Origin of the sequence: Mycolicibacterium duvalii, from assembly GCF_010726645.1 — a bacterium.
GTDB lineage: Bacteria > Actinomycetota > Actinomycetes > Mycobacteriales > Mycobacteriaceae > Mycobacterium > Mycobacterium duvalii.
In genome coordinates this window covers 5,399,821-5,513,053 of sequence record NZ_AP022563.1, presented here as the reverse complement: position 1 = coordinate 5,513,053, position 113,233 = coordinate 5,399,821, and the positions used below count along the sequence as shown (strand labels likewise).

The window sequence follows — 113,233 nt, the reverse complement described above, 5'->3', positions numbered from 1 at the left end:
GTCGAGGTCGGGCACGACGACCCGACCGCCGACCCGGCGCGCGACTTGGTCGATGAACCGGGCCAGTCCCGCGTCGCTGCCCAACCGGAAGATCGTGACCTGCGCACCCAAGCGCGCGACGTCGTCGAACCCGCGCACCGTGTGGGCGATGGTGCGCGGATGCGGCGGGTAGTCGAAGAACACCGCAGAGCGTCCGTTCCCGTCGAAGTCCTCCAGATGCGCGGTGGGCTCACCGTCGGTGACGATGAGCACCACCGGTTGCGCGTTGGGGTGCCGGCGCAGGTGGCGGGCAGCCAGGGCCAGGGCGTGGTGCAGGTTGGTGCCCTGCTCGTAGACGCCTTCCAGCCCGGTCAACTCCGCAGCGGTTACGGTGCGGGCGTACCGGCCGAACGCGACGATCTGCAGATCATCGGAGCGGAAGCGGGTGCTGACCAGGTGGCTCAGCGCCAGTGCGGTCCGCTTCATCGGCAGCCAGCGGTTCTCCATCACCATCGAGAACGAGGTGTCGACCAGTAGTGCCACCGCGGCCTGGGTGCGGGTCTCCGTCTCGGAGATCTCGACGTCGTCGACGGTGATCTGAATGCCCGAGCCGGGCCGACTCCCGGGGTTTCCGGCCTCCCGGAGTACCGCGTTGGTGAGCGTGCGGGTCACGTTCCACGGCTCGGTGTCTCCGAACTGCCATGGCCGCGTCGCCCCGGTCAGCTCCCCCGCCGCGCCGGCGCGACGGGTGTCGCGCTCGCCGTGCCGGCCCGAAAGCTGTTGCGCCACATCGCGTAATACGGACTGCCCGAGCTGACGCATGGCTTTGGGCGACAGCCGCCACTGCCCGTCGGCGCCGCGGTCGAGGAACCCCTCGTTCATCAGCGCGCGCTCGAGCTCAGACAGGGTGCGCGCGTCGACGGCCGCCTGGTCACCGAGCTGGCGGGCCAGCATGTCCAGGTCGACGTCGTCCATGGTGGCCCCGGCGTAGCTCTGCGACAACTGCTCGGCGAGCTGCTCGAGCTCGGCGATGTCGGCCAGCGCCTGCGCACCCTCACCCATGCCCAGCGGATCGTCTCCGGAGAACCGCTGGGAACCGTCCCAGTCCTCACCCGGCCGAGCGGCCTGCAGGTGGGAGTCCAGGCGGTTGAGCGCGTTCATCAGCGACGGCGAGCCGAACGCCTGCTGAGCCAGCGCGTCCAGCTCGGCGCGCTGCTGTTCGGACAAGCTGTTGCGGAACCGCTGTGCGGCGGCGGCGCGCTTGGCCAGGGAGTCGAGCAACTCGTCGATGTTGCGCGGATTCTCCGGGAAGAACTGGCCGTGCTTGGCCATGAAGTTCTGGAAATCCTGCTGCGTGTCCTGGCCCTGGGCGTGCTTGTCCAGCAGGTCGTTGAGGTCGTCGAGCATGTCGTTGACCCGCTGACGGTCCTCGTCGGTGGCGTTCTCGAGCGCTTCCTTCATGCCGGCGAACCGCTGATCGAGCATCTCGCGCCCGAGCAGATCTTTGATCTGCTCGTACTTCTCGCGCGCCTCGGGCGAGCGCCACTGGTATTCGGACAGCTCCTGCACCGCCTTGGCCGGCGACGGCGACAGCGACTCCAGCTGCAGTTCGCCGAAGCGGGCGTCATCGTCGAGCGCGCGTGCCAGCTCCTTGCGTTCGGCCAGCACCGCCTCGTCGAGCAGCTTCTTGATATCGGCCAGTGTCCCGTCGAGGTTGTTGCGCTGCAGCAGCTCGCGGCGGCGCCGGTTGGCCTCGGCGGCCAGCTTGTCGGCACCACGCATGTTCTGCGATCCGCGACGCAACAGCTCGGAGAGCGCCCGGCGAGGCGACGTGCCCTCCATGACGTCCTGGCCGATGGCCTCCAGCGCCTCGCGCAGGTCCACCGGCGGGGCCAACGGATCCGGGCCGCCGGTGTAGCGCGAATACCGCGCTGATTTAGCCATAGACCGTCTCGCCCTCACCCGTCACCTTGTCGATGCGCTTGGCCAGATACAGCGCTTCCAGCGCCAGCTCCACCGCGGCCGCGCGTTGGCCCTCCGACGTCGCGTCCAGGCGGCGCTGGATCTCCGCGACCGCCGGCACCTCCGGCAGTGCGCCCAGCACCTCGCGAGCCGAGACCCGCTCCCCGGTGGTGACCGGCGAGCCGTTCTCCACGGCGGTGACGATGGGACCGACGTCGATGCCGCCGAGCAACCGCTGGGCGGTCTCGGCGGTGGCGCGCCGCAGCAGATGCTCGAGCACGGCCTGCTCGCGGCCCTCCTCGCCCGACTCGAACTCCAACTTGCCGCGCAGCACGTCGATCACCGTGGCCAGGTCCACCACGCGGGCCACCGGCTCGTCCTCACCCAGGATCGCGGCCCGGTGCCGGGCCGAGGCGGCCACGGTCTCGGCGGCGGCGATCGCGAAGCGCGCCGACACACCCGACCGCTGGTCGATCGAGTTCGACTCGCGCAGGCTGCGCGCGAACCGTGCCAGCACAGCAAGCAGATAGGCCGGGACCTCGGCAGCCAGGTGCGCCTCCTGCTCGATGACGCCGACCTCGGCGTCGAGCTCGAGCGGATAGTGCGTGCGGATCTCGGCGCCGAAGCGGTCCTTGAGCGGGGTGATGATCCGGCCGCGGTTGGTGTAGTCCTCCGGGTTGGCACTGGCCACCACCAGCACGTCGAGCGGCAGCCGCAGCGTGTAGCCGCGCACCTGGATGTCGCGCTCTTCCATCACGTTGAGCATCGCGACCTGGATGCGCTCGGCGAGGTCGGGCAGCTCGTTGACCGCCACGATGCCGCGGTGTGCCCGCGGGATGAGTCCGTAGGCGATGGTCTCCGGGTCCCCGAGGCTGCGGCCCTCGGCGACTTTGATCGGGTCGATGTCACCGACCAGGTCGGCGACGCTGGTGTCGGGGGTGGCCAGCTTCTCGGTGTACCGCTCGCTGCGGTGCTTCCAGGCGATGGGCAGGTCGTCGCCGGAATCAGCGGCCCGGCGCAGCGACTCCGGGGTGATCGGGCTGTAGGGGTGCTCACCCAGTTCGGCACCGGCGATCACCGGCGTCCACTCGTCGAGCAGCCCGCTCAGCGCACGCAGCAACCGTGTCTTGCCCTGGCCGCGCTCGCCGAGCAGCACGATGTCGTGCCCGGCGATCAGGGCGCGCTCCAGTTGCGGGATCACGGTGTCCTCGAACCCGAGAATGCCCGGCCACAGCTGTTCGGCGTCGGCCCCGGAGCTCAGCGCGGCCAGCAGGTTCTCGCGGATCTCGGCCTTGACGCTGCGTTCCCGATGCCCCGAGGCCCGCAGTTCGCCGACGGTCCGGGGCAAGTCGTTAGGTGAAGTCACCACACCACGCTACGACTCCTGTCGAGTGGCGGCACCAGTTGCCCGACGAACGTCACCGGTGACGTCACCGGCGAGCGTTGACTTACGACGCGCTCGGCGCCCCTCGGCGTGCATCAGTCCAACACTGGGTGACCGGACCAGCTCTCGAGCCCGGCATCGAGGCGGATCCGCTCGTAGTCGAGCCACCCGCCGCGTCGCATCGCGTCGCGCACTCGCGTCAGGAACACCTCCGGTCGGTATTTCATGATGTCTCTGCTGACTCGGATGATCGTCCAGCCCTGCTGCTGCAACTCGGCGGACCGATCGATGTCGCGAGCGCGCACCGCGGGGTCGGTCCAGTGTTGGGGTCCGTCGTATTCGATGCCGACCTTCCACCGCCGCCATCCCATGTCCAGGCGTCCGATGAAATACCCGTGGTCATCGCACACCAGGATTTGCGTCCGAGGACGCGGAAACCCCGCAGCCAGCAGCAGGAGCCGCGTTCTGGTTTCCTGCGGCGACTCGGCGCCGCCATCCATCAGCGCGAGCACCGTCCGAAGTCGGGCGAGTCCACGCGCACCGCGATGGCGCTGCACCAGCGGTTCGATGTGCGCGGCCGTCAGTCGGGTCACGTGGGCCAGCGCGTCGACCCGCACCACAGCGTCGATGAGGGGCCTCCATCTCCCGAGATCGAAGGACGTGCGTTCGGGAGTCGTCACGGGGATGCCGCGCACGACGCACACTTCGTCGGCGACGAGTGTCTCCCGGTGAATCACGATTCCGTCGACGGCGCCGGCCTGCGTCCGGATCAACTCGGCAGGAGCTTGCGCATCGACCCACCGCACGCCGTGCAGAGCCGATGCGGACAGCCCGGCGACGGTCGCTGCCCGGCCCGACCAGAGCCAAGCGCCGACGGCGCGGACCACCGGTGTCAGCGGCGCCCCGGCAGGGAGGTAGACGTTGCGGTACAAGCGCTGATGGCGGCTGCGCAGTACGCGTCGGCTCAGCTCGGATTCAGTGCCGAGGAAAGGCGAGGTGGTCCCCATGCCGGGGACGGTGACACCCCGCCCTGACAGTTCACCGCCGCCGACCGACCGGCCTGTGGATAACTCGTCGATCGCTGCGGCGAACGTTGAGTCATGTCACGCCCCGAGGGTTCGTCCGTGCCATAGCTCAACACTCGGCGAACACTCGCGACTCCTCAGTGAGCGAAGTGCCGCGCACCGGTGAGGTAGAGCGTGATCCCGGCCGCCTCGGCGGCCGCGGTGACCTCGTCGTCCCGTACCGATCCGCCGGGGTGCACCACGGCGGTGACTCCGGCCTGGATCAGCGTCTCGAGGCCGTCGGGGAACGGGAAGAACGCATCCGATGCCGCGACCGCGTCGCGCGTGCGCTCCCCGGCCCGTTCCACGGCCAGCCGCGCGGCGTCGACCCGGTTGACCTGCCCCATGCCCACGCCCACGGTCGCGCCGTCCTTGGCCACGACGATCGCGTTGGACTTCACCGCGCGGCAGGTCCGCCACGCGAATGCCAGATCGGCCAGCGTCTGCGGAGCGGCGGGTTCGCCGGTGGCCAGCGTCCAGTTGTTCGGGTCGTCGCCGGCCGCGTCGAGCGCGTCGCGCTGCTGCAGCAGCAATCCACCGCTGACCTGACGGAACTCGGTGCCGCCGCGCGGGGGTTCGGAGGCCACCAGCACCCGGATGTGCTTCTTGCGGGCCAGCACCTCCACCGCACCGGGCTCGTAGGCCGGGGCCACGATCACCTCGGTGAAGATCTCGGCCACCGTCTCGGCCATCTCGACGCTCACCGCGGTGTTGGCGGCGATCACTCCGCCGAAGGCCGACAACGGGTCACAGTCATGGGCCTTGCGGTGCGCGTCGGCGACCGACACCGAGGACACCGCGATGCCACACGGGTTGGCGTGCTTGATGATCGCGACGCAAATGTCGTCCTGATCGAACGCCGCGCGCCATGCGGCGTCGGCGTCGGTGTAGTTGTTGTACGACATCTCCTTGCCGTGCAGCTGCTCGGCCTGCGCCAGCCCGGGCCAGCCGCTCTCATCGCCGTAGAGGGCCGCGCTCTGGTGGGGGTTCTCGCCGTAGCGCAGCACCGCGGTGCGCCGGAACGTCGCACCGAACCACGGCGGCAACGGCGCTGTCCCAGAGGTCTCTTCGGGGGCCAGCACCGAATCCATCCACGACGCGACAGCCACGTCGTACTCGGCGGTGTGACGGAACGCCAAGGCGGCCAGCCTCTTCCGCTCGGCAAGCGTGAAACCGCCGGCCCGCACCGCGGCGAGTACGCCGTCGTAGCCGAGCGGGTCGACCACCACGGCCACGCTCGGGTGGTTCTTGGCCGCGGCGCGCACCATCGACGGCCCGCCGATGTCGATCTGCTCCACGCACTCGTCGGCGTCCGCACCCGAGTTGACCGTCTGGGTGAACGGATACAGATTCACCACCACCAGTTCGAACGCGTCGACACCGAGCTCCTCGAGCGCCGAGACGTGTTCGGGCTTGCGCTGATCGGCGAGCAGACCGGCGTGTACACGCGGGTGCAGCGTCTTGACCCGACCGTCGAGTACCTCCGGAAAGCCGGTGACGTCCTCCACCGGTGTCACCGGGACACCGGCGCCGGCAATGGTTTTCGCGGTCGACCCGGTCGAGACGATGGCCACGCCGGCCTCGTGCAACCCCTGCGCGAGCGGCACCAGTCCCGTCTTGTCGTAGACGCTGATCAACGCCCGGCGGATCTGCCGCCGGCCCTCGGTCGCACTCATCCTAAGGTTGCCTTTCTTCCCGTCCAGGTCACGCCGCGCGTTGCCAGCGCCGCCAGGACCTCCACCAAGAGCTGTCGCTCGATCACCTTGATTCGTTCATGCAGCGTGGCCTCGTCGTCGCCGTCGAGCACCGGGACGGCCTGCTGGGCGATGATGGGCCCGGTGTCGGTGCCGGCGTCGACCAGATGCACGGTGCACCCGGTGACCCGCACCCCGTAGCTCAGCGCGTCGGCCACGGCGTGGGCGCCGGGAAACGCCGGCAGCAGCGCCGGATGGGTGTTGACCACCCGTCCCGGAAACCGGGAAAGGAACGCCGCGCCAAGGATCTTCATGAACCCCGCCGACACCACCAGATCGGGCTGGTGCGCGGCGGTGGCCTCGGTGATCGCGGCGTCCCAGGCGGCGCGGTCCGGATGGTCGCCGACCCGAACGGTGAACGTCGGTATCGACGCAGCCGCGGCGATCTCCAGGGCGGGGCACACCCGGTCGGTCCCGACGGCCACCACTCGCGCCGGGTAGTCCCCGACCGCCGATTGCAGCAGAGAGGCGAGCAGGGAGCCGGTGCCGGAGGCCAGAACCACGAGCCGCGCCGGAGCACTCGGGGGCACTCGGACGTCAGGCTGCACGCCAGCAGCCTAATGTGTGCTCACTGCGCGCCGCGGGCACGGTTGCCGGGAGAACCGTCCTCCCCGCCCTCGTCGACGACGAAGTGTTCTTCCGGGTCGAAATCGGCCGGCGGCGCCGCGTCGTCGATCGGCGGACCCATCGGCTCGGGATCGGCAGCGGCGGGCTCGTCTGCCGGCGGGTCGACGTCGACCGGCGCGGTGACCGGGTCGACGTCGATGATCTCGGTGTCGGGATCGGCGACGTCCGCGTCGTCGGGTTCCGGTTCGGCGGGGGCGGGGGCCGGGCGCACCCGCGGCTGCAGACCACCGGACATCACCACGGTCAGCCCGCCGATCCCGGCGAACCACAGGAACACCGCAGGCCCGAACGTCGCCTGGTCGACGCCTACATCCCCGAAATTGCCCAGTTCACCGCCGCCGGCGAAGCCCAGCAGCGCCATCGCCAGGGCAGCCACGGCGGCGGCGACCACCACTTTCGCCGTGGCCTGCAGAGGCGGCAGCGGATGGCGGGCGCACTGCTGGCCCACGGCCACCGCCGCGACGGCGGCCACGATCAGCAACGCCACCCACACCGGCCCCAGCGGCGGCGTCGGAACCGCGGCCAGGATCGGCAGCGCGGGCACCTCGCCGCCGAAGACGGTGAAGGAGCTGAACGTGGCCAACCCGACGTGCGCGCTGGAGCCCACGGCCACCGCCGCGGCTCCGACCATCACGTTGGGCACATACAGCACGCTCAACACCGCGAGGCTGAACTGGCCGAACGCCGAGTCGGTGATCGAGAACAGCTCGTGCATGGTCGACCAGTGCACGACCAGCGAGCCGGCCACGACCGCACCCGACAGACCCAGCAGGGCCAGCACCCCGGCCGCCGCCGCGCGCACCGCATCGGGCAGCCAGCGCGGCAGCGGGGTGGCGTGCAGGAGGCGTCGTCCGGTCCGCGAGCCCACACCGACCGCCGCGCCGATCGCGTGCACTACGACCACGCCGCCGAACGCCCGTAGTGCGTCCGGGGTCTGCAGCTCGGTCAGCACCGACGCGGCGTCATGAATCACCGCCAGGCAGATCGCCGCGACCAGCACCGGTCCGCCCAGCGCCGAGGCAACCACCCAGCGGGTCACGAACCACGACGAGCTGGCGGTGGCGGACGCCGTGGTCCGCGCGGTGCCGTAGATCATCGCCAGCACCGGCAGCAGCGGCATCACGCCCAGCGCGTTACCGGCGATCGACACCGGCACCTGGTGCACGCCCAGCCACATGCTCGCGATCGCGCCCAGCGCGCCGGTCATGTCGCTGTTGGCGATGAGCAGCTGCAGGAGGACCACCGCAGCGATGAGGACCAACGCCACCAGCGACGGGCCGAACGCCACCCGCAACAGGCCACGCGCCTGGCGCGTCCCGACTGGTGGACCGTTCACTACGGAAGCCGCTCCTCGTACACGCTCGGTGGCGCGACGTTCGCGCACGCGCGGCTCAGACTACGACGACTGCTGACCCGACTGCGAGGATGACGACGGGGGGTGTTGCGCGCCGGGTGCGTTGCCCGAGGGGGGCTGACCGTAGGTCGGGAAACCCGTCGGCGGAGTCGGGGGGCCGGACTGCGGTGCCGACTGCGGCGTGGTCTGCGTCGACGGGGGTGACGTCGCCGGGAAACCGCCGGTCGACGGGCCGGTGCTCGGGTAACCGCTGCCGCCGCCGTAGGGCGTCGGGTACCCGGGCCGCTGCTGCTGATGTCCCCCGTGCTGCGGTTGCCCCGGCGGCTGCCCGTAGTAGCCCGGGTACTGGCCGTACTGCTGGCTCTGGTCGTACTTCGGTCGCGGCGCCGGGGCGTTGACGATGCCGGAGTCGAACAGCAGCGCGACGACGGCGACCGCCGCCTGCAGCAGCGTGAAGGCGATGACGAGATACAGGCCCCAGCCCACCGACGCGTCGCCGGGCTTGTTGACCACTTCGGCGATCACGAGCAGGAAGCTCAGCACGGCCGCGATCGCGGCGACGTTGAACGGGCTGCGCTGCTTGGGCAGCAGACCGAGGCCGGCCACCAGAGCGGCGACCACCGAGGCGATGACCGCCAGCATCAGCCCGACCGAGCTACCGGTGATCTCGCCGAGCAGTGGGAAGTCCGACGACGAGACGGTGAACTGCGGCGCGAAGCTGGACAGGTAGACGAGCAGACCGAGCACCGCGACCGCGGCGGTCAGGTACAGCGGCAGCTTGCTCGCCAACGGCGCACCGAAGTCCTGATCGGACACCTTGCCGAACTGCTGGGTCGGGGCGGAAAACTGGGTCGTGGGCTGCTGAGCGCCCGGGTAGCCGGGGCCTCCGGGCGGGCCTTGTGGGTACGACATGACCTCTCCTGTGCTGTCGGGCGCCGCATCGGTTCGACGACGGATTCGACTGCGATCGCGATAGACCGCCTGAGTTCGATGACCCACGCTAGCGCACCGAGCTGTGGGTCGGTCAGTGGTCCGGGTGCCGCTCGGGGCGCCGCGGGTCTCTCGCCGCTCGACCACCGGCACCGGACGGACGACGCGGTTTCGGCCCCCGGACAGAGGCGCCCTTGCGGCGACAGACTGAAACACGTTCTAATTCACGGATGGACTACGGGTTGGTGCTGTTCACTTCCGATCGCGGGATCACGCCGGCGGCGGCCGCGAAGCTGGCCGACGATCACGGCTTCAGTACCTTCTACGTGCCCGAGCACACCCACATCCCGATCAAGCGCCAGGCCGCGCATCCCACCACCGGCGACGAGACGCTGCCCGACGACCGCTACATGCGGACACTGGATCCGTGGGTGTCACTGGGCACCGCGGCCGCCGTTACATCGCGGGTGCGGTTGTCCACCGCGGTCGCGCTGCCGGTCGAACACGACCCGATCACGCTGGCCAAGTCGATCGCCACGCTCGACCACCTGTCGGGCGGCAGGGTGTCACTGGGGGTCGGTTTCGGTTGGAACACCGACGAACTGGCCGACCACAAGGTGCCACCCGGGCGCCGCCGGACCATGCTGCGCGAGTATTTGGAGGCCATGCGCGCCCTGTGGACTCAGGAAGAGGCCGAATACGACGGCGAATTCGTCTCGTTCGGGCCGTCGTGGGCCTGGCCGAAGCCGGTGCAGTCACACATCCCGGTGCTGGTCGGCGCCGCCGGTACCGAAAAGAACTTCAAGTGGATTGCGCGCTCGGCCGACGGCTGGATCACCACGCCGCGTGATTTCGTCATCGACGAGCCGGTGAAGCTGCTGCAGGACACCTGGGCGGCCGCCGGCCGCGACGGCGCCCCGCAGATCGTCGCGCTGGATTTCAAGCCCGACGCCGACAAGCTGGCCCACTGGCGCGAGATCGGTGTCACCGAGGTGCTGTTCGGGTTGCCCGACAAATCCGACGCCGAGGTCGCCGCCTACGTCGAGCGGCTGGCCGGCAAGCTCAGCGCTTTAGTCTGATTGGCGGCCCGCCGCCGTGGCCTGACTGGCGGCGCTACCGCAAGACCGCCCGGTTGACGTCGCCGTCCGGCGTCACCGAGATCGCGGCGCCCAGCGGGTCACCGTCGCTCATCAACGCCACCAACTCCGGGTCTTCGGTCAGCGCCATGAACCGCGACCCGTCGGCGTCGAGGCGTCCGACGATGATCCCGGTACGCACCGGCCAGTCGTAACGGACCGAGTAGGTCTCGATCGTGGCGGGCCCGTCGGGATGCCGGGTGACCGCAACCGTCGGCAGCGCGGCGATGTCGGCCTGCAGCTCCCGGCTCCGGTCGGCGCTCCACTCGCCGGGGTCGGTGGAGTACACGCCCACCGAATACTTGCTCATCACACCGCCGTTGGCGCCCACGAGACCGAAGGACCCCGGATTGCTGCGCATCGCGGAGACCGTTTCGGCGATCGCGTGCAGCGAATAGCTGTTGCCGGGACCGCCGAAGTACGGCAGACCACCGGTCAGCGTGAGCCCGCGCGGATCGTCGGCGGCCACACCGAATTCGTCGCACACGGCGAACACCGGGAACGGGAAGCAGCTGTAGAGGTCAAAGGTGGACACATCGTCGATGCCGATGCCGGCCACCCGAAGTGCCTCTGCCACAGCTTGTCTGGCGGACACGCTGACACCGAGCCGTTCCCGGTCGAGCAGGGCCTGTTCGGTTTGGTCGGCATGGCCGCGAAGGTAGACCCATTTGTGTTCGGGGACCCCGAGGCGGCTTGCGGCCGCCACCGACATGACGATCGCGGCCGCACCCTGGTTGACGGTGTCGCGCGCGACCAGCAGGCGCGGGTACGGATCGCAGATCATCCGGTTGTCGTCGGTGACGGCGACGATCTCGTCGACCGACCGCTCCACCGGCGAGGACGAATAGGGGTTCTTCGCCGCGACCGCCGAGAACGGAGCGAACAGTTCGGCCATCTGCCTGCGGTACTCCGCGACACCGACCCCCAGCGCGGCGCGCCGCGCATTGTCGAGCAGTCCGTACTGCACCGGCGCCCCGGTCAGCCCGTGGGCGACGGTGTATTCGCTCATGTACTGCTCGAACCCGTAGCCGCGGTCTTCGAGCTGGCCACCGACGTGCTCGGTGAAGTCCGGCTTGTGGTCCTTGTCGGCGAAGTACTTCGCCGTCGAGCCGGGTTCGGAGCCGACGATGAGCGCCACCTCGAGTTCGCCGGCCGCGATGGCGCCGGCGAACTCGGTCATCAGCTTCTGCGGACCGTTGCCGCCGATCGGCTCCAACACTGCCCGTCGGGGATCGGCACCCACCCGCTGCGCCACCGAGCGCAGGTAGTTGTCCGACGCGCCCAGCGGCGGGTCGGCGAAGGGTGTGCAGATCTCGAACTGCCGCAGCCCCGCGAACACCTCGATGGCTTGCGCGACCTTGGCCGCGTCGGCGCCGGTGTCGCTGAGCGCGGCGCGCGTCGCCTCGGTGGCGAGGTCGACCGCCGAGAGCCCACGGTAGTTCTGGTCGTCGATGCGTTCGGTGAACTGCCCGATGCCGACGACGACGGGCGTGTGCGGGTCAACACGCATGACAGACCTCCTGACAACCGTTAATTCGTCAGGCTAACCGAAAACTGCAACACGTTACACATCGGGTGCGGCCCGCCCGGGTCGCCACACCGGCCGGCAGACGCGAAAACCCCCCGCGAGCATGCGGGGGGTTACGCGCTTGCTGGAGCTGCGGCAGGCAGAAATCGTTACAGGCCCTCGAAGATCTCCCGAGCCAGCCGAGCGGTCTCCGAAGGGGTCTTACCGACCTTGACCCCGGCGGCCTCGAGGGCGTCCTTCTTGGCAGCCGCGGTGCCCGACGAGCCGGACACGATCGCACCGGCATGGCCCATGGTCTTGCCCTCGGGGGCGGTGAAGCCCGCGACGTAGCCGACGACCGGCTTGGAGACGTTGGCCTTGATGTAGTCGGCCGCCCGCTCCTCCGCGTCGCCGCCGATCTCGCCGATCATCACGATCACCTTGGTCTCGGGGTCCTTCTCGAACGCCTCGATGGCGTCGATGTGGGTGGTGCCGATGACCGGGTCGCCGCCGATGCCGATCGCGGTCGAGAAGCCGAGATCGCGCAGCTCGTACATCATCTGGTAGGTCAGCGTGCCCGACTTCGACACCAGCCCGATCGGGCCCTTGCCGGTGATGTTGTTGGGCGTGATGCCGACCAGCGACTCGCCGGGCGTGATGATGCCCGGGCAGTTGGGGCCGATGATGCGGGTCTTCTCACCCTTGCTGACGTTGTAGGCCCACGCATAGGCGGTGTCCTGCACCGGGATTCCCTCGGTGATGACGACCAGCAGCGGGATCTCGGCGTCGATGGCCTCGATGATCGCGTCCTTGGCGAACTTCGGCGGCACGAAGGCGATCGACACGTCGGCGCCGGTTTCCTTCATCGCCTCGGCGACACTGCCGAACACCGGGATCTTTACGTCTTGGCCATTCTTGTCCTGATGGCTGACCTCAGTGCCCGCCTTGCGCGCGTTCACCCCGCCGACGATCTGGGTGCCGGCCTTGAGCATCAGCTTGGTGTGCTTGGTGCCCTCACCGCCGGTGATGCCCTGGACGATGACCTTGGAGTCCTTGTTCAGAAAGATAGACATGTGGTTGCGTCCCTTACTTGTTCGCCAGCTCGGCGGCCTTGTCGGCGCCGGAATCCATCGTGTCGGCCTGGATCACCAGCGGGTGGTTGGCCTCGGCCAGGATGCGCCGGCCCTCCTCGACGTTGTTGCCGTCCAAGCGAACCACCAGCGGCTTGTTGGCCTCGTCGCCGAGGATCTTCAGCGCGTTGACGATGCCGTTGGCCACCGCGTCACAGGCGGTGATGCCGCCGAACACGTTGACGAACACACTCTTGACCTGTTCGTCGTTGAGGATCACGTCGAGACCGTTGGCCATCACCTCGGCCGACGCGCCGCCGCCGATGTCGAGGAAGTTCGCGGGCTTGACCCCGTTGTGCTTCTCCCCGGCATAGGCGACCACGTCCAGCGTGGACATGACCAGGCCGGCTCCGTTGCCGATGATGCCAACCTGTCCGTCGAGCTTGACGTAGTTGAGGTCGTTCTCCTTGGCCTTGAGCTCCAGGGGGTCGGTGGCGTCCTTGTCCTCGAACTGCGCGTGATCGGGCTGGCGGAAGTCGGCGTTGGCGTCCAGGGTCACCTTGCCGTCGAGGGCCAGGATCTGATCGTCCGGCGTACGCACGAGCGGGTTCACCTCGACCAGCGTGGCGTCTTCCTTGACGAACACCTCCCACAGCTTGGCGATCGTCACCGCGGCGGCGTCGAGCACCTCGGCGGGCAGGTGGCCCTTCTCGGCGATCTCGCGCGCGAACGCCTCGTCGACACCCTTCGTGGCGTCGACGGGCACCTTGGCCAGCCGGTCGGGCTTGGTGGCGGCGACCTCTTCGATCTCCACGCCGCCCTCGACCGAGCACATGGCCAGGTAGGTGCGGTTGGCGCGGTCGAGCAGGAAGGAGATGTAGTACTCCTCGGCGATGTCGCTGGCCTCGGCGACCAGCAGCTTCTTGACGACGTGGCCCTTGATGTCCAGGCCCAGGATGTTCTGCGCGTGGGTGAACGCGTCGTCGGGGGTCGCGGCGTACTTCACGCCGCCGGCCTTGCCCCGACCGCCGGTCTTGACCTGCGCCTTGACCATCACGGGCCGGCCGATCTCCTCGGCGATCGCCTTCGCGTCCTCGGCGGAATCGGTCACCCGGCCAGGGGTGGTGGGTACGTTGTGCTTGGCGAAGAGTTCTTTCGCCTGATACTCGAAGAGGTCCATGGACTCCGAAACATTCTGTCTGTCTGCGGCTAGAAACTTGCGGCCCGACGGGCTCGTGGGGAACTGTATCGACCCGGGCGTTGACCGTTGTTACCGCCCACCGATCATGTGGTCGATCTCACCGCAGCCTGTTGGTGATTCAAATCACAATCGTGAGGTGATGGTGCGCTCGGGTTGCCTCTTGGATTGGAATTTGGTTAACGTCCACTGGTCTTAGTAACGGTCTGATCACGACGACAAGGACATTTCAGGTTGCCTCAGCATCGCTCGCCTCGGCCCTACGAAGCTGTCGCGGCACCTGGTCCCAGCGAAATCACCGACATCATTCCGTTCAACGAGTTCGGCCCGATCAGCGATTTCTCCGATCTCGACGTCCTCCCGCACGCGGCGTTCGACCGCGAAGCGCAGGTGATGCATGCGCCCGAGCTCGATGATCTGACCGACACCGACGACCTCACGCCGCTGCGGCTGGCCGTGCCAGCGGAGTTCCGTGCCGTCGGGCTGCAGCCCTCGGCGCGGGCCTATCGCGAGAGTCACACCGACCTCAGCGACGGCACCGCCAAGACCGACATCATCGACATGCGCGGCCGCCGGGGCGCCCACCGCAAGCAGGAGGTCCCGGTCAAGGGCCGCCTGATGGTCGCCGCGATGGCCGTGGGCGCCACCGCCGCCGGCGCCTACACCGTCACCAACAGCGCGCAGAAGGACCCCGCCGACACCGTCCTCGCCTCGGCGCAGACGGAGACCGGCATCGGCGCCGAGTCGATGGACGGCGTGCAGATCGTCACCGTCGCGCCGGCCGCATCGGCGTCCGTGCACGCCGAGGAGATCACCAAGGCCGCCGCGTTCGCGCAGGAGCGGGCCGAGCGTGAGGCGCGGCTGTCGCGACCCCAGTACGCGATGCCGACGCGCGGAGTGTGGACATCCGGTTTCGGCTACCGCTGGGGCGTGCTGCACGCCGGGATCGACATCGCCAACGCGATCGGCACCCCGGTCGTGGCGGCGGCCGACGGCGTCGTCATCTCCGCCGGCGCCGAAGGCGGTTACGGCAACATGGTCAAGCTGCGCCACGCCGACGGCACCGTGACCCTGTACGGCCACAACAGCTCCATCCTGGTCAACGTCGGTGACCGGGTGATGGCCGGCGACCAGATCGCCAAGATGGGCAACACCGGCAACTCGACCGGGCCGCACCTGCACTTCGAGGTTCACCTCGGTGGCACCAGGGTCGACCCGGTCGGCTGGTTGTCCAAGCGCGGGCTGACGCCCGGCAGCTACTTTGGCTGAGTGGCCCGCGACGATCACCCGTCTGCCGATGCGTCCGACGCCGACGCAGAAACCCGGATCCTGCGCCGCGCCCCGCGTAGCCCGTCCACCGACCAGACCGGCATCATCCGCCGTCACCCGACCGGCGAAGTACCCGTCGTCGCCGACGAGCGCTTGCGCGAGGAGCATCGGACCGACGAGCGCTTGCGCGAGGAGCATCGGACCGACGATGCGCCCACCAGCCTCGTCACCCCGATAGCCGACGAACCGGCCGCCCAGGGCCGGCCCGGCCCCGGCGCAGCGATCGCGACCGCCGTGGCCGCCATCGTGTCCGGCTGGGCGACCGCGGTCATCGCCACCGATCTGATCACCGGCTGGTGGCGCACCGATCCTCTGTTCTGTGTCGCGATGGGGTTCCTCACCGCGATCTCGGCCGCCGCGAACATCACCGGGCTGATCATGATGCTGCTGCGGCAACGCACCGGCCGGTTTCTGGTCGTCGTCGGCGCCGTGGTGGCGCTGCTGATGTTCACCGGGCTCTTCATCGCCGGCGCGACACTGCCCAGCGTCGTCTATGCGCTGCCGCTGCTGCCTGTCGTCACCATCGGACTGGCGGCACTGCCCCAGACAGGACGCTGGGCCCGGACCTGAGCAGCGCCGCTACAGCTTCTGAATCGGCGCGTGGTTGTGCATCAGCTTGACCCGACCGGCACTGCCGAAGTCGATCAGCGACATCGCCGACTCACCCATGCCGGAGACTTCCTCGACGCGGCCGAGCCCGTACTTGTCGTGGTTGACGCGGTCACCGGGCTCGAGCACCACCATCGGCCGCTTACCCGCGGCGGCGCGCGTCGGCGACGGGCGTGGGGTGCCGTATCGGCCCGCGTTGCCGACCGGCGCCGAGAACCGGGATTGCGGCGCCTCGACGCGGCGCCAGTTGATCAGCTCCGCCGGGATCTCCCGCAGAAATCGGGACTCCGGGTTGAGCATCGGCTGCCCCCACGACGAACGCACCTTCGCCCGGCTCAGATACAGACGCTGCCGGGCCCGCGTGATGCCGACATAGGCCAGCCGCCGCTCCTCCGACAGTTCGATCGGGTCGCCGAGCGCGCGCATGTGCGGGAACATGCCGTCTTCCCAACCGGTGACGAAGACGATCGGAAACTCCAGGCCCTTGGCGGTGTGCAGGGTCATCATGGTGACCACCCCCGCGCCGTGCTCGGGGATGTCGTCGGCGTCGGCGACCAGTGACACGCGTTCGAGGAAGGCCGCCAGCACGCCGGTATCCGGGACATCTTCGTCCTGCGGCTCTTCGTCGGCCAGCGCCCTGGCGTTGGCCAGGTCGGTGGCGAATTCGTGTGCCACCGAGACCAGTTCGTTGAGGTTGTCCAGACGGGCGAGGTCCTGCGGGTCGGTGGAGGACTCGAGTTCGGCGCGGTAGCCGGTGCGGTCGAGCACCGCCTCCACGAGCTCCCCGAGTTCGCCGTCGAGGCCGCCACGCAGCTCGTCGAGCAGGTCGACGAACCCCTTGATGGCCTTCTCGGAGCGGGTGTTGAGCATCGGCACCTTGCCCTCGGCGGCCGCGAGCAGGGCGTCGTTGAAATTCGAGCCGGTGTTCTCGGCGTACACCGCCACGCAGGCCTCGGCCCGGTCGCCGATGCCGCGGCGAGGGGTGTTGAGGATGCGCCGCATGCTGACCGCGTCACCGGGGTTGTCGAGCACCCGCAGGTAGGCGACGACGTCGCGGATCTCCCTGCGCTCGTAGAACCGCACGCCGCCGACAACCTTGTACGGGATGCCGGCGCGGATGAACACCTCTTCGATCGCGCGTGAGGAGTTGTTGGTGCGGTAGAACACCGCGACGTCGTTGTAGGTGAACTCGCCGCTGGAGTCGGCGAGCGCGTCGATCTCCTGGGCGACGAACCGTGCCTCGTCGTGCTCGTTGTCGGCGACGTAGCCGACGATCAACTCGCCTTCCCCGGAGTCGGTCCACAGCCGCTTCTCCCGACGGCCGGCGTTGCGGGCGATGACCGCGTTGGCGGCGTTGAGGATGGTCTGCGTGGAGCGGTAGTTCTGTTCCAGCAGAATCGTTGTCGCATCAGGGAAGTCGCGTTCGAAGTCCTCGATGTTGCGGATCGTGGCCCCGCGGAAGGCGTAGATCGACTGGTCGGCGTCACCGACCACGCACAGCTCGGCGGGGGCCACCCCGTCGACCGTCTCGGTCCCCACAAGCTCCCGCACCAGTACGTACTGCGCGTGGTTGGTGTCCTGGTACTCGTCGACGAGGATGTGCCGGAACCGACGCCGGTAGTACTGCGCAATCTGCGGGAACGCCTGCAACACCGCCACCGTCTCACCGATCAGGTCGTCGAAGTCCAGCGCGTTGGCCGCGCGCAGCCGGCGCTGGTACTCGCCGTACACCTCGGCGATGATGCGGGCGAGGTCGTCGGCGGCCTCGGACGCTTCCGCAGCCGCCTGCTCGGGGCCGATCAACTCGTTCTTCAGGTTCGAGATGCCGTTGGCCAGCAGGCGCGGAGAATGCTTCTTGGTGTCGAGCCCCATGTCCTTGCCGATCATCAGCAGCAGCCGCCGCGAGTCGTCGGCGTCGTAGATCGAGAAGTTGGAGTTCAGTCCCGGCAGCAGCGAGGCCTGGTTGCGCAGGATCCGCACACACGTGGAATGGAACGTCGACACCCACATGTTGCGGGCACGCGGCCCGACCAGCCCGACCACGCGCTCGCGCATCTCGGCGGCGGCCTTGTTGGTGAACGTGATCGCCAGCACCTGCCCCACCCCGACGTCGCGGGCGGCCAGCAGGTAGGCGATGCGGCGGGTCAGCACCGCGGTCTTGCCGGAGCCGGCACCGGCGACGATCAGCAGCGGCGAGCCCTCGTGCAGGACGGCCTGGCGCTGCTGCGGATTGAGCCCCTCGAGGAGCTCATCTGTTCCGGTAGCGGGGTAGAGCGAAGTCATATCGTTACCAACCTACCGCTGCGGTGTGACACTCTTTGCGCTGGCACGGCGGGTAGTGGCACACTCGTGAGGTGCTTTGTGCGCAGTGGCGATTTTTCTACGGGTACCGGCCTGCGGTGCCCGTGGTCTAGCTGCTTCCCCTACAGCCCCGCGGTCCGCAACGGATCCGGGGCTCGTCTCTTGTGTGAGGCCCGAAACCGTACGGAACCTGCACACAACGAGAACCCGGAGGACGAGACATGACGACGACGGAGCCCACCCAGGTGCCCGATATCGACGAGCTGCGCAGAGAGATCGACCGCCTCGACGCGGAGATCCTCGCCGCGGTCAAACGCCGTACCGAGGTGTCCCAGACCATCGGCCGGGCCCGGATGGCCTCGGGCGGTACCCGGTTGGTGCACAGCCGTGAGATGAAGGTCATCGAGCGCTACAGCGAGCTCGGCGTCGAGGGCAAGAACCTCGCGATGCTGCTGTTGAGGCTGGGCCGCGGCCGCCTGGGTCACTAGCGATTTCGGCGTGATTATCGACGCTGAGCGACGACGAGCACGCCGAAATCACTGCGGCGTGAGCCCCTCGACCAGCCACGGCGTCAGCCACTCCACCGCCTCCGGGGTGGGATGCACGCCGTCGCTGCGCAGCCGGATGCCGTCGACCCTGGTCTGGTAGTAACCGTTCGGGCTGAGCTTGCGGTTGAGGTCGAGCACCGAGGCATGGGGCCGCTCGGCAACCACGCTGCGCAGCAGCGCGTTCCAGGCCTCGACACGTTTGGGCTGGTCTTCGGGGTACAGGCTGCCGTCCGGCTTCTCGGCGCGCCGGTTGTACGGTTCGGTGGTCGCGACGATGGGCGCGCCGGTCGACCCCAGGATGTCGAGCGCGCGGCGCAGTTCGGCCCGCAGATAGGCGTCGTACCCCGGTTCCCCGATGTGCGTCCACCGTCCTTCGTTCATCCGGTCGACGACCTCCCAGCGGCCGACGACCAGCAGCACCACATCGGGTTGGGCGTGCGCGATGCGCTGGGCCCAGCGGCTCGGCCAGGCGTCGCACTCCGGCTTCTGGTTGAGCTCCTGCCCCACGTATTCGTACGGTCCGCCGCGGGCGATGCCGCAGCCGATCGTGGTGTAATCGGCGAACTCGACACCCGGGGTCTCGGGCAGGTACCGCATCAACGTCCACGCTATCGAGTCGCCGAACACGGCGACCTGCAGATCCGCCGGGTCCCGCTGGCGCGCCGGCCGTGTCACCTCGACCGGGATCTCAGGCGCGACGAGCGCCGCCGAGTCGATGAGCGGATCCGGCGTTTTCATCGGTGCCACACCGGGCGGCATGACGGTCATCGTCACCACCGCAGCCGTCGCCGCAGTGGCGGTGGCCAGCGGAAGCATCGGCACCACGCGCGGCCTCCACTCCCGGATCGGCTGCTCGATCAGCCACCAGGACACCGCCGCGACGGCGATGGTGGCAGCGCAGCGCAGCGCGAACAGCTGCCAGCCCTCGCTTCCGGTGCGTTCACCGTTGAGCAGGAGGAAGATCGGCCAGTGCCACAGGTAGACGCCGTAGGAGATCGCGCCGAGGCCGACCAGCGGCGCCATGGACAGCACCTTGGCGACGGGGCCGTCCTGCACCAATGCGACCGGCGCGATGATCAGGATCGCGGCCACCGCAACGATGATCAGCAGACCACTGCGGAACTCCTGCGCGCTGCCCGTGGCGAAACGGGCCGCCGTCACCAGCATCACCAAACCGACGACCGGCAGCGCCCAGCACAGCCCGCGCGCCCACCGGCTGCGCAGGCTCTCCACACCGGCGGTCATGCCACGCCAGTCCCGGACCACCAGCGCCGCGGCCGCGGCGCCGACCAGCAGCGCCTGCGCGCGGGTGTCGGTGCCGAAGTACACCCGGTTGAGTGACTCCTCGGTGGTGAACAGCATCGTCGCCGCCGCCGACGCCAGACACCCGAGCATCGCGATCGCCAGCACGGCCCACCGCACCACGCGGGTCGACAGCGGCACCCCCCGGCGGTAGGCGATCCGCGCGAGCCCGGCCACCACCGCCGCCAGCAGCAGCGGCCAGAACAGGTAGTACTGCTCCTCGACCCCCAGCGACCAGGTGTGCTGCAACGGGGACGGCGGTGCGCCCTGGGAGAAGTAGTCGGTGTGGTCGCCGACGAACACCCAGTTCGACACCCAGAAGAACGCGGCAACCGCCTCGGTGCGCAGGTTCGCGATCGACTCGGCGGCGAACAGCTCGCGCACCAGCACCACGGTCAGCACCATCACCAGCAAAGCGGGCAACAGTCGGCGGGCGCGGCGGATCCAGAAGCTCTTGAGCCCGATCCGCCCGGTGCGGCCGATCTCGTCGAGCAGCAGCGAGGTGATCAGGAATCCGCTGAGGACGAAGAACACGTCGACGCCGAGGAAGCCGCCGGAGAAGCCCGGCACACCCCCGTGGGCGGCCAGCACCAGCCCGACGGCCAGTGCCCGCACCCCGTCCAGCGCCGGAATGGCCTGCCCGGGACCGACATATCGGCGCGGCCCGACACGGATCGGCGCCGCGCTCACGGCTGTCACGTCCCGGGGCCCTCCTCCTTGTCCGAGTGCGAGCGGCCGCGTGCGAGCGGCCGGCTACGAGCAAGGAAGTCTATGGGCGCCGCGGCACCCGTTCAGGGAGGCGCGCGCGGGGCAGCGGGCTGATGTGATCCGGGTCTACTTCGTCAGCGCGATGTACTTGGTTTCCAGGTACTCGTCGATCCCTTCGGTGCCGCCTTCGCGGCCGAACCCGGACTCCTTGATGCCGCCGAACGGCGCCGCTGCATCGGAGATGACGCCGCGGTTGATCCCGACGATGCCCGACTCGAGGCCTTCGGCCACCCGCAGGGCGCGGTCCAGCGACTGGGTATAGACGTAGGCGGCCAGGCCGTACTCGGTGTCGTTGGCCGCCGCAATACCCTCTTCTTCGGTGTCGAAGCCGGTGATCGGTGCCACCGGCCCGAAGACCTCCTCTTTGAGAATCCGCGCGTCGGCGGGTACATCGGTCAGCACGGTGGCCGGATAGAAGTTGCCGGGTCCGCCGGGGGCGACGCCGCCAATGGCGACGGTCGCACCACGCGACACCGCGTCGGACACCAACTCGGTCACGGTGGCGACCTGCTTGGCGTTGATCAGCGGCCCGAGTTTCGACGCGTCGTCGAGCCCGTTGCCGAGGGTGAACTCTTCCATCCGTTTGATGAGCTTGTCTGTGAACTCCGCACGGACCGCGTTGGCGACGTGAAAGCGGTTGGCCGCGGTGCAGGCCTCACCGCCGTTGCGCATCTTGGCCAGGACGGCGCCGTCGACCGCGGCGTCGACGTCGGCGTCGTCGAACACGACGAACGGCGCGTTGCCGCCGAGTTCCATCGACGTGCGCAGCAGCTTGTCCGCCGACTGCTTGACCAGTGATTTGCCCACCCCGGTGGAGCCGGTGAAGGTCAGCTTGCGCAACCGGCCGTCGTCGAGCAACGTCTCGGTGACCGGGCCGGGGCTGCTGGTCGGCAGTACCGACAGCACGCCTTTGGGCAAGCCGGCTTCGTCCATCAGCTTGGCCAACAGCAGCATCGTCAGCGGCGTTTCCTGCGCGGGCTTGACGATCATCGTGCAGCCGGCCGCGAACGCCGGACCCATCTTGCGGGTGCCCATCGCCAGCGGGAAGTTCCACGGGGTGATGGCGTAGCAGGGGCCGACAGCCTGTTTGGTGACCAGGATGCGGCCGTTGCCGGCGGGGCTCTGGGTGTAGCGGCCGTCGATGCGGACGGCTTCCTCGGCGAACCAGCGGAAGAACTCGGCACCGTAGGTCACCTCGCCCTTGCTCTCGGCCAGCACCTTGCCCATCTCCAGGGTCATCAGTGTGGCGATGTCGTCGGCGCGCGCGGTGATCGCCTCGAACACCGAACGCAGGATTTCGCCACGCTTCCGGGCCGGCGTGGCCGCCCACTCCGCCTGCACCGCGCAGGCCGCATCCAGCGCGGCGACGGCGTCATCGGCGGTGGCGTCGGCGACCGCGGTCAGCACATCGTCGCTGCTGGGGTCGAGCACGTTGAACGTCGACGTGGCTTCGCGTTCCTCACCGCCGATCCACAGACCGGTGGGAACGGATTTCAACAGCGTCGCGGTGTCCATATCCACGTCATACACCTTCATTCAGCAGACCGCACTAGGGTTCTGGTCAGTGTCAGGGTGGGGTCGCCGCTTAGTGCGGTGGTTGGATCCTTTGCACCTGGTGTCTGGCTCGTAGGGTTTGTGCCGCCTTCGGGTTGGTGTGCATGCGTTTTGTCGGCATCAGGTGTGAAGGACCGGCCGGCGTGACTTGATAGGAGCGTGGCATCGCCCCCACTGAGGTATGTCCGCCGACCGGCCCAACCGTCACCTCACAGTGAAGGAGGCAACCACCATGGTTGTTGTTGGAGCCGATGTACACAAGCGCACCCACACCTTCGTCGCCGTCGACGAGGTGGGCCGCAAGCTCGCTGAGAAGACCGTCACCGCGATCACCGCTGGGCATGCCGAGATGGTGATGTGGGCCCGGCAACGGTTCGGCGACGATGTCGTCTGGGCGATCGAGGACTGCCGGCATCTGTCGGCGCGTCTGGAACGCGATCTGTTGGCCCTGGGCCAGAAGGTGGTGCGGGTCCCCCCGAAGTTGATGGCCCAGAGCAGGGCCTCGGCCCGTACCCGCGGCAAGTCCGACCCGATCGACGCACTTGCAGTCGCGCGGGGTTTCCTGCGTGAGCCCGATCTTCCGATCGCCTCGCATGACGAGATCTCGCGCGAGCTCAAGCTGCTGGTGGATCGCCGGGAAGTCCTTGTCGCCCAACGCACCGCGACGATCAACCGGTTGTTGTGGCGGGTCCACGAACTCGACCCCGGACACGCACCCAAACCGCGGTCGCTGGACCTGGCCAAACATCGCCGCCTGCTTGGTCAGTGGTTGGACACCCAGACCGGGATCGTCGCCGAGTTGGCCCGCGACGAGCTGGCCGACATCACCCGCCTGACCGAGACGATCAACACGTTGGCCACACGCATCGGCGCGCGGGTGCGCGCCGTGGCCCCGGCGCTGCTGGCCATGCCTGGCTGTGGCGAGCTGACCGCAGCCAAGCTGGTCGGCGAGACCGCCGGAGTCACCCGGTTCAAAAGTGAAGCGGCCTTCGCCCGCCATGCCGGGGTGGCGCCGGTGCCGGTGTGGTCGGGAAACACCCGTGGACGTGTCCGGATGACCCGGTCAGGCAACCGCCAACTCAACGCCGCACTACACCGCATCGCGGTCACCCAGATCCGCCTCGACGGCGTCGGCCAGACCTACTACCGACGCCGCCTCACCACAGGCGACTCCACACCCGAAGCCCTGCGCTGCCTCAAGCGCCGCCTGGCCCGCGTCGTCTACGGACACCTCCACACCGATCACAACAACCATCACAAGCCTTGCCAAACGGCAGCGGCTTGACATAGGAGAAACTCATGGGTTCCGACATCACCGCCACGCCTGCATGGCAGGCGCTGGCCCGCCATCACGACGACATCAGCACCGCGCAGCTGCGGGACTTGTTCGCTCACGACCCTGCGCGCGGCACCGAGTTGGCGCTGACGGTCGGTGATCTCTACATCGACTACAGCAAGCACCGCATCACCCGGGAGACGTTGGGCCTGCTGGTGGATCTGGCGCAGGCCGCCGAGCTGCCGGCCAAGCGTGACGCGATGTTCTCCGGCGCGCACATCAACACCTCCGAGGATCGGGCGGTGCTGCACACCGCCCTGCGGCTGCCCCTGCGGCTGCCCCGAGATGCATCGCTGACGGTGGACGGCCAGGACGTCGTCGCCGACGTGCATCAGGTGCTCGACCGGATGGGTGAGTTCACCGACCGGTTGCGCAGCGGCCAGTGGCGGGGCGCGACGGGTGAGCGCATCACCACCGTGGTGAACATCGGAATCGGCGGTTCGGATCTGGGTCCGGTGATGGTCTACCAGGCGTTGCGGCACTACGCCGACGCCAGCGTCTCGGCGCGCTTCGTCTCCAACGTCGACCCCGCCGACCTCGTCGCCACGCTCGACGGACTCGATCCGGCCGCAACGCTTTTCATCATCGCGTCGAAGACCTTCTCGACGTTGGAGACCCTGACGAACGCCACGGCGGCGCGACGTTGGCTGACCGACGCACTCGGCGAGGACGCGGTCAGCAAGCACTTCGTGGCGGTGTCGACCAACGCGGAACTCGTGAGCGAGTTCGGCATCGACACCGACAACATGTTCGGCTTCTGGGACTGGGTCGGTGGCCGGTACTCGGTGGATTCGGCGATCGGCCTGTCGGTGATGGCGGTGATCGGCCGGGAGCGGTTCGCGGAGTTCCTGGAGGGCTTCCACATCGTCGACGAACACTTCCGGTCAGCGCCGCTCGACGTGAACGCTCCTGTACTGCTGGGTCTGATCGGACTCTGGTACAACAACTTCTTCGGTGCCGAAACCCGTGCGGTACTCCCCTATTCGAACGACCTGTCCCGGTTCGCGGCATACCTGCAACAGCTGACGATGGAGTCGAACGGTAAGTCGGTGCGTGCGGACGGAACACCGGTGACGTCGCAGACCGGAGAGATCTTCTGGGGTGAGCCGGGAACCAACGGACAGCACGCGTTCTACCAACTGCTGCACCAGGGCACACGCCTGGTGCCCGCCGACTTCATCGGGTTCAGCGAACCCACCGACGACCTTGCCACCGCCGACGGTTCCGGCAGCATGCACGACCTGCTGATGAGCAACTTCTTCGCCCAGACCCAGGTGCTCGCCTTCGGAAAGACCTCGGAGGAGATCGCGGCAGAAGGTACGCCGGCAGATGTGGTGCCGCACAAGGTGATGCCGGGCAATCGGCCCAGCACCTCGATTCTCGCCCACCGGCTGACTCCGTCGGTGGTGGGCCAGCTGATCGCCCTCTACGAGCACCAGGTGTTCGTCGAGGGCGTGGTCTGGGGCATCGACTCGTTCGACCAGTGGGGTGTGGAGCTGGGCAAGACCCAGGCCAAGGCGCTACTGCCGGTGCTCACCGAGGCTGATTCTCCTGCCGGACAATCGGATTCGTCGACCGACGCGCTGGTGCGCCGCTACCGCACGCAGCGCGGCCGTTCCGCGTGATTTCGGCGTGTTTATCGTCGTACAGCGACGACAAACACGCCGAAATCACTCAGGCGTCGGGGTCGGGTCGCGTCCAGCCGAGGATCATCGCCGGGGTGCACCCGCCGATGAGCAGTACGGTCAGCGTCATCAGCCCGCCGGCATAGGCGATGTTGCCATCGCCGAAGTCGGTCGAAACCGAGCCGATGATGAGGTAGAAGATCGGCAGCAGCATCAGGTTCTGCGTGATCGCCAGTCCGATCGACCGCGCGTTGTTGCGTTGTGCCAGTTCGAATTCGTCGAGCGTGGCATTCGGGGCGTCACCCTGCCGACCGGACACGATCTGCAAGGCCACCCACAGCGGTAGGAAGATCAGGGTGGCCGGTATCCATGCAAGCGCCGCGATCCGGAAACCGAAGGCGCACAACACACTGATCACCGCCATCACAGCGAAAGTCAGTGCCAGACCCACCACCAGGATCCGGCGCCGCCGCTGCGTCCGCCATGACGGCAGCGAGTTGGCGTAGGTCTGTTCGTGTTTGAGGAAACGCCGGGCGCGGTAGTGCTGGTAGCGGTCGAGGACGCTGATTGCGTTCGACATGAACATGCTCCTCAGGTTCGGGTGTGCTTCCGGTAGAGCTCGGCCGACAAGGGGGTGAACGGTTCCCGCGAGAACACGGCTTCGACCGGCAACTCGAAGACATCGCAGATCCGGAACGCCAGGTCCAGGCTGGGATAGTGATCGCCGCGTTCCAGCGCTCCCACGGTCTGCGGGTTGACGTCGATGAGCTCGGCAAGCTGGGCCCGGGACATCTTCCGCTCGGCGCGCAGGACACCGATGCGGTTGTGGATGGGCCGTGTTTCCCCTCGTCTGACAGGACTCACACAATCAAGTGTTGGGAAAACCCAACAGATTGTCAAATCAATCGATTACGGCGGCCGCCTTGCGGACGGTGATCGGCGCGGCCAGTTGCTGCTCGTCGCACACCCGCTGCAACCTGTCCAGGGTCTCGTCCAGCCCGGACCCGAGCCGTCGACCCGGCGTGAAGCTCGCCGGCAGATGCTGCATGCCCTGAATGACGCCGATGGTGGTGTAGTGCACCGTCCCGGCCGGATCGCAGCGGAAGTCCGGCATCCGGTCCAGCACCGCGGTCAGCATCGACTTGAAGACCGTGCGGGCGACGTTGGATCCGATACACCGGTGCACCCCCAGCCCGAAGCTGTAGTGCCGATTGCCTTTCCGATCGAGGATGAGTCGATCGGGATCGTCGAAGACGGTGGGGTCGCGGTTGGCCATGGCCCACGACAGCCACAGCCGCTCGCCTTCTTTGAGGGTCACGCCGTCGACCTCGATGTCGTGCGCGATCGTGCGACCGTCGCCGGGCGCGGGTGTGAAATAGCGCAGGAACTCTTCGGTCGCCGGGTTCAACAGGGTGGCGCGCTCCCGGCTGAGGCGATCCCGTTCGCCGGGGTGCTCCGAGAGCCACTCCAGCGCATGGGCCGTCAGCGCCGTCGTGGTGTCGAATCCGCCCCCGATCAGCAGCATGAGCATGCCCATGATCTCGATGTCGGGGGCGGGCTCGCCGTCGATCCGCAACCGGATCAGCGCATCGATCAGGCCGGGCCGGGGCGTCCGGCGGACGTCGGCCACGTGCCCCATCATCTGCATCGCCGAGGCCACCGCCAGATCGGCGACCCGGCGGTAGTCCGGCGAGTCGGCGGGCGTGTACACCGACGCGTGCGCCGGTTCGCAGTAGATGTCCCACTCCCGCAGCGGGACACCGAGCAGAGCCAGGGTCAGTACCGCGGGCACGATGTTGGCCAGGTCGTCGACGAAGTCGATGCGCCCCTGCTCGATCTTCTCGTCCAGGCAGGCGCGGACCACCTCGTCGACGAAAGGCACCCACCGCTGCACCGCCGCCGGTGACAGGTACCCGTTGAGCGGGCCGCGGTACTGGCGGTGTTCGGGATCGTCCATCTCCAGCATGCCTCCGCGGAACGCGACGCTGGATTCTCCTCGCGGGATATTGATTCCGGTGTATCCGCTGCGCTCGCCGGCGACGTCGTTGTCGTTGGACACGTGCGGGCAGCGGGCCAGCTCGAAGACCTCCTGCGCTCCCGCGGCCACCCAGTGGCCGCCGTAGGTGTCCGTCCATGCCAGCGGACACCGGCTGTGCATCGCCGAGGTGATCTGCTCGAACTGCGTGCGGTACTGCGGAGTGTGGCGGTCGAAATGGAAGGCGTGGGTGGCGCGTCGGTCGTCCAGGTCCGGCTCAGTGGTCATCGCGCGATCCGGCTCCCCTCACTGCTGGCTGATTCCAGTCAGTCTAGGAAAGCCGGGACCGCGGGCAACCGGTTCGGGAAAGTTCCCGACGAATCAGGCGAACCGGTGGACGAAACGTGTCGGCAGGACCTTCATCAACTCCACGAGCGGCCGCCAAGGCCACCCGGGCACCACCGCGCGAGCCTTCTCCTTCTCGATCGCGTCGACCATCGCCCGCACGCCGGTCTCGTTGTCCACCATGAGCAGCGTGGTATTCGACTTGGCGGTCATCTCCGATTCGATGTACCCCGGCTCGATCACCGTGACCTTGATCGGCCCCGACGAGTACTCCGCCCGCAGCGACTGCCCCAACGAGCTCAGACCGGCCTTGCTCGCACAGTAGGCGGCCTTGTGCCCGGGGACGCCGACGTTGCCGAGTACCGACGAGATCAGCACCAGGTGTCCGCCGCCGGCCGCGGTGAACATCTCGATCGCGGTTTCGATCTGCACCAGCGCGGCGACGAGGTTCGTCTCGATGGTCGCCTTGTTGGCCCACAACTTGCCGCCACCGAGGGGATAGCCCTTGCCGATGCCGGCGTTGACGATGACGCGGTCGATCCCACCGAGTTCGTCGCGCAGCGCGCCGAACACCTTGGGCACCTGCTCGTGGTCGTTGACGTCGAGCGCGGCGACCGCGACCGTGATGCCCGGGTGGCGCTCGAGCAGTTCCGCCTTCAGTTCGTCGAGACGCTCGGTGCGGCGCGCGCACAGCGCCAGGTCACGCCCCCTGGCGGCGAACGCACGAGCCATGCCCGCGCCCAGGCCCGAGCTGGCCCCGGTGATCAGGATCTTCTGCCGAGTCATGGCGGCAGGATAGCGGGCGCTACTTGAGCAGGCGGGACATCCGGCGGTCGGCGAGCACCTTGCCGCCGGTCTGACACGTCGGGCAGTACTGGAACGACTTGTCGGCGAACGACACCTCCCGCACGGTGTCGCCGCACACCGGGCAGGGCAGGCCTGTGCGGGCGTGCACCCGTAGTCCGGACCGCTTCTCCCCCTTCAGGGTCGCGGCCTGCTGACCCACCAGCCGGGTCACCGCGTCGGTCAGCACCGAGATCATCGCGTCGTGCAGGTCTGCCAGCTGCGCGTCGGAGAGCTTGCCCGCGGTCGCGAACGGCGACAGCTTGGCCACGTGCAGAATCTCGTCGCTGTAGGCGTTGCCGATCCCGGCGATCACCTTCTGATCGGTGATGACGGTCTTGATCCGCCCCGTGTGTCCGGCCAGCGCCTCGGCCAACCCCTGCGGTGTCAGCGACAACGCGTCCGGTCCGAGCGCGGCGATCTGGGGCACCGCCAGCGGATCGCGCACGAGCCAGACCGCCAGCCGCTTCTGGGTACCGGCCTCGGTCAGATCGAAGCCCGGCGCGTCCCCCGGCGTGCCGAGGTGCACTCGCAACGCGATCGGCCCCTTGCCGGGCCGCAGCGGCGCCGCGGCCAGCTTGTCCGACCAGCGCAACCACCCGGCCCGCGACAGATGGGTGATCAGATAGAGCTCGCCGGCCTGGAGCCCGAGGTACTTGCCCCACCGCGCGGCTCCGGTGACCGGCTGGCCGTGCAACGCCGTCACCGGCGGATCGAACGTCTTGAGCACCGACAGCGCGGCGACGTCGACACGGGCGACGGTCAGCCCGACCGCGTGGCGGCGGAGATGGTCGGCGAGCGCTTCGACTTCGGGAAGCTCCGGCATATCTCTCAGTGTGCCTTGACGAACAGCGACAGCACCCAACTGACGATCGACAACACGATCGCGGCCCAGATCGCCGTCCACCAGAACTGGTCGATGGCCAGCCCCCACCCGGTGGTGTGCTCGGTGATCCACCCGGTGAGCCACAGCATCAGCGCATTGATCACGACGTGGAACAGGCCCAGGGTCAGGATGTAGAGCGGTATCGACAGGATCTGCACGATCGGCTTGATGACCGCGTTGACCAGCCCGAAGACCACTGCGACGACGAAGATGACGCCGACGCGCGCGAGCGTGGTGTCGCCGCCGACGAACGCGATACCGGGCACGATCAGCGTGACGAGCCACAACGCGAGACCGGTCAGCGCGGCGCGCAGCAGAAAAGAAGTCATTCGATCATGATCCCAGGCGCCAGCGCGTCCGCACAGTACCGAAGGTATGCGATACCGCGGGTATTGACATGATGCGGCCGGCTTCCCTAGCTTTTAACGATGACGGCAGCCAAGACGACCCGGGAGGAGTTCGCCGAGCGGCTCCTCAAGGGATCGGTCAAAAAGTCCTACGCACCGGTGGTCGACATCGACTGGGACGCGCCCCTGGATCCCGACAAGTTCTTCCTGCCCCCGCAGGTCGTCACGCTCTACGGCACTCCCCAATGGGAGGCCATGAGCCGTCGCGAGCAGATCGAACTCAGCCGCCAGGAACTGGTCAACATCCTCTCGGCCGGCATCTGGTTCGAGAACATTCTCAACCAGGCGTTGTTGCGGGATCTGATGCACAAGAACCCCACGGCCGCCACCACCCACTATGCGCTGACCGAACTGGGTGACGAGACCCGCCACATGGTCATGTTCGGCAAGACGATCGCTCGGATCGGCGGAACTCCGGTGCGTCCCAGGCTTTTCCATCGCATCGTCATCAATTCACTGCCGTTCGTGTTCCGCGGTGACGTGTTGTGGGGCGCCGCGCTGGTCGGCGAGGAGATCTTCGACGCGCTGCAGCGGCAGATCCTCGATGATCCCGACCTGCAGCCGATCGTCTCGCGGCTGATGCGTATCCACGTCACCGAGGAGGCGCGCCACATCCAGTTCGCGCGAGACGGCCTGCGCAAATCGGTGCCGACGATGCCGCGCCACCGCAGGTTCGTCCTCGCCAATCTGCACGGCGTCGGCGGGCCGTTCTACCGCATGTTGTTCACCCTGCCGATCCAGTACCGGCGCGCAGGTCTCGACGGGAGGCGGATGCGCGCCGCGGCACGGGCCAACCCCCACTTCCGGGCCAGCTGCGTATCGTCGTTCGCGTCGCTGGCAGCCTTCTTCGACGACGTCGGGCTGATGGGACGGATCGGCCGAAGCCTGTGGCGCAGGGCCGGATTCCTGTGACCACCATCGTGATCGGGGCAAGCCGTGCCATCGCCGGGACCCTGGTCGCCGACATCGCCGAACGCTGCTACGACGCCACCACCGACATGTGGACGGTGCGCGCGGCGGACGGTGACACGGTCACCGCCCGCACCGTGGTCGACACCCGGGCATCCTTCGATCACACCGTGGCCGTGCACGGGATGCCGAACTACTTCCGCACACCGGGCCCGGACGTGGGCTTGCAAACCCGTTTCGTAGCCCGCTGCCTCGATCTCATGGCCCGCTCCGAGGCGACGCGGATGGAAGCGAAATCGCGGGTCAGGGTGCGCTCATGGCTCCCCCAACCCGTGGCAGCGCGCTTCTACCTGAGCGGAGCGGCACCCGCCGCCGACGACGACGTGTACGACGGTCCCGTCGCCATTTCCCTCGACGGCCGCGACATTGCCGCACGTGCCAGACTCACCGGAAATCTGGCCGCGATCGACGGCCGATATCACTGGCGCGGAACCCTCACCGGCGACCTGCCGGACGACTTGCTTCGCAGCCGGCGGGTCGTGTCGCTGTCCGTTGCCGGACACGAGGTGCAGGCGCGCGTGGTCGAACGCACGCCGTGGGGCAGCCTCACCGTCGCCGGTGACGGCGCGCCCCCGTTCGCTGACGAAATCGCCAAACCTCGGGATTGAACTAGAACGTGTTCTAGTATCGCGGTCGTGCGATTCACCTATGCCGAAGCGATGACCGACCCGACGTACTACATTCCGCTGGCCAAGGCCGCGGAGGCGGCCGGCTACCACGCGATGACGATCCCGGACAGCATCGCGTATCCGTTCGAGTCGGATTCGAAGTATCCGTACACCCCCGACGGCAACCGGGAGTTCCTCGACGGCAAGGCCTTCATCGAGGCGTTCGTGCTGACCGCGGCACTGTGCGCAGTCACCACCACGCTGCGCTTCAACCACTTCGTGCTGAAATTGCCGATCCGGCCCCCGGCGCTGGTGGCCAAGCAGGCCGGCTCGCTGGCCGCGCTGTTCGACAACCGCCTGGGTCTCGGCGTGGGCACCAGCCCGTGGCCGGAGGACTACGAGTTGATGGACGTGCCGTTCGCACGGCGCGGCAAGCGGATGGACGAGTGCATCGAGATCATCCGCGGTCTGACCTCCGGTGACTATTTCGAGTTCCATGGCGAGTTCTACGACGTGCCCAAGACGAAGATGACGCCGGCCCCGTCCCGGCCGGTGCCGATCCTGATCGGCGGGCACGCCGACGCCGCGCTGCGGCGCGCGGCCCGCAACGACGGCTGGATGCACGGCGGCGGCGACCCCGAGGAACTCGACCCGCTGCTCGAGAAGCTGGCTCGGTTCCGTGAGGACGCCGAGACCGCCGACCGGGACGACTACGAAGTGCACGTGATCTCACTGGACGCGTACACGCCGGACGGCATCAAACGTCTGGAGGACAAGGGTGTCACCGACGTGATCGTCGGGTTCCGGATCCCCTACATCATGGGGCAGGACACCGAGCCGCTGGACGCGAAGATCCGCAATTTGGAGATGTTCGCCGAAAACGTCATCTCCAAGGTCTAGTCAGACGTCGCAACAGCGTTTGAGCGCGTTCGCGATGGCGTCGATCGGTGTCGCCGAGTCGATTTCGGCGCGCAGCCGTTGCCCGGCGGACCGGTAGCGGTCGTCGTCGCGGACGCGCATCACGGCGGCACGTACGGCCTCCGGGGTCGGGGTCGAGGTCTTGAGGTCGATGCCGACCCCGCTGAAAGCCACGCGCGCAGCCACCTCGGCCTTGTCGGAGGTCTCCCCGGCCACCACCAGCGGCACGCCGTGGCTCAGCGCGTACTGCACACCTCCGTAGCCACCGTTGGTGATCATCACGTCGACATGCGGCATCAGCGCCGAGTAGGGCACCCAGTCGGTCACACGTGCATTGGCCGGGATGTGCTCGGGCAGCTGTTGACCGGCTCTGCCGCCGGTCGTGGCAATGACGAGGACATCGGGGCGATCGGCGAGCCCCCGCAGTGTCGGGGTGATCAGTTGGTCGAGGTTCGTGTTGTCGAAGGTGCCCTGGGTGACCAGCACGACCGTCGCCGCAGCGCTGAGGTCGGACCACCACGTCGGCGGCTGGAACGACGCGTCGGGAGGCGGCAGCGCGGGCCCGACGAACTCGACGGTCTCGGGCAGATCGCTGCGCGGGTACTCGAATCCCGCCACCGACAGCTGGACCACTGCGTCGGCCAGTCGCGGCCAGTCGCTGACGAACACCGGCGCACCGCCGCCGCCCGCGCCACGCAGCGCGGCGTCGAACGCGCGTTGACTGTCGCGCATGATCACCCGCTGCGCGACGCGGGTCATCCGGCGATAGTCCGCACCCTGCGTGGGCTGCCATGCCATGCCGAAGGGTGGCGTGTCGGCACTCGACAACGTCAGCGGCGCGACGCCGCACGCCACGATCGGCGGTCGGCCGGCATCGCCCAACAGGACCGCGAGCGCCCCGGTGAACGTGACGTCGGCCAGGATGGCATCGACGCGGGTGCCTGCGAGGATCCCGCGCAGCGCGTGCGCCTCGGCCGCCATCGGCTCGACGAACACCGACCGCAGTTCCGCGCGGCCCAGCCAGAAGCGACGCAACGGGGCAGGCAGCTTGCGCATCAGCAGAGGAGCCCCGGCCGGCGGGTCGATCCGGACCTCATCGGGCAGCGCGACCATCTCCAGACCGGCTGCCCGCACGGTATCCGCGAACTCGGAGCCGGTCAGCACGGTGATGTCGTGGCCGAGCGACTGCAGACCGGAGCCGATTACCAGCATCGGCATCAGGTGGCCGCGAAGCGGGGTCGCGGCAAGAAGATAGCGCGCCAAACCCTGTCCTTACGTCCCAGTCGGCCTCTGGAACCGGCCGGCTCCTCGAGGTGATCGTGCGTGACCACCGTCGACTGTAGCCCCATATGTCACCCCACGAGACCTGCTGGTCACGAGTGGATCCGTAAACGCGTTGGAGCGGAACAATTTTGAACAATAACGCCGACTCGGCTGCGGACGGTCGGGATGTCGGTAGAGTCGAACCCGATGACTGCTGGGCCCTACGACGTTCCTGGCGCCTTCGACGCCGGGGCGAAATCCTATGACGTCCTGGTCAGCGCCAATCCGGGCTACCACGACCACCTGAAGCTCTCGGCGCGTCGGATGCAACTGCCCGACCAGGGACGAGGCCTGCGGTTGCTCGACATCGGCTGCGGGACGGGCGCGTCGACCGCAGCACTGCTCGACGCCGCGCCGCACGCGGAGATCGTCGCCGTCGACGGGTCGGCCGGCATGCTCGACGAGGCCCGGTCCAAGCACTGGCCGGGTGCAGTCACCTTCGTGCACAGCCGCGCCGAGCAGCTGGCCGCGGCCGGTGTCGCGGGACCGTTCGACGGCATCCTGGCCGCCTACCTGGTGCGCAACCTCCCCGACCCCGACCCGGTGCTGCGGGCGCTATGGGAGCTGCTGCGACCCGGCGGCGTCCTCGCGGTGCACGAATACTCGGTGCGTGATTCCCGGGTGGCCAGCGCCGTGTGGAACGCCGTCTGCGCCACGGTGATCATCCCGGCGGGCCGGGCCCGGTCCGGCGATGCCGGCCTCTACCGTTACCTGCGGCGCAGCGTCAACGGGTTCGACGGGGTGAACGCCTTCCAGGATCGGTTGCGGCGCACCGGGTTCACCGATGTCGAGGAGATGACGGTCCCGGGGTGGCAGCGCAATATCGTCCACACGTTCCTCGGGCGCCGGCCACGGATCTAGCTGAGACCGGGCAGGTTAGCCCCGACCGGATTGTGGGCATTCCGGAGCATGGCGTTCAAACTTACCTACTCCGATGGCCAAGAGTCCCAGCACGACGATGACACGATCTGGGAGATCGACGACGGCGTCCTCAAGCTCGGACGCAAGGAAGGCGAGTGGTCGGTGCTGCTGTCACCGAGTCACTGGGCCGTACTCGAGTTCGTCGCGTCGTCGAAAGACGGCGACTCCGACGACGGCGACTCGGATGACGACGACTCGGACGACGACGGCGACTCGGACGACGAAGCGAAGTCCGACGGGTCCGAGTCAGACGACAAGAAGGATGACGACTGACCCGTTGAGCGTCAGCCGCGGTAGGCGGCGACCTTCTCGGCGATCGCATCGAGCAGTGTGAGCGACTCGTCGAGCGGCTTGGTGGGCAACAGCACGTTCGCCTGCCGGTACCCGAGGTCGTCCAGGGCTGCCCAGTAGTCGGCGTCGGGCGGTGTCCCGAAGGTCGTCAGCGGTACGTCGTGGCCTGCAACGTCCCGGATCTGCTCGACGCGCTGCGCGAGCATTGCGGGCGGCAACGGGTTGGAGATCCAGCCTGCACCGTGGCGGATGATGCGCTTGACGGTGGCGTCGGAGTTGCCGCCGATCAGGATCGGCGGGTGCGGCTGCTGCACCGGCTTGGGACGCAGGTAGGACGCATCGAAGTCGACGAAGCGTCCGTGGTACTCAGCGGGTTCGTCGGTCCACAGCGTTTTGATGGCCTCGATGCGCTCGTCGAGGAGGGCGCCGCGGGTCTTCGGTTCGGTGCCGTGGTGGCGCAGTTCTTCGATGTTCCAGCCGGCGCCCACGCCGAACACGAACCGTCCCCCAGAGATCAGGTCGATGCTGGCGGCTTCCTTGGCCGTGATGATCGGGTCGCGCTGGATCAGCAACGCGATGCCGGTGATCAACTCGATGCGGGACGTGACCGCCGCGGCGGCCGCGAGCGTGACGAAGGGGTCCAGCGTGCGGTAGTAGATGCCGGGCAGCTCACCTCCCCCCGGGTAGGCCGATTCGCGGCTGGCCGGGATGTGGGTGTGCTCAGCGATGGCCAATGCGTCGAAGCCGCGCTCCTCGACCGCCCGAGCCAGCGAGACCGCGTCGATGGTGTCGTCGTTGACGAACGTCGAGATCCCGAATTTCATCTGCCTGCCTCCAACCTTCGCACCAGCGGTGGAACCACCCCACCACGCGGAGCTGATCCCCGCGACGGTGCCCCTACTCCATCGCGCGCACCCGGTCGAGGATCGACCAGATCAGCGTCGCATCGGTGGTGGTCCTCACGCGCAGCGCATCATGCGGCGTCGGCTTCTGACAGAGCATCACCTGGTTCTGCAACTGCTCGAGGCGCGCCAGCACGTCGTTGATGAATGCACCGAAATCCTGCAGGTGCTGATTGGCGAACCGCGTGCAATCGGCGAGCAGCGCGGCGTACGGCCCGGGGACGGAGTAGCTGCGGCACCGCTCGGCCGTTTCCAGCATGCGCTCGTAGCAGTCACCGAGGTACTCGGCGGCTCTCAAGATCCCGTCGGCGTCGCCGGCTCGCGCGTCGGCCGGATCTCCGAAGGCGGTGGCGAACGTCGGGCCGGCCAGGAAGGCGTTCACCTCGGCGACGATGTCGTCGACCCCGCGCATCTGCTCCGTCACGAAGCAAGCGATGTCCTGCGCACGGTCGATGCGCTCCGCCGGCGGCCCCGCACCGCCGAGCACCTGGCGGACCTTACGGGCCTCCAGCAGTGCCCAGCGCTGAAACAGGGCCGAAGCGAAGGCCGCCCAGGCCCAGCAGGCCGGCTTCTGCCTCGTCATCTGCACGAGCAGCTCGGGTGTGGGTACCACCGCCGCGACCGAGACCGCATCACTTCTTTCCATGCCCACAAGCTAGGCCGAGGTACCGACATTTACCCTGAGGCGATGACCGTCACCGTAGACGAACTGCGGGTCGCCGATCCTCCGGATGCGTGGCGGCAGGCCGGATTCACCGTCGACGCCGACGACGTCTGCCGCGTCGGTGGTGTGCGTATCCGTCTGCTGGGCAGCGGACATGGCACCGGAGTCGTCGGCTGGGCGTTGGGTGGCCTCGGGACCGAGATTTCCGGTGACCTCGACGGCATCCCGACCGAACGATCCGACCAGGGTGGTGCGACGAACCCCACCACCCACGACAACGGGGTGACCGGCATCGACCATGTCGTGCTGATGTCCCCCGATCTGACGCGAACGGTCGCCGCACTGGCAGCCGTCGGGTTGGTGCCTCGTCGTGAACGGGAGGCCGAACTCGGCGGTCGAGAAATCCGCCAGATCTTCTTCCGGCTGGGTGAGATCATCCTCGAGGTCGTGGGCGCACCCGGCGCGGCTGGGCACGGACCCTCCACGCTGTGGGGCATCACTTACGTGGTTGCCGACATCGACGCGACCGTCGCGTTCCTGGGCGGGGGCACCGGCCCGATCAAGAACGCCGTGCAGCCCGGACGCCGTATCACCACGCTGCGCAATCTCGACTTCGGAATGTCGGTCCGGACCGCGATGATCTCAGCGGCCTATCCTCAGAACTCGTGAGCGCGCCCGCCGGTGACCCCGTCATCATCCACACCGACGGCGGATGCCGCCCCAACCCCGGACCCGGTGGCTGGGGTGCGGTGTTGCGCCAGCGCCACCACGTTCGCGAGATGTTCGGCGGCGAGCCCGCGATGACGAGCAACAACCGGATGGAGCTGATGGCGCCGATCATGGCGCTCGAAGCGCTGACCCGACCGGTGATCGTGCATCTGCACACCGATAGCACCTACGTGCGCAACGGGATCACCAAGTGGGTGCTCGGTTGGGAACGCAACGGCTGGCTGACGGCCGCCAAACAACCGGTGAAGAACGTCGACCTGTGGCAGCGCCTTCGAGTGGCCTGCGAGCGGCATCAGGTCGAATGGTTCTGGGTGAAAGGCCATTCGGGCATCGCCGACAACGAGTTGGCCGACCAGCTGGCGACCCGCGGGCTGCAGCAGGCGCTCGAGGCTGCCGTACCCAGCTGACTGATGAAGCCTTGGCTGCCTCGCCTTGGCACCAAAGGCTCTGTACCGCAGCGTTATTCCTACCGACCGCTGGCCCAAGACGGCGTTGATCAGCCCTGAAGACCAGACACCGGTCGTCAAGGTCGTAGCCGTCAGGCTGCGTGGTTGTCGGGGGGCGCGGGTCCGCCGGGTTGGCCGGGCTCGCCGGGCCTGCTCGGGCCGTCGGCCGGTGGTGCGGTGTCTCCCTTTTCGCTGTCGGCGGGCTGCGCCGGGTAGAGATCCTCGGTGTCGTTGTCGCTGAGCCATTCTGGTTCGGGTGGGCGCAGCAGGCGTTCGGGGCGGTGGTAGTTGTTGAGCCGGGCCTGCCCGGTGTCGAGGTGGGGTGGGGGGATCCATTCGACGTCGCCGCCGGTGATGCGCGTGGTCCAGCCGTTGTCGGTGTCGACGAGGCGGTTGTCGGGGCCGCAGGCCAGGGCGAGTTCGTCGATGTTGGTGTTGCCGCCGTGGGCCCAGTCGCCGGCGGCGTGGTGGACCTGGCAGCCGTAGGCGCCGATGGTGCAGCCGGGTTTGGTGCAGCCGCCGTCGCGGGCGATCAGCATGATCCGCTGGGCCGGGGACGCGGTGCGTCTAGTGCGGAACAGGTCCAGTGCGGAGCCGGTGGCGCGGTCGAACACCGCCAAATAGTGGTGGGCGTGGGAAGCTAGCCGGAGCACCTCGGCGATCGGCAACACGGTGCCCGCACCGGTGGTGCCGATCCCGGCCCGGGATTCGAGATCTTGCAGCGTGGTGCGGATGATGACCGACACCGGAAGCCCGTTGAGGTGGCCGAGTTCACCGCTCATCAGCACGATGCGTCCGGCGGCGACCATCGCGTCGTGTTGGCGTTGGGCCAGGCTGCGGTGGTCGTTGTCGATCTGGGCTTGGGTCGGCGTGCCGGAGGTGCAGGGTTGGGGGTCGTCGGGGTTGCACATCCCGGGTGCGGCGTATTTGGCGAAGATGACTTCCCAGACCGCGCGGGCTTCGGGGGTCCACTCGGCGGTGACCGAAGTCGTTCCGTCGTCGCGCTGCTTGCCCATCGACACCCCGCGTTTGCGGGCGCGTTCGTGCTCGTCGGGTTCGGGCCCGTCCTGATCGAGCAGGAACAGGGTGAGCGCGGCGGCATCCTGGAGTTCTTTGGGCCCGGCCCCGACCGCGTTGCGCACCAGGTCGAGCTCGAACTTCTCGCGGGTGGTGGTGTCGACGAAGCCGGGCAGCTTGTTGATGGCTTTGCGGATCACCTCGACGTGTTCGTCGTTGATCAGGCCGTGGGCCTGGGCGGCGGCAGTGGCAGGCAGCGCCGGCGGCAGCGCCGGCCCAGTGATCGGCTGACGCGGCGCGAGCAGCGCGGCCTCGGTCAGCCGGCGGCCGGCCTCGCCGCGCGAGATGCGCCACCGCACCGAGAGCACTTCTTTCCACGATTTGGCGCCCATCTGCTGCGGGGTCGCTTCATCCTGCAACCGGGCCAGCAGCCGGTGACGGACAGCGGGCAGCCGACACCCCACCGTCTCCAACTCATCCAACGCGGCCACCAGTTCCGGCCGGGTCAGCAGGTCCAGATCGCAGGCGGCGAGCGCGTCCACGGCGGCGCGCACCGCCGAAACCGCCTCCCGCACAGCCACACCCGACACACTTCGAACATACATTCGACCACCGACAAATCTAGGCGGCCGGACGTGTTATGTCTCAGGACATCGGTGACAGTTCGGGTGATCTTGGTGGTGACGCTCCTGCCGTGCGGCTCGGGCAGTGGCTGTCGCCGAACACCGTGCGTACGCCCTCTGACATGAGGCACGTCCGACGCAGCTATTCCCAGACGACCTCGTCGGGCGTCTTGTCGTCACGCAGGCCACGCCAACTCGCCTGTCGCAGGCGTCCGTCGGAGGTGCGTTCGCTGTAGCGCACCTCCCCCACCAGCTCGGGACGCACGAAGGTCACACCCTTGGCATCCTGCCGGGGAAGCGGTGCGGCGAAGGGTGATTCGTCGGTGTGCAGTGGCGCCAAAGTCTTCTTCAGGGCCGCCAGCTCCTTGTCAGTGAAGCCGGTACCGACACGGCCGACGAACTGCAATCCGTCCTCGCCCGGGATGCCGAGCAGCAGGGCGCCGATCCCACTGGTCCGCCCGCCTTCACCTTGCCGCCAACCCCCGATCACGACTTCCTGCGTGTTCCACAGCTTGTCCTTGATCCACGCCGACGACCGCCGGCCAGGCTGGTAGGTGGAGTCGCGCTTCTTGGCGACGACGCCCTCCCATCGCTGCTTCCGCGCGGCCTCCAGGGCCTCGGGTCCGTCGCCGGGCAGCTGCGCGGGCACGATCAACCCACCGCCCTCGGCGAGGGCTTCGAGCACCTTGCGGCGATCGGAGTACTTGGCTTTCAACAGCGACCGACCGTCGAGGAACAGCATGTCGAAGGCCCAGAACTCCACCCGCGTGGACCGGGCCCGGTTCTGCATCTCGCCGAAGCTGGGCACTCCGGACTCGTCGAGCGCGACCGCCTCGCCGTCGAGGATCACGTGGTGCTCGGCGAGGTCAGCGGCCAGCGCCTGCAGCTGCGGGTACTCGGCGGTGACATCACGTCCGCGGCGCGACCGCAGCGACAACGACCCGTGATCGGCCTCGACGAGCAGCCGATAGCCATCCCATTTGCCTTCGAAAGCCCACTGTCCCTTGGTCAACCGTTCCACGGACCCTTCGGTGGTCAGCATCGGGGACAGGTCGGTGACGCTCAGACCGGGCTGGTCTTTGGTCCGGTGCGCGAGCCAGTTCTTGCCGCCGGTCTGGATCAGCGCATAGCGGCCCCGGATCTTGTTGCCGTGCAGGGTGACGATCACCTCCCCGCCCTTGTCGGGACCGTCGGGCGGATGGTCGTTGAACTTCTCGGTCTCATAGGTGCCGGTGTCCCAGATGTAAACCTCGCCGCCGCCGTACTCCCCCTTCGGGATCTCGCCGGCGAAGGTGAGGTACTCCATCGGATGGTCCTCGGTGTGCACGGCGAGATGGTTCACGGCCGGGGTTTCGGGCAGGTTCTTCGGGACCGCCCAGCTGACCAGCACGCCGTCACGTTCCAGCCGGAAGTCGTAGTGCAATCGGCGGGCATGGTGCTCCTGGATGACGAACGCATCGTTGTTGCCCGTTTTCGGCGCGTCCGGCGGAATCGGTTCGGGCGTCTTCGCGGTGTCGCGCATGCTGCGGTAGCGGGTCAACCGGTCGGGTACCGGCAGCGGCGGGTCGAGGTCGGCGAGCAGATCGCCGTCGCGGTCCAGCCGGTCGAGCACCTCGTCGAACATCAGGTGCCGTAGGTCCGGGTCCTCGATCTCCTCCCAGGTGCGCGGTGCGGCGACGGTCGGGTGTTCGCGTCCGCGCAACGAGTACGGGGCGATGGTGGTCTTGTTGCCGTTGTTCTGGCTCCAGTCCACGAACACCTTGCCCGCACGCAGACTCCTGGTCATGGTGGCGGTGACCTGCTTGGGCATCATCTGTTCGAGCTGCTGCGCCACCCGCTTGGCCAGCACCGACGCACCGCGCGAGCTGATCGGCACATCCAACGGGACGTACAGGTGGATCCCCTTGCTGCCGCTGGTCAGCGGGAAAGTTCTCAGGCCGATGTCGGTGATCAGATCCCGCACCTCATGGGCCACCTCACACAGCTGGCGAAACGTCACCCCCTCGCCCGGATCCAGATCGAACACCACACGCGTCGCCGGACCCATCTCGCCCTGCTCGAAGCGCCACTGCGGCACGTGCACTTCCAGCGCCGCCTGCTGCGCGATCCAGGCCAGCCCCTCGACGGTGTCGATCACCGGGTAGGTGGTGCTGCCCGACTTGTGGACGAGAGTGGCGCGGTCCAGCCAGTCCGGCGCCGACGAGGCCAGCTGCTTCTCGAAGAAGGCTTCCTGCTCGACGCCGTTGGGCCACCGTTTGCGGGTCACCGCGCGCCCGGCGATGTGCGGCAGCATTCCCGCTGCGACATTGATGTAGTAGTCGAAGACCTCGGCCTTGGTGACCGGCTCCGACCGCGCGCCCGTCGCGGGGTACAGCACCTTGTCCGGGTTGGTCAACTTCACCCGGTCATAACGGTCCACCACACCACGGTATTACCCACTGCGCAGGGGTAGCGTCGACACGGTGCGGGCACTGGTCATCGGCGAAGCGCTCATCGACATCGTCGAACGCGATGGGCAGCCGACCCGTGAGCATGTCGGCGGCAGCCCGTTGAATGTGGCCGTCGGCCTGGCCCGGCTCGGACGCGAGGTCGACTTCCTGACCCACATCGGTGCCGACGAGCGCGGCCGGCGCATCGCCGACTACATCGAAACCTCGGGTGCGCAACTGGTTTCGGGCAGCATGAGCGCCTCCAGAACGGCGACGGCGCGCGCGCAACTGGACGCGTCGGGGTCGGCCACCTACACGTTCGACATCGAGTGGCAGCTCAGCGGAATCCCGGAGGTGCCGCCGCCGCTGGTGGTCCACACCGGCTCGATCGCGGCCGTGCTGGAACCGGGATGCCTCGCGGCCAAGGCGTTGGTCGACACCTATCACGTCTCTGCGACGGTCACCTTCGACCCGAACATCCGCCCGGCCCTGGTCACCGACCCGGACGCGGCACGCTCGCGCATCGACCGACTTCTCGAGAAGGCCGATGTGGTGAAGGTCAGCAGCGAGGATCTGCACTGGCTGGACCCGACGCGCACCCCCGAGCAGACGGCCGCCGCGTGGCTCGCGCTGGGGGTGTCGATTGTCGTGGTGACGTTGGGCGCGGACGGCGCGCTGGGTGTGTGTGCCGACGGGTCGGTGCGGGTACCTGCCGGAGATGTCGACGTGGTGGACACCGTGGGTGCGGGAGACGCGTTCATGACCGGCTTGATCGACGCGCTCTGGTCGATGGACCTGCTCGGCGCACAGCGCCGCGACCGTCTCGCGGCGATCGGTACAGCGGATCTGACGACGGCCGTGCGCGCGGCGACGGTGGCTTCGGCGCTGACGGTGATGCGCGCCGGCGCCGACCTGCCCGACCGTGTCAGCCTCGACGAGGCCGCCGGATCGGACATACTGGGCTGATGCGGTCCATCTGGAAGGGCTCCATCGCGTTCGGCCTGGTGAACGTCCCGGTCAAGGTGTACAGCGCCACCGAGGACCACGACATCAAGTTCCACCAGGTCCATGAGAAGGACAACGGCCGGATCCGGTACAAGCGGGTCTGCGAGGTGTGCGGCGAGGTCGTCGAGTACCGCGACATCGCCAAGGCCTACGAGTCCGATGACGGCCAGACGGTGATCATCACCGACGACGACATCTCGACGTTGCCCGAGGAGCGCAGCCGGGAGATCGAGGTGCTCGAGTTCGTGCCGGCCACCGACATCGACCCGATGATGTATGACCGTTCTTATTTCCTTGAACCCGAAGGCAAGTCGACCAAGTCCTACGTTCTGCTGGCCAAGACCCTGATGGAGACCGACCGGGTCGCCATCGTCAACTTCGCTCTGCGCAACAAGACCCGGCTTGCGGCCCTGCGCGTCAAGGATTTCAGCAAGCGCGACGTGATGATGATCCACACCCTGCTGTGGCCCGACGAGATCCGCGACCCCGACTTCCCCGTCCTGGACAAAGAGGTCGACGTCAAGCCGGCCGAGCTGAAAATGGCCGGCCAGGTGGTCGATGCGATGACCGACGACTTCAACCCGGACCGGTACCACGACGACTACCAGGAACAGCTTCGTGAGCTCATCACGGCGAAACTCGAAGGTGGCGAAGCGTTCACCACAGAGGAGCAACCGCAGGAGCTCGACGAGACCGAGGACGTCTCCGATCTGCTGGCCAGGCTCGAGGCCAGCGTGAAGGCCCGCAAGGAGCAGGGGTCCTCGCGAGGCTCCTCGAAGGGCGACTCCGACGACGACAAGCCCGCCAAGAAGGCCCCGGCGAAGAAGGCGGCCAAGAAGGCTCCGGCCAAGAAAGCCGCCAAGAAAGCGCCCGCGAAGAAGGCTGCCGCCAAGAAGAGCTGACGCCCGGCCGCCACAAGGCCAATTAGAACGTGTTCCAGAAACCCGTCACATCGGCCCGACTCCCTTGCTAGCGTGACGCGCTGTGAACAACGGGAGGCGAATGTGATTCTGGATCGGTTCCGACTCGACGATCAGGTGGCGGTGGTGACCGGCGCCGGCCGCGGCCTGGGCGCGGCGATGGCCGTGGCGTTCGCCGAAGCCGGTGCTGACGTGCTGATTGCCGCTCGCACCAGGTCCCAACTCGAGGACGTCGCCGGGCAGGTCCAAGCCGCGGGCCGACGCGCCCACATCGTCGCCGCCGACCTTGCCCACGCCGAGGACACCGCCACGCTGGCCGCCGCGGCCGTCGATGCCTTCGGCAGACTAGACATCGTCGTGAACAACGTCGGCGGCAGCATGCCGAACGCACTGCTGAACACCTCGGTCAAGGATCTGCGCGACGCGTTCGCGTTCAACGTCGCCACCGCGCATGCGCTGACTGTCGCTGCGGTGCCGCTGATGCTCGAGCACGCCGGCGGTGGCAGCATCATCAACGTCACCTCGACGATGGGGCGGCTGGCCGGACGAGGGTTCGCCGCCTACGGCACCGCCAAGGCCGCACTGGCCCACTACACGCGGCTGTCCGCACTCGACCTGGCGCCACGGATCCGGGTCAACGCCATCGCGCCGGGGTCGATCCTGACCTCCGCGCTCGACATCGTGGCCAGCAACGACGAACTCCGCACGCCCATGGAGCAGGCCACGCCGCTGCGCCGGCTCGGCGACCCGGCCGACATCGCCGCCGCAGCGGTGTACCTGGCGTCACCGGCCGGCAGCTACCTGACCGGCAAGACCCTCGAGGTCGACGGTGGTCTGACCTTTCCCAACCTCGATATGCCCATCCCCGACGTATAAAGGAAAAACCAAGCATGGCAATCAAAGTCGCCGCCGTCGGCACCGGAAACGTCGGCCGGCACGCGCTGACCCAGCTGATCAACGACCCCCGCTTCGAGCTCACCGCGGTATGGGTGTCCTCGGAGTCCAAGGTCGGCAAGGACGCCGGCGAGCTTGCCGGACTGGATGTTTCGACGGGCATCACGGCGACGTCGGACCTCGACGCCGTCTTGGCCAGCGGGCCGGAATGCGTGGTGTACACCGCGATGGCCGACAACCGGCTGCCCGAGGCCCTCGAGGACTATCGCCGTATCCTCGCGGCCGGCATCAATGTGGTGGGCAGCAGCGCGGTGTTTCTGCAGTATCCGTGGAAGGTGCTGCCCGACGAGATGGTCAGCCCCATCGAACAAGCCGCAGCCGACGGCAACGCGAGTGTGTTCGTCAACGGCATCGATCCCGGCTTCGCCAACGACCTGCTGCCCATGGCGCTGGCCGGCACGTGTCAGAGCATCCAGCAGATCCGGTGCATGGAGATCATCAACTACGACACCTATGACAGTGCCACGGTGATGTTCGACGTCATGGGGTTCGGTGGCAGCCTCGACGAGACCCCGATGCTGTTGCAGCCGGGCGTGCTGAGCCTGGCGTGGGGTTCGGTGGTGCGGCAGTTGGCTGCGGGCCTGGGCATCGAACTCGACGAGGTCACCGAGGTCCACGAACGCGTGCCCGCGCCCGAGGACTTCGACATCGCAGCTGGACAGATCGGCGAAGGCACCACCGCGGCAATGAGATTCGAGGTGCGCGGCATGAAGGACGGCGCGGTGGCCGTGGCGCTCGAGCATGTCACCCGTCTGCGGGACGATCTGTGCCCGGACTGGCCGCAGCCCGCCCAGCACGGCGGCTCCTACCGCATCGAGATCACCGGAGAACCCTCTTACGCCCTGGATCTGTGCCTGAGCAGCCCCAACGGCGATCACAATCACGCCGGTCTGGTTGCCACCGCCGCGCGCGTGGTCAACGCGATCCCCGCCGTCATCGATGCTCCCGCCGGGATTGTCACGGCCGCCGACTTGCCTCCCATAACCGGCAAAGGCTTGTACGCTGCTAAGCGAAACTCCCTGGAAGGAACCCTTTGATGAAGGCTCGCCTGAGTTCACTCGCTGCACTTCTCGTCGCCGGCGGCGCCGCCGCCGCCATCGCCGCTGCCCCGGCCGCGCTGGCGCAGCCCAGCTGCACCGAGACCGGTCAGGGTGGTGGCATGGAGGGCGGCTCCACGACGGTCTGCGAATCGCCCGGCAACGTCCAGATCGACTCGCGCCCGAGTGTCTACGCCCCCGGTCCCATGGGCGGCATGTTCCCGTGGGACTACGGGATGTTCATCCTCTGATCCCGTGCGCACCCTCGAACGCGTCGGTCTTGCGTTGATCGCCGGCGCGTCCGTCGCGCTGGCCACGGCCCCGGCGTCGTCCGCGGCTCCCGATTGCACCGGCGCCGGGCCGAACGTCACCTTCTGCCAGACCAAGGGCAGCACGCAGCTCACCACCACGCCCCCGCCGTGGAACTACGGCGGATGGACCGGCGTCGGAATGTGGCCACTGGTCGGTCCGTACGGCATCGGCTGGTGACTTCCCGAGGACAGGTAGCACCCGACCAATAGTTTCGACTAGCCTAACTTTTCTGTTCGATAAACCGGATTGAAGAGGGGCTCGGTGGCTCAGTACGCCGATACGCAGAAGCGGCCCGGCTGGATCCTGCTCGGACCTGCCTTCGTCGCCGCCATCGCCTACGTCGACCCCGGAAACGTCGCCGCCAACGTCAGCGCCGGTGCTCAGTTCGGCTTCCTGCTGGTCTGGGTGATCGTCGCGGCGAACCTGATGGCCTACCTGGTGCAATATCTGTCGGCGAAGCTGGGTCTGGTCACCGGGCGGTCGCTGCCCGAAGCCGTGGGCGCCCGGATGGGCCGACCCACCCGGCTCGGTTACTGGGTGCAGGCCGAATTGGTCGCCATGGCCACCGACCTCGCCGAGATCGTCGGCGGGGCGATCGCGCTGTACCTGTTGTTCGACCTGCCCCTGCTGGTGGGCGGCGTGATCACCGGGGCGGTGTCGCTGGTGCTGCTGATGATCAAGGACCGGCGCGGCCAGACCACGTTCGAACGGGTCATCACGGGTCTGCTGGCGATCATCGCGATCGGATTTCTGACCAGCTTGTTCGCCGCCCCGCCGCCGGTGGCCGACGCCGCCGAAGGCCTGATCCCCCGCTTCGACGGTGCCGAGAGCGTCCTGCTCGCCGCGGCGATGCTCGGCGCCACGGTGATGCCGCACGCCGTTTATCTGCACTCCGGACTGGCCCGCGACCGGCACGGACAGCCGGAGCCCGGTCCGGTGCGCGCGCGGCTGCTTCGCATCACCCGTTGGGACGTCGGCGTCGCGATGCTCATCGCCGGCGCGGTGAACCTGTCGATGCTGCTGGTCGCCGCGACGAATCTGCAGGGCGTGGAGGACACCGACTCGATCGAAGGCGCGCACGCCGCGGTGCAGAACGCGCTCGGCCCGACCGTCGCCCTGCTGTTCGCGATCGGGCTGCTGGCCTCGGGCCTGGCGTCGTCGTCGGTGGGGGCGTACGCGGGCGCGATGATCATGCAGGGTCTGCTGCGTCGGTCTGTTCCGCTGTTGACGCGTCGGCTGATCACGCTGCTGCCCGCGCTGCTCATCCTGGCCGTCGGTGTGGACCCCAGCCGCGCGCTGGTGTTGTCGCAGGTCGTCTTGTCATTCGGGATCCCGTTCGCGTTGATCCCGTTGATCCGGTTGACCAGCGACGCCGCACTGATGGGCGGCGACGTCAACCGGCGCGTGACCACGGCGCTGGGCTGGCTGGTCGCGGGACTCATTACGCTACTGAACGTGGTGTTGATCTATCTGACGCTGACGGGCTGAATGGCCGGGCGGCACAGCTACTTCGCGTACGGGTCGAACCTGTGCGTGCAGCAGATGGCGCAGCGCTGCCCGGACGCGACCGATCCGGTGCCGGCGCTGCTGACCGACCACGACTGGCTGATCAATGAGCGCGGCGTGGCCACCGTGGAACCGTTCTCCGGCGGCGAAGTCCACGGCGTGATCTGGCAACTCTCCGACCGAGATCTGGCCACCCTGGACAGCGCCGAGGGCGTGCCGGCGCGGTACCGCCGTGACCGGATGACGGTGCGCACCGGCGCCGGCGACGCGTCGGCGTGGGTCTACATCGACCATCGCGTCGAGCCGGGCCCGCCGCGACCGGGGTACCTGGACCGCGTTCTCGCCGGGGCACGCCATCACGACCTGCCCGGCCGGTGGATCGACTTTCTGGAGCGGTGGGACCCGCGGCATTGGCCGCAACGCCCGCAGCACACCGATTCGCCGGCGCCACGGTCACTCTCGGAGCTACTCGCCGATACCGCCGTGACCGAGGAGTCGGTGCTGCGATCCCGGTTCGGGTTCCTGGCCATCCACGGCGGCGGCCTGGAGCAGATGACCGACGTCATCGCCGAACGAGCCGCCGACGCGGCGGACGCGTCGCTGTACGTGGTGCGCCACCCCGACCACTATCCGCACCACCTGCCCTCGGCGAGGTACGACCCCGCGCACTCGGCGCGGCTGGCCGAGTTCCTCGATCACGTGGAGGTGGTGGTCTCGCTGCACGGCTACGGCCGGTGGGGCCGCAGCACGCAGCTCCTGGCCGGCGGCCGTAGCCGCGCGCTGGCCGGTCACGTCGCCCGACACCTCGCGATCCCCGGCTACCGGGTCGTCACCGACCTCGAGTCGATTCCCCAGGAATTGCGCGGACTGCACCCGGACAACCCGGTCAACCGCACCCGGGGCGGCGGCGCGCAACTGGAACTGTCGGCCCGGGTTCGCGGCACCAGCCCCCGCAGCGGACTGCCCAGCGACGACGGTCTGACACCGGCTACCTCGGCCCTGGTCCAGGGACTGGCGCGGGCCGCGCGCCTCTGGGAGTAGCTGACGCATCCACTCCGGTGTCGGCTCCGAATACAGGATGTGAGACCCGACTACCGAGGCGGGAACCGCGGCAGTGCGGCCCTGTACCGCACGCGCATCACCCATCTGCGTCGCGCGCCCGTCCACCACTACTTCGAACACCGCAGCTACAGCTGGTTCGTCGACGTTGATGCGTTGCCCCGCCTACCCCGCTGGCTGCGGCCTTTCGCCGTCTTCGACGCCCGCGACCATCTGTGGCCGGCAGCCGACGACACCCTGCGCGGCCGCGTCGACGCGTACCTGGCCGGGAAGGGAATCGACCTCGGCGGCGGCACCGTCACCGCGTTGATGCACGCCCGGGTGCTCGGCCACGTGTTCAACCCGCTGACCCTGTACTGGTGCCACGACGTCCACGGCGTGCTGCAGTGCGTCATCGCCGAGGTGCACAACCTCAGCGGTGACCGGCACGCCTACCTGCTACCGCCGGCCGATGACCACGCCGTCATGGTGGACAAGAGGTTCCGCGCGTCGGCGTTCTCCGGCACCGACGGGCACTACCTGGTGCGTGCGCCCCAGCCCGACGACACCCTCGACGTCACGATCTCGCTGCACCGCGAGCACCAGCCCGCGTTCGTGGCGACGATGCGCGGGACGCGACGCGCGGCCGGTATCCGCCAGATTCTGGCGCTGCAGGTGACAGCGCCGCTGGCGCCGCTGATGAACGTGCTGAGCATGCGGGTGCAGGCCGCGCTGCTGTGGCTGCGCCGGGTCCCGCTGGTGCCCGACCGCGCCGGCGACCGACGGGTCACGACCGCCGCAAGCACGCCGCGACACCAGCTCAGCACCCGTCGGGAGTGCCCCGTCGGACCGATCATGGCGCGCGACCGCCAGGAGACACGATCACCGTGACGGTATCGCTCCTGGTGGCGGACGCTAGGCTACGGCTCGTGACCGCCGAACTCGACGCGCTGTTGCGCCAAGTGGCGCACCGCGACGCCGAAGCGTTCGCCGCGTTCTATGACCAGACCCGATCGCGGGTCTACGGTCTGGTCACCCGCGTGCTGCGCGATCCCGGCTACAGCGAGGAAACCACTCAGGACGTCTACCTGCAGGTCTGGCGCAACGCCGCGAACTACGACCCGCAGGCCGGGTCGCCGCTGGCCTGGTTGCTCACACTGGCACACCGCCGCGCGGTGGACCGGGTGCGCTCCGAGCAGGCGGCCACCACCCGGGAGTCCCGTTACGGCGCCAGCACGGTCGAGACCCCGACCGATCACGTCGCCGATGAGGTGATCCTCGACGACGAGCGGCGCCGCGTCGCCGACTGCCTGGGGTCGTTGACCGAGACCCAACGCGAATGCATCGAGCTCGCCTATTACGGCGGTCTGACGTACTCGCAGGTCTCGGAACGACTTTCGGCCAACCTCGCTACCGTCAAATCGCGGATGCGCGACGCGATCCGCGGACTCCGCAGATGTTTGGGGGTGGCATGACCAGCCCACAAAATGACTTGATGTCCCTGGCGACGCCCTACGCGCTGCACGCGCTGAGCGCCGCCGAGATGGCCGACGTCGACCGGGAGCTTCGCAGCTCAGATGCCGGCGTCGCCGAAGAGTTCCTGACCGAGGTGCGTGCAGTCCGCGAGACGATGGCCGCACTGGCCACCGCGACCGCGGTGGAACCGCCGACGCATCTGCGCGATGCGGTGTTGCGGCAGATCGCCGACGACCCGGTCCGCACCTTGCCGACCCAACAGCGGTCCCGGCGCCGGGCGGCCACCGTGCTGGGCGCCGCGGCGGCGGTCACCATCGGGCTGGGCGCGCTCGGGGTCGGCTATGCGCTGCGGCCCGCCGAAGGCCCCTCCACGGCCGAACAGGTCTTCGCCGCCCCCGACGTGCGCACCGTGTCCGGGCAGATTCCCGGCGGCGGCACCGCCACGGTGGTGTTCTCCCGGGAGCGGGACTCCGGGGTGCTGGTGATGAACAACGTGTCACCACCGCAGCCGGGGACCGTCTATCAGATGTGGCTGGTCGACTCCGACGGGTCGCACTCGGCGGGAACCATGGACGCCGAAGCGGTCGCGCCGTCGACCACCGCGGTGTTGCCGGATCTGGGGTCGTCACGCGCACTGGCGTTCACCATCGAACCCGCAGGCGGTTCCACCCGGCCGACCACCCCGGCCTTCGCCGAGCTGCCGCTGACCTAGCAGCCCTCCAGGGTCGCGGTCGCCATGTCGGCCAGCACGTCACCGACGTCGTGGCGACGCGCCCATGCCCGCCGCTGGCGTGTGGCCCCGTTGCCGCGGGCGGCGACGTCGGCGAGACCGGACACCACGAAGTCGTAGTCGCCGACGTCTTCCAGCGCCGGCCGGATGCGCGCGACCAGCCGGTCGAGTAGTTCTGTCATGGGTGCCGCCGCGTGGTTCTCCAGATCCACCCCGTCGCCGTCGAGACCGTCGCGGGCAGCTTTCCAGTAGGCGGCTTTGAGCGCGTAGGGCGCCAGCGGCTGCATCGGCTCGCCGCGGCGCTCGTCGTCGAGCGCGGTCAGCACGCAGCCGCGGACCACCGCGGCGAACAGCACGGTTTCGGCGACCGTCGCCGGGACGTCGGCGACCCGGACTTCCACGGTCGGGAAGTTCGCCGAGGGGCGCACATCCCAATAGACCATGCCGTCGTCGCGCATGGCTCCGGTCCTCACCAGCAGCGCCACCGCGGCGTCGTACTCGTCGGCCGAGTCGAAGTGCGGCGGCGGACCGGCGCTGGGCCAGCGTCCCCACAGCACACTGCGCCAGCTGGCATGCCCGGTGTCGGAGTTGCGGTAGATCGCGGAGTTCGCCGTCAGCGCCAGCAGCAGCGGCAACCACGGTCGCAACCTGTTGCTGACCTGGATCGCCGCCTCGCGGTCGGGCACCGCCACATGCACGTGGCAGCCGCAGATGCCCTGCTCGTGGGCAATCATGCCGAACCGCTCCCCGATGTCGCGATAGCGCGGCGTGTCGGTGACCGGGAAGGCGCGGGGCAGAGTCGGCGGCAGCGCCGCGGCGAGCAACTGCGCCCCGGCCTGCTGCGCGGCCGTGGCCGCCACGCGGCGCAGCCGAAGCAGCTCCGCACGCAGGTCGGCGGTGTTGTCGACGACGTCGCTGGTGGTCTCGACCTGGCAGCTGGTCAACTCCAGTTGCAGGTCGACCCCGGCGTCGGCGGCGCGGTCGGCGACGGCCCGGTTGTAGGGAACCGGGGCGCCGGAAGCGGGGTCGACGAGCAGGAACTCCTCTTCGACGCCGAACGTGGGTGTAGTGGTCATAGTCCAAATATTGATCCGGCCCGTCGGATATTTCGACGACGGGCCGGATCGGGGGGAGGGAAGTCTCTGAGTCTTCGAGCGATGAAGGTCGATTGCGTATATGCCCCTGCCGATTCCGGTTCAAACCTGTGCCTACGATCACGATGTGGCAACGGAATTCCGCTTCGGTGTAGGCGTCACGCGGGTCGGTTCCCGGGACCGGCTCACCGAGGCCGCGCTGCGGGCCCAGGACCTCGGCTTCGACGTCCTTCATGTCCCCGACCATCTGGGCGGTCCGGCACCGTTTCCGGTGATGACCGCCGTCGCGATGGCGACGTCGACGCTGCGGGTGGGCACCTTCGTCATCAACTCCGCGTTCTATCGGCCCGCGCTGCTGACGCGCGATGTCGCAGCGCTGCACGAGCTCAGCGAGGGACGGTTCGAGCTGGGGCTGGGTACCGGTTACGTCAAGGAGGAGTTCGACGCCGCCGGGTTGCGCTATCCCAGCGCCGGTGAGCGGGTCGACCACCTGAAGCTGACCACGCAGTACCTGGCCGAGCACCTGCCCGACGTCCCGATCATGATCGCCGGCAACGGTGACCGGGTGCTGCGGATCGCGGCGCGCCAGGCCGACATCATCGGCCTGACCGGCGGAGATCGGGCCGCGAGCGCCGACGAGGATCCGCTGGCCGACCGGATAGCCTTCGTTCGGGACGCCGCCGGTGACCGGTTCGGCGAGCTCGAGCTGAACCTCGCGATCACCGCGATGCCGACCGACGGTTCCGGCCACCCCGATCTGACGATTCCGCGGATCTCGCTGCCCGGTCTGTCCGATGAGGAGCTGCTGCGTCATCCGGGTGTGCTGTCAGGCTCGGTCGACGAAATCGCCGCGCGCATTCGCGGCTATCGGGACGCCTACGGCGTCAGCTATTTCATCGTGCAGATGCGCCACGCGGAGGCGTTCGGCAAGGTCATCGAGCTCCTGCGGTCGTCATAGCCAGAGGTAGAGCGCCGCGAGCAGCGCCCACATGCCGACGCAGTAGCACTCGAACGCGGCGCGCAGCGGCAGCGGAGCGCCACGAAGCTCCATGAAATCCAGCCCGACGAGGCGGATCTTGACCGCGGCGATCGCCAGCACCAGCACCGCCGCGCCCGACCCGGTGCCGTGGTCGGCGCCGACGGCCCACGACACCACGGTGGCCCCCACCAGCAGCAGCCAGGTGACGACGACACGGGCGCCGACCAGGCGAAGCGCGGTCATCTCAACTCACCAGATAGAGCAGGGCGAACAACACGATCCACAGCAGGTCGACCAGATGCCAGAAGCACGCGGCGCTCTCGACCAATGCGGTGCGGGTCGGGCTGAGCTCGGCCCGGCGCGTCTGGCCGGCCAGGAACGCCAGCGCGCCCAGACCGAGGCACACGTGGAAAAGGTGCAGTCCGGTCAGCACGAAGTAGTAGAGGTAGAAGTCGTTGGCTCCCGGCCCGTGCCCGGCACCGGCCAACGCGAGGTACTCGGAAACCTTCAGCGCGACGAAGACCCCACCGCAGACCATTGCCGCGACCGCCGCGCGGGTGGCCACGGCCGGCAGCGCGGCGCGATGGGCCGAGATGCTCAGCACGACGAACAGCGAGCTGGTCAGCAGCACCAGGGTGTTGGCCACTCCGACCCCGAGATGCAGGGTGGCGCGGGCCGCCTCGAACACCTCCGGCGCCGCGGCGCGCTGCACGAGGAACGTGACGAAGAACGCGCCGAAGACCAGCATGTCGCCGAACAGAAAGACCCACGTGCCGGCTTCGCCCGGGGTGCGTCGCGCAGTCGTCGCAGCGGGCGCGGTGACGGTCATACGTGCTGGGCCTGCTCGGCCTTGATCGACTTCAGCAGCACCGCCGTCGTGGCGAACAGCCAGATGACCAGCACCAGGCCCGGGATGTAGAAGGCGAACACTCCGTTCCACGCCAGCGGCCCGTCGTTGAACACCACCACCACGCAGCCGGGCAGCGACAACGTGGCCACCCACAGGTTGAGGTAGCCGTACCAGCGCGGGAAGGTCGGCGGCTCGGCGGTGTCGACGAACGCGGCGATCGCCAAGGTGACGTTCTGCACGATGATCGTGCCGACGATGCCGATGAACCACAGCCAGAACACGTCGTTGAGCGCCTGGGTCAGCTCCGCGGAGCGCTGATCGGGCCGGAACGCGGCCACGCCGAGGAAGAACTGCGGGAAGATCAGGGCCGGCACGAACACCGTCGCGGCCATCAGCTGGGTCGTCGCGAGCATCCCCCAGCCGCCCTCGACGCGGCGGATCCGCAAAACGATGGCAGCCAGAAAGGGCAGCGCCAGCGCGGCACTGAGCAGCGCGCCGGAGACGCCGAAGCGGATCCACAGCTTGTGGTCGACGAAGAACGCCGCGATCTCGTCTGCCGACGATGCCGGCGACAGCGGCGGAAACAGTTGCGCGACACCGGAAAAGCTCGCACCGTAGAGCAGGATCATGATGCTGCCGCACCAGGCGCCGATACGTTGCAGAGTCAGCTCCACCTTCGGCACGGTACCGGCCCGAGCCACGAGTTTTGACATTTTTGCCATAACTTTGCCGTGGTGGGGCAGTCAGCCGCGGACGGGTAAGCTCCCAGCGGTCATGCCCTCGTAGCTCAGGGGATAGAGCACGGCTCTCCTAAAGCCGGTGTCGCAGGTTCGAATCCTGCCGGGGGCACTTTGTGAGGTGTATTGCGTCGGCGGACCGCCCCGCCTACTCCCCCCGGGTGTCGATGACGCGTTGCGCTACCTCGGCGAGCTTGACGTTGCCGTCCTGGGAGAGACGGCGCAGCATGTCGAACGCCGCCACGTCGGTGATGTTGTAGCGCTCCATGATGATGCCCTTGGCCTGACCGATGCGGTCCCTGGTGGTCAGCGCGGACTCCAGCTGCTCGGTGGTGCGGCTGGCCATGATCGCCGCGGCGGCGTGCGCGGCGAGGATGGTCCCGATCGTCTCGGCGTTGGCGTCGAAGGCGTCGGCCTCTGTGGCGAACAGGTTCAGCGCTCCGGCCGTGCGCGAGCTGGTGTAGAGCTTGAACGACAGGCCGCTGAGCACGCCGAGCTCCACGGCCGCCGGCGCGTAGTGCGGCCAGCGCTGCTCGGTGCGGAAATCATCGGAACGCACGACGAGCTCGTGGGTCGCCGCATCCAGACAGGGACCTTCGCGGTACTTCATCTGGAGCTCGTCGAGCCGGTGCGGCAGCTCTGAGGTGCCCGCGACCGACTCGAACCCGCCCTCTTTGCCCACGAAGAGAACCCCCGCAGCGGCCACCCCCGGGATCAGGTTCATCACTTCCGCGGTGACGTCGGACAATACGTCGTCGACACGGCGCGGGCTGGCGACCGTACGCGCCAGCTCCGCCATTCGCCGGGCCAGATCGTGGTTCGGCGTCTCGGTGGTCATGAAGCCCAGAATCCCATCCCGGGCACCGTACCGCGCAAGAGGGTTTGCGCCGGGCAATCCCGGGCAATGCAGCGTCGCAGGCACGCGCGCCGGTCGACCGTCGCACATGCCGAGGTCTCGTCGGTTCAGACCAGAAGCCGGCGGGGCCGTCCTCGCCCGGTCACTCTGTTAGTTGTAGTAGTGTCCCGGACATGGGACCGGTGTGGATCCTCGGCGGCTGGCAGAGCGACTTCGCGTGCAATCTCACCCGCGAAGGCGTCGACTTCGCGCAGTTGACCGCCCAGACAGTCGACGCCACCCTCGACGCCTCGCGGATCGGCGCCGCCGACATCGAGGTCGTCCACGTCGCCAACGCGTTCGGTGAGTTGTTCGCCCAGCAGGGTCACCTCGGCGCCATGCCGGCCACCGTCAACGACGATCTCTGGGACACCCCGGCGACCCGTCATGAGGCGGCGTGTGCGTCGGGCAGTGTCGCGCTGCTCGCGGCCATGGCCGACCTGCGCTCGGGGTCCTACCGCACCGCGCTCGTGCTCGGCGTCGAGTTGGAGAAGACGGTCCCCGGCGACACCGCCGCGTCGATTCTCGGTGCGGCGGCCTGGGCCGGCCATGAAGGATCGACGGCAAAGTTCATGTGGCCGTTCATGTTCGACGCGGTGGCCGCGGAGTACGACCGTCGCTACGGCATCGACGAGTCCCACCTGCGGGCGATCGCGTCGGTCAACTTCGCCAACGCCCGGGCCAACCCGCGCGCGCAGACCCGCACCTGGGCGGTACCCGACCCGCTGACCGCCGACGATGTCAACAACCCGGTGGTCGAGGGGAGGCTGCGCCGCTTCGACTGCAGCCAGATCACCGACGGCGGCGCCGGCGTGGTCCTGGTGACCGACGAGTGGCTGCGCGATCATCCGAGCGCCCGGCCGCTGGGGCGGATCGACGGCTGGGGGCACCGCACCGTCGGTCTGGGCCTGCAGCAGAAGCTGGAGCGCTCCGCCGACGATCCGTATGTGCTCCCGCATGTGCGCGGCGCCGTGCAGGACGCGTTCGGCCGCGCCCGGGTCACGCTCGACGACGTCGACGGATTCGAAGTGCACGACTGCTTCACCCCCAGCGAATATCTCGCCATCGACCACATCGGGATGACCGCACCCGGCCAGTCGTGGCAGGCCATCGAAGGCGGCGACATCGAGCTCGGCGGCCGACTCCCGATCAACCCCAGCGGCGGGCTGATCGGCGGCGGCCACCCGGTGGGCGCGTCGGGGGTCAGGATGCTACTCGACGCCGCCCGCCAGGTCAGCGGCACCGCAGACGACTACCAGGTCGACGGCGCGGACACCTTCGGCACCCTCAACTTCGGCGGAAGCACCGCCACCACCGTCAGTTTCGTCGTCAGGAGCGTCCCGTGACCGTCCGCGCCCATTCCGAGATCGTCGGCAAGTTCCTCTCCACGCTGCCCGACGATGACGACCACCCGTACCGGACCGGTCCGTGGCGGCCGCAGACCACCGAATGGGACGCCGACGACCTGACCGTCGTCTCGGGTCAGGTGCCGGCCGACCTCGACGGCGTCTACCTGCGCAACACCGAGAACCCTCTGCACCCGGCGCTGAAGTACTACCATCCGTTCGACGGTGACGGCATGCTGCACATCGTCGGATTCCGCGACGGTAAAGCGTTCTACCGCAATCGATTCGTCCGTACTGACGGGTTTCTCGAAGAGAATGAGGCCGGCGGACCGCTGTGGCCGGGCATCGCCGAGCCCATCGAGCTGGCCCGTCGCGACTACGGCTGGGGCGCGCGCACCCTGATGAAGGATGCGTCCTCCACCGACGTCGTCGTCCACCGCGGCGTGGCGCTGACCAGCCACTACCAGTGCGGTGACCTATACCGTCTCGATCCGTGCACGGGAGCCGATCTCGGCAAAGAAGACTGGAACGGCACGTTCCCGTCCGACTGGGGCGTCTCGGCGCATCCGAAGGTCGACGACCACACCGGCGAGCTGCTGTTCTTCAACTACAGCAAGACGGCCCCGCACCTGCGCTACGGCGTGGTCAGCCCGTCCGGAGAGGTGGTGCACAACGTCGACGTCCCGCTGCCCGGACCGCGACTACCCCACGACATGGCGTTCACGCAGAATTACGTGATCCTCAACGACTTTCCGCTGTTCTGGGACCTCGGGCTGCTCGAGCACAACATCCACTTCCCCAGGTTCCACCCGGACACGCCGTCGCGGTTCGCGGTCATCCCGCGCCGCGGCGACACCTCGCAGATCAGGTGGTTCGAAGCCGCCCCGACCTACGTCCTGCACTTCCCCAACGCCTACGAGGACGGCGACGAGATCGTCCTCGACGGCTTCTTCCAGGGCGACCCCCAGCCCGTCGAGGGCATCGACAACGGGATGAAGCCCAAATGGCAGCAGATCTTCCGCGGGCTGTCGCTCGACGGCATGCAGACCCGACTGCACCGCTGGCGGTTCAATCTGGTCACCGGCGAGACCCGCGAAGAGCAATTGACCGACAGCATCACCGAATTCGGCATGATCAATCCCGGCTATGCGGGTCGGCCCTACCGCTACACCTACGCCGCGACCGGCAAGCCGGGCTGGTTCCTGTTCAACGGTCTGGTGCGCCATGATCTGCACACCGGCGCCGAGGAAGGCTTCTCGTTCGGAGACGGCGTGTTCGGCAGCGAGACCGCCATGGCTCCGCGGACGGGCGGGCGGGACGAGGACGACGGCTATCTGGTCACCCTGACCACTGACATGAACACCGATGCGTCCTACTGCCTGGTGTTCGAAGCCGCCCGGGTCGGCGACGGCCCGGTGTGCACACTCGCACTGCCCGAGCGCATTTCCAGCGGAACGCACTCGACCTGGGCGGCCGGCTCGGAGCTCCCTCGCTGGCGCGAGACCGACACCGCTGCCGGGGCCCTCGGCCTGTAGATGCCCGGCGCCGCCCCCAACGCCGTCGCGCAGATGCTCGGCCTGCTCGGCGACGAATGGACCCTGCTGATCGTGCAGCAGGCATTGCTGGGGTCGACGCGCTACGGCGAGTTCGCCGCCGGGCTGCCGGTGTCCCACGCGGTGCTGACCAACCGCCTGCAGACGATGGCCGCCGAGGGCCTGCTCACGCGGCGTGAGTATCAGATCAAGCCGGCCCGCTCGGAGTATCTGCTGACCCCCCAGGGGCGCTCGCTGTGGCCGGTGCTGACCTCGATCTGGCACTGGGAGCGCACCTGGGTGCCCGACCACCGCCCACCCCTGCCGGCGATGTGTCACCTGGACTGCGGCGCCGAGTTCGCGCCTGCCGTCACCTGCCGGTCCTGCGGCGCTCCCGCCGGCGCCGATGACCGCGGTGAACGCGTTGTCGCACAATGGGGTCCGAGCGGATCATGGCAGCGCTCCATCCCGGCCGCGACCAATCGCCGCCGCTCAGCCGGCCGTAGGGTCGACGCCGCGTCGTTGTTTCCCGAGACGATGAGCGTGATCGGCGACCGGTGGGCGTTCGCGTTGCTGGTGGCGGCCTTCGTCGGGGTCGGCCGATTCACCGACTTCCAGAGCCAGCTCGGCGCGCCTCCCGGCACCATCGCCGACCGGCTGGCGCTGTTCTGCGGCGAGGATGTGCTCGCCAACACCGGCGGCCGCTACGCGCTGACCGCGAAGGGCCGCGGTTTCTTCCCGATCCTGGTGTGCGCGCTGTCCTGGGCTCAGCGCTGGTTCCCGGCGCCGGAGGGTGCCGCGGTGATCCTGACGCACCGCGCATGCGGCCGCGAGTTCAGCCCGGCGCTGGTCTGCGACCGTTGCGGGGCACGGCTGCGCGGCGCGCAGATCCGGCCGGTCTGACCGGGCTGCGGACAGCTCGAATTTCCGACCCGAGGTGCTAGCACTCTCGTTCATCGAGTGCTAATCTCGCAGGTGCACAGTGATTTAGCTGCCCGCCAGGGTGGCGGGCCCGAGTGTCATAGGAGGTGGATTGCTGTGCTTCGTTTCGATCCGTTCAGTGACCTTGATGCGTTGACCCGGGGCCTGCTGACCAACCAGACCGGATCAGGCCGCGCGCCGCGCTTCATGCCGATGGACCTTTGCAAGGTCGCCGACCACTACGTGCTGACCGCCGACCTCCCGGGTGTCGATCCGGGCTCGGTCGACGTCAACGTCGACAACGGCACGCTGACGATCTCGGCGCACCGCACCGCACGGTCGGAGGAATCCGCCCAGTGGCTGGCCAACGAACGATTCTTCGGCAGCTACCGTCGGCAACTGTCCCTCGGCGAGGGCATCGACACCGGGGCGATCTCCGCGACCTACGAGAACGGCGTACTGACGGTGACCATCCCGGTCGCCGAGAAGGCCAAGCCGCGCAAGATCGCGGTCAACCACGCCGGAGCCCAGACGTCGATCGAAACCACCACGGTCGACGCCGACTGACGCACGGGCGGCTGACGCGGTCCAACCCGGCCCGGGCTGGACCGCGCCAGTCAGCCAAGCGTGGCCTTTCAGGTCACCATCTGCTGGCGGGCAACAGATTTCACCGGTCGGCCGGCACCGCCTGGCCACTCCGCCAGGCGGTGAACATCGCCCATACCGACAGCAACGCGGCTACCAGCGCCAGGGCACCGGCCAGATACAGGCCGTAGGCCGCGGACACCGGTGGGTACACGTACAGCCGGTAGTACCACGCGGCCAGCACCGCCAACAGGACCGAAATCGCCAGGGCCGCTGAGGAAGCCCACCGCGCCGAGATGCCCCGTGCCGACATCGCCCCGGCGACCACCAGCACCGACGACAACAGGACGATCAGTTGCCCGACCCCGAAGCCGGGCGGCGGGACCGGCATCGCGCCCGCCACTCCGCCGATCGCGTTGGCCCGTCCTCCACCGTCGGCGGTCGACCTCAACCACGGCAGCCACGCGCTCACCGCGAGCACCACTGCACATAGCGCGACGAACCACCCAGGAAGCGCGCGAGCCATGGGCAAATACTAATAGGGTGAGCCGATGAGTGAGCTTCCCGAATGGGCGCGCCGACTCGATCTGGCGCCCCATCCCGAAGGTGGTTGGTATCGGGAGACATGGCGGAGCGACCTGACAATTCCGCAGTCGTCGCTGCCTTTGGACTACACCGGGCACCGCAACGCGGGTACCGCCATCCTTTTCCTGCTGCTGCCCGGCCAGCAGTCGGCCTGGCACACCGTCCGCAGCGCCGAGCTGTGGCTCTACCACCGCGGCGGCCCTCTACTGCTGGAGGTCGGGCCCGAGCAGTCCGACGCCACCAGTCATCTGCTGGGGGCCGATATCGCCGCCGGCGAGGCCCCGCAGTTTCTGGTGCCGCCCGGCCACTGGCAGCGCGCTCGGCCCCTCGGTGCCGAGCCGTGCCTGGTGAGCTGCGTCGTCGTGCCCGGCTTCGACTTCGCCGACTTCGCGCTCGGCGCGCCCAGCGACTGAGAATCTTCGCGGCCGGCGCCCGTGGAACTGCGCGGCCGGCCACGACGCGCCGGAAGCCTCTGCCGTCGCCGTTACGCGCCCGGTATGGTCGGCACAGCCGCCCGTTCGCGGTCCGGATCGTTGAAGTGCCGTTTTCCGTGCCAGGGGTCTGGGTAAGGACAAACAGGCGCGCCGGGGGCGCGCAGCCATGCGTATCGCAGACAGGATGGTCCTCATGACGAACACCTCGGGTCAACAGCCTGAAGCCACCGCACAGTCCAAGTGGTTGTCGAAGTCAGCGTCGCAGACGCGCGGCTCCGACAAGGGCGAGGTGCAGTTCCACTACGACATCTCCAACGACTTCTTCAAGTTGTGGCAGGACCCGAACCAGGTGTACAGCTGCGCTTACTTCGAGAAGGACGATTACACGCTCGAGCAGGCGCAGATGGCCAAGATCGACCTGTCGTTGGGCAAGCTGGGCCTCCAGCCCGGGATGACGCTGCTCGACATCGGGTGCGGCTGGGGCGCCACCATCATGCGCGCGGTGGAGAAGTACGACGTCAACGTCATCGGACTGACGCTGTCGGAGAACCAGAAGGAACACATCGAGAACCACTGGTTCGCCAACTCGACCAGCAAACGCAATATGGAGGTGCGTCTGCAGCCGTGGGAGGAATTCGACGGCCAGGTCGACCGAATCGTGTCAATCGGCGCGTTCGAGCACTTCGGGTTCAACAAGTACGACGACTACTTCAAGAAGACCCACAGCTGGCTACCCGACGACGGCGTGATGATGCTGCACACGATCATCATCCCCGAAGATGAGGAGATCAAAGCCAAGGGACTGCCGCTGACGATGTCCAACGTGCGGTTCATCAAGTTCATCATGGACTACATCTATCCGGGCGGCCGGCTGCCGCTGGCGTCGATGGTGCGCGACCACGCGGTCAAGGCCGGCTACACCATCACCCAGGAACAGCATCTGCAGCCGCACTACGTCAAGACGCTCGACACCTGGGCGGCAAACCTGGAAGCCAAGAAGGACGAAGCCATCGAGATCACGTCCGAGGAGATCTACGAGCGGTTCCACCACTACCTCACCGGTTGCGCGAACCTGTTCCGGGACGGCTACACCGACGTCGCTCAATTCACCTGCGCCAAATAGAAACTGACGCCGGTGTAGTACGTTGTGGGCACACCTGAGCCCAGAACGTGGGGGATCGAGCACCCCGCTGCCCCGGATGGAGGTCTGCCGACAGATGGCTGAGCAGATGAAGCCGCACTTCGAGGAAGTGCAAGCCCACTACGACCTCTCGGACGACTTCTTCGGCTTGTTCCAGGATTCGTCCCGCACCTACAGCTGCGCGTACTACGAGCGCGACGACATGTCTCTCGGCGAGGCGCAGATGGCCAAGATCGATCTGGCCTTGGCGAAGCTCCAGCTCGAGCCCGGGATGACCCTGCTCGACATCGGCTGCGGGTGGGGTTCGGTGCTGCGCCGGGCGATCGAGAAGTACGACGTCAACGTCATCGGACTGACGCTGAGCAAGAACCAAGCCAAGTACGCGCAGGAACTGCTGGACAGCCTGCCCACCGAACGGTCCCGCCGGATCCTGCTGCGCGGCTGGGAACAGTTCGACGAGCCGGTCGACCGGATCATCAGCCTCGAGGCCATCGAGGCGTTCCCGCAGGAGCGCTACGCCCCGTTCTTCAAGATGTGCGGCAGCGTGCTGCCCGACGGGGGCCGGTTCGTCATCCAGGCGATCCTCGGGCACCCGCTCAAGAAGTGGCCGGAGCTGGGCATCCCGATCACGATGACCGACCTGAAGTTCATGCGGTTCATCGCCAAGGAGATCTTCCCGGGCGGCTCGGTGCCCGGCGAGGACGACATCGTCAACCTCTCCGCCGAGGCCGGCTTCACCCTCGAGGACAAGCAAATGCTCAACGAGCACTACGTCCGCACCCTCGACACCTGGGCCGAGGCGCTGGAAGCCCACCACGACGAGGCCGTCGCGGCGACGTCGGAAGAGGTCTACCAGCGGTACATGAAGTACCTGACCGGGTGCAGCGATTTCTTCCGGCGCGGGATCAGCGAACTCGGCCAGTTCACGCTCGTCAAGAACTGACCCGCAGCCTTACCGGGAGATGACGGCGCGAACGGCGCCGCGTAACCGCAGCACCCGCGGGTACCCGCCGGTCATGAGCAAACAGAATTTCTCGAAAGGTGACAAGGTCACCTGGCAAAGCCACGGCAGCACCGCCGAGGGCACGGTGGAAGAGAAGATCACGTCCGACACCGAGGCCGCAGGGCGTACGGTGCGCGCGTCGAAGGACGAGCCGCAGTACCGGGTGCGTAGCGACAAGAGCGGCAACGATGCGGTGCACAAGCCCGAGGCGCTCAAGAAGAAGTCATGAGCGATTCGGATCGAGGCCAGATCTACGACGACTTCCACGGCGCGGTGAACATGACCGCCGGCGAGATCGAGAAGTGGCTCGACACCGACGAGTCGCAGTCGGTCGGACAGAAGTCGTCCGGGGGTGGCGAATCCACCGGCCACCGCAGCGGCCGGCGGATCGTCGACATCCTGCGCACCAATAAAACCGATCTGTCCGACGACGACTACGCCCACATGCGCAAGGTGGTGGGTTACGTGCACCGTCACCTCGCGCAGCGTCCGTCGGGCGACGTCGGAGACAGCGACCGGCGGTACTCGCTGATGAACTGGGGCCACGACCCGACCAAGAAGTCGTGACCTGTCTGGTCAGCTCTGGATCGACGACAGGTTGAACTGCGCGCCGGTCGGGTCGGCGAGGGCGGCCAGTCGGCCGTACGGGGTGTCCTCGGCTGCGCGGACGACAGTGCCGCCGTTCTCGGTCACCAGCCGGACCGTCTTGTCCACGTCGTCGGCGGCCAGGAACACCGTCCACACCGACGGGGCGTCGTCGGGCAGCACCGACCCGTCCATCACTCCCAGCAACTCTTCACCGTCGAAAGAGGCTGTGCTGTAGCGGAACTCGTCGGTGTCGGCGACGGTGTTGGTGTGCCAGCCGAACACCGACCGGTAGAACTCGAGCGCCGCACCGTAGTCGCGGGTGGTCACCTGGTGGTAGACCGGCGCGCCGTGCTCGTTGACGACCTCGTAGCCGTGATGCCCGGTGGGCTGCCACAGCCCCACTACCGCACCGGTCGGGTCGGTGATCATCGCCATCCAGCCCTTCGCGGGAACCTCCATCGGGGCCATGCAGTTGGTGCCGCCGGCCGCGGTGACCGCCGCCACGGTGGCATCGATGTCGGCGGTGTGCAGGTAGGTGGTCCAGCCGTCAGGGGCATTCCACTGTGGGTCGTTGGCCATCAACCCGGCCACCGGCCGGCCGTCGCGGGATGCGGTGACATAGCCGCCGTAGTCCGGCCCGGCCGACTCGAACGTCCATCCGAACACGGCGCCGTAGAAATGCTGGGCGCGGTCGAGGTCGGAGGTGCCGAGGTCGATCCAGATCGGGGCGCCCAGCGGGGTGGTGGAGCGGACGGGCATCGGGGTCTCCTTGTCGGTGCAGGGTGGGGTCACGCATGCAGACTCGCCGCTGCCCGAAATCTCATCGCGATTTCGGCGTGTTCGTCGTCGCCCACCGACGCGAATCACGCCGAAATCCCTAGACGCCCAGGACCCGCCGCGCGTTGTGCTTGTAGATCAGCGGCAGCACCGCCGGGTCGACGCGCAAGGTGTCGAAATCGCGACGCCACCGGTCCATCTGGATGTAGGGGTAGTCGGTGCCGAACAGCACCTTGGTGCGCAACTGCCGCGTCATCGCACCGACGAGTTGCGGCGGGAAGTACTTCGGGCTCCACCCGGACAGATCGATGTAGACGTTGCTCTTGTGGGTGGCGATCGCGATCTGCGCGTCCACCCACGGCACCGCGGGGTGGGCCATCACGTCGTCAACTCCGGAAAGTCGGCCGCGACGTCGTCGAGCAGCATGGGGTCGGAGTAACGCAGCTTGATCCGGTGACCGCCGGGCAGCCCGGCACCCATCCCGGTCTGGCCGGTGTGGAACAGCGCCGGCACGCCGGCTTCTGCGATCGCGTGGTAGATCGGGTAATAGGCGCGGTCGTTGGGCTCGAACGCCTGCATGCTCGGGTGGAACTTGAAACCCTTCACGCCGTAGTTGCGGACCAACTCGTGCACGCGGTGCACGGCGTGGCGCCCCTGCCAGGGATCGACGCTGCCGAACGGGATGAGCACGTCGTTGTTGCGGGCTGCGCCGGCGACGAGATCCTCGATGGAGTTGGGCGCGTGCCGCATGCCGTGCCGGGCGTCGATCGTGAACACGACCGCGGCGGTGTTGCGCCGGCGGTAGTGGTCGGCGACGGCGTCGACCCCGGCGACCACATCGCGTGAGCCCGGCGCCATCTTGAAGTACTTGCCGGTGGCCTCGACCAGAACGTCGTCGTAGGCCATGTGGCCGTGCGAGTCGATCTCGACGTGGGTGTGGATGTCGATGGCTTCGACTGCGTCGAAATCGATGCCGTACTCGTACTTTCCGTCGCCCATGCCCGCGAGACTACGGCTGTTGACCGGAACCCGCGGGAATCCGTCGACAACCGTGGTTTCGGCGTGACCGTCAGGCCGGGGTGTACCCCAGGGCGGCCTTGACCTCGAGGAACTCGTCGAACGCGAACGGACCCCACTCGCGGCCGTTGCCGCTGCGCTTGTAGCCGCCGAACGGCGCGGCCATGTCGAAGCCGTGGTTGATCGCGACCGAGCCGGCCCGGATCCGACGGGCGACCGCGCGCGCCTGCTCCAGGTCGGCCCCGGAGACGTAACCGGCCAGCCCGTACTCGGTGTCGTTGCCGATCTCGACCGCCTGGTCGAGGTCGTCATAGCCCAGGATGCACAGCACCGGACCGAAGATTTCCTCGCGCGCGATCGTCATGTCGTTGGTGACGTTGGCGAACACCGTCGGCTTGACGTAGTAGCCCGTGTCGAGGCCGTCGGGACGTCCGGGGCCGCCGACGACGAGGGTGGCGCCTTCGTCGATGCCCTTCTGGATCAGGCCCTGGATCTTGTCGAACTGCGCCTTCGACGCCACCGGCCCGATCGCCGACTTGTCGGACGGGTCGCCGACCTTCACGGCGCCGGCGGTCTCGCGCGCGATCGCGATGGCCTCTTCCATCCGCGAGTTGGGAACCAGCATCCGTGACGGCGCGTTGCAGCTCTGGCCGCTGTTCATCATCATCACCGAGGTGCCGGCGGCCACGCTCTTGGCGAAGTCGTCGTCGTCGAGCACGATGTTCGGGCTCTTACCGCCGAGCTCCTGGGTCACCCGTTTGACCGTCGGCGCGGCGTTGCGCGCCACCTCGACCCCGGCGCGCGTCGATCCGGTGAACGACACCATGTCGACGTCGGGATGGCTCGCCAGCGGGACCCCGACGCCGGGGCCGTCGCCGTAGACCAGGTTGTAGACGCCGGCCGGCACTCCGGCCGCCTCCAGGATCTCGGTGAAGATCTGCGCCGAGTACGGCGCCACCTCCGAGGGCTTGAGCACCATCGTGCAGCCGGTGGCCAGCGCGGGGAAAACCTTGCACGCGATCTGGTTCAGCGGCCAGTTCCACGGCGTGATCAGCCCGCACACCCCGATCGGCTCGCGGACCACGAGCGTGCTGCCGTGCTGTTCTTCGAACTGGAAGTTCTTCAACACGTCGATTGCGGTGGCCAGATGCCCCATGCCGAGGTTGACCTGAGGCCCGGAGGCCAGCGACGGCGGCGCACCCATCTCCTCGTGGACCGCGTCGGCCAGATCCCCGCTGCGCTTCTGGTATTCGCCCATGATCGCGCCGAGCAGGTCGAGACGCTCCTCGCGCGAACTCTGGCCCCAGGTCCCGAACGCCCGCCGCGCGGCGGTGACGGCGAGGTCGACGTCGGCCGAGGACCCGAGCGCGATCTTCCCGGAGATCTGCTCGGTGGTCGGGTTGTCGACCTCCAGGGCGTTGGGGCGGACCGGCTCGACCCACTGGCCGTCGATGAAATGCTTCAGATACTCGCGCATGGATTCATCCTTACTCATGAGGTCCGAGGATCGACAGGTCTACTGCGTACCTTCTGCATACCAGGTGCGGAACCGGTCGTACTTGGGCATCTCCTCGGAGTTGGCCTTCGGGTCGATGCACACGTGCACCACCGCGGTCTTGCCGCTGGCGAACGCCCGCTGGATCGCCGGTCCGATCTCGTCGTCCTTCTCCACGTACTCGCCGTGACAACCGAAGCCCTCGGCGATCTTGTCCATTCGGACGTCCTTGCTCCAGTGCACACCGGGCTGCGGCGACGGCTGCTCGAAGGTGCGCTTGTAGACACCGACCTCCAATCCCCACTGATGGTCGACGCCGACGACGCAGACCAGCGGCAGGTTCTCCCGGGCCGCGGTCTCCAGTTCGGCGATGTGGAACAGGAACGCCGAGTCGCTGGTCAGCAGCATGACCGGCCGCTTGCGCCCATCGGCGACCGACGCACCGACGGCGTAGGGCAGACCGGTGCCGAGGTGGCCGAAGTTCTGGTTCCAGATCACATCACGCGGCTTGGTCTGCGAGTAGGTCCACTGGAAGATCACCGTGGCGCCGCCGTCGCGGACCAGGATGCCGTCCTGGGTGTACTCGTCGAACGCCTTGGTGGCCTCGACGACGTAGCGCGCCGGGTGGATCGGGGTGCGACCGCTCGGGGCCTCGTCGGCGACCCGCGCCAATTCGGCGGCGTCGGCTTTGATCAGCTTCTCGAGGCTGGGCGACGGGGACCGCGGGGCGTCCCGCAGCGCGTCGACCAGCTGCGGCACCACCCCGCGCAGATCACCGACGAGCGGCACGTCGAAGGAACGGTTGACGCCGATGGCGGTCGGGTCCTGCTCGACGTAGATCCACTTGCGGTGCGCGTCGTTCCCGGCCCAGTGCTGGGTGCGGCCGTAGTGCATGGGCTCACCGAGTTCGGTGCCCAGCGCGACGCACAGGTCGGACTGCTCGACGGCCTCGTTGGCCGCCGGGGAGAACAGGTACGGGAACGTGCGGTCCTCGATGCCGGGAATGAACGAGGTGCCGCCGGAGGTCTGGATCACCGGGCAGCCCATCAACTCGGCGAGCTCCTTGACCTGCTGCTGGGTGCGCGAAGTGTGAACACCGTGGCCCACCAACAGGATCGGGCTGGTCGCCTCGCGGATCAACCGGACGGCTTCAGCGATCTCGCGGGCGCCCGCGCCCTGATTCACCAGCCGGTAGGCCGACGGCGGCGGCGCAGCTCCGACCTCGAGTTCATCGAGGATGACGTGCGACGGGAACTCGATGTAGGTCGGGCCGGGCGTACCCGACATCGCCTTGCGGATGGCCTCGTGCACGATCTCGTCGGTCTGGTCGGCGTACTCTATCGAGCTGCTGTACTTCACCGACGGTGCGAAAAGCCCTTCCTGCTGAACGAACTGGATGCGGCCGCGGCGCACCCGGCGCTCGGTGATCCTGGCGCGCTGCCCGCCGAGGAAGATCACCGGCGAGTTCTCGACCAGCGCGCACATCATCGCACCCGCGATGTTGGCCACCCCGGGTCCGAGGGTGCCGATGCACAGCCCGGGCTTGCCGGTCATCCGCGACGCCGCTTCGGCCATGAAGCCGGCGGACAGTTCGTGGTGCGGCGCGACGACCGACCAGCCCCGGGCGTCGGCCTCGCTGAACATGTGCACGAAATTCGGGTCCGGGATGCCGAACAGCGTGTTGACACCCTCGGCCTCGAAGAGGTCGAGGATTCGCTTGTAGACGGGTACACCCATGGTCACATGCCTTTCGGTCGGGGCGAGTTCTGGAGGTAGCGCGAGGCGATGGTCTTGCGGTGTGCGGCAGCCGAACCGAACAACGCCCGGTTCAGCGTGGCGCGTTTGAGGTAGCGGTGGATGCCGCTCTCCCACGTGTATCCGATGCCGCCGTGCAATTGCATGGCCTTGCCCGCCACGGCGACGGCGACCGCGCAGGTGTGTGATTTGGCCATCGCGGCCGACACCGCGGCGTCGCGCTGCTCCGCGATGGCGGCGACGGCGTCGTCGACGAGGTGGCGCGACACCGCGATACCGACCAGCATGTCGGCACAGGCGTGCTTGACGGCCTGGAACGAGCCGATGGGTCGGCCGAACTGCTGACGGACCTTCACGTAATCGACGGTGGCGGTGAGCATCTGCTCCGCCATGCCGAGGCTGTCGCATGCGATGGCGACGGCTGCCCGTTGCAGTACCGTGCGGGTCACCCCTGCCTCGTCGGCGAGAATGTGCGCGGGCGCCGCGTCGGCGGTGACGGTGGCCAGCCAGCGGGTCTCGTCGAGGACCGGTTGCGGGCGCACGGTGAGGTCATCGGCGCGGGCCAGCACCACACCGGTGTCGGTGAGTACCAGCAGCGAGTCGGCATCGGCGGCGTCGGGGACGAAATCGGCCCGGCCACTCAATCGTCCGCCGGTGCAGGTGAACTCGCCGACAACCACAGCCAGCGTGGTCTGTCCGGCGGCCAGCGCAGCGAGCAGTTCGTCGGTTCGCGCGTCGGGTGGCAGCGCCGCCAGCACACCGACCGGCAGCACCGCGCCGCCCAGATAGCGGTTGACTCCGGCGGCGCGGCCGATCTGGTCGAGGAGCACCGCGGTTTCGCGGAAACTCGCCCCGGCACCGCCGAGCCGATCGGGCACCTCGAGTCCGGCCCAGCCGGCGTCGACGAGGACCGGCCACTCGGTCTCACGCTCCTTGGCCAGCAGGTCGGCCGCCACCGAGCGCAGTTCGTCGTGGAGCTCGGCGAAGTCGTCGGCCATCAGGCCACACTCGGCTCTCGCGGCAGACCCAGTCCGCGCTCGGCGATGATGGTGCGCTGGATCTCGCTGGCGCCGCCCGGGATGGTCCACTCCCACGAGCCGACGAAATCCAGTACCCAGGAGCCGGACTCCCAGCCGCTGGACAGCGGTTTGGTCAGCACGGTGTGCGCGGCCGGTCCCCCGATCTCCGCGCCGAAGTCGGTGAGCCGCTGCAGAAGTTCGCTGTAGTATAGCTTGACGATCGACGCGTCGGCCGGCCCGCGGGCGCCGTGCTCGACGATCTGACGGCACAGACCCCGCAGACCGGTGATCTCGGCCTCGAACCCGGCCAGCCGGTCGGCGACCACCGGGTCGTCGACCGGCGCGGACTCCACCAGCCAGCGAAAGCCCGCGTTGCCCAGCCGCTCGGCCAATTCCAGCATGGTCATTCCGCGTTCGGCGCCCAGCGTCTGCTGTGCCACCGGCCAGCCCTGGTTCTCGGCGCCGATCAGGTTGCTCGCCGGGATACGCACGTCGTCGAGGAAGATCTCGCAGAAGTGCGAGTCCCCGACGGCGTTGCGGATCGGCCGGACGTCGATCCCAGGCGTCGTCATGTCGAGCAGGAAATAGGAGATACCGTGCCGTTTCGGCGCATCCGGGTCGGTGCGGGCCAGCAGCAGACACCAGTCGGCATGCAGACCGCCGCTGGCCCAGAGCTTCTGGCCGTTGACGACGAAGTGCTCGTCGTCAGTCCGGCGGGCGGTGGTGCGCAGGGCCGCCAGATCCGATCCGGCCTCGGGTTCGGAGAAGCCCTGCACCCAGATCTCGCCGTCGAGGATCGCGGGCAGGTGACGTCGGCGTTGCTCCTCGGTGCCGGCGACCAGCAGCGTCGACGCAGCGTGGTGGATCCCGACGAACGCCAACACCAGGCGCGGCGCGTCGTGGGCGGCGAGTTCCTGGTAGAGCACCACCTGCTGCTCGGTCGACAGACCACCGCCCCACTCGGCCGGCCAGTGCGGCACGGCGTAACCCGCGGCGTGCAATTCGGCGAACCACTCCTTCTGGAAGCGGACGAACTCGTCGTCGGCCACCCCGGTCTGCCGCTCGCGCCAGTCGGACGGGACGTGGTCGCGGCACCAGGCCCGCACCTCGGCGCGGAAGTCCTCCAGCGCGGTCATGCGTAGAGTCCCGTCAGCCCGCGTCGACCCGCCCTGCGCGTCAACAGCTCTCGCGTGCCCGACAGCCCGAACGGGAACCGCCGCAGGGGTTGGCTGTAGCGCGACAGCCACGACAGGGTGGTCTCGTCGCAGAAGCCGACCGCGCCGTGGAGCTGGTGACACACCCGGAACACCACATCGGCGGCCTCGATGGCCGCCATCCGCAGCGCGAGCGCGTCTTCGAGGGCCTCCGGTCGATCGGTGGCGGCGCTCCACAGCGCGTGCTTGGCCAGGATGTCGAGGCCGTTGCGTTCCACCTCGGCATCGGTGAGCTGGAACTGCACCCCCTGGAACCCCGACAGAGGCTGCCCGAACTGCCGGCGCAGATTCACATGCGCGACAGTGAGTTCCACCGCACGGTCGAGCATGCCCAGCAGCGTCCAGCAAGGCAGTACCAATCCGAGGGCGACATCACCGGCACCGCCGTCGTCCACCGGGGTCAGCTGCAGCTCGGCGACGAAACCGAAACCGGGCCGCGGGTCACCGATTCCGGTCACCGTCGACCGCGCACCGTCCACGGTGACCGCAAGCCAGCGCTTCTCGACTCCGGCCACCGCCGCCGCGGGGCGGACACCGCCGATGACCAGCAGCCCGTCGGCGTCGGAACCGGCGGGGGCGGCCAGCCGTTCGGCCAGCGGATAGGGCACGGCCCAGTAGCCGGCGCTGCGGCACAGCGCGGCCGCCGCCTCCAGACCGTCGGTGTCGGCACGGGGGTCGAGATCCCACGCGCCGAGTCCGTCGAGCACCGGCGCCACCAGGGATTCCCGCTGCGCCGGCGCCCGCTGGGCACGGACCACCAGGTCGTCGCCGCCGGCCGCGCCGAAGGCCGCCCGGGCCTGCCGGCCGTACTCGAGCGCATCGTCGCTGAGATCGAGGATCATCGCCCACCCCCCTTCAGCAAGGAACGGGACAACAAGATGCGTTGCATCTCAATGCTTCCCGACGACACCGTGGAAGCCTGCGAGTACCGCCAGTGATCCTCCACCTCGCCGAGGAACCAGGCCGCTTTCGGGTCGCTGTGCTCGACCTCGGCGGCGAGGTCCATCAGCACCTCGGCGCTGTCCTGGTCGAGCGTCGTGACCGCGATGCGGTAGGCCGCCGCGTCACCAGGGCTGACCCGGCCGCTGCTCTGCTGGGCGACAACGCGGTAGGCCAGCAACCGGGCCCGGCGGCAGTGTGTCAGCATCCGGATCCACCGACCGCGCAGCTCATCGGGCAACGTGTCCCAGCGTTCGCCGAGCACCGACGGGGCCGCGGCGAGAAGCCGTTCACATCGGGCGTAGCGGGCGATGCCGACCCGTTCGAAGGCCATCACGTCGCCGACGATCGACCACCCGTCGTCGACCGTGCCGAGCACGTCGGCGTCGGTGACCCGCAGATCGTCGAAGAACACCTCGTTGAGGTGATGCGGGCCCATCATGCACGGGATCGGGCGCACCGTGATCGCCGGATCGTCCATCCGGACCAGGAAGATCGTCAGGCCCTGTTGTTTCTTCGGGGCTGCGTCCGATCCCACTTTCGAGGTGCGCGCGAGCAGGAAACACCACTGCGCCATCGTCGCGTAGGACGTCCAGATCTTCTGTCCGCTGACCAGCCAACTGTCACCATCGCGACGGGCTGTGGTGCGCAGCGACGCCAGATCCGAACCCGCCTCGGGCTCAGAGAAGCCCTGACACCAGATCACCTCTCCGGCAGCGATCGGCGGGAGATGGGTGCGCTGCTGCTCGGCGGTGCCGTGGCGCATGATGATCGGCCCGACCCAGTTGACGCCCATGTACTGGGCGCCGCGCGGTTCGTGATGGGCCCACATCTCCTCGCGCACCACGGTCTGCTCCCACACCGACGCGCCACCGCCGCCGAACTCCTCCGGCCAGGCCAGACAGAGCAGGTGGTGCTCGGCCAGCGTGCGGCAGAACCGTTGCGCGGTCTCCAGATCGGCGGGGTCATCGGTGAATGCGCCCAGATAATGCTCGGGTATCTGCTCGGCGACCAACGCCCGCAGCTCGCGGCGCAGGTCGGCGGCACGCTTGCCCATGTCGAAGTCGAGGCTCATCCGACCTCCTGGGTGCCGACAGTACGGTTGTCGATCAACGCCGGCCGAAGTCCGTCATCACCGGCGGTCTCGCCGGCCGCCAGGCCCAGTTCGGCGAGCACCGTGGCGGTGTCGGCACCCAGCTCCGGCGCCGGTCCGCGGACCTTCCCCGGCGTGCGCGAAAACCACGTCGGCACACCGGGAAAGGTGACCGGGCCGTGCGGGGTGTCCACCGTCTCGAACAGCCCGACCGCCTTGAGGTGGGGATCGTCGAACAGCGCGTCAGGGGTGTTCAGCGGCGCGGCCGGGATCTCCAGCTCGCGGAACAGCGCCAGCCATTCCTCGGTGGTGCGCTCGGTGAGCGTCTGCGCGACCAGCCCGTAGACCGTGTCGATCTGGTGGGCCCGCGACTCCAGCGTGGCGTACAACTCGGAGGCCCAGGACGGCTGCACCGCGCCGACGAAGGCGTTCCAGTGCTTGTCGTTGTAGATCAGCGCCGCGATGTAACCGTCCTTCGTGCGGTACGGGCGACGGTTCGGGGCCACGGTTCTCGGGTACACCGCCGGACCCAGCGGGGGGTCGAACATGGCGCCGTTGGCATGTTCGACCAGCATGAAGGAAGCCATCGTCTCGAACATGGCGACCTCGACTTCCTGCCCCTCACCGGTGCGCTCACGGTGGAACAGCGCCATCGTGGTGGCGTACAGCGCGGTCAGCCCGGCGACCTTGTCGGCCATGATGGTGCCGACGTAGTCGGCTTCGCCGGTGAGCTTCTGCTGGACGGCAGGCAGCCCGCACTCGGCCTGGATGGTGTCGTCGTAGGCGGGCCGGTCGCGCTCCGGGCCGCGCCGGCCGTAGCCGTAACAGTTGGTGTAGACGATGGCCGGGTTCAGCGCAGCCACATCGGCGTAGCTCAGGCCCAGCTTGGCGATCGCCTTGGCGCGCATGGAATGGATGAACACGTCGGCCTGTTCGATCAGCGCCCGCATCGCGGCCTTGCCCTCGTCGGAACGCAGGTCGAGCACCACGCTGCGCTTGCCGCGGTTGACGTTGACGAAGACCCCGCTCATCCCCGGCGCCGGACCCACCGAGATGAAGCGCGTGTTGTCCCCTTCGGGCGGCTCGACCTTGATCACCTCGGCGCCCATGTCGGCCATGATCTGGGTGCAGTAGGGCCCCATCACCATCGCGGTGAGATCGACGACGCGCACACCCGCCAGCGGTCCGGTGTCAGGCATGCGCGGCCGCCATCGCGAAGCTGTACCGGATGTGGTCGTTGTGTCCGTCCGGCACCACCGGGAACGTCACCGGTTCGGTGCGATCGCGGATCGCGGCGAGGTGTTGCGCGACATCGGTCATCGTCCAGGACGGCCGGTACACGCCGGGCGATTCGGTGACAATGGCGGTGGCCACGCGTCCCGCCAGCGCGATGAACATCTCCCCTGTCGCAGCGCAGCTTTCGTGCGCGAGGTAGCCGACGACCGGCGCCACCAGATCCGCGCCCATCGGCGGGTAGGCCGAGGTGTCGATGCCCGCGGCCATCCGCGTCACCGCGGCCGGCACGATCACGTTGCTGGTCACGTTGTGCGCCGCGCCTTCCATGGCGGCGACGTTGCTCAACCCGATGACGCCTGCCTTGGCGACCGCGTAGTTGGCGACGTCGTGGTTGCCGTAGAGCCCACCGATCGACGAGGTCAACACGATGCGGCCGTACCCGGCGTCACACATCGGGCCGAACGCCGGACGCACGACGTGAAACGCGCCCCGCAGGTGCACGTCGAGCACGGCCTCGAAATCGTCGTAGGACATGTCCCTCAGCGGTGCGCGCCGCACGATGCCGGCGTTGTGCACCAGCACGTCGATGCGGCCGTAACGCTCGAGCGCCGCGCCGATGATCGCCTGCCCGCCTGCCGGAGTGGTGACCGAGTCGGTGCTGGCGACGGCTTCGCCTCCGAACGCCGTGATCTCGCGCACCACGTCGTGCGCGGGCCCCTCGTCGGCACCGGCACCGTCCAGCGCCCCACCCGGGTCGTTGACCACCACCTTCGCCCCGTGCGCGGCCAGCAGCAGCGCGTATGCACGGCCCAGACCGCGGCCGCCGCCGGTGACGACCGCTACCCGACCGTCGAACCTGAGGTCAGCCACGAAGTTCCAAGCCCTCCAGGTCGCCGCTGTCCCGCCACTCGGCGATCAGTTCGTCGAACGCGTAGAAACCCGGGGAATAGAAGTCGCCGAGGAACGCGCCGTTGCCCTCGGCACCTCCGCGGCCCTCGTTGTTGTAATAACCCGGTGTGCAGGACAATTCGAACGCCGAGTTGTCGATGGCCAGTTCACGGACGGTCGCGACCCAGTTGTCCTGGCCTTTCTGGGTCGGTTCGACTGTGGTCACGCCCCGACTCTGCGCCTCGGCGATCAGGTAGGCGATGTGCTTGGCCTGCTGTTCGAACATCGCGGTGGTGTTCGCCGACACCCCGCCCTGGATGAATCCCATGAAGAACTGGTTGGGGAACCCGCGGCTGGTCATGCCGTGCAACGTCTTGTAGCTGTCTTTCCAGTAGTCGAAGAGCGAGAGCCCGTCCCGGCCGATGATGCGGTCGATCGCGTAGCGGCGGCTGATCTCCGTGGAGATCTCGAATCCGCTCGCGAAGATGACGCAATCGACCTCGTATTCCTGGCCGTTGGCGACGATGCCCTTCTCGGTCAGGCGCTCCACCCCCTTGGACGCCGACACGTCGACAAGCGTCACATTGGGCCGGTTGAACGTGGCCAGGTAGTGCTCGCTGGACGTCGGGCGCTTGCACATGAAGCGGTAGTACGGTTTCAGCGCCTCGGCGGTGGCGGGATCCTGCACGACGGCTTCCACGCGGCGTCGCAGCCGCTCCATGATCTTGTAGTCTTCCTCTTCCCGGAAGGCCATGATCTGTTCAATGGTCACCGACGCGGGATCCTCGAGGGCGCCGATGCGTGCGGTCAGATTCCGTCCGAGCTCGGTCCAGAAGTCGCACACCAGGTCCGGCTCGCCGAACACCACACCGACGAACGGCGACCAGTTGTGGAAGTTGCGTTTGCGTTCCTCCTGCCACCCCGGCTGCAGCGATGCGGCCCAATCCGCATCCGTGGGTGTGTTGACCCGCTCGTCGACGGAGGACGGCGTGCGCTGGAAGACGAACAGGTGCCGGGAATCCCGGCCGAGGTGAGGTACCAGCTGGATGCCGGTAGCGCCCGTGCCCACCAGCGCCACCCGCTTGTCTGCCAGCTTGTCCAGACCGCCGTCGGCGCTACCGCCGGTGTAGTCGTAGTCCCAACGCGCGGAGTGGAACACGTGGCCGCCGGCTGCCCGGTAGTCCTTGATGCCCGGGATGCCGGGGAGCTTGGGACGGTTGTAGGAACCCTGCGCCATCACCACGAACCGGGCCCGGATGTCGTCACCGCGATCGGTGCTGATCCGCCACCGCTGCAGCGCATCGTCCCAGTGCAGTTCGCGGACCTGAGTGGAGAAGAGGGCTCCGTCGTACAGACCGAACTGCTTTCCGATGTTGCGGCAGTGCTCGAAGATCTCGGCACCGTCGGCGAACTTCTTGCTCGGCATGAAGTCGAGTTCTTCGAGCAGCGGGATGTAGCAGTAGGCGTCGTTGTCGCATTGGATTCCGGGGAATCGGTTCCAGTACCACACGCCGCCGAAGTCGCCGGCCATCTCGATGACCCGGATTCCGGTGACGCCGGCCTTCGTCAGGTATGCCCCGGCCAGTAGTCCGGCGAAGCCACCGCCGAGGATCACGACCTCGACGTCCTCGGCGATCGGATCGCGCTCGGCGACCGTCGTGTACGGGTCGACCTCGTAGAACTCGGCGAACTCGCCTTCCAGTTCCAGATATTGCGAGCCGCCCTCCGGCCGCAGCCGCTTGGCACGTTCCTGGGCGTATTTCTCCCGCAGCGCGTCGATGTCGACGTCCTGCGGGGTGTCGGTGGGCCCGCAGGGGTTATCGGTAGTGGTCACTCTTCTCCCTCTCACTGCGGTTTCGGCGTGCTTACCGTCGCGCAGCGTCGTCAATCACGCCGAAATCGCGGGTCAAAGCTCGCGGGGTTCGCCCGTTCCCATGTACTTGGACAGTTGGTAGTGCAGGTTGACGGTGCTGCGCTCGCGATACGGGTTGGGCTTCGTGCCCGGGAACCCGGCCGACTTCATCCCCTGCTGCACCGCGGCCATGTTGGAGAAGTCCTGCGGCAGAACCGACAGCCAGTTCGGCGACTCCTTCGGGGTGTACTCCCACTCCGTCTGCGGCTCTTGGCCTTTCGGGAACAGCTCCAGGGTGGCCACCTCGAAGATGCACTTGTCCGGGTCGTAGCTCGGGTGCGGTCGGGCGCTGTAGCACAACGCGGTGGTCAGCCCCTGGCCGACCTGCAGGTTCGGGAAGATCTGCCAGGCCGTACCCGCCTGCCCGAGGATGTCGGCGGGGATGGTCGGCCAGATCACGCCGCGGGCCTCATCGTCGCGGCGGGCCGAGCTCAGCCAGTGCTCGAGCACCTTGTCGGGCGGCGTGCCCTCGGGCAGTTCGTCGACCAGTCGCTTGGCCGCGTTCACCAGGGTCTCGGTGGTGGTCGCGTTGGTCTGCTCCCAGGTGTACATCTGCATCTCGGCCGTGGAGACACGCGGGTCGTCGCCGGTGCCCAGCCGGATCTTGGACTTGGTGGCCTCCATGTCCTTCGGCGCGTCATAGCCGATGTTGCTGTGCTTGCCCTGCGCCTTGGCCCACCCCTTGAACTCGCCGAACTTGTTGAACTCGGGGTGGGTGGTGAACACGTGGTAGGTCTCGTTGAAGGCCTCCAGCGCGACTTTCCAATTGCAGTCGAAGTACAGCCACTTGCGCCACTTGTAGCGCATGTTCTCCAGGCCGAAGGGATCGAGGATCTTGGCCGCCGGAAACAGGTAGTCGGCCAATGGCTCGCAGTCCGGATCCATGTTGATGAACACCCACCCGCCCCAGGTGTCCACCCGGACCGGCGCCAGGTGGGTGTTCTGCGGCGTGAGCTTGCCGGCCCAGTCGTCCTGCTCGCGGACGTGGGTGCACGCCCCGTCGAGACCGTAGGTCCAGCCGTGGAAGCCGCAGACGAACGATTTGCGGGCCCGGCCCCGCGCATTCTTGGCCCCGTCCGGGGCGTCGACGAGCCGGCGCCCGCGGTGCATGCAGACGTTGTGGTGGGCCGCGAAGTCCTGCTCGCCGGTGCGTACCACCAGGATCGAGTCGTCGAGGATGTCGTAGGTCAGATAGCTGCCCACTTCGGGGAACTCCTCGACCCGGCCGACCTGCTGCCAGACCTTGCGCCACAACCGGTCTCGTTCGGCGCGGGCGTAGTCCGCAGAGATGTAGGCGTCCACCCCGATGGTCATCGGTTCCGACAGCTCCTCTGGCGGATCGACTCTCGCTTCGAGATCGGTCATCAGATCCTCCTCATGGTTTCTCGGAATGACTCGTCTTTCAGGAACAGCGACGTGTTGTCGGCCCCGAGATGGGTCCATTTCAGGTTGAGCCCGCCGTCGACCAGCAGGGTCTGGCCGGTGATGTAGCTGGACAGATCGGACAACAGGAACAGGATCGCGTTGGCTTGCTCGTCGGGTGTGCCGCGGCGGCCCATCGCGATCGCGGTGCGGTCGCGTTCGGGATCCTCGTCGACGTAGGTCGCCGACGCCGCGGTCTCGGTGACACCGGGGGCGACCGCGTTGACCCGGATCCCGTCACCGGCCAGCTCCACCGCCATGGTGCGCGTCATCGCCACGACGGCGGCTTTCGCGGTGCCATAGGCGATGTGGTACGGCGCGGTGTTCATCCCGCTGATCGACGAGATCGACACGATCGAGCCGGGCCCGCCGCCGGCGCGGATCTCGGCGGCAACCGCCTGACTCATGAAGAACGCGGTTTCGAGGTTGGCGGTGAACAGGTCGCGCCAGTCCTGGCGGCTGACCCGGGTGGCCGGCATCCAGGTCGCGGGCGCGGCGCCGCCGGCGATGTTGACCAAACCGTAGAGCGCACCGTCGGTGCCGCGGACGGCGTCGAGCACCGTGGCGATGCCGTCGTCGGTGGAGGCGTCCGCCGACACCGGGATCACGGAGAGCCCGCGATCGGCCAACGGCGCCACGTGGGTCTCGAGGTTCTCCCGCGACCGACTGACTGCGACGACGGTGGCGCCGGCCTCGGCGGCCTTCCGCGTCACGGTGGTGCCGATCCCGCCCCCGCCGGCCCCGGAGACGACGACGACCCGGCCGTCCAGCGCGACCGACAGCCCGGTCACGCCGCGCCTTTGTCCGGACAAATAATTGCGCTCTGCATATTGCAGAACACTATTCCGCAGCCGATTCCGACCGTCAAGGCCGTCTGGCCGGCGATATGGCGCGCTATTGTCTGGACTAATTGAGCTTGCTAACGTCCGACGGCATGGACGCCCGCTACGCTGCACCGAACCCGACCGCCGCACCGGGCTGGCAGCTGAGGCGGGTGACCGAGCCCAGCCGGTTGTTCGGCGCCAACGGGCTTCGGACCGGCCCGGATGGACGCGTCTACGTCGCCCAGGTGACCGGCAGCCAGATCAGCGCCCTGGACCTTGGGGCGGGGAGGCTCGAGACGGTGAGCCCCAAGGGCGGGGACATCATCGCCCCCGACGACGTCGCCTTCGGCGCCGACGGCACGTTGTATGCCACCGAGGTGATGGACGGCCGGGTCAGCGCCCGCGACACCGCCGGTCGCAGCCGGGTGGTGCGCGACGACCTGCCCTGCGCCAACGGCATCACCGTGCACCAGGGCCGGCTGTTCGTCGGCGAGTGCCGTGACGGCGGCCGGCTGATGGAATTGCCGCTCGACGGCAGCGCACCCCGGGTCCTGCTGGAGAACCTGCCGTCACCGAACGCGATGGAGGTGGGCCCGGACGGATGGCTCTACTACCCGTTGATGACGGCCAACGAGATCTGGCGGGTGAGCCTCGACCCGGACAAGCCCTACGAGGCACAGCGCGTCGCCACCGGCCTCGGCGTCCCGGACGCGGTGAAGTTCGATGCGCAAGGCTTCATCGTCTCCACCCAGGTGGCCAGCGGTCAGGTGCTGCGCATCGACGCGCGAACCGGCGAGAAATCCGTTCTGGCGCAACTGACCCCGGGTCTGGACAACCTGACTTTCGTCGGCGACCGAATCCTCGTCTCCAACTTCACCGGTGAGATCACCGAGATCCTGCCCGGTGGCCGGACCCAGACGGTGCTGGCCGGTGGCTTGAACTGGCCGCTGGACCTGACCGTGGCCGACGGACGGCTCTACGTCGCCGACGGCACCTACTTCTACGCCGTCGGCGCCGACGGGTCGCTGCAGACGGTGGGCATGCTGTTCTCCCCCGGCTACCCGGGCTTCCTCCGGGGCGTCACCGCCGTCGGGTCCGACGAATTCGTCGTCACCACCTCGGGCGGCCAGGTGGGCCGCTACCGGCCGGCCGCCGGCGAAACCGACTACCTGGCGACCGATTTCGACCAACTGTACGGTGTCGCCGTCGACGCGGACGCGATCTTCTTCGCCGAGCTCGGCACCGGCCGGGTGCACAGCCTGCGCGGTGGTTCCGTCGAGACTCTGGCCACCGGACTCGATGCCCCGGTCGGCGTGGCCATCGGCCCGGACGGTGCGCCGCTGGTCGCCGAATCCGGAGCCGGCCGCGTCGTGCGCCTCGGCTCCGGCGCCGAGACGGTGGTCGACGGCCTGGCGCAACCGCAAGGCCTCACGGTGCTCGGCGAGCGTCTCTACATCGTCGACGCCGGCGCCAAGAACGTCGTCGAGTTCGACCTGAACACCAGGCAGCGCACGGAGATCGCCTCCGGTCTCCCGGTCGGGGCGCCGCCGGGGGTACAACCCAAGCCGCTGAAGGGAATGCCGCCGTTCTCCGGCCCGCAGGGCCCGTTCGCGGGTATCACCGCGGGCGACGACGGCACCCTGTATATCTCGGCAGACGGTGACGGCAGCGTGCTGGCGGTCCGCCGCACATGACCACCGCCGCAGGTGATCACCGCTACCTGCAGGTGGCGCGCGCGCTGCGCAAGGAGATCGTGGACGGGGTGTATCCGGTGGGTTCGCAACTGCCCACCGAACACGAGCTGTGCGAACGTTTCGCGGTCAGTCGCTACACCGTCCGCGAAGCGCTGCGGCGGCTGCGCGACGACAACCTGGTGGCCTCCCGACCGCGAGCCGGCACCCTGGTGGTCCCCCGCCCGAGCACCAACTCCTACGCCCAGGACGTCATGTCGATCGACGATCTGTTGGCGTTCGCGCAGGGCGCTCGATTCGCCATCGAGACCAACGCGACCGTGACCGTCGACGACGAGCTGGCCGACCGCACCGGGCTGACCGTCGGCTCGGAATGGCTTGCCGTGACCGGGTATCGGCGTGCCGACGACGCCACGGCACCGATCTGCCGGACCGAGTACTACATCAACCGCAGCTTCGCCGGAGTCGGCCGGTTGCTGCACCGCCACAGCGGTCCCATCTTCCCGCTCATCGAGGACATGTTCGGCGTGAGCGTGGTCGAGGTGCACCAGCAGATCTCCGCGGTGGTGTTGACCACCGACCTCGCCCTCGTCCTGGATGCCGAACCGGGCGCCGCGGCGCTGCAGATGCGCCGCACGTACACCACCTCCGATGGTGAGATCGCCCAGGTGACCGTCAACACGCATCCATCGTCGCGGTTCCGACACTCGATGACCATGCGCCGGGTGCGTGATTCCGGGTGACCACCACCCTGGCCGACGCGCTGCGCGAGGCGGTCGTCCGTGCGCCCGACCGGGTCCTCATCCGCGACGACACCGTCGCGTTGACGGCCACGGCCCTACTGGACCAGGCAACAGCGCTGGCGCAGGCCCTCCGCAGTCGGATGCAGGTCGGCAGCGTGGTGTCCTTCACGGTCCCCAACTGGCACGAGGCGGCGGTGATCTACCTGGGCGCCACTCTGGCCGGAATGGTGGTCAACCCGATCCTGCCGTCCCTGCGTGACCATGAGCTCGCCTTCATCCTCGCCGACTCCGACAGCCGGGCGATGTTCGTCCCGCACACCTTCGGCGGCCACGACTACCCCGCCATGCTCGACCGCGTCACGGCCACGATGACGACCCCGCCCGAGGTGGTCGTGGTCCGCGGCGAAGCCGGTCACCACACCGCTTTCACCGACCTGCTCGATGAACCCGGCGCGGCCGAGCTGCCGGTCCTGAACCCGGCCGACACCCGGATGATCATGTACACCTCCGGCACCACCGGACGGCCGAAAGGGGTTCTGCACAGCCACGAGTCGTTGCATGCGCTGATCGGACAGCTCGGGACGTACTGGCGCATCGAACCCGGCGACACGTTCCTGGTGCCCTCCCCGATCGCGCACATCGGCGGGTCGATCTACGCGTTCGAGTGTCCGTTGCTGCTCGGCACCACGGCGGTGCTGATGCCGCGCTGGGATCCCGACGCAGCCGTCGCGCTCATGCTCGAACACCGCTGCACCCACATGGCCGGTGCCACCCCGTTTCTGGAGGGTCTGCTGGCGGCGGCCGAACGCGCCGGCACCCGCCTGCCCGACCTGAAGGTGTTCATCTGCGGAGGCGCCTCGGTGCCACCGTCGCTGATCCGGCACGCCACCGACTTCTTCGCCGGTGCCGCGGTCAGCAGGGTGTACGGCTCCACCGAGGTGCCGGTCACCACCGTCGGGGCGCTCGGCGACGTCGACCACGCCGCGGACACCGACGGCCGCGCGGGGATCGCCGACATCCGACTGGTCGACGGCGAGATCCGGGCCCGCGGCCCGCAGATGCTCACCGGTTACCTACATTCCGAGGACAATCTCGAATCCTTCGACGAGGCGGGCTATTTCCGCACCGGCGATCTGGGCCGCTGGACCGACGACGGCTGCCTGGTGGTCACCGGCCGCGCCAAGGACCTCATCATCCGCAACGGCGAGAACATCTCGCCCAAGGAGATCGAGGACATCCTGGTGACCCACCCCCAGATCACCGAGATCGCGGTGGTCGGGGTTCCCGATACCCGCACCGGTGAGCGCGCGTGCGCCGCCATCGTGCCGGCCGGGCAGCCCGGCCCGGACGTGGCCGACCTCAAGGAGTTCCTGCTCGCCCGCGGGGTCGCCAAATTCAAGATCCCCGAACAGGTGATGCTTCTCGAAGCCCTGCCCAAAAACGACGCCGGCAAGGTCCTCAAACACCAGATCACAGCGACCCTGAGCAAGGAGATCTGACATGCAGGTAGCGATCGTCACCGGAGCCAGCAGCGGAATCGGATTCGATTGTGCGACAACGCTGGCCCGCCAGGGCATGGCGGTGCTGGGAACCGGTCGCGACACCGCGCGGCTCGCCGAACTCGAAAAGGCCGTCGCCGACCCGGACCGCATCGCGACGCTGGCAGTCGACCTCACCGCCGACGACGCGCCCCGACTGATCACCGAGACGGCGCTGCAGCGGTTCGGCCGCATCGACTTCCTGGTCAACAACGCCGGCGTCGGCAGCCCGAAACCGTTGCACGAGACCGACGACGAATCCCTCGACTACTTCCTGGGACTGATGTTGCGGGCGCCTTTCCGCCTGGCCCGCGAGGTGATCGGCCACATGCAGCCCGGGTCGGCGATCATCAACATCACGTCGACGTTCGCCGTCGTCGGGGGGTTGCGTGGGGGCGCCTACTCGGCGGCCAAGGGTGGACTGACCTCGCTGACCAGCCATATCGCCTGCCAGTACGGACCGCAGGGCATCCGCTGCAACGCCGTCGCGCCCGGGGTGACACTGACCCCGATGGTGGCCGGCCGACTCACCGATGAGCGCTTCCGCAAGATCAACACCGAGATGACGCCGTATCCGCGGCTGGGGCGTACCGAGGACATCGCCGCCACGGTCGCGTTCCTGTGCTCCGACGGCGGCAGCTTCATCAACGGCCAGACCATCGTCGTCGACGGCGGGTGGAGTTCGACGAAGTACCTGTCGGACTTCGCGCTGAACTCCGAATGGGTGGCGCGCGAGTCGTCGTCATGAACCTTTTCAGCCTGCTCGACCAGACCACGGCGCGCCACAGCGACCGCGGCGCCGTTTTTTCCGGCGAGCACCAGGTGCAGACCTGGGCCTCCGTCCGGGAGCGTGCCCTGCGCTTGGCGGGCTCGGTCAGCGCGCTGGGACCGGGTGCACGGATCGCGGTGGCCAGCGCGAACTGCCCGCAGATCATCGAGATGATGTTCGGCATCTGGGCCGCGGAATGTGTGTTCGTCCCGATCAACTACAAGCTGCACCCGCGGGAGATGGAGCAGATCCTCGACGACGCCGGGGTGGCGCAGGTGTTCGCCTCTGCGGAGATCGCCGCCCGACTCGCGCCCCTGACGACGGTGCCGATCGAGATCGTCGGCGGGGCCGACTACGAAAAACGTTGCACCGCAGACCCGCTCGATCCACCACGCTGCACTGACCCGGCGCGGTTGGCGTGGTTGTTCTACACCAGCGGCACCACGGGCCGATCCAAGGGTGCGATGCTGTCACACCGCAACCTGATGGCGATGACGGTGGCCCACCTGGCCGACTTCGACGCCCCCGACGAGAACTGCAGCCTGATCCACGGTGCGCCGATGTCGCACGGCTCCGGCCTGTACATCCCGCCGTACGTGCTACGCGGCGCGCGCCAGGTGGTGCCGGCGTCCGGAGCGTTCGACCCCGACGAGTTCCTCGACCTGTGCGCGCACCATCCCGGCTGCAGCGCCTTTCTCGCGCCGACCATGGTGGCACGTCTGGTGCAGACCGGGCGCGCCAAGCCGCCCAATCTGTCGACGATCGTCTACGGTGGCGGCCCGATGTACGTCGAGAGCCTGAAGAAGGCGATGGCTGCCTTCGGGCCGATCTTCGTGCAGCTTTACGGGCAGGGCGAGGCGCCGATGACGATCACCGGCCTGCGCCGCGCCGATCACCTCGACGCGACCGACGCGGTGCTCGGCTCCGTCGGATACCCGCGGTCGGGTGTCGACGTCGCGGTGCTCGACGCCGACGGCAGGCCCGCCCCCGCCGGTGAGATCGGCGAGATCGTCTGCCGCGGTGACGTGGTGATGTCGGGGTACTGGCAGAATCCGACGGCGACCGAGGCGACGCTGCGCGACGGCTGGCTGCACACCGGCGACATGGGGTCCTTCGACGCCGACGGCTACCTGACCCTGCGGGACCGCTCCAAGGACGTGGTGATCAGCGGCGGCAGCAACATCTATCCTCGCGAGGTCGAGGAGATCCTGCTCGAGCATCCCGGCGTCGTCGAGGCCGGCGTGGTCGGCGCCCCCGACCAGGAATGGGGCGAGGTGGTCGTGGCCTTCATCGTCGGCGCGGTATCTGCCGACGAATTGGACGCGTACCTGCTCGAACGCATCGCCCGGTTCAAGCGGCCCAAACGCTACGAGTTCGTCGACGAGCTTCCGAAGAACAGCTACGGCAAGGTCCTCAAACGCGAGCTGCGCGCGCGATTGGCCTGAGCCGGGCACAGCCGGTTCCCGCGAAAACGGACCGTTGGGTCATGACACCGTGAGAGCATCCCGGAAGTCGCAACACTCTCGCTCCGGGGAGATCCATGTTTCGTGTCAAGACGGCGGTTTCGGTGGCGTTGCTCCTTCTCGGCGCGTGTCTGTTCGCTCCACCGGTGGTGGCAGCCGCGGGTGACCAGGTGGTCCGTGTGCAGGACGGCCAGGTGCGCTGTCTGCTCAGCTCCAACTTTCGCGACCGGGGCTACGGCGCACTCGTGTGCGGTCTTACCAACGGGGAGGCGTTCGCCGGTGCGCCGATGTCGACCGGGAAGTATCCGGTGCGGCTGAATCTCGCCATCATGGTCGACCAGGGTCAGCAGTACTGGATCGCCGGCGACATCCCGGGCGCACCTGCCGACGATGTCGTGTTGGGAGTCGGCGAGACCTACCAGGCCAACGGGTGGACCGTGATGCCCCAGGAGCTCCGCACCCTGATCCGGAACGACCGCTTCGATCAGGAGATCAATGTAGCCCCGGGAGAAGTGCGCAAGCGCTGAGCGTCACCACATCAAGCCGCGGACCATCTCCGTGGGCGGGATGTCCTCCAGCGCGACCAGCCCCGCCGGGGCGCGGCACACCCAGTCGATCGCATTGACCGCCCGCGCGGCGGTCGAGACACAACCCGCCTCGGTGACGTCGAGCACCGGGTGCGACAGGTGCGTGCTGACCTCGACGCGGGGCTCCCCCTCGACGATGACCTTGTGCACGCCGGTCATCCGCGCCGGCGGAAACTCCCACTCCGGCGCCGCCGCAGCCGTCAACCGGTTCACGTGTTCGACGGTGATCACCGGGACGTCGTCGACCACGCCTTCGGCGGCGAACCGCACCGCCGCGAGCTGTCCGGGTTCCACGGTGGTCATCCGGCACTCGATGCGTTGATCGGTGTACCACGGCTCGAAGCGCTGCCGGACGTCGTCGAGTTTCACGTCCAGATGGCGGGCGATGTTGCGGACCAGGCCGCCGAAGATCGAGACGACGACGCCCGGCTGGAAGGCCATCGGGGTGGCGTCGCCCGGGGTGGTTCCGAAACCCATTGACGTCCCGGTGTACTCGTAGTCGTCGTAGTTGCCGTAGTCGAAAATCTCCTGCACGGTGATCGACTCGGCCCGGGTCACCAGGCTCAGTGCGCTGTACACCGCGGTATCGCCCGAGTAGCCGGGGTCGATGCCGTTGACGTAGAGCGAGGAGTTCCCGGCCGCGCAGGCCTTCTCGAGCGGCTCCCGCAGCCAGTCGTCGGCCTGGTGCGGTGTCACCAGCCACACCATCGACGTGCCCACGACATTCACCCCGGCAGCGAGCAGACGCGCCATCTGCCCGATCGCCTCCATCGGCCGCGTCTCACCCAGCGCGGTGTAGAGCACGCAGTCGGGCCGCAGCGCGATCAGCGCGTCGATGTCGTCGGTGGCGATGACGCCGGTCGGCTCGGTGAGCCCGCACAACTCGGCCGCGTCGCGGCCGACCTTCTCCGAGCTGTTGGCGTGCACTCCGACCAACTCGAGGTCGGGTCTGCCGATGATCGCCTTCAAAGAATGCACGCCGACGTTGCCCGTCGAGAACTGAACCACTCTGCGCATGTCTGAAACCTAGCTGTCCTCAGTAATCGGGGATGGGCAATGGCGAGTTGTTCGAATCGATCCCGCCGTCGACATGGAAGATCGCATTGGTGGCGTAGCAGTCCCGGGTGGACAGGTACACACACAGCCGGCCCAGGTCCTCGACGTCGCCGAGGCGGTGCAGCGGGGTGCCCTCCATCATCTTCTCCAGAGAACCCGGCATCAGGTCCAGGCTGCTCTGCAATCCGTCAGTGGCGAACGACCCCAGCGCTATCGCGTTGACCCGAATCTTGGGTGCCAGTTCCTGCGCCATCGCGCGGGTGAGCGCTTCCAGACCACCCTTGGCCGTGCAGTAGGCCGTCAGCGCCCGGATACCGAACCGCGCCGAGCCCGACGAGATGTTGATGATGGAGCCGCGGCCGGCCTCGATCATGTGTCGCGCCGCGAGCTGGCTCATGATGAACGCCGAGGTCACGCACCAGTCGAAGGTGTGCCGGAAATCCTCGTCGGTGATGTCGAGGAACCGCGCATAGGTGGAACCGCCGACGTTGTTGACCAGGATGTCGATGCGGCCGAATTGATCCATCGCGGTGGCGACGACACGCTCCCCATCGGGACGGCTCATCGCGTCGGCGACCACGGCGACCCCTTGACCGCCTGCGGCTTCGATATCGGAGATCGTCGCCACGATGTCCGACTCGGTCCGGGCGGTCCCGACCACGGTGGCGCCGGCCTCGGCCAGGACCCGCGCGATGCCCTGACCGACCCCCTTGCCGGCGCCGGTCACGATCGCGACCTGTCCCTGCAGGTTGAATTGCTCGAGCGCCATCGTTGTCCTCTCCGTCGAGCTGCGCTCATTCAATGTCACGTAGTTGACTGAAGTCAATGGGCTACGGACATTAATTCGCTACTGTGAACGAATGGCCCTGGTGGACAAGACTTCCGTACGGGAGATCAGACGCCTGCAGACGCGCGAGAGACTCCTCGGTGCGGCCGTCGCCGAGTTCAAGCGCGCAGGGCTGGCCGCGGCTGACGTCCAGGCGATCGTGACGGCCGCCGGCGTCGCTCACGGCACCTTCTTCTTCCACTTCCCCACCAAAGAACACGTGTTGCTGGAGTTGGAACGCCGCGAAGAGGAGCGCATCGCCAAACAATTGACCCGCTTCACGTCGGCAGAATCGGACCTGGCCGCGACGTTCACCGAGTCCATCCGACTGGTCCGCGGTCTCGAACGCCGGCTGGGTGCTCTGTTGTTCAAAGACTTTCTCGCTCTGCACTTCTCCCCGACACGGCCGCCGATCGACGAGAGCGTGCATCATCCCGTGATCATCGCCGTGGCCGACCAGGTCGAGAACGCCAAGACGTTCGGACAGGTCGATGCCGACGTGAACGCAATGAACACCGCCGTGTTCTTCCTACTCGGCCTCTATGCACTGTTGACCACGACCCACGGCTGGCCGGCCCAACAGACGATGCTGGACGACTATGTGCGCCGGACACTTCGCAGCATCGGAGCCGGCAATTGATTGACTATCGTCACTCGTTGACTATTGTCAGTGACCATGAAGATGCCTTCGCTCTCCAGAGGGCGCGGCGGTGCGGGTTCGATATCCGCTCCCCCGCCGGGAAGCGGCCTCGACGAACACATGGAGCGGTCCCGGGCCGCGCAACGGCAGGCCGACAAGTGGCTGATCTCGGGGAGCCTGCTCATCGGCACCGCGGTGCTCGGGATCTTCGGCCTGCCCCTGTTTCTGCGCGGGGTCTACCTGCTGCGCAAGGCGCAGCGCGAACGCCTGTCGGTGCGCCCGATGTTGGTGACCCTGATCGGCTACCTCGTCATCATCGATGCCGCGATCAACACGGTGGGGTGGGCGCTCGACCTGGTCGCGAATCACACCATCCTCGCCCGAATCCTGTTGAACGGCTGGGGAGCCATGTTCGACGCCGGATACTTCTGGCACTACAACGAACTATGGATCGGCGGCGCCGCCGGACCCGCCGAGAAGGCCATGGAAGTCGGCATGATCCTCACCGTCTTCACCATGCGGATCGCCGCCGGCATCGGCTTTCTCCAGATGAAGCGCTGGGGTCATCAATGGATGATCATCACCTGCTGGATGGGCGTCGTGATCTGGTGCCTGTACGTGTTCAACATGACGATGTACGCCGATGTGCGGTTTGCCGGTGTCGTCTTGCCCGTCGTCGGGTGGTGGCTCTACGACATCTTCTACATCACTCCCTTCCTCGCGATTCCGTACCTGCACACGGTCAACCGCGAGATCTTCTCCGACTGACCGACGGTGATCACATTGACTTCACTCAGTAACTTCCTAGAGCGGACACCGTGATGCTCAGGGCGACGATCAACCTGCGTTCCGAGGAGGACTGACATGGGTGGCTGGATCTGGGAGATATTGCGCTACGTGGGCGCCTGGGGTGGCACCGGCCTGATCATCTGGTTCTGGTACTGGATGTTCTCCAATATCGGCACGTTCTGAACCGGGGCAGCAGGTGTCTGAACTTTCCGACGCACATGCCATGGCCCTCGAGCGCAGCTGCTCGCTGACCGCTGTCGCGCTGAGCCAGGAACGCCGCACCGGCGCGCATCTGGTCAGCGGGCAGCACCGTGGCTTCGGCCTGAGCTCGATGCTCGATGTCGTCCATGTCCCATACCCGGTTCGTTACGGTGCGTGGACCCGCCGGACACTGACATGCGGGATCGCCCTTCAGTGTTCGCCGTCGAAGGATCGCCTCACCGGCTACCGGCTCAACGAGCTGTCCGCCCGGGAAATCAGCGCGCTCACGCTCGTCGAAGGTGGTGTCGCACTCGGGTGGGTGGCCGACAACTGGCCCGGGTTGCTCACCGAGATGCGGCGACGGCTCCCCGAACTCGAGATCGCGCCGGCAGACATGGATGCCAAGGAAATGCTCAACCGCGCCGTGGCGTTGGCCCGCACCAAGCGTGCCCTGGCCGTCGACCCGCTTCTGGGCAGCCTCCCAAGGGCGCACACGATGCCTCAGGGACTGTCCGACAAGCTCCGCCGCTCGTTCGGACGATTGCCGTGGACGACGAACCAGAAGCGGGCACCGCAACCGCATTCAGTGCCCGCCGGCGGAGACGGCGGGGTGCGCAATCCCAACCTGCCACCACCGAGCCGGCCGCAGGACAACGATCTCGACATCACCCCCGACCACCGCCCCGGCATCCCGTATCCGGAATGGAATGCGTGGACCGAGAGTTTCATGCCCGATCATGTCGCCGTCCTCGAGAGGGCACACCACGGCAGCTCCGGGCCGGCCAACGCCGTCGCGGTCGACATCCGGAAGTGGTTCGAGAAGAACACCCATCGCGCGATGATGAACCGGCTGGAAGACGGATCGGACATCGACATCGACCAGTACGTCAGTCACTACATCGACGTGACCACCGGTGAGGCGGTCGAGCCGCGCATCTTCCGCGAACTGCTACCCGCCAGCCGTGACGTGACGACGGCGCTGCTGCTGGACGGCAGCTCATCGCTGGGAGTGCACGGAGGTTCGGTTTTCAAACTCGAGCTGGCCTGCGCCGACGCGCTGTCGCGCGCGATGACCTCCGCCCGTGAGCGGCACGGCATCTTCACGTTCACCGGCAACACCCGGCACCGCGTCGAGGTCACCTGCCTCAAGGACTTCACCGATCGGCGCTTCGTCCCACCCGGAAGTCTGGGTCTGGCCACCGGCGGATACACCCGGCTCGGTGCGCCGCTACGCCACCTGACAAGCCGGTTGCTCGCCCAGCCTAGTGAGCGACGTCTGCTCATCATCATCGGCGACGGGCTGATCTCCGACGAAGGCTATGAGGGACGGTACGCGTGGGCGGACGCGGCCCACGCCGTCGAGGAGGCCAACGATGCCGGCGTCTCCATGTACTACGTCGGCGTCGGCCCCACCCGCGTCGACCCCCTTCCCGAAGTCTTCGGACCGCGACGATCCCAGCGGATCCGCCGCGTCGAAGACCTACCCCGCGTCCTCGCCCACGTGCACAGAGAGCTGGTAAGCGCATGACAAACGGCAACAACTACTACGCGAACGGCAATGAAGTCCAGTTGTTCGAACAGGCCTATCGGCAGCGACTGCCGGTGATGCTCACCGGCCCCACCGGCTGCGGGAAAACCCGGCTGGTCGAGCACATGGGAACGCTGCTGGGCCGTCCGGTCGTGACCATCAGCTGTCATGACGACCTGACCAGTTCCGATCTGGTGGGCCGATTCATCGTCACGGGGGGCGACGTCACCTGGACCGACGGACCGCTCACCCGTGCAGTCAAGGCAGGCGCGATCTGCTATCTCGACGAAGTCGTCGAGGCGCGGCATGACTCGCTGGCCGTGCTGCACTCCCTCACCGATCACCGGCGCACCCTCTACCTCGACCGCGCCGGCGAAGTGGTGCACGCACCAGAGACATTCATGCTCGTGGCCTCCTACAACCCTGCCTACCGCAGCTCGCTCAAGGAGCTCAAGCCATCGTTCCGGCAGCGGTTCGTCACCCTGCCGATGCGATATCTCCCACCCGAGCGCGAAGCCGAGGTCATCGTCGCCGAGGCCGGCATCGGGTTGCCGACCGCACGACGACTGGTGCGGTGCGCCACCGCGATCCGCACCGCCGACGAGGCATTCCACTTCGAACCGCCCTCGACGCGCGTTCTCGTTACCGCAGCACTGCTGGTCGCAGCCGGTGCCTCAGAACTGGAAGCCGCGCAAGCGTGCGTACTGGCGCCGCTGTCCAGCGACGGCGCCATCGCCGAGGGCCTGCGCGAGGTGGCCGCCGCGAGCCTCGCCGACGCCGATAACTCCAACCCGCACCGCTAGAGAGGAATTGCCGCCATGGTTGACCAGAAAGAACGAAAGCGCAAGCGGGCTCTGATCATCCTGCAGGTTGTGATCTACGGCTATCTGCTGACGATGTTCCTCATTCAGCTCTACATGTCGTTCACCCGCGGCTGGTGGGACCTGTGAACTTCCCGACGCTCAAACGGAAGTCGGGCGCCGCCACCGCGTCGGCTCCGCCCGACGGCTCCGTGAGCATGGAGGAACACCACGAGCAGTCGCGGCTGGCGCAGCGACGGGCCGACAAGTGGATGATCGCCGGTGCGGCCCTGATGGGCATGTGGGCGCCGGGGCTGATCGGCTTTCCGATCTTCATGCGCGGAGTCTGGCTCCAGCGTCAGGCCCTGCGGGCGGGGTATTCGGTCCGTCCGATGATCGTCACCTTGATCGGCTACCTCGTGCTGATCGACGGCATGCTCAACAGCCTCGGCTGGGCGCTGGACCTGGTGGCCAACCACACACTCATCAATCGGGTGCTGATGGTGGGTTGGGGCGCGATGTTCGATGCCGGTTACTTCTGGCATTACAACGAACTGTGGATGGGCGGCGCCGCCGGGCCTGGCGAGAAGTCCATGGTGTTCGGGATGATCCTCACCGTCTTCGCGATGCGATGCGCCGCGGCGATCGGCTTCCTGCAGATGAAGCGCTGGGGCCACCAGTGGATGATCATCACCTGCTGGATGGGTGTGCTCATCTGGTGCCTGTACGTGTTCAACATGACGCTCTACGCCGATGTCCGTTACGCCGGCGTCGTCTTCCCGGTCATCGGCTGGTGGCTGTACGACATCTTCTACATCACCCCCTTCCTCGCGATCCCGTATCTACACACGGTCAACCGCGAGATCTTCTCCGACTGAGAGCATTTAGGAGCAACTGTGACGTCATCACCGGAGACACCCACCGAGGAGAAGCAAACCCTTCCTCCGGGCACCACGCCGTACTACGCGCGGATGCACAAGTGGATCAAACGCGCCGTTCTGGTGTGTCTGGTCGCCCTCGTCATCGAGGGCGCCTTCACCCTGCCGTTCATGGCGGTGTACTACGGATACCCGACGCTGAGCCTCACCGAGATCTGCAGTGAGCTGCTCAAAGTCCGCTACTCCGACGACGAACTGGAGTGCCAGGTTCCCTACCCGGCGCTCGGCCCGCCAGAAGGCGCCGAAGGCAAGGACACCGCTCGGGATGAATGGGGGATCCAGCCGGTCCCCAAGTACGACCGGATCGGCTTCCGCGAGCTGGTACGCAGACACGAAGAGCGTGAGGCGCGCAAGGCCGCCGAGCAACAGAGCGCCAACCCATGACACGGTCGCTCGAAGCGCACGCGCGGAACTGGGACCTGCGTCACGAGGACTTCAACGACCCGGACTTCCTCTACGAGGTCTACCGGGTGATGCGGCGTCAGTCGCCGTTCGCCCGCACCGACAAACCATTCCTGAGTGCAACGCCGGCGGGTGCGTGGGTGGCGGTGCGCTACGCGGAGTGCGTCCAGATCCTGCAGGACTGGGAGCATTTCTCCAGCAATCCGACGCCGGAGGGGGCCGAACAGCTCGCCGGGGATCTGGTGATCACCCTCGATCCGCCGCGGCAGCAGAAGTTCCGCAAGGTGCTCAACCCGTACTTCTCCCCGGCCCGGATGAAGGCGTTGAGACCCCAGATCGCCGCCGAAACCGACCGGCTCATCGATGATTTCATCGAATCCGGTAGCGGCGACCTCGCCCAGGTTGCCTGGCGGCAACCCGGCATCGTCTTCTTCAAGTACCTGCTCGGCATGCCGATCGAGGATGTCCCGCTGTGCATCGAGCTCACCGATACCGCACTCAACGGCACCTCGGAAGACGCGCGGATGGCCGCGTGGGGCGGGCTGTACCAACATCTGCACGACGCGGTGACCGCGCGCACCCGGCAGGCGCCTCGAGACGACATGATCGACGTCCTGCTGTCCGCAGAGATCGACGGCGAGAAACTTTCCTTCCCCGACGTGGTGTCGAACGCCATGCTGCTGGTCCAGGCTGGGCTCGAGACCACTGCAAGCGCGATGTCCTTCGCGTACCACTACCTGGCCACCAACCCCGCCGAGCGGGACCGGCTGATCGACGACCCCGACCTCCTGGCCAGGGCGGTGGAGGAGTTCATCCGATTCGCCGGGTCGATCCACGGCATCCCCCGCACCGTCGCCAAGGAGGCCGAGCTGAGCGGATGCTCCTTCGCGCCCGGCGAGTCGGTGATCGTCAACTACGCCGCCGCCAACCGCGACGAATCCGAGTTCCCGGACGCACACCGGTGCATTCTCGACCGCCGCGAGAACCGCCACCTGGGATTCGGTGCCGGCGTGCACCGGTGCCTCGGCTCCAACCTTGCCCGGCTGGAGTTCCAGGTCGGCCTCGAGCGAGTGCTGTCCCGCATGCCCGACTTTGCACTCGCACCGGAGCTACAGGCGACCTTCCACGGCAATTCGGTGACCCGTGGGTTTCGTTCGGTGCCAGTGGTATTCAGACCCGGCGAACGCGCGCAGCCGTGACCTACCGGGTCGTGCAGTGGACCACCGGCAACGTCGGTAAGAAGTCGGTGCACGCGATCACGGCCAACACCGAACTGGACCTCGTCGGGTGCTACGCCTGGTCGGCCGACAAGGTCGGCAGAGACGTCGGTGAGCTCTGCGGCATCGACCCACTCGGCATCGCAGCGACCGACGACGTCGACGCGTTGCTGGCGCTGGGACCGGATTGCGTGGTGTACAACCCGATGTTCGCCGACGTCGACGACCTGGTGCGCATCCTCGAGGCGGGCATCAACGTGGTGACCACCTCGGAATTCATCGACGGAACCTGTCTCTGTGCCGGCCGGGACCGCGTCGTCGACGCGTGTGAGCGGGGTGGGGCCACCATCTTCGGCAGCGGGATCAATCCGGGTTTCATCCAGCTCTTCGCGATCGTCACCGCGGGCATCTCCGACCGAGTGGACCGCATTTCGATCGTCGAATCGTTCGACACCACCATCTACAACTCTCCGGCGACCGAAATCCCGATGGGATTCGGCTACCCCATCGGCCATCCTGAACTCCAAGCTGTCACGGAGAAGGGGTCAGGCATCTTCCGGGAAGCGGTCCTGCTGGTCGCCGACGCACTCGGGGTGGATCTCGACGGGGTGCGCTGCCAAGCCGACTATGCACAGACCACCGAGGATCTGCTACTGCCCGGTGACTGGACCATCGCGGCAGGATGCGTCGCGGGTATCGACGTGCGCTGGACGGGCCTGGTCGGCGACCGCCAGATCATCGAGGTCCGCGGCGTGTGGACCAAAGGCCAGACGCTCGAGCCCGTCTGGTCACCGTCCTTCGGATACACGATCACCGTCGAGGGTCGGCCGACCATCAAGAGCACGCTGAGTTTCGAGCCGCCGCCGGATTTCGTCGGCGAAACACTCGACGACTTCGTCATGCTCGGATTGACGATCACCGCCATGCCCGCCATCACCGCCATCCCCGCTGTGGTGGCCGCACCGCCGGGCATCGCGACCTACACCGACCTCCCGTTGCTCCTTCCGCGCGGGGTGCTGACCACGACGCCGCCAAGGAGTTGATGTGCACGACAAGACATATCGAATCATCCAGTGGATGACCGGTGACGTCGGACAGGCCGGGTTGCGGCATTTCCTCGACAATCCTGTTTACGACGTGGTTGGGGTGCTGGTCCACAGCAAGGAGAAGGTCGGCAAGGACGCGGGTGAACTCGCTGGCGTAGCCCCGGTAGGCCTGCAGGCCACCGACGACATGGAATCAATCATCGCCACCGACGCCGACTGCGTGTTCTACACGCCGGTCATCATGGACCTCGACACCGTGTGCCGACTGCTGGAATCGGGCAAGAACATCGTCACCACCAGCGGGTTCTTCCATCCCAGTGAAGATTTCCGCGACGGCGGTGAGCGCATCCGCGCCGCGTGCCGCGACGGGGGAACCTCGTTTCACGCCGGCGGGATCCATCCCGGATACGCCGGTGACCTGCTGCCGCTGACTGTGGCACGCATCGCGAGCAGAGTCGACAAGATCGAACTGTTCGAGGTGGTCAACGTGCTGACCGACGCCCCGCTGGACCACATCGACTGGATGGGGTTCGGCAAGGACAAGGACGCTTTCCTGTCGGAACCCACGCTGCTGGGTCTGGGCGTGCCGTTCTTCGCCCAATCGATGCACATGATCGCCGAGGGCCTGGGCGTCTGCGTCGACGAGGTGACCGCCGCCGACGTGCGCGTCGCGACCGCGGCCGTCGACATCCCCCACCCTGAGGGGGTGCTCCTCCGCGGAACCGTTGCCGCCCAACACCACGAGTGGACCGCCTGGGTTGGCGGGCGGCCCCTGATCGTCTACCACGCGATCTACGTCATCGGCACTCCGGAGCAACTGGACCCATCGTGGGACTGGGGGTTGACGCGCTACCGACTGGTCATCCACGGCGACCCGCCCACCGAGGTGACCCTCAAGGGAGTCGAGCAACCCGACGGCTCCATGGTCCACCCGGGCTACACCTGGACAGCCATGGGCGCCGTCAACGCGATCCCCGACGTGTGCGATGCCGACCCGGGATGGCTTACCCATTTCGACCTCGGTCTGGTCAAACCACGCGGATTGGTGCGGCCGTGACCGCCCCGCCCAGCCTGCACCACATCGTCTTCGCGGTGTCACCGCAGCGACAGCACCAGACAGTGTCGATGTTCACCGAGCTCGGATTCACCTTCAACACCACCGATCTCACCGAACTCGGCGTTCGGGTGCACCTCGACTGGGACCACGGCGTCGAGCTCATCAGCCCCATCGCCGGATCGTCGGGAGAGGTGGCAGCATCGGTCAATGACTTCCTCGACCGCCACGGCGACGGTGTCTACACGGTGGTGGTGCGGGTACCGGACGCTTCGGACGCCGAAGCCGTCGCCACCGGCTACGGTGCGACTGTCCGCTTCCGTCAGAGCTTCTCCGGGGACGGCTCCTATCTGCACGAAGTCGATCTCTCGGTATTGGGGTTGCCCCTGACCCTGCTGGCCACCAACGTCTCATGAGTGAGATCGACACACTACCCCTGGTCCGTTACGAGGACCTCCCCATGGCGCGTGACCGCGGTGCCGGATGGGCGAAACTTCGCGAACTCGGCCCGGTGCTCTACGGTGACGGCTGGTATTACTTCACCCGCCGCGAGGATGTCCTTGCCGCGCTGCGTGATCCACAAGTGTTCTCATCGCGCACCTCCTACGACGAGATGATCAGCCCGGTTCCGCTGGTCCCCTTGGGTTTCGATCCGCCCGAGCACACCCGCTACCGCCGGATCCTGCACCAGTACTTCAGTCCGCAGACGATGGGAGCATTGCTTCCCACGCTGCAGCGGCAGGCGATCGAAATCATCGATGACATCAGCGATCGGAGCGAGTCCGAGGCCATCGCAGACCTCGCCGTCCCCTATCCATCCCAGGTGTTTCTGACGCTGTTCGGGCTGCCGCTGGAGGATCGGGACCGGCTGGTGGCCTGGAAGGACGCCATCATCGCGGTCAGCCTGGCCACCGACCTCGACAGCGTGGACCTGACGCCGGCCGCCGAACTTTTCGGCTACCTCACCGAAGCCGTTGCCGAGCAGCGCCGGTCGCCGCGCGGTGGCGTTCTGTCGGACCTGCTGCACCGCGACGAACCGTTGACCGATGCCGAAGCAACCGGTTTGTCGTTGGTGTTCGTGCTCGCCGGCCTGGACACCGTCACCGCGACCATCGGCATGGCGCTGCTGGAGCTGGCCCGAAACGCTGAACTTCAAGCGCGGCTGCGCGAAAACCCGGCTTTGATAGCGAGTTTCGTCGAGGAGATCGTCCGACTGGAGCCCGCGGCCCCGATCCTGGGCCGCGTCACCACCCGCCCGGTCACCGTCGCGGGCGTCGACCTGCCGGCAGGTTCGCAGGTCCGGCTCCCGCTCGGCGCCATCAATCGCGACGGGAGCGATGCCCAATCGACCGATCACCTTGTCCTCGACGGCAAGCTGCACCAGCACTGGGGTTTCGGCGGCGGCCCGCACCGTTGCCTCGGTGCACACTTGGCCCGGATGGAGCTTAAAATCGTTGTTTCCGAATGGCTTTCCCGTGTCCCCAACTTCGCTCTGGCCGACGCTCACGTCCCGGAGATCACCTGGCCGTCCGCGACGTGCGCTCTGCCGTCACTGCCTTTGCGATGGGAAAACGAGATGCCATGACCGACAGCGCCACCAGTGTCTTCGAGGCGGACCTGCCCACTCTGGACTACGGACTCACCGACCCACCCCAGCAGATCTACCCGCAATTCCGCGCCGCACAGCAGGCCGCGCCCGTCGCCCTGGGCCCGATCGGCCCGGAGATCCTGTCCTACGAGATGGCCCGTACCGTGCTGCGTGATCCGCGTTTCGTGATCCCTCCCGGTATTCACCTGTCCGCGCACGGAATCACCTCAGGTCCGTTGTGGGACAGAGTGACTCGCAGCATCCTCAACATGGAGGGCGACGAGCATCGCCGGCTGCGCGGGCTGGTGTCACGGGCCTTCACACCGCGGGCCACCGCGCGCATGCACGACACCATCGGCACCGTCATCAACGAGCTCATCGACGACGCGACAGCCCGGCGCTCCTGCGAATTCGTCGGCGACATCGCCCGGCCCTACCCGATCCCGATCATCTGCGCGCTGCTCGGGGCGCCGCGCGAGGAATGGCAGCAGTTCTCGCGATGGGCCGAGGACATCTTCAAGATCGTCAGCTTCGACTGCGACCTCGCTGCCGAAGAACCTGTCGTGCTGGCGGCCTGGGACGAATTCGACGCCTACATCGACACGATGATCGCCCAACGACGCCGACAACTGACCGATGACCTGCTCTCCGAGCTCATCCGTATCGAGGATTCCGGCGACCGACTCAATGCCGCCGAGGTGCGCATGCTGGCGTTCAGCATCCTGCTCGCCGGCACCGACACCACCCGCAGCCAGCTCGCCGCGTCGATGCAGGTGCTCTGCGAACACCCCGAACAGTGGGCGCTGTTGCGAGACCAGCCCGAGCTGGCAATGCGTGCCGTCGAGGAAACCATGCGCCACTCCCCATCGATGTGCAGCACCGTACGCAGCGCCGGCCAGGACATCACTCTCGGTGAGTTGACGTTTCCCGCAGGGACGTTCATCGTCGTCAACACCTATGCCGCCAACCGCGACGCAACGGTCTACGACGATCCCGAGCGGTTCGACATCACCCGCGCTGCACCACCTCCGATCTTGACTTTCGGTGGCGGAGTGCATTACTGCTTGGGTGCGAACCTGGCCAGGCTCGAGCTCAGCGAGGCGCTGAAGATCCTCGCTGCGCGCGTGCCCGACGCCCGCTGCGTCGGCGAGGTGCCGTGGAAGCCGCTGCTGGGCCTCAGCGGGCCCGTCCGCCTGCCGATGGAGTTGTGCCGATGAGCTACCAGATCGATCCCGACGTTCTGCAGCGTGTGGCGGCGAAGGTCGCCGGGCTGACCACTGACACCGACGAAATCGTCATGCATGCGGTGGAATTGCTCGCCGACGCCTACCCCCACCTGATCGACCCCGGCCCGGGCCGCTGGGTGGGCAGCAAGGCCGGTGGCGTCCTGGGCAAGGTGCGGTTCCTGTACTTCAGTGCCCGCGAGTACGTCGTCATATTCGGCTCGCCGACCGGCACCCAGGGATTCTCCGGGCGTTACAAACACGTCGACATTCACAAGTTCCTGCTGGCCGGCCGGATCGATTCCTACGACCTGGAATCCGACGAGACCAGACCCTTGCCGTCGCTCCTACCGGGTGAAAGCACCTGCCTGCAGCGCGGCCACGCGCGCGGCCTGACCATCGCACCCGGCTCATGGCACATCGAGTACGGTCGCGGCGCCGTGGTGACCACGCTGCCGTTCGCGATGGTAGACACGTTGGTGATGTCACTGGAACTCGAGTCGGTGCGCCGCTCGACGGCGGAGTTCACCGCGCTGCTGCGCCGTCGTCTCCGCCGCTGACCCACAACTGACCCACGAGGGAGACCGCGCATGCATGTCGTCATCGCCGGCGGGCACGGAAAGATCGCGCTGCTGACCGAACGCCTGCTCGCCGACCGCGGCGACACCGTGGCCGGGTTCATCCGCAACCCGGACCACGCGGCGGACCTGGAGGCGGCGGGCGCCCAACCGGTCGTCCTCGATCTGGAGAACGCCGCCGTCGACGAGGTTGCCGCGCATCTGCGCGGCGCCGACGCGGTGATCTTCGCCGCCGGGGCCGGACCGGGCAGCGGGGCCGCGCGCAAGCAGACCGTCGACCGCGACGCCGCGATCCTGCTCGCCGACGCCGCCGAAGCCGCCGGTGTGCCGCGCTACCTGATGATCTCGGCGATGGGTGCTGACGCGCAGGTACCCGACGATGCGGCCGACGAGGTGTTCGTCGCCTACCTGCGCGCCAAGGGCGCCGCCGACGCCGACGTGCGTTCCCGCAGTTCGCTGTCGACGACGATCGTCCGCCCCGGCGCCCTCACCGACGACCCGGGCTCCGGGCGGGTGCAGATCGCCGAGCACACCGGCCGCGGCAGCATTCCCCGCGCCGACGTGGCCGCGGTGCTGGTCGCTGCCATCGATGCACCGCAGACCGGCGGGCACACCTTCGAGGTGATCGCCGGGGACACCCCGGTCGCAGAGGCGGTCGCGGCGCTGACGAGGTGAGCACCCCGCTGTCATGCTTGAGATCCGCTTTTTGCAGAAGAAGTTCGAGTGGACCGCGACAAAACGTGGACCTCGAGGACCGCTCGAGACTCAGGACGCGAACACGGTCTTGAACCGCTGCAGCGACTCGGCGATGTCGCTCTTCAGCGCGCCGGCGACGACCATGCCGATCGGGCCGAACAGGGCCGGGCCGCCGAGGTGGATGTCGAACGTCACCGTCGACGCGTGGGGCCCGGCCTCGGCGGGCTTGATCTTGCCGATCAACTTGACCTTGACGCCGCCCTTGCCGTCGCCGTTGAGGGTCATCGCCTGCGGCGGCTTGTAGTGCACCACCGTCCACCGGACGCGATTGGGCATGCCTTTGACCTCGACGATGGACACCAGCTCGGTGCCCTTCTCGATCGTCTCGGGCAGCTTGGACCGCCACATCCGGTGGATGGACAGCCACTCGCGGTAGCGGGACAGATCCGACGCGCTTTCCCAGGCCTTCTCCGGCGGCAGCGGCACGTCGATGGAGACAGAGAGTTTGGCCATGGTCCCTAGGAACTGGGCGGGGCGGTGGGAGGCTGCTGCGGCGGCGCGGTGGGAGGCTGCTGCGGCGGGGCGGTGGGAGGCTGCTGCGGCTGACCGGCATCGCCGGCCAGTGGCTGTTGCGCCGTCCCCGGCTGGGCGGGGTTGTTCTTGGTCACGTAGTTGCGTGCGGCGTCCTGCGCCTTGTCGACGTGCTGCGCGTACTTACCCTGGGTCTTCTGGTCGAAGAAGTCGCCGGCCTTGTCGATCGCACTGCCGGCTTTGTCGGGATTCTTCGACACCCAGTTCTTCACTTTGTCCAGAAACGACATGGTCCCCAGCCTACCGGCCACGCCACAGCTGTCGCCGTTCTCCCAACATCGCTCCCTGCGCCCACCAGATCACCTCGATGGCCAGCGCTCCGGCCAGTCCGACACCCAGCGCCATCGACGTGAACTGCACGTTCGAGGCGTCGAGCAGGAACAGCTCGCGCGCCTGTGGGATCGAGAAGATCACCAGGTAGGCCGCCGCCGACACCACCACCAACGTGACCCGCCACCACTCGTAGGGGCGGGCCACGCAGGCCAGCACCCACAGGGCCGACACCAGCAGCGTGATCAGCGCGGCGGTCGACGCCTGGGTCTGTTCGGTTTCCGACGCCCCGCGGCCCTGATAGGCCAGCAGGTAGGAGGTGAACGTCGCAGTGCCCACCACCACGCCGGACGGCAGCGCCGCGGTCATCACCCGGCGGACGAACCCGGGTTTGGCCCGCTCGTTGTTGGGCGCCAGCGACAGAATGAACGCGGGGATTCCGATGGTGAACCACGCCGCGATGGTGACGTGGATGGGCTGGAACGGAAACAGCAGCGGATCGGTGCCGAACAACTTGGATGCCAACCCGGCCAGCCCGACCAGCACCGCCAGGAGCACCGAGTACACCGTCTTGGTCAGGAACAGATTGGAGACGCGCTCGATGTTGCCGATCACCCGGCGGCCCTCGCCGACCACATAGGGCAGGGTCGCGAACTTGTTGTCCAGCAGCACGATCTGCGCGACCGCGCGCGACGCCGAGCTCCCCGAGCCCATCGCGACGCCGATGTCGGCGTCCTTGAGGGCGAGCACGTCGTTGACGCCGTCTCCGGTCATCGCCACGGTGTGCCCGCGCGACTGCAGCGCGTGCACCATCGCCCGCTTCTGGTCCGGCCGCACCCGCCCGAAGGTGGTGGTCTGCTCCAGGGTGTCGGCCAACGCGTCAGGCTGCTCGGGCAGCTTGCGCGCGTCCATGGTGTCGCCCCGCAGCCCCAGCGAGTTGGCCACCGCGCCGACGGACACCGCGTTGTCCCCGGAAATGACCTTGATCGAGACGTTCTGCGCGGCAAAATAATCGAGCGTGTCACGAGCATCGGGGCGGATGCGCTGCTCCAGTACCACCAACGCCTCGCCCGTGACGGTCCCGGGCGCGTCCGGATGGTCGACGCGCAGGTCGCTGGACCCGAGCAGCAGCACCCGCAACCCATCGGCGCCGATCTGTTCCGCGGTGGCGGCCATCGGCGACGCCGGATCCAGCAGCACGTCGGGCGCGCCGATCACCCAGTTGCCGTGCATCTCGTAGGACGCGCCGCTCCACTTGGTGGCGGACTTGAACGGCGCGGTGGCGGTGCAGGCCCAGCCGGGCGGTGTCGGGTACGCCTCGGCGATCGCCGCCATGCTGGCGTTGGGACGGGGATCGTCGGCGGCCAGCTGTGCCAGCACCGCGACGACGTCGGGGCCATGGTCGTCGTCGGCGACGCGCAGGTCGCACAGCCGCATGCCGTTCTCGGTGAGCGTTCCCGTCTTGTCCGCGCAGACGACGTCGACGCGAGCCAACCCCTCGATGGCCGGTAATTCGTTGACCAGACACTGGCGACGCCCGAGCCGAATCACCCCGACCGCGAACGCGATCGACGTCATCAGCACGAGCCCTTCGGGCACCATCGGGACCAGCGCGCCCACCATCCGCAGCACCGACTGACGCCACCCGGCGTCGGTGGTGAACAACTGGGTGTAGATGATCAGGAGCCCGGCGGGCACCAGCAGATAGGTGATGAACTGCAGGATCTTGTTGATGCCGCTGCGCAGCTCGGATTTGACCAGCGTGAACTTGCTGGCCTCTTCGGCGAGTCTGGCCGCGTACGCCTCGCGGCCGACCTTCGTCGCCCGATAGGCGCCGCTGCCGGCCACCACGAAACTGCCCGACATCACCGCCTCACCCGCGTCCTTGGCGATCGGGTCGGCCTCCCCGGTGAGCAGGGATTCGTCGACCTCGAGGTTGGCCTCCTCGATGACCTCACCGTCGACGACGATCTGGTCGCCGGGGCCGAGCTCGATGATGTCGTCGAGCACCACCTCGCTGGGCAGGACCCGGCGTGTTTCGGGCCCGGAGGAGGTGAGTCGGCGCACCAACGGTTTGGCCTGCCCGACGATGGCCAGCTTGTCGAGGGTGTTCTTGGCCCGCAGCTCCTGGATGATGCCGATCGCGCTGTTGGCGATGATGAGCAGACCGAACGCGCCGTTGATGAGCGACCCGGTGGCCAACACGATCACGAACAGCACGCCGAGGATCGCGTTGATGCGGGTCAAGACGTTGCCGCGGACGATCTCGGAGACGCTGCGGGCGGCGCGGGTGGGAACGTCGTTGGTCTGACCGGCCGCGACGCGCTCGGCGACCTCGGCGTCGGACAGGCCGACGACGAGCGAGGTACTCATCGCGTGAACGTTCCTTTGCCGTCCTGGTCGAAGTATTCGAGGGTCAGCCAGTCGCCGTCGAAGGTCGCCTTGGACACGCTGCCCGGCGGCGCGTTCTCGCTGACGAATGAGAACGTGAACACGTCACCGTCCCAGTGCTTCAGCGGGACAACGAACTTCGGCCCGAGCGCCAGTTCCAAGCCCTGGTCGGTCTCGCGCACGCGGGCGGGACCCCAGAACGTGTTGCTGTACTGGCCCACGTAGTCGGCCAGCGGTGCGGGCGGGGCGGGCTGGGCCGGCGGCCGGGCACCGACAAGCGAACCCACCGGCTTCTCCATGGACTCGAATACGCCGTGGTAGAGCTCCCACCAGTCTTCGCGGATCTCGCCGAACTGCACCAGGTCGGCGAACTGCGCGGTGAGCGTCTCCGGCACACCCGACGGGGTGGCGTTGGTCAGTGCCACGATGGCGACGTCGGCAGACGGCAGCATCAGGAAGTTCGCTCCCGCACCGAGTTCGAACGCCCCCGAGTGGCTGAGCTGCTGGCGGCCCGCTGCCGTCGTGCCCACGTTGAACCCGTAGCCGTAGAACCCCGAGCGTGCGGCCGGATCGGACGCGCGATCGGACACGCTCTGCGGGGTGAGCGCCGGATTCAGTGCGTCCGGGTCGACTATCTGTTGGCCCCGGAAAGTGCCGTCGGCCAGCATCATCGTCAGCCAGCGCGAAAGATCGTTGGCCGAGCTGCTCACCCCACCTGCGGGAGCTTCGGCCTGCGGGTCGCGCACATAGTCGGGCCGGTACTGGCCGTCGATGTGCAGGTGTCCCACAGCCCGATTGGGCCTGATTACGAAGTCGTCGAACCGCGAACTGGTCGAGGACATCCCCAGCGGCTCGTACAACACCCGCTGACTGAGGTCCTCCCACGGGCGGCCGGCGGCGGCCGCGACGGCCTCGGCCCCGGCGGTCAGCCCGAAGTTGGTGTACGCGTAGGACGTGCGGAACGGGTCGAGCGGGTACTCCCGCAGCTTCTCCAGCACCAGCCGCCGGTCGTAACCGAGATCTTCGAGCAGGTCGCCGGCGTGGTCGGGAAGCCCGGACCGGTGGGCGTACATGTCGCCGACGGTCACCATCTCGGTGACCGCGCGGTCGGCCAGCGCAAACCACGGCAGGTGCTCGACCAGCGGGGTGTCCCAGCCGATCACGCCTTCACCCACCTGGTGGGCCACCACGGTGGCGCCCAGCGGTTTGGACAGCGACGCCAGCTGGAACACCGTGTCGGCGTCGACCCGGTTGCCCGGTTCGTCACCCAGTTGGGTGTTCTTGACGCCGAACCCCTTGCTGTAGACGGTTTCTCCGTTGTGCACGACGGCGACCGCCATCCCGGGCAGACCCGACTTCGTCATCAGCTCGTCGACCATGCCGTCGAGACGGGACACGGCGTCGGCGACCGCGTTCTCCGGCAGCGGCATCGCCGGCACCAGCGGTGGCGGCAGCTGCGAGGTCGGCGCCGCCGATGCAGTCGTGCTGGTGGTGGGGCCGGCGGATTCGACCGGGTCAGCGCTGTCGGTGCTGCAACCGGCGAGCAGCGCGACCAGCAGGGCGAGCGTGGCCAGCCGGGCCGGGGGCGTCATGCTCAGCACCGTAGCGCGTCGCGGCCGTCTAGAAGCGCCACCACGGGTCGAAAGTCGACTGCGGATCCACGCGCGCGCCGGGCATCGGGACCGCGATGCGGACTTTCTCGTCGTCCGCAGCGGCGACCAGTCGTTCGGCGGGCTCAGCCCACGGGTGCGGGGAGAGCCGGAACGTGGCCCAGTGGATCGGCACCATCAGGCCGGTGTCCCGGTCGGTCAGGTCGAGGTGAGCGCGGACCGCCTCTTCCGGGTTCATATGAATGTCGGCGAAGGCCGGGTGGTAGGCACCGATCGGCAGCAGCGTCAGGTCGAACGGCCCGTGTTCGCCCCCGATCTCGGCGAAGCTCTTGGTGTACCCGGTGTCGCCGCCGAAGTAGGCGCGGTGCCGGGGGCCGGTGACCACCCACGACGCCCACAGCGTGGTGTCGCGGCTGAACAACCGCCCGGAGAAGTGCCGGGCCGGCGTGCAGACCAGGGTGAGGTCATCGATGCGGTGCGACTCATGCCAGTCGAGCTCGACGATCCGGGCTTGCGGAATCCCCCATTTGCGCAGGTGGACCCCGATGCCCAGCGGCACCACGAACGGCGCCCGCTGGGTTCTGGCCAGCGCGACGATGGTGTCGATGTCGAGGTGGTCGTAATGGTCGTGGCTGATCAGGATCGCGTCGAGGGCCGGCAGGGCCTCGAGCAGCACCGGCACCTCATGCAGACGCTGCGGACCCACCGTGCGCGACGGCGAGCAGCGCCGGCTCCACACCGGGTCGGCCAGCACGCGGTAACCGTCCACGTCGATCAACACGCTGGAGTGTCCATACCAGCTGGCCGCGATGCCGTCTATCTCGGACTCCGTCGTAGATGGATTGACCAGCGGAATCGGCCCGGGCGGCTTACCGACGGAGCCGGCGTTGGCGAGGTCGCGCAGCAACATGCGCTGCACCTCGCGGTCCATCGTCAGACCCGACGGCGGTTCCAGGTTGGTGAACTTGCCGTCGCGGTAGTGCGGTGAGCGCCGCGCCACCGGAGCGATCTCGGCCGGGGTGGCGCCCAGCGACGCCGGCGTGCCCTGCAGCGCCCGCAGCACCCACCCGCCGGCGAGCACCGAGGCCGTGCCGAACCCGTACCGCACTGCGGTGTGTAGATCCATCACGCTCCCTGGAACCTCGGTGGGCGTTTCTCGATCCGGGCCACCTGGGCCTCGATGATGTCCTGGCTGGCCCACGCCCGGTCGAACAGTTCCTGGTGCACCGGCCGCGGGTCCTCGTAGGCGCCGTCGTCGTTGAGTACCCGTTTGGCGTGCTGCAGTGCCAGCGGTGCGTAGCCCGCGATCTCCTGGGCCCACGCCTGCGCGTCGGCCAGGGTGCCGATCCGGTTGGCCATCCCGGTCTGCAACGCGACGTCGGCGGTGAGGCGTTCGGCGGCCAGCAGCATGCCCCGCGCGCGGCCGGCCCCCACCAGCGACGTCAGCCGGCGGATACTCCAATTGTCCAGCGCGATGCCGTATTTGGCGACCGGGAACTGGAAGTAGGCCTCCGGGGCCACCACCCGCAGGTCGCAGATCATCGACAGGATGACCCCGGCCCCGATGGCCGGGCCGTTGACGGCGCCGATCACGGGCAGCGGTGCGGAGTCGATGGCCAGGTTCAGCGCCCGGGCCTTGTCGGGTAACTCGTCGGCGACACCCTGCCCGCCGGACAGATCCGCCCCCGAACTGAACACATGCCCCGCTCCGGTGATCACGATCGCCCGGACGTCCTCGGCCGCGGCGTGCTCGATGGCCTCGCGCAGGCCGTCGACGAGTTCGGCGTTGAGCGCGTTGCGCCGCTCCGGACGTTGCAGTTCGAGCGTCAGCACGTGGCCGTCCCGGGTCACTCCGATCATCACCCCACCCTATTAGCCTTCTCCTGTGAGCCGGATCCGCGCCCTGGCGCTGCGTGACGCCGTCCTGGACGAGGGGTCGTTTCTGTCCTGGGACGATCCCCCGCTGGCCGTCGCGTCGACCGACTCCTACCGGCGCGAACTGGCCGACGCGACCGCCGCGACCGGCCTCGACGAGTCCGTCATCACCGGTGAGGGCCGCGTCTTCGGCCGCCGGGTGGCGCTGGTGGTCTGCGAGTTCGAGTTCCTGGCCGGATCCATCGGGGTGGCCGCGGCCGAGCGCATCATCGCCGCGGTGCAGCGGGCCACCGCCGAACGGCTGCCGCTGCTGGCGTCGCCGAGTTCGGGTGGCACCCGGATGCAGGAGGGCACCGTCGCGTTCCTGCAGATGGTCAAGATCGCCGCCGCGGTGGAACTGCACAAGCGCGCCCATCTGCCCTACCTGGTGTACCTGCGCCATCCGACCACCGGCGGGGTGTTCGCGTCATGGGGGTCGCTGGGGCACGTCACCGCGGCCGAGCCCGGCGCGCTCATCGGCTTCCTGGGGCCGCGGGTCTACGAGCACCTCTATGGCGAACCGTTCCCGTCCGGTGTCCAGACCGCGGAGAACCTGCAGCGCCGCGGGGTGATCGACGCCGTGGTGCCGCTCGAGCTGCTGCGCGCCACGCTCGACCGTGCCCTCAAGGTGGTGTGGGACGCGCCCGGCCCGGCGCCGTCGACCCCGGTCTTCGAGTCGCTGCCCCAGGTCGACGCGTGGGAGTCGGTGGAGACGTCACGGCGCCCCGACCGTCCAGGGGTGGGCTATCTGCTGCGGTACGGCTCCACCGAGCGGGTGCTGCTGTCGGGCACCGGACAGGGCGAGGCGGCGACCATGCTGCTGGCGCTGGCCCGCTTCGGCGGCCAGCCGGCCGTGGTGCTCGGCCAGCAACGCGTGGTGGGCGGGCTGGTCGGCCCGGCGGCGCTGCGGGAGGCCCGGCGGGGCATGGCGCTGGCGGCCAGCCTGCACCTGCCGCTGGTGTCGGTGATCGACACCGCTGGACCGGCCCTGTCGGTCGAGGCCGAGGAGGGCGGGCTGGCCGGCGAGATCGCCCACTGCCTGGCCGACCTGGTCACCCTGGACACCCCGACGGTGTCGGTGCTGCTCGGCCAGGGCAGCGGCGGTCCGGCGCTGGCGATGGTGCCCGCCGACCGGGTGTTGGCCGCCCAGCACGGCTGGCTGGCGCCGCTGCCCCCGGAAGGCGCCAGTGCGATCGTCTACCGCGACGTCGACCATGCACCGGAACTGGCTGCGGCGCAGGGGATCCGGTCAGTTGATCTGTTACGCAACGGCATCGTCGACGTGGTGATACCCGAGCACACCGACGCCGCCGACGAACCGCGGGCATTCACCGAGCGGCTCGCGGCGGTGGTCGCCGCCGAACTCGCCGGGCTGCGGTCGCTGTCCGCCGACGAGCGCCTTGCGGCTCGGCTGGAGCGCTACCGCCGCATCGGGCTGCCGTGATCACGAACGCGAATTAATTGATTGCCAACGCAATCAACAGCGCGACACACGTCACCACGTCGAACGGCATTCGGAGCCAGCTGCGCCTGGTCCACCGCGCCGCAGCTGATTCGTCGACGTGTGCCGGATTGGCCCGTTCGAACTCCCGAGCAGCAGGGATGAGCTCGATCACCGCCCAGACCCGCGCCACCAGGTGAGCAACCACGGCCACGATCAGCGCTGTCCGCGCGTCGTCGTCGGACCACACCACGATCAGCGATATCAGCAAGAGCACATCGAGCACGGTCTGCACCGGGAACCAGAACCACTTGCGCGCGATGCCGCCGTTGCGGGGCTGGATGATGCCGGGCCGCTTCGGCCAGTACGGGTCGACGACGACCGCTTCGTAGATCGCGCCACCCAGGGCTACGCAGGACAGCAGGGTGGTGACGGCCAGCAGGACGAGCGTCGGGGTGGACACGACTACCGATTATCCAAATGCCAGGATGTGGCATGGCCCACGTCCAGCCGTTCCGCATCGCCGTGCCCGACGCCGACCTGGCCGATCTTCGGGAGCGGCTGAAGCGGACCCGGTGGCCCGAGGCCGAGTGCGTCGACGACTGGAGCCAGGGCATCCCGCTGGCCTACACCCGTGAGCTCGCCGCCTACTGGGCCGACGAATACGACTGGCGGGCAAGAGAAGAAGCGCTCAACCGGTTCGACCAGTTCACCACCGACATCGACGGCCTGGATATCCACTTCGTCCACCAGCGGTCCAGCGAGCCCGACGCCTTTCCGCTCTTGATCACCCACGGCTGGCCGGGCTCCGTCGTGGAGTTCCAGAAGGTGATCACACCACTCACCGAGGCCGGGTTCGACGTGGTGTGCCCGTCGCTGCCGGGCTACGGCTTCTCCGGCAAGCCGACCACCACGGGGTGGGGAATCGAGCGGATCGCCGCCGCGTGGGACGAGCTGATGGTGCGCCTGGGCTATCAGCGCTACGGCGCGCAGGGCGGCGACTGGGGTGCGGCGGTCACCACCCAGATCGGCCGGAACCAGGGCCACTGCGCGGCCATCCACACGAACATGCCGCTGGGCCGGCCGCCCAAAGACCTCGGTGAACCCACCGCCGACGAGGCAGCCGCGCTCGAACGGCTGGCCTACTACCAGCGCTGGGATTCCGGCTATTCCAAACAGCAGTCGACCCGGCCCCAGACCCTGGGTTACGCGCTCACCGACTCCCCCGTCGGCCAGCTGGCCTGGATCGTCGAGAAGTTCTGGTCGTGGACCGACTGCGACGGGCACCCGGAGAACGTGTTGACCAAGGACGAGTTGCTCGACAACGTGATGCTCTACTGGGTGACCGCCAGCGGCGCGTCCTCGGGACGGCTGTACTGGGAGAGCTTCGGCAGCTTCGGCGGCGGGGAACCGGTGACCCTGCCCACCGGCGTGGCCGCGTTCCCCCGCGAGATCCTGCGGGCGCCGCGGCACTGGTGCGACAACAACTACCCCAACATCACCCGCTGGACCACCATGCCCCGCGGTGGACACTTCGCCGCGTTCGAGCAGCCGGCCCTGTTCGTCGAGGACGTCGTGACGTTCTTCAGGGCCGTTCGCTGATTCAGCCGATCAGATCCTCGTAGCGGTACTCCGTCGGGATCGCCGCGCCGGAGGCGTGCGCGTCCTCCTCCCGGCGACGCAGATCGACGCGGCGGATCTTGCCCGAGATGGTCTTCGGCAGCTCGTGGAACTCGATCCGACGCACCTTCAGATACGGCGCCAGATGCGCCCGGCTGTACTCGAAGATCGAGCGGGCGGTCTGCTCGTCGGCGGCCCAGCCGTCGGCCAACGCCACGTACGCCTTGGGCACCGCCAGCCGGGTGTCGTCGGGCTGGGGCACCACGGCCGCCTCGACCACCGCGGGGTGCTCGATCAACACGCTCTCCAACTCGAACGGCGACACCTTGTAGTCCGAGGACTTGAACACGTCGTCGGTGCGGCCGACGTAGGTGATGTAGCCGTCGGCGTCGCGGGTCGCGACGTCGCCGGTGTGGTAGTACCCGTCGCGCATCACCATCGCGTTGCGCTTGCCGTCGTCGACATATCCGCTCATCAGGTTCGGTGGTGCCGCGCTCAGGTCCAGGCAGATCTCACCTTCGTCGCCGGGCACGCCGGTGAGCGGGTCGACCAGGACCACGGGCACGCCGGGCATCGGTCGCCCCATCGACCCCGGCTTGACCGGCTGGCCGGGAGTGTTGCCGACCTGCAATGTGGTCTCGGTCTGACCGAACCCGTCGCGGATGGTCAGCCCCCACGCCCGCTCCACCTGCGCGATCACGTCGGGGTTCAGCGGTTCTCCGGCCCCGAGGATCTCGCGCAACTGCGCGGGACGCTCACCGAGGTCGGCCTGGATCAGCATGCGCCACACCGTCGGCGGCGCGCAGAAGGTGCTGACGCCGGCCCGGCGCAGTTGGTGCAGCAGCGCCGCGGCGTCGAACCGCGCGTAGTTGTAGACGAAGATGGTGGCCTCGGCGATCCACGGCGCGAAGAAGCAACTCCACGCGTGCTTGGCCCAGCCCGGGGAGCTGATCGCCAGGTGCACGTCGCCGGGACGCACCCCGATCCACGCCATGGTGCTCAGGTGGCCCACCGGATAGCTGATCTGGGAATGCTCCACCAGTTTGGGTTTGCTCGTGGTGCCGGAGGTGAAGTAGATCAGCAGCGGGTCCGACGTCCGGGTGTCCGGGACGAACGGGCCGGCAGGTTCGGTCGCGGCCGCGTCGGCGTAGGACTGCCAGCCCGGCACCGGTGCACCGACGACGATGCCGATGAAGCTCCCTGCGAGGCCGTCGAACTTCGCCGCGTCGGCAGCGTTGGCGATCACGAAGCGGGCGCGTCCCCGCCGGATCCGGTCGGCCACGTCGTCGGGTCCCAGCGCGCAGGTGGTGGGCATGATGACCGCGCCCAGCTTCGCCACGGCCAGCATCGCTTCCCACAGCTCGATCTGGTTGCCCAGCATCAGGATGACGCGGTCGCCGCGGCGTACTCCGACCCGCCGCAGCCACGTGGCCACCTGGTCGGAGCGGTGCGCCAGCTCGGCGAACGATGCCTTGGTCTCGGTGCCGTCTTCCTCGACGATCCACAGCGCAGTGCGCTGATTTCGGTACTCGACGTTGTCCGCGGAGCAGTGCTGACCTGCGATCACGTCGAACCAGTCGGTGGCCCAGTTGAACGTGCCCGTCACCTTCGGCCACTCGAACTTCGCGACCGCCTTGTCGTAGTCGGTGAGCACATTGACCAATTGGTCGCGCGCGGCACGATACTTCTCGGCATTCGTCGTCACGATCAATAGGATCGGGGTCACACTCGCCCGTCCACTACCCCCGGAAGAGGGTATGTCCGATGTCGATGCCGCCGACCCTGCTGCGCCCGCGCGACGGCGACGCCGTCCGGGCCGCGCTGCGCGACCTCGCGGCGCTCGGGGAGGTGCCGATCCTGTTCGGCGGCCCGGTCTACGACGACACCCTGCTGCTGACCGAGTTCGTGGGCACCCGCACCGGCAACCTGCGCGGGCTGGCGGTGCAGCCGAGCTCGGGGCTCGGCGGCGCGACGATGGTGGCGGGCCGGCCGATGTCGGTGGCCGACTACCGGCACGCCGTGTCGATCACCCACGACTACGACGGCCCGGTGCTCTCCGAGGGCATCCGCGCGGTGCTCGCGGTGCCTGTCCTCGTCGACGGGCGCACGCGCGCGGTGCTCTACGGCGCGCACCGCTCCAGCGCACCGTTCGGCGGGCGGACCGCCGACCGGATGGTCGCGGTCGCGCGATCGCTGGGCGAGGAACTGCGCATCCGCGACGAGGTCGACCGCCGGATGCGGCTGCACGAGACGCACACCACCACCGGTGGCGTCGCCGCCGGGGCCGAGCAGATCCGCGAGGTGCACGCCGAACTGCGTCATCTGGCCGCCGCGTCGCCGTCGCCGTTGCAGGAGCAGTTGCGCGCCATGGCCGACCGGTTGGCCCAAGCGCTGACCGGCACCACGGCAGACACCGCGTCGTTGACGTCCCGCGAACTCGACGTGCTGGCCCAGGTGGCCCTCGGCTGCACCAACAGCGAGGCGGCTCAGCGTCTTTCGCTGAAGCCCGAGACGGTCAAGGCCTACCTGCGCAGCGCGGCAGGCAAGCTCGGCGCGTCGACGAGGTACGAGTCGGTGTCCAAGGCGCGCCGGGCCGGCCTGCTCCCGTAGGTCAGGCCAGCGATTCCATCCAGGAACGGTGCAGCGCCGCATAGTGACCGCCGTCGCGGCTGATCAATTCGCCGGGCGGGCCGTCCTCGACGATGCGGCCGTGCTCGAGCACCAGCACCCGATCGGCGATCTGCACCGTCGAGAGCCGGTGCGCGATCACCAGCGCCGTCCGGTCGGCCAACACGGTCTCCAGCGCGCGCTGCACCATCCGCTCGCTCGGGATGTCTAGCGACGACGTCGCCTCGTCGAGGATCAGCACCGCGGGATCGGCCAGGAAGGCGCGGGCGAACGCGACCAGTTGGCGTTGCCCGGCCGACAACCGGCCGCCGCGCTTGGCCACATCGGTGTCGTAGCCGTCAGGCAGCGCCTCGATGAACGCCTGGGCGCCGACCGCTTCGGCGGCGGCGCGGACTTCGTCGTCGGACGCGTCGGGCCGGCCGAACCGGATGTTGTCGGCGACGGTGCCGCCGAACATGAAGTTCTCCTGGGTCACCATGATGACGTGCCGGCGCAGCTCGGGC

General features: G+C 68.0%; 111 protein-coding genes, 1 tRNA gene and 1 pseudogene (2 of these 113 running past the window's edge). 59 read left to right on the top strand and 54 right to left on the bottom strand.

The genetic code is table 11. The features are described from left to right. The 7 genes from G6N31_RS26195 to G6N31_RS26165 all read right to left on the bottom strand — a co-directional run. Positions 1–1,923 carry the 5' portion of a VWA domain-containing protein gene (locus tag G6N31_RS26195; protein WP_098005987.1) on the bottom strand. 57 nt of this gene lie to the left of the window's left edge, so only the first 1,923 of its 1,980 coding nucleotides appear in the window; it begins with the start codon at positions 1,921–1,923; its stop codon lies off the left edge, out of view. Then, positions 1,916–3,307, bottom strand: coding sequence for a sigma 54-interacting transcriptional regulator (locus tag G6N31_RS26190; RefSeq protein WP_163722394.1), 1,392 nt, complete (start codon positions 3,305–3,307; stop codon positions 1,916–1,918). Before G6N31_RS26190 ends, G6N31_RS26195 begins: the two co-directional genes overlap by 8 nt. Before the next feature lie 113 nt (positions 3,308–3,420). Then, entirely contained in the window at positions 3,421–4,332 is a 912-nt protein-coding gene (locus G6N31_RS26185; RefSeq protein WP_098005983.1) for a type IV toxin-antitoxin system AbiEi family antitoxin, read from the bottom strand. Between the two features lie 155 nt (positions 4,333–4,487). Continuing rightward, the gene (gene purH, locus G6N31_RS26180; protein WP_098005981.1) at positions 4,488–6,065 is read right to left on the bottom strand and encodes a bifunctional phosphoribosylaminoimidazolecarboxamide formyltransferase/IMP cyclohydrolase; all 1,578 of its coding nucleotides are present in this window, start codon (positions 6,063–6,065) and stop codon (positions 4,488–4,490) included. Next, positions 6,062–6,691: a phosphoribosylglycinamide formyltransferase gene (gene purN / locus G6N31_RS26175; protein WP_098005980.1), complete on the bottom strand. Its 630-nt coding sequence runs from the start codon at positions 6,689–6,691 to the stop codon at positions 6,062–6,064. Before purN ends, purH begins: the two co-directional genes overlap by 4 nt. Before the next feature lie 20 nt (positions 6,692–6,711). After that, positions 6,712–8,106 carry a cell division protein PerM gene (locus G6N31_RS26170; protein WP_098005978.1) on the bottom strand — a complete coding sequence of 465 codons (1,395 nt, stop codon included), beginning with the start codon at positions 8,104–8,106 and terminating at the stop codon, positions 6,712–6,714. 60 nt (positions 8,107–8,166) lie between these two features. After that, positions 8,167–9,036 (bottom strand): DUF5336 domain-containing protein, encoded by an 870-nt coding sequence (locus G6N31_RS26165; RefSeq protein ID WP_098005976.1) that lies wholly within the window; start codon positions 9,034–9,036, stop codon positions 8,167–8,169. Between the two features lie 248 nt (positions 9,037–9,284). Between G6N31_RS26165 and G6N31_RS26160 the strand changes: the two genes are divergently transcribed. Next, entirely contained in the window at positions 9,285–10,133 is an 849-nt protein-coding gene (locus tag G6N31_RS26160) for an LLM class F420-dependent oxidoreductase (RefSeq protein ID WP_098005975.1), read from the top strand. Positions 10,134–10,167: 34 nt separating this feature from the next. On the opposite strand, the gene G6N31_RS26155 is transcribed toward G6N31_RS26160, so the two are convergent. The 3 genes from G6N31_RS26155 to sucC form a co-directional block, all read right to left on the bottom strand. Continuing rightward, positions 10,168–11,700 carry an acetyl-CoA acetyltransferase gene (locus tag G6N31_RS26155; RefSeq protein WP_098005973.1) on the bottom strand — a complete coding sequence of 511 codons (1,533 nt, stop codon included), beginning with the start codon at positions 11,698–11,700 and terminating at the stop codon, positions 10,168–10,170. A gap of 167 nt (positions 11,701–11,867) precedes the next feature. Then, positions 11,868–12,770 (bottom strand): succinate--CoA ligase subunit alpha, encoded by a 903-nt coding sequence (sucD, locus tag G6N31_RS26150; protein WP_098005971.1) that lies wholly within the window; start codon positions 12,768–12,770, stop codon positions 11,868–11,870. Between the two features lie 13 nt (positions 12,771–12,783). Next, a complete protein-coding gene (gene sucC / locus G6N31_RS26145; protein WP_098005969.1) occupies positions 12,784–13,947 on the bottom strand; it encodes an ADP-forming succinate--CoA ligase subunit beta in 1,164 nt (387 codons plus the stop codon). A 252-nt stretch (positions 13,948–14,199) separates the two neighbouring features. On the opposite strand from sucC, the gene G6N31_RS26140 reads away from it, so the two are divergent. Next, the gene (locus tag G6N31_RS26140; protein ID WP_098005967.1) at positions 14,200–15,234 is read left to right on the top strand and encodes a M23 family metallopeptidase; all 1,035 of its coding nucleotides are present in this window, start codon (positions 14,200–14,202) and stop codon (positions 15,232–15,234) included. Then, positions 15,235–15,864: a hypothetical protein gene (locus G6N31_RS26135; protein ID WP_098005966.1), complete on the top strand. Its 630-nt coding sequence runs from the start codon at positions 15,235–15,237 to the stop codon at positions 15,862–15,864. Between the two features lie 9 nt (positions 15,865–15,873). On the opposite strand, the gene pcrA is transcribed toward G6N31_RS26135, so the two are convergent. Next, positions 15,874–18,186 (bottom strand): DNA helicase PcrA, encoded by a 2,313-nt coding sequence (gene pcrA, locus G6N31_RS26130; RefSeq protein WP_098005963.1) that lies wholly within the window; start codon positions 18,184–18,186, stop codon positions 15,874–15,876. 239 nt (positions 18,187–18,425) lie between these two features. On the opposite strand from pcrA, the gene G6N31_RS26125 reads away from it, so the two are divergent. Further along, positions 18,426–18,692, top strand: coding sequence for a chorismate mutase (locus G6N31_RS26125; protein ID WP_098005962.1), 267 nt, complete (start codon positions 18,426–18,428; stop codon positions 18,690–18,692). Between the two features lie 48 nt (positions 18,693–18,740). On the opposite strand, the gene G6N31_RS26120 is transcribed toward G6N31_RS26125, so the two are convergent. Together G6N31_RS26120 and G6N31_RS26115 are read right to left on the bottom strand one after the other, a co-directional pair. Continuing rightward, entirely contained in the window at positions 18,741–20,753 is a 2,013-nt protein-coding gene (locus G6N31_RS26120) for an acyltransferase family protein (protein ID WP_098005960.1), read from the bottom strand. Positions 20,754–20,888: 135 nt separating this feature from the next. Beyond that, a complete protein-coding gene (locus G6N31_RS26115; RefSeq protein WP_098006013.1) occupies positions 20,889–22,337 on the bottom strand; it encodes an NAD-dependent succinate-semialdehyde dehydrogenase in 1,449 nt (482 codons plus the stop codon). 253 nt (positions 22,338–22,590) lie between these two features. Between G6N31_RS26115 and G6N31_RS26110 the strand changes: the two genes are divergently transcribed. Then, on the top strand, positions 22,591–23,661 hold the full coding sequence (locus G6N31_RS26110) for an IS110 family RNA-guided transposase (RefSeq protein WP_179964242.1): 1,071 nt from the start codon (positions 22,591–22,593) through the stop codon (positions 23,659–23,661). Positions 23,662–23,675: 14 nt separating this feature from the next. Beyond that, positions 23,676–25,337, top strand: coding sequence for a glucose-6-phosphate isomerase (gene pgi / locus G6N31_RS26105; RefSeq protein WP_163722392.1), 1,662 nt, complete (start codon positions 23,676–23,678; stop codon positions 25,335–25,337). A gap of 49 nt (positions 25,338–25,386) precedes the next feature. On the opposite strand, the gene G6N31_RS26100 is transcribed toward pgi, so the two are convergent. From G6N31_RS26100 to G6N31_RS26075, 6 genes are all read right to left on the bottom strand, one after another. Next, positions 25,387–25,917 carry a hypothetical protein gene (locus tag G6N31_RS26100; protein WP_098006669.1) on the bottom strand — a complete coding sequence of 177 codons (531 nt, stop codon included), beginning with the start codon at positions 25,915–25,917 and terminating at the stop codon, positions 25,387–25,389. Between the two features lie 11 nt (positions 25,918–25,928). Beyond that, positions 25,929–26,201: a helix-turn-helix transcriptional regulator gene (locus tag G6N31_RS26095; RefSeq protein WP_098006644.1), complete on the bottom strand. Its 273-nt coding sequence runs from the start codon at positions 26,199–26,201 to the stop codon at positions 25,929–25,931. 37 nt (positions 26,202–26,238) lie between these two features. Further along, positions 26,239–27,600 (bottom strand): cytochrome P450, encoded by a 1,362-nt coding sequence (locus tag G6N31_RS26090; RefSeq protein WP_098006646.1) that lies wholly within the window; start codon positions 27,598–27,600, stop codon positions 26,239–26,241. A gap of 93 nt (positions 27,601–27,693) precedes the next feature. Further along, on the bottom strand, positions 27,694–28,443 hold the full coding sequence (locus G6N31_RS26085) for an SDR family oxidoreductase (protein ID WP_098006647.1): 750 nt from the start codon (positions 28,441–28,443) through the stop codon (positions 27,694–27,696). Between the two features lie 19 nt (positions 28,444–28,462). Continuing rightward, on the bottom strand, positions 28,463–29,326 hold the full coding sequence (locus G6N31_RS26080) for an Fpg/Nei family DNA glycosylase (protein ID WP_098006649.1): 864 nt from the start codon (positions 29,324–29,326) through the stop codon (positions 28,463–28,465). Between the two features lie 5 nt (positions 29,327–29,331). Continuing rightward, the gene (locus G6N31_RS26075; protein WP_098006651.1) at positions 29,332–29,715 is read right to left on the bottom strand and encodes a phage holin family protein; all 384 of its coding nucleotides are present in this window, start codon (positions 29,713–29,715) and stop codon (positions 29,332–29,334) included. Between the two features lie 99 nt (positions 29,716–29,814). On the opposite strand from G6N31_RS26075, the gene G6N31_RS26070 reads away from it, so the two are divergent. The 3 genes from G6N31_RS26070 to G6N31_RS26060 are packed head-to-tail and all read left to right on the top strand — an operon-like array spanning position 29,815 to position 32,270. After that, a complete protein-coding gene (locus G6N31_RS26070; RefSeq protein ID WP_098006653.1) occupies positions 29,815–30,705 on the top strand; it encodes an AurF N-oxygenase family protein in 891 nt (296 codons plus the stop codon). Then, positions 30,702–31,370, top strand: a complete 669-nt coding sequence (locus G6N31_RS26065) for a DUF4873 domain-containing protein (RefSeq protein WP_098006655.1) — start codon at positions 30,702–30,704, stop codon at positions 31,368–31,370. Before G6N31_RS26070 ends, G6N31_RS26065 begins: the two co-directional genes overlap by 4 nt. 27 nt (positions 31,371–31,397) lie before the next feature. Next, positions 31,398–32,270, top strand: coding sequence for a TIGR03619 family F420-dependent LLM class oxidoreductase (locus G6N31_RS26060; protein WP_098006657.1), 873 nt, complete (start codon positions 31,398–31,400; stop codon positions 32,268–32,270). Here the strand turns inward: G6N31_RS26060 and G6N31_RS26055 are convergent, their stop codons facing one another. Continuing rightward, positions 32,271–33,551, bottom strand: coding sequence for a glycosyltransferase (locus tag G6N31_RS26055; RefSeq protein WP_179964241.1), 1,281 nt, complete (start codon positions 33,549–33,551; stop codon positions 32,271–32,273). It lies immediately after the preceding gene. A 207-nt stretch (positions 33,552–33,758) separates the two neighbouring features. Here G6N31_RS26055 and G6N31_RS26050 point away from each other — a divergent pair, with 207 nt between their 5' ends. Together G6N31_RS26050 and G6N31_RS26045 are read left to right on the top strand one after the other, a co-directional pair. Beyond that, positions 33,759–34,472 (top strand): class I SAM-dependent methyltransferase, encoded by a 714-nt coding sequence (locus G6N31_RS26050; protein WP_098006673.1) that lies wholly within the window; start codon positions 33,759–33,761, stop codon positions 34,470–34,472. A gap of 48 nt (positions 34,473–34,520) precedes the next feature. Beyond that, positions 34,521–34,805 carry a hypothetical protein gene (locus G6N31_RS26045; protein ID WP_098006659.1) on the top strand — a complete coding sequence of 95 codons (285 nt, stop codon included), beginning with the start codon at positions 34,521–34,523 and terminating at the stop codon, positions 34,803–34,805. A gap of 11 nt (positions 34,806–34,816) precedes the next feature. Here G6N31_RS26045 and G6N31_RS26040 read toward each other — a convergent pair whose 3' ends face one another. After that, the gene (locus G6N31_RS26040) at positions 34,817–35,647 is read right to left on the bottom strand and encodes an LLM class F420-dependent oxidoreductase (RefSeq protein WP_098006661.1); all 831 of its coding nucleotides are present in this window, start codon (positions 35,645–35,647) and stop codon (positions 34,817–34,819) included. A 73-nt stretch (positions 35,648–35,720) separates the two neighbouring features. Further along, positions 35,721–36,371, bottom strand: a complete 651-nt coding sequence (locus tag G6N31_RS26035) for a hypothetical protein (RefSeq protein WP_098006663.1) — start codon at positions 36,369–36,371, stop codon at positions 35,721–35,723. A 42-nt stretch (positions 36,372–36,413) separates the two neighbouring features. Here G6N31_RS26035 and G6N31_RS26030 point away from each other — a divergent pair, with 42 nt between their 5' ends. Then, positions 36,414–37,058, top strand: coding sequence for a VOC family protein (locus G6N31_RS26030; RefSeq protein ID WP_098006665.1), 645 nt, complete (start codon positions 36,414–36,416; stop codon positions 37,056–37,058). After that, a complete protein-coding gene (rnhA, locus tag G6N31_RS26025) occupies positions 37,055–37,525 on the top strand; it encodes a ribonuclease HI (RefSeq protein ID WP_098006667.1) in 471 nt (156 codons plus the stop codon). The genes G6N31_RS26030 and rnhA overlap by 4 nt, the downstream gene beginning before the upstream one ends. A 131-nt stretch (positions 37,526–37,656) precedes the next feature. On the opposite strand, the gene G6N31_RS26020 is transcribed toward rnhA, so the two are convergent. Both G6N31_RS26020 and G6N31_RS26015 read right to left on the bottom strand, forming a co-directional pair. After that, the gene (locus tag G6N31_RS26020) at positions 37,657–39,186 is read right to left on the bottom strand and encodes an HNH endonuclease signature motif containing protein (protein WP_163722390.1); all 1,530 of its coding nucleotides are present in this window, start codon (positions 39,184–39,186) and stop codon (positions 37,657–37,659) included. Positions 39,187–39,346: 160 nt separating this feature from the next. Next, complete coding sequence (locus tag G6N31_RS26015) at positions 39,347–41,626, bottom strand: ATP-dependent DNA ligase (protein WP_163722388.1); 2,280 nt, start codon at positions 41,624–41,626, stop codon at positions 39,347–39,349. A 40-nt stretch (positions 41,627–41,666) separates the two neighbouring features. Here G6N31_RS26015 and G6N31_RS26010 point away from each other — a divergent pair, with 40 nt between their 5' ends. From G6N31_RS26010 to G6N31_RS25960, 11 genes are all read left to right on the top strand, one after another. Further along, on the top strand, positions 41,667–42,599 hold the full coding sequence (locus tag G6N31_RS26010; protein ID WP_098001529.1) for a carbohydrate kinase family protein: 933 nt from the start codon (positions 41,667–41,669) through the stop codon (positions 42,597–42,599). Beyond that, positions 42,599–43,540 (top strand): non-homologous end joining protein Ku, encoded by a 942-nt coding sequence (gene ku, locus G6N31_RS26005; RefSeq protein ID WP_098001531.1) that lies wholly within the window; start codon positions 42,599–42,601, stop codon positions 43,538–43,540. Before G6N31_RS26010 ends, ku begins: the two co-directional genes overlap by 1 nt. 102 nt (positions 43,541–43,642) lie before the next feature. After that, positions 43,643–44,434 carry an SDR family oxidoreductase gene (locus tag G6N31_RS26000; protein ID WP_098001824.1) on the top strand — a complete coding sequence of 264 codons (792 nt, stop codon included), beginning with the start codon at positions 43,643–43,645 and terminating at the stop codon, positions 44,432–44,434. A 14-nt stretch (positions 44,435–44,448) separates the two neighbouring features. Then, positions 44,449–45,549, top strand: a complete 1,101-nt coding sequence (locus G6N31_RS25995; RefSeq protein WP_098001533.1) for an NAD(P)H-dependent amine dehydrogenase family protein — start codon at positions 44,449–44,451, stop codon at positions 45,547–45,549. After that, positions 45,549–45,800: a hypothetical protein gene (locus tag G6N31_RS25990; protein ID WP_098001535.1), complete on the top strand. Its 252-nt coding sequence runs from the start codon at positions 45,549–45,551 to the stop codon at positions 45,798–45,800. Before G6N31_RS25995 ends, G6N31_RS25990 begins: the two co-directional genes overlap by 1 nt. 4 nt (positions 45,801–45,804) lie before the next feature. Further along, positions 45,805–46,038 carry a hypothetical protein gene (locus G6N31_RS25985; RefSeq protein ID WP_098001537.1) on the top strand — a complete coding sequence of 78 codons (234 nt, stop codon included), beginning with the start codon at positions 45,805–45,807 and terminating at the stop codon, positions 46,036–46,038. 84 nt (positions 46,039–46,122) lie between these two features. Further along, on the top strand, positions 46,123–47,349 hold the full coding sequence (locus tag G6N31_RS25980; protein ID WP_098001539.1) for an Nramp family divalent metal transporter: 1,227 nt from the start codon (positions 46,123–46,125) through the stop codon (positions 47,347–47,349). Then, positions 47,350–48,408, top strand: coding sequence for a poly-gamma-glutamate hydrolase family protein (locus tag G6N31_RS25975; protein WP_098001541.1), 1,059 nt, complete (start codon positions 47,350–47,352; stop codon positions 48,406–48,408). Positions 48,409–48,438: 30 nt separating this feature from the next. Beyond that, a complete protein-coding gene (locus G6N31_RS25970) occupies positions 48,439–49,296 on the top strand; it encodes a DUF1365 domain-containing protein (protein ID WP_420090159.1) in 858 nt (285 codons plus the stop codon). A gap of 14 nt (positions 49,297–49,310) precedes the next feature. Further along, on the top strand, positions 49,311–49,880 hold the full coding sequence (locus G6N31_RS25965) for a sigma-70 family RNA polymerase sigma factor (RefSeq protein ID WP_098001825.1): 570 nt from the start codon (positions 49,311–49,313) through the stop codon (positions 49,878–49,880). Beyond that, on the top strand, positions 49,877–50,593 hold the full coding sequence (locus G6N31_RS25960) for an anti-sigma factor (RefSeq protein ID WP_098001545.1): 717 nt from the start codon (positions 49,877–49,879) through the stop codon (positions 50,591–50,593). The genes G6N31_RS25965 and G6N31_RS25960 overlap by 4 nt, the downstream gene beginning before the upstream one ends. Here the strand turns inward: G6N31_RS25960 and G6N31_RS25955 are convergent. Next, positions 50,590–51,687, bottom strand: a complete 1,098-nt coding sequence (locus G6N31_RS25955) for a glutamate--cysteine ligase (RefSeq protein ID WP_098001547.1) — start codon at positions 51,685–51,687, stop codon at positions 50,590–50,592. The two genes, G6N31_RS25960 and G6N31_RS25955, sit on opposite strands and share 4 nt — an antisense overlap. Positions 51,688–51,832: 145 nt before the next feature. Between G6N31_RS25955 and G6N31_RS25950 the strand changes: the two genes are divergently transcribed. Further along, complete coding sequence (locus G6N31_RS25950) at positions 51,833–52,663, top strand: LLM class F420-dependent oxidoreductase (RefSeq protein WP_098001826.1); 831 nt, start codon at positions 51,833–51,835, stop codon at positions 52,661–52,663. Here the strand turns inward: G6N31_RS25950 and G6N31_RS25945 are convergent. The 3 genes from G6N31_RS25945 to G6N31_RS25935 are packed head-to-tail and all read right to left on the bottom strand — an operon-like array spanning position 52,658 to position 54,163. Continuing rightward, the gene (locus G6N31_RS25945; RefSeq protein ID WP_098001550.1) at positions 52,658–52,927 is read right to left on the bottom strand and encodes a cytochrome C oxidase subunit IV family protein; all 270 of its coding nucleotides are present in this window, start codon (positions 52,925–52,927) and stop codon (positions 52,658–52,660) included. The two genes, G6N31_RS25950 and G6N31_RS25945, sit on opposite strands and share 6 nt — an antisense overlap. Position 52,928: 1 nt before the next feature. Next, positions 52,929–53,513: a cytochrome c oxidase subunit 3 gene (locus tag G6N31_RS25940; RefSeq protein ID WP_098001551.1), complete on the bottom strand. Its 585-nt coding sequence runs from the start codon at positions 53,511–53,513 to the stop codon at positions 52,929–52,931. Further along, the gene (locus tag G6N31_RS25935; RefSeq protein WP_165776220.1) at positions 53,510–54,163 is read right to left on the bottom strand and encodes a hypothetical protein; all 654 of its coding nucleotides are present in this window, start codon (positions 54,161–54,163) and stop codon (positions 53,510–53,512) included. Before G6N31_RS25935 ends, G6N31_RS25940 begins: the two co-directional genes overlap by 4 nt. Before the next feature lie 147 nt (positions 54,164–54,310). On the opposite strand from G6N31_RS25935, the gene G6N31_RS25930 reads away from it, so the two are divergent. Then, positions 54,311–54,383, top strand: a tRNA-Arg gene (locus G6N31_RS25930). Between the two features lie 36 nt (positions 54,384–54,419). On the opposite strand, the gene G6N31_RS25925 is transcribed toward G6N31_RS25930, so the two are convergent. Continuing rightward, entirely contained in the window at positions 54,420–55,109 is a 690-nt protein-coding gene (locus tag G6N31_RS25925; RefSeq protein WP_098001555.1) for a GAF and ANTAR domain-containing protein, read from the bottom strand. Positions 55,110–55,300: 191 nt separating this feature from the next. Here G6N31_RS25925 and G6N31_RS25920 point away from each other — a divergent pair, with 191 nt between their 5' ends. The 4 genes from G6N31_RS25920 (at position 55,301) to G6N31_RS25905 (ending at position 59,532) form a co-directional block, all read left to right on the top strand. Further along, positions 55,301–56,512: an acetyl-CoA acetyltransferase gene (locus G6N31_RS25920; protein WP_098001557.1), complete on the top strand. Its 1,212-nt coding sequence runs from the start codon at positions 55,301–55,303 to the stop codon at positions 56,510–56,512. Then, on the top strand, positions 56,509–58,047 hold the full coding sequence (locus G6N31_RS25915; protein ID WP_098001559.1) for a carotenoid oxygenase family protein: 1,539 nt from the start codon (positions 56,509–56,511) through the stop codon (positions 58,045–58,047). The genes G6N31_RS25920 and G6N31_RS25915 overlap by 4 nt, the downstream gene beginning before the upstream one ends. Continuing rightward, positions 58,048–58,947: a winged helix-turn-helix transcriptional regulator gene (locus G6N31_RS25910; protein WP_234815160.1), complete on the top strand. Its 900-nt coding sequence runs from the start codon at positions 58,048–58,050 to the stop codon at positions 58,945–58,947. It abuts the gene before it with no gap. A gap of 135 nt (positions 58,948–59,082) precedes the next feature. After that, complete coding sequence (locus G6N31_RS25905) at positions 59,083–59,532, top strand: Hsp20/alpha crystallin family protein (RefSeq protein ID WP_098001560.1); 450 nt, start codon at positions 59,083–59,085, stop codon at positions 59,530–59,532. 100 nt (positions 59,533–59,632) lie between these two features. Here the strand turns inward: G6N31_RS25905 and G6N31_RS25900 are convergent, their stop codons facing one another. After that, entirely contained in the window at positions 59,633–60,076 is a 444-nt protein-coding gene (locus G6N31_RS25900) for a hypothetical protein (protein WP_098001562.1), read from the bottom strand. A gap of 25 nt (positions 60,077–60,101) precedes the next feature. Between G6N31_RS25900 and G6N31_RS25895 the strand changes: the two genes are divergently transcribed. The 5 genes from G6N31_RS25895 to G6N31_RS25875 all read left to right on the top strand — a co-directional run bounded on the left by G6N31_RS25895 (position 60,102) and on the right by G6N31_RS25875 (position 63,280). Further along, positions 60,102–60,548 (top strand): cupin domain-containing protein, encoded by a 447-nt coding sequence (locus G6N31_RS25895; protein WP_098001564.1) that lies wholly within the window; start codon positions 60,102–60,104, stop codon positions 60,546–60,548. Between the two features lie 214 nt (positions 60,549–60,762). Further along, positions 60,763–61,692, top strand: a complete 930-nt coding sequence (locus G6N31_RS25890; RefSeq protein ID WP_098001566.1) for a cyclopropane mycolic acid synthase family methyltransferase — start codon at positions 60,763–60,765, stop codon at positions 61,690–61,692. 94 nt (positions 61,693–61,786) lie between these two features. Then, the gene (locus G6N31_RS25885) at positions 61,787–62,653 is read left to right on the top strand and encodes a cyclopropane mycolic acid synthase family methyltransferase (RefSeq protein ID WP_165776219.1); all 867 of its coding nucleotides are present in this window, start codon (positions 61,787–61,789) and stop codon (positions 62,651–62,653) included. Positions 62,654–62,726: 73 nt separating this feature from the next. Then, complete coding sequence (locus tag G6N31_RS25880) at positions 62,727–62,942, top strand: hypervirulence associated TUDOR domain-containing protein (protein WP_098001829.1); 216 nt, start codon at positions 62,727–62,729, stop codon at positions 62,940–62,942. Next, positions 62,939–63,280: a DUF3140 domain-containing protein gene (locus G6N31_RS25875; protein ID WP_098001568.1), complete on the top strand. Its 342-nt coding sequence runs from the start codon at positions 62,939–62,941 to the stop codon at positions 63,278–63,280. The genes G6N31_RS25880 and G6N31_RS25875 overlap by 4 nt, the downstream gene beginning before the upstream one ends. A 9-nt stretch (positions 63,281–63,289) precedes the next feature. On the opposite strand, the gene G6N31_RS25870 is transcribed toward G6N31_RS25875, so the two are convergent. The 13 genes and pseudogenes from G6N31_RS25870 to G6N31_RS25810 form a co-directional block, all read right to left on the bottom strand. Beyond that, a complete protein-coding gene (locus tag G6N31_RS25870; protein ID WP_098001570.1) occupies positions 63,290–64,060 on the bottom strand; it encodes a VOC family protein in 771 nt (256 codons plus the stop codon). Between the two features lie 118 nt (positions 64,061–64,178). After that, positions 64,179–65,077 (bottom strand): annotated as a pseudogene (locus tag G6N31_RS25865) (amidohydrolase family protein). Positions 65,078–65,147: 70 nt separating this feature from the next. Next, entirely contained in the window at positions 65,148–66,572 is a 1,425-nt protein-coding gene (locus tag G6N31_RS25860; RefSeq protein ID WP_098001572.1) for an aldehyde dehydrogenase family protein, read from the bottom strand. A gap of 39 nt (positions 66,573–66,611) precedes the next feature. Next, positions 66,612–68,327 carry a thiamine pyrophosphate-binding protein gene (locus G6N31_RS25855; protein ID WP_098001574.1) on the bottom strand — a complete coding sequence of 572 codons (1,716 nt, stop codon included), beginning with the start codon at positions 68,325–68,327 and terminating at the stop codon, positions 66,612–66,614. A gap of 2 nt (positions 68,328–68,329) precedes the next feature. Beyond that, complete coding sequence (locus G6N31_RS25850; RefSeq protein WP_098001576.1) at positions 68,330–69,343, bottom strand: acyl-CoA dehydrogenase family protein; 1,014 nt, start codon at positions 69,341–69,343, stop codon at positions 68,330–68,332. Further along, positions 69,343–70,500, bottom strand: coding sequence for an acyl-CoA dehydrogenase family protein (locus G6N31_RS25845; RefSeq protein ID WP_098001578.1), 1,158 nt, complete (start codon positions 70,498–70,500; stop codon positions 69,343–69,345). Before G6N31_RS25845 ends, G6N31_RS25850 begins: the two co-directional genes overlap by 1 nt. After that, entirely contained in the window at positions 70,497–71,420 is a 924-nt protein-coding gene (locus G6N31_RS25840) for an acyl-CoA dehydrogenase family protein (protein WP_098001580.1), read from the bottom strand. Before G6N31_RS25840 ends, G6N31_RS25845 begins: the two co-directional genes overlap by 4 nt. Next, positions 71,417–72,592, bottom strand: a complete 1,176-nt coding sequence (locus G6N31_RS25835) for an acyl-CoA dehydrogenase family protein (protein WP_098001582.1) — start codon at positions 72,590–72,592, stop codon at positions 71,417–71,419. Before G6N31_RS25835 ends, G6N31_RS25840 begins: the two co-directional genes overlap by 4 nt. Beyond that, complete coding sequence (locus tag G6N31_RS25830) at positions 72,589–73,809, bottom strand: CaiB/BaiF CoA transferase family protein (protein WP_098001584.1); 1,221 nt, start codon at positions 73,807–73,809, stop codon at positions 72,589–72,591. Before G6N31_RS25830 ends, G6N31_RS25835 begins: the two co-directional genes overlap by 4 nt. Next, positions 73,802–74,716, bottom strand: coding sequence for an SDR family NAD(P)-dependent oxidoreductase (locus G6N31_RS25825; protein WP_098001586.1), 915 nt, complete (start codon positions 74,714–74,716; stop codon positions 73,802–73,804). Before G6N31_RS25825 ends, G6N31_RS25830 begins: the two co-directional genes overlap by 8 nt. Further along, entirely contained in the window at positions 74,709–76,568 is a 1,860-nt protein-coding gene (locus tag G6N31_RS25820) for a flavin-containing monooxygenase (protein WP_098001588.1), read from the bottom strand. Before G6N31_RS25820 ends, G6N31_RS25825 begins: the two co-directional genes overlap by 8 nt. Before the next feature lie 72 nt (positions 76,569–76,640). After that, positions 76,641–78,011, bottom strand: coding sequence for an aromatic ring-hydroxylating oxygenase subunit alpha (locus G6N31_RS25815; protein ID WP_098001590.1), 1,371 nt, complete (start codon positions 78,009–78,011; stop codon positions 76,641–76,643). Next, on the bottom strand, positions 78,011–78,859 hold the full coding sequence (locus tag G6N31_RS25810) for an SDR family NAD(P)-dependent oxidoreductase (protein ID WP_163722387.1): 849 nt from the start codon (positions 78,857–78,859) through the stop codon (positions 78,011–78,013). The genes G6N31_RS25815 and G6N31_RS25810 overlap by 1 nt, the downstream gene beginning before the upstream one ends. 143 nt (positions 78,860–79,002) lie before the next feature. Between G6N31_RS25810 and G6N31_RS25805 the strand changes: the two genes are divergently transcribed. From G6N31_RS25805 to G6N31_RS25780, 6 genes are all read left to right on the top strand, one after another. After that, on the top strand, positions 79,003–80,586 hold the full coding sequence (locus G6N31_RS25805) for an SMP-30/gluconolactonase/LRE family protein (protein WP_098001592.1): 1,584 nt from the start codon (positions 79,003–79,005) through the stop codon (positions 80,584–80,586). Beyond that, positions 80,583–81,326, top strand: a complete 744-nt coding sequence (locus G6N31_RS25800) for a GntR family transcriptional regulator (RefSeq protein WP_098001594.1) — start codon at positions 80,583–80,585, stop codon at positions 81,324–81,326. The genes G6N31_RS25805 and G6N31_RS25800 overlap by 4 nt, the downstream gene beginning before the upstream one ends. Further along, positions 81,323–82,825 (top strand): AMP-binding protein, encoded by a 1,503-nt coding sequence (locus G6N31_RS25795; protein ID WP_098001596.1) that lies wholly within the window; start codon positions 81,323–81,325, stop codon positions 82,823–82,825. Before G6N31_RS25800 ends, G6N31_RS25795 begins: the two co-directional genes overlap by 4 nt. A 1-nt stretch (position 82,826) precedes the next feature. Continuing rightward, positions 82,827–83,612 carry an SDR family NAD(P)-dependent oxidoreductase gene (locus G6N31_RS25790; RefSeq protein WP_098001598.1) on the top strand — a complete coding sequence of 262 codons (786 nt, stop codon included), beginning with the start codon at positions 82,827–82,829 and terminating at the stop codon, positions 83,610–83,612. Next, positions 83,609–85,078, top strand: a complete 1,470-nt coding sequence (locus G6N31_RS25785) for an acyl-CoA synthetase (protein ID WP_098001831.1) — start codon at positions 83,609–83,611, stop codon at positions 85,076–85,078. The genes G6N31_RS25790 and G6N31_RS25785 overlap by 4 nt, the downstream gene beginning before the upstream one ends. A gap of 95 nt (positions 85,079–85,173) precedes the next feature. Continuing rightward, a complete protein-coding gene (locus tag G6N31_RS25780; RefSeq protein WP_098001600.1) occupies positions 85,174–85,623 on the top strand; it encodes a hypothetical protein in 450 nt (149 codons plus the stop codon). A gap of 3 nt (positions 85,624–85,626) precedes the next feature. Here the strand turns inward: G6N31_RS25780 and G6N31_RS25775 are convergent, their stop codons facing one another. After that, on the bottom strand, positions 85,627–86,700 hold the full coding sequence (locus G6N31_RS25775) for an NAD(P)H-dependent amine dehydrogenase family protein (RefSeq protein ID WP_098001602.1): 1,074 nt from the start codon (positions 86,698–86,700) through the stop codon (positions 85,627–85,629). A 19-nt stretch (positions 86,701–86,719) separates the two neighbouring features. Further along, positions 86,720–87,508, bottom strand: a complete 789-nt coding sequence (locus G6N31_RS25770; RefSeq protein WP_098001604.1) for an SDR family NAD(P)-dependent oxidoreductase — start codon at positions 87,506–87,508, stop codon at positions 86,720–86,722. A gap of 91 nt (positions 87,509–87,599) precedes the next feature. Here G6N31_RS25770 and G6N31_RS25765 point away from each other — a divergent pair, with 91 nt between their 5' ends. The 15 genes from G6N31_RS25765 (at position 87,600) to G6N31_RS25700 (ending at position 100,244) form a co-directional block, all read left to right on the top strand. Then, positions 87,600–88,205 carry a TetR/AcrR family transcriptional regulator gene (locus tag G6N31_RS25765; protein WP_098001606.1) on the top strand — a complete coding sequence of 202 codons (606 nt, stop codon included), beginning with the start codon at positions 87,600–87,602 and terminating at the stop codon, positions 88,203–88,205. 120 nt (positions 88,206–88,325) lie between these two features. Further along, positions 88,326–88,973, top strand: coding sequence for a hypothetical protein (locus G6N31_RS25760; RefSeq protein WP_179964374.1), 648 nt, complete (start codon positions 88,326–88,328; stop codon positions 88,971–88,973). Positions 88,974–89,190: 217 nt separating this feature from the next. Beyond that, a complete protein-coding gene (locus G6N31_RS25755) occupies positions 89,191–90,723 on the top strand; it encodes a nitric oxide reductase activation protein NorD (protein WP_098001610.1) in 1,533 nt (510 codons plus the stop codon). Then, positions 90,720–91,526 carry a CbbQ/NirQ/NorQ/GpvN family protein gene (locus tag G6N31_RS25750; RefSeq protein WP_098001612.1) on the top strand — a complete coding sequence of 269 codons (807 nt, stop codon included), beginning with the start codon at positions 90,720–90,722 and terminating at the stop codon, positions 91,524–91,526. The genes G6N31_RS25755 and G6N31_RS25750 overlap by 4 nt, the downstream gene beginning before the upstream one ends. A gap of 15 nt (positions 91,527–91,541) precedes the next feature. Then, positions 91,542–91,673 carry a hypothetical protein gene (locus tag G6N31_RS27695; protein WP_264033384.1) on the top strand — a complete coding sequence of 44 codons (132 nt, stop codon included), beginning with the start codon at positions 91,542–91,544 and terminating at the stop codon, positions 91,671–91,673. Then, positions 91,670–92,401: a hypothetical protein gene (locus G6N31_RS25745; RefSeq protein ID WP_098001614.1), complete on the top strand. Its 732-nt coding sequence runs from the start codon at positions 91,670–91,672 to the stop codon at positions 92,399–92,401. The genes G6N31_RS27695 and G6N31_RS25745 overlap by 4 nt, the downstream gene beginning before the upstream one ends. A 93-nt stretch (positions 92,402–92,494) precedes the next feature. Beyond that, positions 92,495–92,845 carry a hypothetical protein gene (locus tag G6N31_RS25740; RefSeq protein ID WP_276057314.1) on the top strand — a complete coding sequence of 117 codons (351 nt, stop codon included), beginning with the start codon at positions 92,495–92,497 and terminating at the stop codon, positions 92,843–92,845. Continuing rightward, entirely contained in the window at positions 92,842–94,062 is a 1,221-nt protein-coding gene (locus tag G6N31_RS25735) for a cytochrome P450 (RefSeq protein ID WP_098001618.1), read from the top strand. Before G6N31_RS25740 ends, G6N31_RS25735 begins: the two co-directional genes overlap by 4 nt. Further along, positions 94,059–95,123, top strand: coding sequence for an NAD(P)H-dependent amine dehydrogenase family protein (locus tag G6N31_RS25730; RefSeq protein WP_098001620.1), 1,065 nt, complete (start codon positions 94,059–94,061; stop codon positions 95,121–95,123). Before G6N31_RS25735 ends, G6N31_RS25730 begins: the two co-directional genes overlap by 4 nt. A gap of 1 nt (position 95,124) precedes the next feature. Continuing rightward, a complete protein-coding gene (locus G6N31_RS25725; RefSeq protein ID WP_098001622.1) occupies positions 95,125–96,183 on the top strand; it encodes an NAD(P)H-dependent amine dehydrogenase family protein in 1,059 nt (352 codons plus the stop codon). Continuing rightward, positions 96,180–96,596 (top strand): VOC family protein, encoded by a 417-nt coding sequence (locus tag G6N31_RS25720; protein ID WP_098001624.1) that lies wholly within the window; start codon positions 96,180–96,182, stop codon positions 96,594–96,596. Before G6N31_RS25725 ends, G6N31_RS25720 begins: the two co-directional genes overlap by 4 nt. Next, a complete protein-coding gene (locus G6N31_RS25715; RefSeq protein WP_098001626.1) occupies positions 96,593–97,765 on the top strand; it encodes a cytochrome P450 in 1,173 nt (390 codons plus the stop codon). The genes G6N31_RS25720 and G6N31_RS25715 overlap by 4 nt, the downstream gene beginning before the upstream one ends. Next, on the top strand, positions 97,762–98,985 hold the full coding sequence (locus tag G6N31_RS25710; RefSeq protein ID WP_098001628.1) for a cytochrome P450: 1,224 nt from the start codon (positions 97,762–97,764) through the stop codon (positions 98,983–98,985). Before G6N31_RS25715 ends, G6N31_RS25710 begins: the two co-directional genes overlap by 4 nt. Next, positions 98,982–99,551 carry an isomerase gene (locus G6N31_RS25705; protein WP_098001630.1) on the top strand — a complete coding sequence of 190 codons (570 nt, stop codon included), beginning with the start codon at positions 98,982–98,984 and terminating at the stop codon, positions 99,549–99,551. Before G6N31_RS25710 ends, G6N31_RS25705 begins: the two co-directional genes overlap by 4 nt. Positions 99,552–99,581: 30 nt before the next feature. Continuing rightward, on the top strand, positions 99,582–100,244 hold the full coding sequence (locus tag G6N31_RS25700) for an NAD(P)H-binding protein (protein ID WP_098001632.1): 663 nt from the start codon (positions 99,582–99,584) through the stop codon (positions 100,242–100,244). Between the two features lie 90 nt (positions 100,245–100,334). Here the strand turns inward: G6N31_RS25700 and G6N31_RS25695 are convergent, their stop codons facing one another. The 6 genes from G6N31_RS25695 to G6N31_RS25670 are packed head-to-tail and all read right to left on the bottom strand — an operon-like array spanning position 100,335 to position 106,987. Next, the gene (locus G6N31_RS25695) at positions 100,335–100,778 is read right to left on the bottom strand and encodes a type II toxin-antitoxin system Rv0910 family toxin (RefSeq protein WP_098001634.1); all 444 of its coding nucleotides are present in this window, start codon (positions 100,776–100,778) and stop codon (positions 100,335–100,337) included. 5 nt (positions 100,779–100,783) lie between these two features. Beyond that, entirely contained in the window at positions 100,784–101,086 is a 303-nt protein-coding gene (locus tag G6N31_RS25690) for an antitoxin (protein WP_163722385.1), read from the bottom strand. 10 nt (positions 101,087–101,096) lie between these two features. Then, positions 101,097–103,499: an HAD-IC family P-type ATPase gene (locus G6N31_RS25685; RefSeq protein WP_098001636.1), complete on the bottom strand. Its 2,403-nt coding sequence runs from the start codon at positions 103,497–103,499 to the stop codon at positions 101,097–101,099. Further along, complete coding sequence (locus tag G6N31_RS25680; protein ID WP_098001638.1) at positions 103,496–105,109, bottom strand: serine hydrolase; 1,614 nt, start codon at positions 105,107–105,109, stop codon at positions 103,496–103,498. Before G6N31_RS25680 ends, G6N31_RS25685 begins: the two co-directional genes overlap by 4 nt. 28 nt (positions 105,110–105,137) lie before the next feature. Beyond that, positions 105,138–106,253 carry an MBL fold metallo-hydrolase gene (locus tag G6N31_RS25675; RefSeq protein ID WP_098001640.1) on the bottom strand — a complete coding sequence of 372 codons (1,116 nt, stop codon included), beginning with the start codon at positions 106,251–106,253 and terminating at the stop codon, positions 105,138–105,140. Continuing rightward, on the bottom strand, positions 106,253–106,987 hold the full coding sequence (locus tag G6N31_RS25670; RefSeq protein ID WP_098001642.1) for an enoyl-CoA hydratase: 735 nt from the start codon (positions 106,985–106,987) through the stop codon (positions 106,253–106,255). The genes G6N31_RS25675 and G6N31_RS25670 overlap by 1 nt, the downstream gene beginning before the upstream one ends. Positions 106,988–107,012: 25 nt before the next feature. Between G6N31_RS25670 and G6N31_RS25665 the strand changes: the two genes are divergently transcribed. After that, a complete protein-coding gene (locus G6N31_RS25665; protein WP_098001644.1) occupies positions 107,013–108,485 on the top strand; it encodes an acetyl-coenzyme A carboxylase carboxyl transferase subunits beta/alpha in 1,473 nt (490 codons plus the stop codon). Positions 108,486–108,498: 13 nt separating this feature from the next. Here the strand turns inward: G6N31_RS25665 and G6N31_RS25660 are convergent, their stop codons facing one another. Further along, the gene (locus tag G6N31_RS25660; protein WP_098001646.1) at positions 108,499–108,945 is read right to left on the bottom strand and encodes a hypothetical protein; all 447 of its coding nucleotides are present in this window, start codon (positions 108,943–108,945) and stop codon (positions 108,499–108,501) included. Positions 108,946–108,977: 32 nt separating this feature from the next. Here G6N31_RS25660 and G6N31_RS25655 point away from each other — a divergent pair, with 32 nt between their 5' ends. Then, positions 108,978–110,084, top strand: a complete 1,107-nt coding sequence (locus tag G6N31_RS25655; protein WP_098001648.1) for an epoxide hydrolase family protein — start codon at positions 108,978–108,980, stop codon at positions 110,082–110,084. Between the two features lies 1 nt (position 110,085). Here G6N31_RS25655 and G6N31_RS25650 read toward each other — a convergent pair whose 3' ends face one another. Then, entirely contained in the window at positions 110,086–111,807 is a 1,722-nt protein-coding gene (locus G6N31_RS25650) for an AMP-binding protein (protein WP_098001650.1), read from the bottom strand. A gap of 59 nt (positions 111,808–111,866) precedes the next feature. Between G6N31_RS25650 and G6N31_RS25645 the strand changes: the two genes are divergently transcribed. After that, entirely contained in the window at positions 111,867–112,712 is an 846-nt protein-coding gene (locus tag G6N31_RS25645; RefSeq protein ID WP_234815161.1) for a LuxR C-terminal-related transcriptional regulator, read from the top strand. Position 112,713: 1 nt separating this feature from the next. Here the strand turns inward: G6N31_RS25645 and G6N31_RS25640 are convergent, their stop codons facing one another. Continuing rightward, on the bottom strand, positions 112,714–113,233 hold the end of the coding sequence (locus G6N31_RS25640) for an ABC transporter ATP-binding protein (RefSeq protein ID WP_098001652.1). 1,298 nt of this gene lie beyond the right edge of the window; 520 of the gene's 1,818 nt are visible here — the last part of the coding sequence; the start codon falls outside the window, past its right edge; its stop codon occupies positions 112,714–112,716.

Coding starts and splice junctions, on each gene's coding strand:
- G6N31_RS26185 (WP_098005983.1), bottom strand. CDS start 4,332: ATGGGGACCACCTCGCCTTTCCTCGGCACTGAATCCGAGCTGAGCCGA.
- purH (WP_098005981.1), bottom strand. CDS start 6,065: ATGAGTGCGACCGAGGGCCGGCGGCAGATCCGCCGGGCGTTGATCAGC.
- G6N31_RS26165 (WP_098005976.1), bottom strand. CDS start 9,036: ATGTCGTACCCACAAGGCCCGCCCGGAGGCCCCGGCTACCCGGGCGCT.
- G6N31_RS26160 (WP_098005975.1), top strand. CDS start 9,285: ATGGACTACGGGTTGGTGCTGTTCACTTCCGATCGCGGGATCACGCCG.
- G6N31_RS26155 (WP_098005973.1), bottom strand. CDS start 11,700: ATGCGTGTTGACCCGCACACGCCCGTCGTCGTCGGCATCGGGCAGTTC.
- sucD (WP_098005971.1), bottom strand. CDS start 12,770: ATGTCTATCTTTCTGAACAAGGACTCCAAGGTCATCGTCCAGGGCATC.
- sucC (WP_098005969.1), bottom strand. CDS start 13,947: ATGGACCTCTTCGAGTATCAGGCGAAAGAACTCTTCGCCAAGCACAAC.
- pcrA (WP_098005963.1), bottom strand. CDS start 18,186: ATGACTTCGCTCTACCCCGCTACCGGAACAGATGAGCTCCTCGAGGGG.
- G6N31_RS26125 (WP_098005962.1), top strand. CDS start 18,426: ATGACGACGACGGAGCCCACCCAGGTGCCCGATATCGACGAGCTGCGC.
- G6N31_RS26115 (WP_098006013.1), bottom strand. CDS start 22,337: ATGGACACCGCGACGCTGTTGAAATCCGTTCCCACCGGTCTGTGGATC.
- pgi (WP_163722392.1), top strand. CDS start 23,676: ATGGGTTCCGACATCACCGCCACGCCTGCATGGCAGGCGCTGGCCCGC.
- G6N31_RS26100 (WP_098006669.1), bottom strand. CDS start 25,917: ATGTCGAACGCAATCAGCGTCCTCGACCGCTACCAGCACTACCGCGCC.
- G6N31_RS26090 (WP_098006646.1), bottom strand. CDS start 27,600: ATGACCACTGAGCCGGACCTGGACGACCGACGCGCCACCCACGCCTTC.
- G6N31_RS26085 (WP_098006647.1), bottom strand. CDS start 28,443: ATGACTCGGCAGAAGATCCTGATCACCGGGGCCAGCTCGGGCCTGGGC.
- G6N31_RS26080 (WP_098006649.1), bottom strand. CDS start 29,326: ATGCCGGAGCTTCCCGAAGTCGAAGCGCTCGCCGACCATCTCCGCCGC.
- G6N31_RS26075 (WP_098006651.1), bottom strand. CDS start 29,715: ATGACTTCTTTTCTGCTGCGCGCCGCGCTGACCGGTCTCGCGTTGTGG.
- G6N31_RS26070 (WP_098006653.1), top strand. CDS start 29,815: ATGACGGCAGCCAAGACGACCCGGGAGGAGTTCGCCGAGCGGCTCCTC.
- G6N31_RS26050 (WP_098006673.1), top strand. CDS start 33,759: ATGACTGCTGGGCCCTACGACGTTCCTGGCGCCTTCGACGCCGGGGCG.
- G6N31_RS26045 (WP_098006659.1), top strand. CDS start 34,521: ATGGCGTTCAAACTTACCTACTCCGATGGCCAAGAGTCCCAGCACGAC.
- G6N31_RS26040 (WP_098006661.1), bottom strand. CDS start 35,647: ATGAAATTCGGGATCTCGACGTTCGTCAACGACGACACCATCGACGCG.
- G6N31_RS26035 (WP_098006663.1), bottom strand. CDS start 36,371: ATGGAAAGAAGTGATGCGGTCTCGGTCGCGGCGGTGGTACCCACACCC.
- G6N31_RS26030 (WP_098006665.1), top strand. CDS start 36,414: ATGACCGTCACCGTAGACGAACTGCGGGTCGCCGATCCTCCGGATGCG.
- G6N31_RS26020 (WP_163722390.1), bottom strand. CDS start 39,186: ATGTATGTTCGAAGTGTGTCGGGTGTGGCTGTGCGGGAGGCGGTTTCG.
- ku (WP_098001531.1), top strand. CDS start 42,599: ATGCGGTCCATCTGGAAGGGCTCCATCGCGTTCGGCCTGGTGAACGTC.
- G6N31_RS25995 (WP_098001533.1), top strand. CDS start 44,449: ATGGCAATCAAAGTCGCCGCCGTCGGCACCGGAAACGTCGGCCGGCAC.
- G6N31_RS25990 (WP_098001535.1), top strand. CDS start 45,549: ATGAAGGCTCGCCTGAGTTCACTCGCTGCACTTCTCGTCGCCGGCGGC.
- G6N31_RS25975 (WP_098001541.1), top strand. CDS start 47,350: ATGGCCGGGCGGCACAGCTACTTCGCGTACGGGTCGAACCTGTGCGTG.
- G6N31_RS25960 (WP_098001545.1), top strand. CDS start 49,877: ATGACCAGCCCACAAAATGACTTGATGTCCCTGGCGACGCCCTACGCG.
- G6N31_RS25955 (WP_098001547.1), bottom strand. CDS start 51,687: ATGACCACTACACCCACGTTCGGCGTCGAAGAGGAGTTCCTGCTCGTC.
- G6N31_RS25945 (WP_098001550.1), bottom strand. CDS start 52,927: ATGACCGCGCTTCGCCTGGTCGGCGCCCGTGTCGTCGTCACCTGGCTG.
- G6N31_RS25940 (WP_098001551.1), bottom strand. CDS start 53,513: ATGACCGTCACCGCGCCCGCTGCGACGACTGCGCGACGCACCCCGGGC.
- G6N31_RS25935 (WP_165776220.1), bottom strand. CDS start 54,163: ATGATCCTGCTCTACGGTGCGAGCTTTTCCGGTGTCGCGCAACTGTTT.
- G6N31_RS25925 (WP_098001555.1), bottom strand. CDS start 55,109: ATGACCACCGAGACGCCGAACCACGATCTGGCCCGGCGAATGGCGGAG.
- G6N31_RS25920 (WP_098001557.1), top strand. CDS start 55,301: ATGGGACCGGTGTGGATCCTCGGCGGCTGGCAGAGCGACTTCGCGTGC.
- G6N31_RS25910 (WP_234815160.1), top strand. CDS start 58,048: ATGCCCGGCGCCGCCCCCAACGCCGTCGCGCAGATGCTCGGCCTGCTC.
- G6N31_RS25900 (WP_098001562.1), bottom strand. CDS start 60,076: ATGGCTCGCGCGCTTCCTGGGTGGTTCGTCGCGCTATGTGCAGTGGTG.
- G6N31_RS25895 (WP_098001564.1), top strand. CDS start 60,102: ATGAGTGAGCTTCCCGAATGGGCGCGCCGACTCGATCTGGCGCCCCAT.
- G6N31_RS25890 (WP_098001566.1), top strand. CDS start 60,763: ATGACGAACACCTCGGGTCAACAGCCTGAAGCCACCGCACAGTCCAAG.
- G6N31_RS25885 (WP_165776219.1), top strand. CDS start 61,787: ATGGCTGAGCAGATGAAGCCGCACTTCGAGGAAGTGCAAGCCCACTAC.
- G6N31_RS25880 (WP_098001829.1), top strand. CDS start 62,727: ATGAGCAAACAGAATTTCTCGAAAGGTGACAAGGTCACCTGGCAAAGC.
- G6N31_RS25875 (WP_098001568.1), top strand. CDS start 62,939: ATGAGCGATTCGGATCGAGGCCAGATCTACGACGACTTCCACGGCGCG.
- G6N31_RS25870 (WP_098001570.1), bottom strand. CDS start 64,060: ATGCCCGTCCGCTCCACCACCCCGCTGGGCGCCCCGATCTGGATCGAC.
- G6N31_RS25860 (WP_098001572.1), bottom strand. CDS start 66,572: ATGCGCGAGTATCTGAAGCATTTCATCGACGGCCAGTGGGTCGAGCCG.
- G6N31_RS25855 (WP_098001574.1), bottom strand. CDS start 68,327: ATGGGTGTACCCGTCTACAAGCGAATCCTCGACCTCTTCGAGGCCGAG.
- G6N31_RS25850 (WP_098001576.1), bottom strand. CDS start 69,343: ATGGCCGACGACTTCGCCGAGCTCCACGACGAACTGCGCTCGGTGGCG.
- G6N31_RS25845 (WP_098001578.1), bottom strand. CDS start 70,500: ATGACCGCGCTGGAGGACTTCCGCGCCGAGGTGCGGGCCTGGTGCCGC.
- G6N31_RS25840 (WP_098001580.1), bottom strand. CDS start 71,420: ATGATCCTCGATCTCAGCGACGATGCGCTCGAGTACGGCCGGCAGGCC.
- G6N31_RS25835 (WP_098001582.1), bottom strand. CDS start 72,592: ATGAGCCTCGACTTCGACATGGGCAAGCGTGCCGCCGACCTGCGCCGC.
- G6N31_RS25830 (WP_098001584.1), bottom strand. CDS start 73,809: ATGCCTGACACCGGACCGCTGGCGGGTGTGCGCGTCGTCGATCTCACC.
- G6N31_RS25815 (WP_098001590.1), bottom strand. CDS start 78,011: ATGACCGATCTCGAAGCGAGAGTCGATCCGCCAGAGGAGCTGTCGGAA.
- G6N31_RS25805 (WP_098001592.1), top strand. CDS start 79,003: ATGGACGCCCGCTACGCTGCACCGAACCCGACCGCCGCACCGGGCTGG.
- G6N31_RS25800 (WP_098001594.1), top strand. CDS start 80,583: ATGACCACCGCCGCAGGTGATCACCGCTACCTGCAGGTGGCGCGCGCG.
- G6N31_RS25790 (WP_098001598.1), top strand. CDS start 82,827: ATGCAGGTAGCGATCGTCACCGGAGCCAGCAGCGGAATCGGATTCGAT.
- G6N31_RS25785 (WP_098001831.1), top strand. CDS start 83,609: ATGAACCTTTTCAGCCTGCTCGACCAGACCACGGCGCGCCACAGCGAC.
- G6N31_RS25780 (WP_098001600.1), top strand. CDS start 85,174: ATGTTTCGTGTCAAGACGGCGGTTTCGGTGGCGTTGCTCCTTCTCGGC.
- G6N31_RS25775 (WP_098001602.1), bottom strand. CDS start 86,700: ATGCGCAGAGTGGTTCAGTTCTCGACGGGCAACGTCGGCGTGCATTCT.
- G6N31_RS25770 (WP_098001604.1), bottom strand. CDS start 87,508: ATGGCGCTCGAGCAATTCAACCTGCAGGGACAGGTCGCGATCGTGACC.
- G6N31_RS25765 (WP_098001606.1), top strand. CDS start 87,600: ATGGCCCTGGTGGACAAGACTTCCGTACGGGAGATCAGACGCCTGCAG.
- G6N31_RS25760 (WP_179964374.1), top strand. CDS start 88,326: ATGGAGCGGTCCCGGGCCGCGCAACGGCAGGCCGACAAGTGGCTGATC.
- G6N31_RS25750 (WP_098001612.1), top strand. CDS start 90,720: ATGACAAACGGCAACAACTACTACGCGAACGGCAATGAAGTCCAGTTG.
- G6N31_RS27695 (WP_264033384.1), top strand. CDS start 91,542: ATGGTTGACCAGAAAGAACGAAAGCGCAAGCGGGCTCTGATCATCCTG.
- G6N31_RS25740 (WP_276057314.1), top strand. CDS start 92,495: ATGCACAAGTGGATCAAACGCGCCGTTCTGGTGTGTCTGGTCGCCCTC.
- G6N31_RS25735 (WP_098001618.1), top strand. CDS start 92,842: ATGACACGGTCGCTCGAAGCGCACGCGCGGAACTGGGACCTGCGTCAC.
- G6N31_RS25715 (WP_098001626.1), top strand. CDS start 96,593: ATGAGTGAGATCGACACACTACCCCTGGTCCGTTACGAGGACCTCCCC.
- G6N31_RS25710 (WP_098001628.1), top strand. CDS start 97,762: ATGACCGACAGCGCCACCAGTGTCTTCGAGGCGGACCTGCCCACTCTG.
- G6N31_RS25705 (WP_098001630.1), top strand. CDS start 98,982: ATGAGCTACCAGATCGATCCCGACGTTCTGCAGCGTGTGGCGGCGAAG.
- G6N31_RS25700 (WP_098001632.1), top strand. CDS start 99,582: ATGCATGTCGTCATCGCCGGCGGGCACGGAAAGATCGCGCTGCTGACC.
- G6N31_RS25695 (WP_098001634.1), bottom strand. CDS start 100,778: ATGGCCAAACTCTCTGTCTCCATCGACGTGCCGCTGCCGCCGGAGAAG.
- G6N31_RS25690 (WP_163722385.1), bottom strand. CDS start 101,086: ATGTCGTTTCTGGACAAAGTGAAGAACTGGGTGTCGAAGAATCCCGAC.
- G6N31_RS25685 (WP_098001636.1), bottom strand. CDS start 103,499: ATGAGTACCTCGCTCGTCGTCGGCCTGTCCGACGCCGAGGTCGCCGAG.
- G6N31_RS25680 (WP_098001638.1), bottom strand. CDS start 105,109: ATGACGCCCCCGGCCCGGCTGGCCACGCTCGCCCTGCTGGTCGCGCTG.
- G6N31_RS25675 (WP_098001640.1), bottom strand. CDS start 106,253: ATGGATCTACACACCGCAGTGCGGTACGGGTTCGGCACGGCCTCGGTG.
- G6N31_RS25670 (WP_098001642.1), bottom strand. CDS start 106,987: ATGATCGGAGTGACCCGGGACGGCCACGTGCTGACGCTCGAACTGCAA.
- G6N31_RS25655 (WP_098001648.1), top strand. CDS start 108,978: ATGGCCCACGTCCAGCCGTTCCGCATCGCCGTGCCCGACGCCGACCTG.
- G6N31_RS25645 (WP_234815161.1), top strand. CDS start 111,867: ATGTCGATGCCGCCGACCCTGCTGCGCCCGCGCGACGGCGACGCCGTC.